Annotated in this window: 99 protein-coding genes, 2 riboswitches and 1 other annotated feature (1 of these 102 running past the window's edge); of the genes, 32 read left to right on the top strand and 67 right to left on the bottom strand. The window is 47.8% G+C overall.

Annotated features, from left to right (window positions below; genetic code table 11):
• Positions 1 to 159 precede the first annotated feature (159 nt).
• Together ACQ5BJ_RS17710 and ACQ5BJ_RS17715 are read left to right on the top strand one after the other, a co-directional pair.
• Positions 160 to 1,005, top strand: a complete 846-nt coding sequence (locus ACQ5BJ_RS17710) for a sugar phosphate isomerase/epimerase family protein (protein ID WP_430111749.1) — start codon at positions 160 to 162, stop codon at positions 1,003 to 1,005.
• A gap of 108 nt (positions 1,006 to 1,113) precedes the next feature.
• Positions 1,114 to 2,238 (top strand): Gfo/Idh/MocA family protein, encoded by a 1,125-nt coding sequence (locus ACQ5BJ_RS17715; RefSeq protein ID WP_289356652.1) that lies wholly within the window; start codon positions 1,114 to 1,116, stop codon positions 2,236 to 2,238.
• A gap of 200 nt (positions 2,239 to 2,438) precedes the next feature.
• Here ACQ5BJ_RS17715 and ACQ5BJ_RS17720 read toward each other — a convergent pair whose 3' ends face one another.
• From ACQ5BJ_RS17720 to ACQ5BJ_RS17735, 4 genes are all read right to left on the bottom strand, one after another.
• Positions 2,439 to 2,777, bottom strand: a complete 339-nt coding sequence (locus ACQ5BJ_RS17720) for a DsrE family protein (protein ID WP_171416091.1) — start codon at positions 2,775 to 2,777, stop codon at positions 2,439 to 2,441.
• Between the two features lie 122 nt (positions 2,778 to 2,899).
• Positions 2,900 to 4,567, bottom strand: a complete 1,668-nt coding sequence (locus ACQ5BJ_RS17725; RefSeq protein ID WP_430111751.1) for a glutamine--tRNA ligase/YqeY domain fusion protein — start codon at positions 4,565 to 4,567, stop codon at positions 2,900 to 2,902.
• A 143-nt stretch (positions 4,568 to 4,710) separates the two neighbouring features.
• On the bottom strand, positions 4,711 to 5,976 hold the full coding sequence (gene ilvA, locus ACQ5BJ_RS17730; RefSeq protein ID WP_430111753.1) for a threonine ammonia-lyase IlvA: 1,266 nt from the start codon (positions 5,974 to 5,976) through the stop codon (positions 4,711 to 4,713).
• Between the two features lie 142 nt (positions 5,977 to 6,118).
• Positions 6,119 to 6,433: a binding site (T-box leader), on the bottom strand.
• Between the two features lie 173 nt (positions 6,434 to 6,606).
• Entirely contained in the window at positions 6,607 to 7,893 is a 1,287-nt protein-coding gene (locus ACQ5BJ_RS17735; protein WP_430111755.1) for an MFS transporter, read from the bottom strand.
• A 259-nt stretch (positions 7,894 to 8,152) separates the two neighbouring features.
• Between ACQ5BJ_RS17735 and ACQ5BJ_RS17740 the strand changes: the two genes are divergently transcribed.
• A complete protein-coding gene (locus ACQ5BJ_RS17740) occupies positions 8,153 to 9,511 on the top strand; it encodes a Na+/H+ antiporter family protein (protein WP_005544953.1) in 1,359 nt (452 codons plus the stop codon).
• A 134-nt stretch (positions 9,512 to 9,645) separates the two neighbouring features.
• On the opposite strand, the gene ACQ5BJ_RS17745 is transcribed toward ACQ5BJ_RS17740, so the two are convergent.
• The 8 genes from ACQ5BJ_RS17745 to ACQ5BJ_RS17780 form a co-directional block, all read right to left on the bottom strand.
• Positions 9,646 to 10,446 carry a TatD family hydrolase gene (locus ACQ5BJ_RS17745; RefSeq protein WP_005544955.1) on the bottom strand — a complete coding sequence of 267 codons (801 nt, stop codon included), beginning with the start codon at positions 10,444 to 10,446 and terminating at the stop codon, positions 9,646 to 9,648.
• A gap of 89 nt (positions 10,447 to 10,535) precedes the next feature.
• On the bottom strand, positions 10,536 to 12,077 hold the full coding sequence (locus ACQ5BJ_RS17750; RefSeq protein ID WP_005544957.1) for an MDR family MFS transporter: 1,542 nt from the start codon (positions 12,075 to 12,077) through the stop codon (positions 10,536 to 10,538).
• A 269-nt stretch (positions 12,078 to 12,346) separates the two neighbouring features.
• Positions 12,347 to 13,201, bottom strand: a complete 855-nt coding sequence (locus tag ACQ5BJ_RS17755; protein ID WP_005544959.1) for an ABC transporter ATP-binding protein — start codon at positions 13,199 to 13,201, stop codon at positions 12,347 to 12,349.
• 15 nt (positions 13,202 to 13,216) lie between these two features.
• Positions 13,217 to 13,984 (bottom strand): ABC transporter permease, encoded by a 768-nt coding sequence (locus ACQ5BJ_RS17760; protein ID WP_005544962.1) that lies wholly within the window; start codon positions 13,982 to 13,984, stop codon positions 13,217 to 13,219.
• Positions 13,981 to 14,274 (bottom strand): thiamine-binding protein, encoded by a 294-nt coding sequence (locus ACQ5BJ_RS17765; RefSeq protein WP_005544963.1) that lies wholly within the window; start codon positions 14,272 to 14,274, stop codon positions 13,981 to 13,983. Before ACQ5BJ_RS17765 ends, ACQ5BJ_RS17760 begins: the two co-directional genes overlap by 4 nt.
• A gap of 105 nt (positions 14,275 to 14,379) precedes the next feature.
• Positions 14,380 to 15,444 (bottom strand): ABC transporter substrate-binding protein, encoded by a 1,065-nt coding sequence (locus tag ACQ5BJ_RS17770; protein ID WP_005544965.1) that lies wholly within the window; start codon positions 15,442 to 15,444, stop codon positions 14,380 to 14,382.
• 29 nt (positions 15,445 to 15,473) lie between these two features.
• The gene (locus ACQ5BJ_RS17775; protein ID WP_262866491.1) at positions 15,474 to 15,731 is read right to left on the bottom strand and encodes a hypothetical protein; all 258 of its coding nucleotides are present in this window, start codon (positions 15,729 to 15,731) and stop codon (positions 15,474 to 15,476) included.
• A 72-nt stretch (positions 15,732 to 15,803) separates the two neighbouring features.
• A riboswitch (TPP riboswitch) is annotated at positions 15,804 to 15,917 on the bottom strand.
• A gap of 365 nt (positions 15,918 to 16,282) precedes the next feature.
• Entirely contained in the window at positions 16,283 to 16,993 is a 711-nt protein-coding gene (locus tag ACQ5BJ_RS17780) for a queuosine precursor transporter (RefSeq protein WP_005544966.1), read from the bottom strand.
• Between the two features lie 440 nt (positions 16,994 to 17,433).
• Between ACQ5BJ_RS17780 and ACQ5BJ_RS17785 the strand changes: the two genes are divergently transcribed.
• From ACQ5BJ_RS17785 to ACQ5BJ_RS17810, 6 genes are all read left to right on the top strand, one after another.
• Complete coding sequence (locus ACQ5BJ_RS17785; RefSeq protein ID WP_005544970.1) at positions 17,434 to 17,943, top strand: FMN-binding protein; 510 nt, start codon at positions 17,434 to 17,436, stop codon at positions 17,941 to 17,943.
• A gap of 158 nt (positions 17,944 to 18,101) precedes the next feature.
• Positions 18,102 to 19,973: an FAD-dependent oxidoreductase gene (locus tag ACQ5BJ_RS17790; RefSeq protein WP_005544972.1), complete on the top strand. Its 1,872-nt coding sequence runs from the start codon at positions 18,102 to 18,104 to the stop codon at positions 19,971 to 19,973.
• A 97-nt stretch (positions 19,974 to 20,070) separates the two neighbouring features.
• On the top strand, positions 20,071 to 20,523 hold the full coding sequence (locus ACQ5BJ_RS17795; protein WP_005544974.1) for a hypothetical protein: 453 nt from the start codon (positions 20,071 to 20,073) through the stop codon (positions 20,521 to 20,523).
• Positions 20,510 to 21,505 carry a polyprenyl synthetase family protein gene (locus ACQ5BJ_RS17800; protein WP_005544976.1) on the top strand — a complete coding sequence of 332 codons (996 nt, stop codon included), beginning with the start codon at positions 20,510 to 20,512 and terminating at the stop codon, positions 21,503 to 21,505. The genes ACQ5BJ_RS17795 and ACQ5BJ_RS17800 overlap by 14 nt, the downstream gene beginning before the upstream one ends.
• A 435-nt stretch (positions 21,506 to 21,940) precedes the next feature.
• A complete protein-coding gene (locus tag ACQ5BJ_RS17805) occupies positions 21,941 to 22,468 on the top strand; it encodes a hypothetical protein (protein WP_005544977.1) in 528 nt (175 codons plus the stop codon).
• A gap of 422 nt (positions 22,469 to 22,890) precedes the next feature.
• Positions 22,891 to 24,381, top strand: a complete 1,491-nt coding sequence (locus ACQ5BJ_RS17810) for a peptide MFS transporter (RefSeq protein ID WP_262866492.1) — start codon at positions 22,891 to 22,893, stop codon at positions 24,379 to 24,381.
• 347 nt (positions 24,382 to 24,728) lie between these two features.
• On the opposite strand, the gene ACQ5BJ_RS17815 is transcribed toward ACQ5BJ_RS17810, so the two are convergent.
• The 10 genes from ACQ5BJ_RS17815 to ACQ5BJ_RS17860 form a co-directional block, all read right to left on the bottom strand.
• Positions 24,729 to 25,007 carry a hypothetical protein gene (locus tag ACQ5BJ_RS17815; protein WP_005544979.1) on the bottom strand — a complete coding sequence of 93 codons (279 nt, stop codon included), beginning with the start codon at positions 25,005 to 25,007 and terminating at the stop codon, positions 24,729 to 24,731.
• A 534-nt stretch (positions 25,008 to 25,541) separates the two neighbouring features.
• Positions 25,542 to 25,859: a hypothetical protein gene (locus ACQ5BJ_RS17820; protein WP_005544983.1), complete on the bottom strand. Its 318-nt coding sequence runs from the start codon at positions 25,857 to 25,859 to the stop codon at positions 25,542 to 25,544.
• A 521-nt stretch (positions 25,860 to 26,380) separates the two neighbouring features.
• Positions 26,381 to 27,253 carry a UbiA-like polyprenyltransferase gene (locus ACQ5BJ_RS17825; protein ID WP_040735612.1) on the bottom strand — a complete coding sequence of 291 codons (873 nt, stop codon included), beginning with the start codon at positions 27,251 to 27,253 and terminating at the stop codon, positions 26,381 to 26,383.
• 136 nt (positions 27,254 to 27,389) lie between these two features.
• A complete protein-coding gene (locus ACQ5BJ_RS17830; protein ID WP_430111761.1) occupies positions 27,390 to 28,682 on the bottom strand; it encodes an aspartate aminotransferase family protein in 1,293 nt (430 codons plus the stop codon).
• A 188-nt stretch (positions 28,683 to 28,870) separates the two neighbouring features.
• Entirely contained in the window at positions 28,871 to 30,844 is a 1,974-nt protein-coding gene (locus ACQ5BJ_RS17835) for a peptidase U32 family protein (protein ID WP_268599064.1), read from the bottom strand.
• 222 nt (positions 30,845 to 31,066) lie between these two features.
• Positions 31,067 to 31,858 carry an energy-coupling factor transporter transmembrane component T family protein gene (locus ACQ5BJ_RS17840; protein ID WP_005544991.1) on the bottom strand — a complete coding sequence of 264 codons (792 nt, stop codon included), beginning with the start codon at positions 31,856 to 31,858 and terminating at the stop codon, positions 31,067 to 31,069.
• A gap of 3 nt (positions 31,859 to 31,861) precedes the next feature.
• A complete protein-coding gene (locus ACQ5BJ_RS17845; RefSeq protein ID WP_430113411.1) occupies positions 31,862 to 32,026 on the bottom strand; it encodes a hypothetical protein in 165 nt (54 codons plus the stop codon).
• Between the two features lie 30 nt (positions 32,027 to 32,056).
• Complete coding sequence (locus ACQ5BJ_RS17850; RefSeq protein WP_430113412.1) at positions 32,057 to 32,767, bottom strand: ATP-binding cassette domain-containing protein; 711 nt, start codon at positions 32,765 to 32,767, stop codon at positions 32,057 to 32,059.
• Complete coding sequence (locus ACQ5BJ_RS17855; RefSeq protein ID WP_430111766.1) at positions 32,755 to 34,302, bottom strand: energy-coupling factor transporter ATPase; 1,548 nt, start codon at positions 34,300 to 34,302, stop codon at positions 32,755 to 32,757. The genes ACQ5BJ_RS17850 and ACQ5BJ_RS17855 overlap by 13 nt, the downstream gene beginning before the upstream one ends.
• Positions 34,286 to 34,684, bottom strand: coding sequence for a NusG domain II-containing protein (locus ACQ5BJ_RS17860; protein ID WP_005544996.1), 399 nt, complete (start codon positions 34,682 to 34,684; stop codon positions 34,286 to 34,288). Before ACQ5BJ_RS17860 ends, ACQ5BJ_RS17855 begins: the two co-directional genes overlap by 17 nt.
• Before the next feature lie 265 nt (positions 34,685 to 34,949).
• On the opposite strand from ACQ5BJ_RS17860, the gene ACQ5BJ_RS17865 reads away from it, so the two are divergent.
• Positions 34,950 to 36,032 (top strand): FAD:protein FMN transferase, encoded by a 1,083-nt coding sequence (locus ACQ5BJ_RS17865; RefSeq protein WP_430111768.1) that lies wholly within the window; start codon positions 34,950 to 34,952, stop codon positions 36,030 to 36,032.
• A 129-nt stretch (positions 36,033 to 36,161) separates the two neighbouring features.
• Here ACQ5BJ_RS17865 and ACQ5BJ_RS17870 read toward each other — a convergent pair whose 3' ends face one another.
• From ACQ5BJ_RS17870 to ACQ5BJ_RS17885, 4 genes are all read right to left on the bottom strand, one after another.
• Positions 36,162 to 37,016 (bottom strand): DMT family transporter, encoded by an 855-nt coding sequence (locus ACQ5BJ_RS17870; protein WP_268599059.1) that lies wholly within the window; start codon positions 37,014 to 37,016, stop codon positions 36,162 to 36,164.
• Positions 37,017 to 37,178: 162 nt separating this feature from the next.
• The gene (locus ACQ5BJ_RS17875) at positions 37,179 to 39,089 is read right to left on the bottom strand and encodes a beta-N-acetylhexosaminidase (protein WP_430111771.1); all 1,911 of its coding nucleotides are present in this window, start codon (positions 39,087 to 39,089) and stop codon (positions 37,179 to 37,181) included.
• A 249-nt stretch (positions 39,090 to 39,338) separates the two neighbouring features.
• Complete coding sequence (locus ACQ5BJ_RS17880; protein WP_430111773.1) at positions 39,339 to 40,223, bottom strand: formate/nitrite transporter family protein; 885 nt, start codon at positions 40,221 to 40,223, stop codon at positions 39,339 to 39,341.
• A 299-nt stretch (positions 40,224 to 40,522) separates the two neighbouring features.
• Positions 40,523 to 41,959, bottom strand: a complete 1,437-nt coding sequence (locus tag ACQ5BJ_RS17885) for an NAD(P)/FAD-dependent oxidoreductase (protein ID WP_005545006.1) — start codon at positions 41,957 to 41,959, stop codon at positions 40,523 to 40,525.
• Positions 41,960 to 42,058: 99 nt separating this feature from the next.
• Positions 42,059 to 42,157, bottom strand: a riboswitch (purine riboswitch).
• Positions 42,158 to 42,475: 318 nt separating this feature from the next.
• Here ACQ5BJ_RS17885 and ACQ5BJ_RS17890 point away from each other — a divergent pair.
• From ACQ5BJ_RS17890 to ACQ5BJ_RS17900, 3 genes are all read left to right on the top strand, one after another.
• Entirely contained in the window at positions 42,476 to 43,735 is a 1,260-nt protein-coding gene (locus tag ACQ5BJ_RS17890) for a LytTR family transcriptional regulator DNA-binding domain-containing protein (protein WP_268599057.1), read from the top strand.
• 259 nt (positions 43,736 to 43,994) lie between these two features.
• Positions 43,995 to 44,849 (top strand): ABC transporter ATP-binding protein, encoded by an 855-nt coding sequence (locus tag ACQ5BJ_RS17895; protein ID WP_430111775.1) that lies wholly within the window; start codon positions 43,995 to 43,997, stop codon positions 44,847 to 44,849.
• Entirely contained in the window at positions 44,846 to 45,559 is a 714-nt protein-coding gene (locus tag ACQ5BJ_RS17900) for an ABC transporter permease (RefSeq protein WP_268599055.1), read from the top strand. Before ACQ5BJ_RS17895 ends, ACQ5BJ_RS17900 begins: the two co-directional genes overlap by 4 nt.
• A gap of 128 nt (positions 45,560 to 45,687) precedes the next feature.
• Here the strand turns inward: ACQ5BJ_RS17900 and ACQ5BJ_RS17905 are convergent, their stop codons facing one another.
• Complete coding sequence (locus ACQ5BJ_RS17905) at positions 45,688 to 46,554, bottom strand: MgtC/SapB family protein (protein ID WP_005545016.1); 867 nt, start codon at positions 46,552 to 46,554, stop codon at positions 45,688 to 45,690.
• Between the two features lie 529 nt (positions 46,555 to 47,083).
• Between ACQ5BJ_RS17905 and ACQ5BJ_RS17910 the strand changes: the two genes are divergently transcribed.
• Entirely contained in the window at positions 47,084 to 47,296 is a 213-nt protein-coding gene (locus ACQ5BJ_RS17910; RefSeq protein ID WP_005545019.1) for a hypothetical protein, read from the top strand.
• A 119-nt stretch (positions 47,297 to 47,415) separates the two neighbouring features.
• Here the strand turns inward: ACQ5BJ_RS17910 and ACQ5BJ_RS17915 are convergent, their stop codons facing one another.
• Positions 47,416 to 47,709, bottom strand: coding sequence for a YciI family protein (locus ACQ5BJ_RS17915; protein WP_430111777.1), 294 nt, complete (start codon positions 47,707 to 47,709; stop codon positions 47,416 to 47,418).
• Between the two features lie 279 nt (positions 47,710 to 47,988).
• Here ACQ5BJ_RS17915 and ACQ5BJ_RS17920 point away from each other — a divergent pair, with 279 nt between their 5' ends.
• From ACQ5BJ_RS17920 to ACQ5BJ_RS17935, 4 genes are all read left to right on the top strand, one after another.
• Entirely contained in the window at positions 47,989 to 49,374 is a 1,386-nt protein-coding gene (locus ACQ5BJ_RS17920; RefSeq protein WP_430111779.1) for a YjiH family protein, read from the top strand.
• A gap of 232 nt (positions 49,375 to 49,606) precedes the next feature.
• The gene (locus ACQ5BJ_RS17925) at positions 49,607 to 50,839 is read left to right on the top strand and encodes an MFS transporter (protein ID WP_238555798.1); all 1,233 of its coding nucleotides are present in this window, start codon (positions 49,607 to 49,609) and stop codon (positions 50,837 to 50,839) included.
• Between the two features lie 404 nt (positions 50,840 to 51,243).
• Positions 51,244 to 52,203: a hypothetical protein gene (locus ACQ5BJ_RS17930; RefSeq protein WP_430111781.1), complete on the top strand. Its 960-nt coding sequence runs from the start codon at positions 51,244 to 51,246 to the stop codon at positions 52,201 to 52,203.
• Between the two features lie 342 nt (positions 52,204 to 52,545).
• Positions 52,546 to 53,904: a TrkH family potassium uptake protein gene (locus ACQ5BJ_RS17935; protein WP_430111991.1), complete on the top strand. Its 1,359-nt coding sequence runs from the start codon at positions 52,546 to 52,548 to the stop codon at positions 53,902 to 53,904.
• A 90-nt stretch (positions 53,905 to 53,994) separates the two neighbouring features.
• On the opposite strand, the gene ACQ5BJ_RS17940 is transcribed toward ACQ5BJ_RS17935, so the two are convergent.
• Positions 53,995 to 55,359, bottom strand: a complete 1,365-nt coding sequence (locus ACQ5BJ_RS17940; RefSeq protein WP_430111783.1) for a nucleobase:cation symporter-2 family protein — start codon at positions 55,357 to 55,359, stop codon at positions 53,995 to 53,997.
• Positions 55,360 to 55,671: 312 nt separating this feature from the next.
• Here ACQ5BJ_RS17940 and ACQ5BJ_RS17945 point away from each other — a divergent pair, with 312 nt between their 5' ends.
• Positions 55,672 to 56,649, top strand: coding sequence for an aromatic ring-hydroxylating oxygenase subunit alpha (locus tag ACQ5BJ_RS17945; protein WP_005545032.1), 978 nt, complete (start codon positions 55,672 to 55,674; stop codon positions 56,647 to 56,649).
• A 164-nt stretch (positions 56,650 to 56,813) separates the two neighbouring features.
• Here the strand turns inward: ACQ5BJ_RS17945 and ACQ5BJ_RS17950 are convergent, their stop codons facing one another.
• From ACQ5BJ_RS17950 to ACQ5BJ_RS17970, 5 genes are all read right to left on the bottom strand, one after another.
• Positions 56,814 to 57,308 (bottom strand): CcdC family protein, encoded by a 495-nt coding sequence (locus ACQ5BJ_RS17950; RefSeq protein ID WP_005545033.1) that lies wholly within the window; start codon positions 57,306 to 57,308, stop codon positions 56,814 to 56,816.
• A 171-nt stretch (positions 57,309 to 57,479) separates the two neighbouring features.
• Positions 57,480 to 60,098: an ATP-dependent helicase HrpB gene (gene hrpB, locus ACQ5BJ_RS17955; protein ID WP_430111785.1), complete on the bottom strand. Its 2,619-nt coding sequence runs from the start codon at positions 60,096 to 60,098 to the stop codon at positions 57,480 to 57,482.
• A gap of 123 nt (positions 60,099 to 60,221) precedes the next feature.
• Positions 60,222 to 61,484, bottom strand: a complete 1,263-nt coding sequence (locus tag ACQ5BJ_RS17960) for an MFS transporter (RefSeq protein ID WP_005545036.1) — start codon at positions 61,482 to 61,484, stop codon at positions 60,222 to 60,224.
• 168 nt (positions 61,485 to 61,652) lie between these two features.
• Positions 61,653 to 62,228: a TetR/AcrR family transcriptional regulator gene (locus ACQ5BJ_RS17965; protein WP_040735708.1), complete on the bottom strand. Its 576-nt coding sequence runs from the start codon at positions 62,226 to 62,228 to the stop codon at positions 61,653 to 61,655.
• 306 nt (positions 62,229 to 62,534) lie between these two features.
• Entirely contained in the window at positions 62,535 to 62,675 is a 141-nt protein-coding gene (locus ACQ5BJ_RS17970) for a hypothetical protein (RefSeq protein WP_005545040.1), read from the bottom strand.
• Positions 62,676 to 62,778: 103 nt separating this feature from the next.
• Between ACQ5BJ_RS17970 and ACQ5BJ_RS17975 the strand changes: the two genes are divergently transcribed.
• A complete protein-coding gene (locus ACQ5BJ_RS17975) occupies positions 62,779 to 63,123 on the top strand; it encodes a DUF1360 domain-containing protein (RefSeq protein ID WP_005545042.1) in 345 nt (114 codons plus the stop codon).
• 80 nt (positions 63,124 to 63,203) lie between these two features.
• Here ACQ5BJ_RS17975 and ACQ5BJ_RS17980 read toward each other — a convergent pair whose 3' ends face one another.
• Together ACQ5BJ_RS17980 and ACQ5BJ_RS17985 are read right to left on the bottom strand one after the other, a co-directional pair.
• Positions 63,204 to 64,637, bottom strand: a complete 1,434-nt coding sequence (locus ACQ5BJ_RS17980; protein ID WP_268599052.1) for an amino acid permease — start codon at positions 64,635 to 64,637, stop codon at positions 63,204 to 63,206.
• Between the two features lie 312 nt (positions 64,638 to 64,949).
• A complete protein-coding gene (locus ACQ5BJ_RS17985; protein WP_268599051.1) occupies positions 64,950 to 66,239 on the bottom strand; it encodes an NCS2 family permease in 1,290 nt (429 codons plus the stop codon).
• A gap of 680 nt (positions 66,240 to 66,919) precedes the next feature.
• On the opposite strand from ACQ5BJ_RS17985, the gene ACQ5BJ_RS17990 reads away from it, so the two are divergent.
• Together ACQ5BJ_RS17990 and ACQ5BJ_RS17995 are read left to right on the top strand one after the other, a co-directional pair.
• Positions 66,920 to 68,356, top strand: a complete 1,437-nt coding sequence (locus ACQ5BJ_RS17990; protein ID WP_430111789.1) for an erythromycin esterase family protein — start codon at positions 66,920 to 66,922, stop codon at positions 68,354 to 68,356.
• Between the two features lie 107 nt (positions 68,357 to 68,463).
• A complete protein-coding gene (locus ACQ5BJ_RS17995; protein ID WP_430111791.1) occupies positions 68,464 to 69,900 on the top strand; it encodes an erythromycin esterase family protein in 1,437 nt (478 codons plus the stop codon).
• A gap of 135 nt (positions 69,901 to 70,035) precedes the next feature.
• On the opposite strand, the gene ACQ5BJ_RS18000 is transcribed toward ACQ5BJ_RS17995, so the two are convergent.
• The 3 genes from ACQ5BJ_RS18000 to ACQ5BJ_RS18010 all read right to left on the bottom strand — a co-directional run bounded on the left by ACQ5BJ_RS18000 (position 70,036) and on the right by ACQ5BJ_RS18010 (position 73,873).
• Positions 70,036 to 71,823 (bottom strand): diguanylate cyclase domain-containing protein, encoded by a 1,788-nt coding sequence (locus ACQ5BJ_RS18000; protein ID WP_268599048.1) that lies wholly within the window; start codon positions 71,821 to 71,823, stop codon positions 70,036 to 70,038.
• A 283-nt stretch (positions 71,824 to 72,106) separates the two neighbouring features.
• On the bottom strand, positions 72,107 to 73,570 hold the full coding sequence (locus ACQ5BJ_RS18005) for a DEAD/DEAH box helicase (protein ID WP_430111793.1): 1,464 nt from the start codon (positions 73,568 to 73,570) through the stop codon (positions 72,107 to 72,109).
• An 81-nt stretch (positions 73,571 to 73,651) separates the two neighbouring features.
• Complete coding sequence (locus ACQ5BJ_RS18010; protein WP_005545053.1) at positions 73,652 to 73,873, bottom strand: YwbE family protein; 222 nt, start codon at positions 73,871 to 73,873, stop codon at positions 73,652 to 73,654.
• A 173-nt stretch (positions 73,874 to 74,046) separates the two neighbouring features.
• Between ACQ5BJ_RS18010 and ACQ5BJ_RS18015 the strand changes: the two genes are divergently transcribed.
• The 3 genes from ACQ5BJ_RS18015 (at position 74,047) to ACQ5BJ_RS18025 (ending at position 76,783) form a co-directional block, all read left to right on the top strand.
• A complete protein-coding gene (locus ACQ5BJ_RS18015; RefSeq protein WP_005545055.1) occupies positions 74,047 to 74,532 on the top strand; it encodes a hypothetical protein in 486 nt (161 codons plus the stop codon).
• A 210-nt stretch (positions 74,533 to 74,742) separates the two neighbouring features.
• Positions 74,743 to 75,618 carry an SDR family oxidoreductase gene (locus tag ACQ5BJ_RS18020; protein ID WP_430111795.1) on the top strand — a complete coding sequence of 292 codons (876 nt, stop codon included), beginning with the start codon at positions 74,743 to 74,745 and terminating at the stop codon, positions 75,616 to 75,618.
• Between the two features lie 208 nt (positions 75,619 to 75,826).
• Entirely contained in the window at positions 75,827 to 76,783 is a 957-nt protein-coding gene (locus ACQ5BJ_RS18025) for a cation diffusion facilitator family transporter (RefSeq protein WP_005545059.1), read from the top strand.
• Between the two features lie 389 nt (positions 76,784 to 77,172).
• On the opposite strand, the gene ACQ5BJ_RS18030 is transcribed toward ACQ5BJ_RS18025, so the two are convergent.
• The 13 genes from ACQ5BJ_RS18030 to ACQ5BJ_RS18090 all read right to left on the bottom strand — a co-directional run bounded on the left by ACQ5BJ_RS18030 (position 77,173) and on the right by ACQ5BJ_RS18090 (position 92,364).
• Positions 77,173 to 78,258, bottom strand: coding sequence for a LacI family DNA-binding transcriptional regulator (locus ACQ5BJ_RS18030; RefSeq protein WP_430111797.1), 1,086 nt, complete (start codon positions 78,256 to 78,258; stop codon positions 77,173 to 77,175).
• A gap of 112 nt (positions 78,259 to 78,370) precedes the next feature.
• Entirely contained in the window at positions 78,371 to 81,445 is a 3,075-nt protein-coding gene (gene ebgA / locus ACQ5BJ_RS18035) for a beta-galactosidase subunit alpha (protein ID WP_268620343.1), read from the bottom strand.
• 327 nt (positions 81,446 to 81,772) lie between these two features.
• Positions 81,773 to 82,348 carry a putative ABC transporter permease gene (locus ACQ5BJ_RS18040; protein WP_268599042.1) on the bottom strand — a complete coding sequence of 192 codons (576 nt, stop codon included), beginning with the start codon at positions 82,346 to 82,348 and terminating at the stop codon, positions 81,773 to 81,775.
• 94 nt (positions 82,349 to 82,442) lie between these two features.
• Complete coding sequence (locus ACQ5BJ_RS18045) at positions 82,443 to 83,096, bottom strand: hypothetical protein (protein ID WP_268620341.1); 654 nt, start codon at positions 83,094 to 83,096, stop codon at positions 82,443 to 82,445.
• A 258-nt stretch (positions 83,097 to 83,354) separates the two neighbouring features.
• Positions 83,355 to 84,455 (bottom strand): AI-2E family transporter, encoded by a 1,101-nt coding sequence (locus tag ACQ5BJ_RS18050; RefSeq protein WP_430113413.1) that lies wholly within the window; start codon positions 84,453 to 84,455, stop codon positions 83,355 to 83,357.
• A gap of 129 nt (positions 84,456 to 84,584) precedes the next feature.
• The gene (locus ACQ5BJ_RS18055; protein WP_005545069.1) at positions 84,585 to 84,989 is read right to left on the bottom strand and encodes a DoxX family protein; all 405 of its coding nucleotides are present in this window, start codon (positions 84,987 to 84,989) and stop codon (positions 84,585 to 84,587) included.
• A gap of 97 nt (positions 84,990 to 85,086) precedes the next feature.
• Positions 85,087 to 85,935 carry a M56 family metallopeptidase gene (locus ACQ5BJ_RS18060; RefSeq protein ID WP_005545071.1) on the bottom strand — a complete coding sequence of 283 codons (849 nt, stop codon included), beginning with the start codon at positions 85,933 to 85,935 and terminating at the stop codon, positions 85,087 to 85,089.
• A 4-nt stretch (positions 85,936 to 85,939) separates the two neighbouring features.
• Positions 85,940 to 86,353, bottom strand: coding sequence for a BlaI/MecI/CopY family transcriptional regulator (locus ACQ5BJ_RS18065; RefSeq protein WP_005545072.1), 414 nt, complete (start codon positions 86,351 to 86,353; stop codon positions 85,940 to 85,942).
• A 77-nt stretch (positions 86,354 to 86,430) separates the two neighbouring features.
• Entirely contained in the window at positions 86,431 to 87,882 is a 1,452-nt protein-coding gene (cls, locus tag ACQ5BJ_RS18070; RefSeq protein ID WP_430111800.1) for a cardiolipin synthase, read from the bottom strand.
• A 69-nt stretch (positions 87,883 to 87,951) separates the two neighbouring features.
• Entirely contained in the window at positions 87,952 to 89,208 is a 1,257-nt protein-coding gene (locus tag ACQ5BJ_RS18075; RefSeq protein ID WP_430111802.1) for a GerAB/ArcD/ProY family transporter, read from the bottom strand.
• A gap of 54 nt (positions 89,209 to 89,262) precedes the next feature.
• Positions 89,263 to 89,481 carry a hypothetical protein gene (locus tag ACQ5BJ_RS18080; RefSeq protein WP_040735615.1) on the bottom strand — a complete coding sequence of 73 codons (219 nt, stop codon included), beginning with the start codon at positions 89,479 to 89,481 and terminating at the stop codon, positions 89,263 to 89,265.
• 6 nt (positions 89,482 to 89,487) lie between these two features.
• Positions 89,488 to 90,693 (bottom strand): Ger(x)C family spore germination protein, encoded by a 1,206-nt coding sequence (locus ACQ5BJ_RS18085; RefSeq protein ID WP_430111804.1) that lies wholly within the window; start codon positions 90,691 to 90,693, stop codon positions 89,488 to 89,490.
• A gap of 33 nt (positions 90,694 to 90,726) precedes the next feature.
• Positions 90,727 to 92,364, bottom strand: coding sequence for a spore germination protein (locus tag ACQ5BJ_RS18090; protein ID WP_268599037.1), 1,638 nt, complete (start codon positions 92,362 to 92,364; stop codon positions 90,727 to 90,729).
• Between the two features lie 234 nt (positions 92,365 to 92,598).
• Between ACQ5BJ_RS18090 and ACQ5BJ_RS18095 the strand changes: the two genes are divergently transcribed.
• On the top strand, positions 92,599 to 93,141 hold the full coding sequence (locus tag ACQ5BJ_RS18095) for a cob(I)yrinic acid a,c-diamide adenosyltransferase (RefSeq protein ID WP_268599036.1): 543 nt from the start codon (positions 92,599 to 92,601) through the stop codon (positions 93,139 to 93,141).
• A 418-nt stretch (positions 93,142 to 93,559) separates the two neighbouring features.
• Here the strand turns inward: ACQ5BJ_RS18095 and ACQ5BJ_RS18100 are convergent, their stop codons facing one another.
• From ACQ5BJ_RS18100 to ACQ5BJ_RS18150, 11 genes are all read right to left on the bottom strand, one after another.
• Positions 93,560 to 94,714 (bottom strand): multidrug effflux MFS transporter, encoded by a 1,155-nt coding sequence (locus tag ACQ5BJ_RS18100; RefSeq protein ID WP_051135090.1) that lies wholly within the window; start codon positions 94,712 to 94,714, stop codon positions 93,560 to 93,562.
• A gap of 325 nt (positions 94,715 to 95,039) precedes the next feature.
• Entirely contained in the window at positions 95,040 to 96,569 is a 1,530-nt protein-coding gene (ahpF, locus tag ACQ5BJ_RS18105; protein ID WP_430111807.1) for an alkyl hydroperoxide reductase subunit F, read from the bottom strand.
• A 12-nt stretch (positions 96,570 to 96,581) separates the two neighbouring features.
• Complete coding sequence (ahpC, locus tag ACQ5BJ_RS18110) at positions 96,582 to 97,145, bottom strand: alkyl hydroperoxide reductase subunit C (RefSeq protein WP_005545086.1); 564 nt, start codon at positions 97,143 to 97,145, stop codon at positions 96,582 to 96,584.
• 459 nt (positions 97,146 to 97,604) lie between these two features.
• Positions 97,605 to 99,371, bottom strand: coding sequence for a thiol reductant ABC exporter subunit CydC (gene cydC / locus ACQ5BJ_RS18115; RefSeq protein WP_268620335.1), 1,767 nt, complete (start codon positions 99,369 to 99,371; stop codon positions 97,605 to 97,607).
• On the bottom strand, positions 99,368 to 101,098 hold the full coding sequence (gene cydD, locus ACQ5BJ_RS18120) for a thiol reductant ABC exporter subunit CydD (RefSeq protein ID WP_268599034.1): 1,731 nt from the start codon (positions 101,096 to 101,098) through the stop codon (positions 99,368 to 99,370). The genes cydC and cydD overlap by 4 nt, the downstream gene beginning before the upstream one ends.
• Positions 101,098 to 102,114, bottom strand: a complete 1,017-nt coding sequence (cydB, locus tag ACQ5BJ_RS18125; protein WP_005545093.1) for a cytochrome d ubiquinol oxidase subunit II — start codon at positions 102,112 to 102,114, stop codon at positions 101,098 to 101,100. Before cydB ends, cydD begins: the two co-directional genes overlap by 1 nt.
• Entirely contained in the window at positions 102,101 to 103,504 is a 1,404-nt protein-coding gene (locus tag ACQ5BJ_RS18130) for a cytochrome ubiquinol oxidase subunit I (RefSeq protein WP_005545095.1), read from the bottom strand. Before ACQ5BJ_RS18130 ends, cydB begins: the two co-directional genes overlap by 14 nt.
• Before the next feature lie 371 nt (positions 103,505 to 103,875).
• The gene (locus ACQ5BJ_RS18135; protein ID WP_005545097.1) at positions 103,876 to 104,568 is read right to left on the bottom strand and encodes an ABC transporter permease; all 693 of its coding nucleotides are present in this window, start codon (positions 104,566 to 104,568) and stop codon (positions 103,876 to 103,878) included.
• A complete protein-coding gene (locus ACQ5BJ_RS18140; RefSeq protein ID WP_430111811.1) occupies positions 104,561 to 105,484 on the bottom strand; it encodes an ABC transporter ATP-binding protein in 924 nt (307 codons plus the stop codon). Before ACQ5BJ_RS18140 ends, ACQ5BJ_RS18135 begins: the two co-directional genes overlap by 8 nt.
• A gap of 110 nt (positions 105,485 to 105,594) precedes the next feature.
• Complete coding sequence (locus ACQ5BJ_RS18145; protein WP_268620349.1) at positions 105,595 to 106,530, bottom strand: sensor histidine kinase; 936 nt, start codon at positions 106,528 to 106,530, stop codon at positions 105,595 to 105,597.
• Between the two features lie 9 nt (positions 106,531 to 106,539).
• A complete protein-coding gene (locus ACQ5BJ_RS18150) occupies positions 106,540 to 107,244 on the bottom strand; it encodes a response regulator transcription factor (RefSeq protein ID WP_005545102.1) in 705 nt (234 codons plus the stop codon).
• A 315-nt stretch (positions 107,245 to 107,559) separates the two neighbouring features.
• Between ACQ5BJ_RS18150 and ACQ5BJ_RS18155 the strand changes: the two genes are divergently transcribed.
• Positions 107,560 to 108,768: an MGDG synthase family glycosyltransferase gene (locus tag ACQ5BJ_RS18155; protein WP_005545104.1), complete on the top strand. Its 1,209-nt coding sequence runs from the start codon at positions 107,560 to 107,562 to the stop codon at positions 108,766 to 108,768.
• Between the two features lie 425 nt (positions 108,769 to 109,193).
• Here ACQ5BJ_RS18155 and tnpA read toward each other — a convergent pair whose 3' ends face one another.
• The 3 genes from tnpA to ACQ5BJ_RS18170 form a co-directional block, all read right to left on the bottom strand.
• A complete protein-coding gene (tnpA, locus tag ACQ5BJ_RS18160; RefSeq protein WP_430111814.1) occupies positions 109,194 to 109,667 on the bottom strand; it encodes an IS200/IS605 family transposase in 474 nt (157 codons plus the stop codon).
• 188 nt (positions 109,668 to 109,855) lie between these two features.
• Positions 109,856 to 110,128, bottom strand: coding sequence for a hypothetical protein (locus ACQ5BJ_RS18165; RefSeq protein WP_430111816.1), 273 nt, complete (start codon positions 110,126 to 110,128; stop codon positions 109,856 to 109,858).
• Positions 110,129 to 110,267: 139 nt separating this feature from the next.
• Positions 110,268 to 110,411: a hypothetical protein gene (locus tag ACQ5BJ_RS18170; RefSeq protein ID WP_268620331.1), complete on the bottom strand. Its 144-nt coding sequence runs from the start codon at positions 110,409 to 110,411 to the stop codon at positions 110,268 to 110,270.
• 571 nt (positions 110,412 to 110,982) lie between these two features.
• On the opposite strand from ACQ5BJ_RS18170, the gene ACQ5BJ_RS18175 reads away from it, so the two are divergent.
• The 5 genes from ACQ5BJ_RS18175 (at position 110,983) to ACQ5BJ_RS18195 (ending at position 114,483) form a co-directional block, all read left to right on the top strand.
• A complete protein-coding gene (locus ACQ5BJ_RS18175) occupies positions 110,983 to 111,114 on the top strand; it encodes a DUF4023 family protein (protein WP_268620330.1) in 132 nt (43 codons plus the stop codon).
• 396 nt (positions 111,115 to 111,510) lie between these two features.
• Positions 111,511 to 112,086 carry a GNAT family N-acetyltransferase gene (locus ACQ5BJ_RS18180; protein ID WP_040735720.1) on the top strand — a complete coding sequence of 192 codons (576 nt, stop codon included), beginning with the start codon at positions 111,511 to 111,513 and terminating at the stop codon, positions 112,084 to 112,086.
• Between the two features lie 114 nt (positions 112,087 to 112,200).
• Positions 112,201 to 112,746 (top strand): PadR family transcriptional regulator, encoded by a 546-nt coding sequence (locus ACQ5BJ_RS18185; RefSeq protein ID WP_268620328.1) that lies wholly within the window; start codon positions 112,201 to 112,203, stop codon positions 112,744 to 112,746.
• A complete protein-coding gene (locus tag ACQ5BJ_RS18190) occupies positions 112,730 to 113,938 on the top strand; it encodes a cytochrome P450 (RefSeq protein ID WP_430111820.1) in 1,209 nt (402 codons plus the stop codon). The genes ACQ5BJ_RS18185 and ACQ5BJ_RS18190 overlap by 17 nt, the downstream gene beginning before the upstream one ends.
• 176 nt (positions 113,939 to 114,114) lie before the next feature.
• Positions 114,115 to 114,483, top strand: a complete 369-nt coding sequence (locus ACQ5BJ_RS18195) for an MmcQ/YjbR family DNA-binding protein (protein WP_005545117.1) — start codon at positions 114,115 to 114,117, stop codon at positions 114,481 to 114,483.
• 110 nt (positions 114,484 to 114,593) lie between these two features.
• On the opposite strand, the gene ACQ5BJ_RS18200 is transcribed toward ACQ5BJ_RS18195, so the two are convergent.
• Positions 114,594 to 115,343, bottom strand: the 3' portion of a protein-coding gene (locus ACQ5BJ_RS18200; protein ID WP_430111822.1) for a prenyltransferase. 198 nt of this gene lie beyond the right edge of the window; the window shows 750 of its 948 coding nt (coding positions 199-948); the start codon falls outside the window, past its right edge — the gene reads right to left on this strand; the stop codon is at positions 114,594 to 114,596.

The raw sequence follows: 115,343 nt of genomic DNA on the forward strand, positions 1-115,343 counted from the left end.
TATGACGGAATTGGCACATTGTCCGCTTTAACATTATCTGCTACTCTCGAATCAAACTCACTTCCTGTACCTTCCACAGATGAATTGCCGAGTTTCAAGTTCAGCATTCCATTGATACGAAAGAAAGCTTATCACCTTTCGCGCATAAGGAGGAACAGCATGAAACTATCTATTGGCGGATTTTCATTCAATAATTTGCGAGTCGAGGGCAAGATGGACATCTTCGCCTATATCGAAACCGTCTATAAACGGTATCAATTACAGGGTATCGATTTCTGGAACGCATTTTTCGCTGATACGACACGCCCGCTATGGCAGATTGCGGATGACGATATGCTGCACCGAATTCGACAAGCACTTGTTGAGCGTGAAATGAATCTCGTCAACATTGCGGTCGATCGGGCCCATATTTGGGATCCAGATCCTGAGATACGAGAGGCGCTTCATCAAAATGCCCTCGCCCATCTTCGTGCAGCCGAAATTATGGGCGCACAATCCGTGCGAATTGATGCTGTTCTTCATGGGGACGACGTGCTCAGTGATGAGGCGCTTGAATATATCACGATGCGATATCGTGAATACGCACAGCGTGGCGCTGAGGGGGGATACTGGGTTGGACCAGAGAATCATACTGGCTGTGCGCTGCAGCCTGATACACTGGTTCGTATCTCTGAAGAAGTCAATCATCCGAATTACGGCATTCTGCTCCATATTGGCCGCTGGAAGCCGCCTGGTGATTCCTTTTCGATTCGCAACGCCACGCCGGGAACATGGGATAGCTATGCAATCGAGGGCGACCTACAGGCAGCGCCATGGGTACGACATACCCATGTAGATTACCGATTGATTGAATCGCCAGATGCCAAGGATCGGTTAGCATCGCTCAAGAACGCCGGCTACAACGGATATTGGGCAATTGAATACAATGCGCCGTATGATCAGTTGGCTGCCATGGATGAGGCTATTGGGAAGCTGAAAGGGCATCTGGCTTCACTGTCTGCGTAACAAGTAGGCATAGTGCATTACCTGTTCTGGCGCCGCATTCCTTCATAGGGTGCTCTCACATGCAGCCAATCAACTTAGAACGGAGAGTAAAGGGGATAACGAATAACGATGGAATCAAAGCGTATTGCCGTCATTGGAGTAGGTCAGATTGGCAAGCATCATCTGGATGAATATGCCCGCGTCGGCGGTGCAGAAATTGTTGCGCTGTGCGATGTCAATGAAGCTGAGGCACGCCGTGTAGCCGAGCAATATCAAGTCCCTCACGTATATACGGACTTCCGCGAGCTGCTGAAGCGTGACGATATCGAGGCCGTCGATGTATGCCTGCACAACAACTTCCATGCACCAATCACCATTGCTGCATTGGAAGCAGGCAAGCATGTCTATTGCGAAAAGCCGATAGCAGGCTCTTATTTCGACGGAGCAGCTATGATCGAGGCCGCAAAGGCAACTGGACGCATGCTGCATATTCAACTAGCTACCCTGTATAATGCGGAAACAAAAGCCGCAAAAACATTAATTGATGATGGGCAGCTCGGCAAGCTGTACCACGCCCGTTCAACCGGCTTCCGTCGCCGCGGACGCCCTTATGTCGACGGGTACGGCACACCGGCCTTCACCCAGAAGGCAATCGCTTCTGGCGGTGCCTTATACGATATGGGCGTCTATCATATCACCCAGCTTCTGTACTTGTTAGGCATGCCGCAGGTTACCCGCATCAGCGGCCAAACCTATCAAGAAATGGATATGCTACAGGAGCGCCGAGAAATTAGCAAGTTTGACGTAGAAGAGCTTGGTGTCGGCCTTGTGAAGTTCGAGGGTGGGCTAACCCTTGATATTATCGAAGCATGGGCGATCTATCTGGACGGCTTTGAAGGCAGCAGCATTGTAGGCTCGAAGGGCGGGCTGCGCATGCCATACCATACGAGTCAGGCCCAGCATCCATTCACCTTCCATAATACCGTGTCGGATATGGACTTCAATACGGCGGTGGATGTGCATGCGATGAACCACCGCAGACACCTTCTTAACCCAAATGAATGGGCGTATGACTCTTCCCAAGGACACTGGATCGCGGCATTGAAAGGCATTGTACCTTTGCTTCCTACTGCGGAGTTGGCGTTGAATACGATGCTGATAAGTCAGGGCATCTACATGTCTAGTTCACTCGGGCGTGAAGTAACCGCAGATGAAATCATTACCGGGTCGGTATCTACTGCAGTCCATATTTAAGGATTTCCATACCTTTGCCCGGTGTTACGGCATAACGAAAAGGCAGGATCATGGTGGTGCATGATTCTGCCTTTTTCCTTGATTCTGATGAACCGCTGCATCTGACTTACTAATTCTCATCTCCGATGACAAAAAACCGGACTCTCCGAAGAGAATCCGGTCGATGCAGCTAAGATAAGCTGTCGGTATCCATCTATAGATTATCCGATAGTCAAGACCTCGTGCTTGGCAGCAAGCTCAACGAACGTACCCATACCGGAAATCTCCCCTGTTGTTAGAGTATCAGCAATCCCATAATGATCGACACAAGTTTTGCAGGCAAGCACCGGCACGCCAAGCTTCTCAATCTCAGCCAGCTGTAAGGACGCCAATGACTGTGAAGTCAAGGCGAGAACGCCGCGATTCATGCAGAAAACTGCTGCTGGAAGCTCTTCCTGTTGTTTAACGAGCGTCAGGAAGGTTTCCAAAATTGTGGCGCCGAGACCATTCTCAGCAGCACCAATTGTATCTGATGTCAGTAAAATGACTTTGCCTTTCATAGAAAGACCTCCTTCATCTTCGCGCCTGCACGATGTGCCGTCTGTCCAATCGGCACAGCATCAGGTGTCCTTCTCGCGTCAAGATGCGGCGCTTACAGGAACATTAACATTCCTGATTCTTCTTATTGCTTCGGCAATGCGAACGAGCTCTTCAACGAAACAGTTAAGTTGAATACCGGCTTACCAGGAACGGAATACTTCGGATCAACATTGAAGTAGCCATGACGGAAGAATTGGAACTTGTCATGCGGCTCCACATCCTTCATATTCGGTTCGATGAAGCCTTGTTCTACAACAAGCGAGTTCGGATTAATGCGCTCCAGGAAGGTAGCGGATTCGTCCTCATCCTCTTGCTCGTCAAGAATAAGCGGCTCGTACAAGCGGAACTCAGCAGGAACAGCATGTGTAGCATCTACCCAATGGAGCGTTCCCTTTACTTTGCGGCCTGTAAACCCGCTTCCGCTCTTCGTTTCAGGATCGTACGTGCAATGGATTTCCACTACATTTCCGTTTTCGTCCTTCACGAAGTCATTGCACTTGATGAAGTAAGCATGCTTCAAGCGTACCTCATTGCCTGGGAACAGGCGGAAGTACTTGCTTGGCGGATTCTCCATGAAATCATCTTGCTCAATGTAAATTTCACGCGAGAACGGAATTTGGCGAACGCCCATTTCCGGATTCTCTGGATTTACTTCTGCATCCAGCCATTCTGCTTGTCCTTCCGGATAGTTCGTAATAACGACCTTCAGCGGCTTCAATACACCCATAGTCCGTGGCGCCTTCAGCTTCAAATCCTCACGCAGGAAGTGCTCCAAATATTTAAAATCAATCACACCGCTCGATTTCGTTACACCAATCTCTCGGCAGAACGTACGGATAGACTCTGGTGTAAACCCGCGACGGCGAAGACCGGATACTGTAGGCATGCGCGGATCGTCCCAGCCGTCCACAACATTCTCGTCTACGAGCAGCTTCAGCTTCCGCTTGCTCATGACCGTATTCGTCAGATTCAGACGCCCGAATTCATATTGATGCGGTGTTTTTTCCATCTCGCTTTGCTCAACGACCCAGTCATACAATGGACGCTGATCTTCAAACTCAACTGTGCAGATGGAATGTGTTACACCCTCAATGGCATCCTCAAGCGGATGCGCGAAAGCGTACATCGGATAGATGCACCATGCATCGCCTGTATTGTGATGTGATGCATGAGCGATACGGTAAATGACCGGATCACGCAAGTTAATGTTCGGTGATGCCATATCGATTTTGGCGCGAAGTACTTTTTCCCCGTTGCCGAATTCGCCATTGCGCATACGAGCAAACAAGTCCAGATTTTCCTCAATTGAGCGATCACGATAAGGACTGTTTTGTCCAGGCTCAGTAAGCGTTCCGCGCGTCTCACGGATTTGATCCGCGGACAGGTCGTCAACGTAAGCCAGACCTTTTTTAATCAGTAATACGGCACGATTGTACATTTCTTCGAAGTAGTCGGACGCAAAATAGAGTCCGTCCCACTTAAAGCCGAGCCACTCTACATCCTCTTTAATCGACTCGACGTATTCCGTATCTTCCTTTAGCGGGTTCGTATCATCGAATCGCAGATGCGCACGACCCTTGAACTCACGCGCAAGCTCAAAGTTCAAGCATATCGACTTCGCATGTCCGATATGCAAATAGCCGTTCGGCTCAGGCGGAAAGCGTGTAACGATATTGTCTACGCGGCCTTCCTGTAAATCATCCACAATAATATTGCGGATAAAGTTGGAACTATGATTCGGATTGTCCACCAGTCATCAACCTTTCTTTGCCCTAACACACTTTGTTTATAAATATACCCGTATCGTCAAGCGAGTTCAACACCGATTGTCCACTTACAACGTACTGCACGTGCGCAATGAACCGCCGACATTCCCTGATCCAGACGCTTCTTCTATACCAGAAGATCGAACAGCGTCTTATCCTTGTTCACTTCAATGTATTGGATACCCCTTTTGTTCATCCTTTCCACAAGCGGCTCGTAATCTTCCTTATACTTCAGCTCAATACCGACAAGCGCAGATCCATTATCTTTGTTATGCTTTTTATTATATTCGAATCGGGTAATATCATCGTTCGGTCCCAGCACGTCTTGCAGGAACTCCCGAAGGGCGCCTGCCCGCTGCGGGAAGTTGACTGTGAAGTAATATTTCAAGCCTTCATAAATGAGCGAACGCTCTTTTATTTCCTGCATCCGATCAATATCATTATTGCCGCCGCTGATGACACATACGATCGTTTTGCCGCGAATCTGATCCCGATACAAATCAAGTGCCGCGATCGGGAGAGAACCAGCAGGCTCGACTACAATTGCATTTTCATTATACAACTGAAGAATCGTTGTACATGTCTTGCCCTCTGGCACCTGAATGACATCATCCAGTAAATTGGAGCAAATGTCATAAGGAAGCTGACCGACGCGCTTTACTGCCGCACCATCGACAAACTTGTCGATCGACTCCAGCGTGAGCACTTCCTTGCGTTCAAGCGCTGCCGTCATCGACGCGGCTCCTTCTGGCTCTACGCCTACAATGCGAGTCGATGGGCTGACGGTCTTCACATAAGTGCTTACGCCTGCCGCCAATCCACCGCCGCCAATTGTGACGAATACATAGTCTGCCGCGCCTTTCAATGACTCCATAATCTCCATGCCTACTGTCCCGTTGCCCGCAACGATATAAGGATCATCAAATGGATGGATGAAGGTGCTTCCCTTCTCCTCACAAATGTTCATGGCTGCTTCATATGCATCATCATACGTATCCCCAGTCAGTACAACATTGACGTACGATCCGCCGAATCGCTTCACCTGGGATACCTTCTGACTTGGCGTTGTGCTCGGCATCACGATCGTGCCCTGAATTTGTAGCGTTTGGCAGGAATAGGCCACGCCTTGTGCGTGGTTGCCTGCACTTGCGCAGACGATGCCGCGCTCAAGCTCCTCATCTGTCAGATGGCGAATCATGTTGTAGGCACCGCGAATCTTGAATGAGCGGACAATCTGCAAATCCTCACGCTTCAAATAGACGTTGCAGTCATACTTAGCGGACAATATCGGGTCACGCTGAAGCGGTGTCCGAACGATGACTTCTTTGAGCACGTGATGTGCACGAACGATATGTTCCATAGTAACTGCATGTGCTGCTTGGGTCGTTTCCATTGTCGGTTCCTCGCTTTCGATCGAATATACGTCATTTGTATACCATGATAATGGAAGTTCAAAAAGATCGGTTCCTGTTTCACTTTGTAATCAAAAGTGTTCGGTTTTAAATAACCTATAAAAACAAAAAAACTCATCCCTGGAAAGGGACGAGTTCGATCTCGTGGTACCACCCTTGTTCTGCAGCTGGGCATCACCGAACCATCATTCGAAGGTATCGATTGCACGCTGCTGCAGCGCTTGGCCGCGCATTCATTTATCGCGAATCCGAATAACGGTGGATGGCCGTCCTTGCTTATTTCGCACTTGCGCCATACGTTAAGTTTATCAATGCGCAGATTGGGTTCAGCATGGAATCTCGGAGAGGATATTCGGCCACGCCAGCCATCGACTCGCACCACCCGTCGACTCTCTTAAGACTGCTTCATAGCGTACTCGTTCTCGTCATCAATTGTTAACCTGTCTGGTAACTATTATCCCTTATTATGAACATGCGGCGCACCCGATGTCAATGGGCCGCCGCAGTTGTTCCTAAGTTGTTCCTACTATATCTGTACAAGCAGGACGCTTGTATACCGATCAAGGACGAAAAAGAGATCCAGTATAAATGCTCTCGCCTCTGGGGGAACATTATCCTTCTGTCCCCGTACCCTGTTGAAGATCAGCATTCGAAGAAGACTTGCGCTTCATCAGGATTGGAAGCATAACGAGAATACCCAATATAAACAACACTGTCGCTGCCTCATACATGAATACAATGGAAGTAAGTTGTTTAATTCCTCCGGAAAGTGTCATGGTAAGCACCATAGCCCCCATGAACATCGGACTGAGGATGCCATTTACACGGCCGATGAATTCGCCCTCTGTATTTTGCAGGATCATCGTATTGATCCCAATTTGAATGCAAGGCAAAAACAATCCACTGATGAACTGAGCAACCAGTGTCAGCCACAGCTGCGTCGATAATCCCGCTAACAGCATGCCTCCGCTGCTCATGAACATCCCAACAGCAAGCATATGCTGTGGAAGTAGCTTCTTCGAGATGCCCATTGCAAGCGCACCGCCGATAAGCATCGCAACACCGTTTGCCATTAATAAGTAGCTGAGATGTTCCTTCGGCAATCCTAGACGCTCCGTAACAAGGAACGCTCCCATCGGTTGAATAAGCCCAATGGCTAATCCAGCAAAAGCAAAGCAGCCTCCAAGCGGCTTCAAAATAGAACTTTTCATTACATAGCGGAATCCGGCCGCCAGTTCCTGCATGACATTTAATTGCTTTCGTTCCTCTTTGTCCTCCTCATGATCAGCAGGAAGGAACATAAGCGCTGCTGCAGACAAGATGAAGGCAATCCCTGTCACAATGAGAGATACCTGTATCCCGTAATGTTGAAAAATCGCCGTACCGATCGCCGGTCCAAGCACCATAAACAGCGCCACCATCGTTTGAAATATCGACATGCCCGCCTGGAGCATATCCTTGGGCACGTGCTGCTTGAATAGCTTCATGGAAGAAGGCTGAGAGAATTGAGACAAAATTGCGGAAATAAACGTTGTAAAGAATACGGCATGCCAATCCCCTATTACAATCGTCCACATAACTGCAAATACAGACAGTGCGCTCAGGAAGTCACACCATATCATCGTCCGTTTTGGACGCCAACGGTCTGCAAATGTTCCTCCGATAAAGGAAAAGATAAAGATAGGAGCGAATTCAGCTACTGATACCATTGAAACGGCGAACGGATCTTCATTCGTCATTTCCATTACAAATAACAGTACGGCAAAGTTCCGTACCCATACACCAATTTGCATAAATAAACCTGCAACCATTATGGCTTGTACAAAGCGGTTGCGGAATAGACCAAATACCGACTTACTCTCTTCTGACTGTGCATGTTCAGATTGCACGGCAGTCATATTACATCTCTCCCTCCAAAATAAATAAATCAGGGCTCTTTCTCTCTAATCTAACCATGAACTCCATTAGTGTACGTGAATTAAAAAAAGATCTCAATCGGTTCCTAGACGGATATTTATGGACTTTTCGTAAAACAATTTGTTCAAAAAAAATGCACATTCACGCATAGGAAATGATTGTACGTTGCCATGGTAAAGTGGTAATGTTTTAATTAGTTATCATAATAACGCAAAGTTGAATTGAAGGTGGGCATAAATCATGAATGCAGTATTACTATCATTAGCAATATTATTCGGTTTGAGTATGCTCCGCGTACATGTTGTGCTTGCTATGCTGACAGCTGCTGTGGTAGGCGGATTGACTGGCGGTCTAAGCATTGCACATATGCTCGATGTATTCGGGGAAGGCTTGAAGGACAATGCCGGCATCGCCTTAAGCTACGCCTTGCTAGGTGCATTCGCCGCTGGTTTGACAGAGACAGGACTGCCTGACAAGCTTGTTCGCGGTGCCGTCATCTTAGTACGAGGCAAGGACAGCTCCGTAAATCCGCGTGCCGCTGTACGCTATTTGGTATTGGCCGCCATTGCTATTATCGCCTGTATGTCGCAAAACGCCGTACCTGTTCACATCGCCTTCATTCCGGTGCTGATTCCTCCGCTTCTCGTTCTGTTCGATTCGCTGCGAATCGATCGGCGGGCTGTTGCATGCGCGCTTACCTTCGGTCTCATCACGCCATATATGCTGCTTCCCGTCGGTTTTGGAGCAATCTTTCATGATGTCGTTGCAGGAAATATAACGAAAAACGGTCTTCCCATTGATGCATCCATGCTGCCGCATGCCATGTTCATCCCCGCGATCGGGATGGTGGCAGGACTCATCATTGCAATTGCATTCAGCTATCGTAAGCCGCGTGAATATACAACTGCTGGCAGCGACGATACATTCGCGACGGATTCGCCGGATTCACCAAATATAGAAAATGAATCACCTAATAACGGAACAAGCTTCACAACATGGGCTGGACTTGGTGCCATTGCAGCTATGCTGGCTGTCCAGTTAAGCACTGGCTCCATGATTTATGGGGCTGCATCGGGATTGGTGATTCTCCTCATATCCCGTGTCGTGCCGTGGAGCCGAGCAGATCGAGTACTAACTGACGGCATGCGGTCGATGGCCTATATCGGCTTCGTCATGATGTCAGCTTCTGGCTTCGGCGCCGTTCTGCGCGAGACAGGGCATATCGAGACACTTGTGAAGGCTTCCGTGGAAGCTGTTGGCGACAATCGGGCAATTGCTGCCCTTCTGATGCTGGCAATCGGTCTGCTTGTAACCTTGGGCATCGGCTCATCGTTCTCTACCATTCCGATTATCGCCACCGTATTTGTACCGTTGTGCATTGGATTAGGGTTCAGCCCGCTGGCCACGGTAGCACTTATCGGAACAGCCGGTGCGCTGGGCGATGCCGGATCACCCGCTTCGGACAGCACGCTCGGCCCGACTGCTGGATTGAATGCAGACGGTAAGCACGATCATATCTGGGATACGTGTGTACCTACCTTCCTGCACTATAATGTGCCGCTTCTCATTGCAGGCTTCATCGCCGCGATGGTGTTGTAAGGAGAGCAGTTGCCCATAATACACAGCAAATGCAGTTTTCAAGCTTTCTGTTTCAAGTTAGGGATTGCTTTAAGCCGAATCGACAGATGACTGGCTGGAGCAATCCCTGTTTTGCATGTATAGGGATACTAACCTCACACCCCATAACAACGCTTCGCATTCTCTCGCAGCAACTTCGCTGCTTCCCTCACATCCATGCCCCGCAGCGCTGCCCACTCTAAAGCAACATCGCGAGCCATTGTCGGCAACGTCCGCCGCCCGTCATAAGGCCCCTCGAACGGCCACGGCCCGTCGGTTTCGGTCATCGCCTGTTCAGGCGGATATTGTCTAGCCAATGCGCGAATCTCATCCTCGTAGCAAATATCTGGCGTGAAAGAAATAAAATAACCGTTGCCCGCCATGCGGTCAATCGTCTTGTTATCTCCCTTGAACCAATGGAAGTGCGCCCGCCGCACACTATAGCGTTCAAGCAGATCAACTACAATCGGCGCATCGTCATACACCGCATGGAGTACAATCGGCATGTCCCACGCAGCAGCCCGCTTTACAAATGGTTCAAGCAGCTCTATGTAGGGAGAACGGTCAAATGAACCTCCCCGCTTTAACGCCTCTTCCCGCATATAGTAAGGCAGACCAACCTCGCCAATTGCAGCCATGCTCTCCTTATGACCATCAAGCCAAGCCAGCAGCACTTCCTGCTCCTCATCGCTCGGAAGTGCTTGCTCGGGATGGAATCCGTATGCCGGCAGTACCTTGTTCGGATAACGCTTCGCCCATTGCTCAGTGTGATGGCACGAGGCAAGATTCATAGATACCGCAATGACGTACTCCAAGGATGGATCAGCCAATGCCTCCTCCAACTCAGCAGCAGCGTCGAGCTTGTATCCGTCAACATGGATATGTGCATCTACAACATGAATATCATCATGTCTCATATCACTCATCTCCTTATCTGCCAAAAATGCCGCAGGCGCAACGTCGTAGACGAACCTCCTGCGGCAAATCCCGTTTCATCACTATCGAATTATATTTCCCCGACCTTTAGTTGACTCGCTGCATCATCCGAATGTTCGCCTTGACCTTGGCCTCCCCGGATCATTCGGGCATTGCCCATCAGCGCAATACATACCAGCGCACACACAACTGGAATGAGCGCCCATTGGAACGTCCCGGCGATCGAGTCTGCGAGTGCGGTTGTCAGCCCTTTCGCTACTTCAGGCGGAAGATTGCCCATCTGGCCGCTCATCAGAGTCTCCGGCTTCACATCCATCGCCGCGCCGCCTGGGGGCATAACCTCCTGTAATCGGCTTTGGAACAGATGCGATTGGATCGTGCCGAACAGCGTAATGCCAATTGTCATTCCCAGTGAGCGCGAGAAGGACGCGGTTGAGTTCGCTGCTCCACGCTGATGGAATTCCATGCCGTGCATGGATGACATACTAAGCAAAGAGAAGGAGAAACCTACACCGAGCCCCGTCAGGATCATGTATAGCGTAAGGAGCGTCCGCGGGGTATCTGTTGAAATTGTGCTTAATGCAAACATCCCTCCGATAAAGAAAATACCGGACACGATCATTAAGCTGCGGTAGCTGCGTTTTGCAACCAAAATACCAGCAGCGGAGCTGGTGACAACAGAACCAACCATCATTGGCGTCAAGACGAGACCGCTATCCGAGGCAGAACCTCCATATACCCATTGAACGAACAGTGGGATATATACCGTAGCGATTACGAACGATACCCCATAGAAAAACCCGACACCCTGACTTGCCGCAAATAAGCGGCGCTTGAATAAACTGAACGAAATAATCGGTTCCTGCGCCCGCGTTTCAATGAACAGGAAGGCAATTAAGAACACAAGGAATGTAGCAAATAGACCTAAAATAACTGCCGAATCCCAAGCGTACTCCTTGCCGCCAAGCTCCAGCGCGAACATAAAGCTGACTACTGCCACTACGAGCGTAATGGCTCCGCCCCAGTCAATGCGCTGCTTCTTCGTGGAAGCCTTTTCCTTATAGAATTGCATAATGAACCACAAGGAGATAAGACCAAGCGGCAGGTTGATGTAGAATACCCATTCCCAGCCGATGTAGTCAGTAATGTATGCGCCAAGCAGCGGCCCTGCCACGCTTGATATGCCGAAGACCGCACCAAATAATCCTGTCATCTTGCCCCGTTTCTCAGGCGGGAAAACATCAAAAATAATCGTAAATGCGATCGGCATGACAGCACCGCCGCCAATCCCTTGAATCGCTCGATAAATTGCAAGCTGAATCATACTGTCTGCAGTACCGCACAGCGCACTGCCGAGCAAAAAGACAAGCAGACCGAACACATAGAACCGCTTGCGGCCGTACATGTCAGACAGCTTTCCGAAAATTGGCATACCCGCCATCGTAGCAACCATGTACGCAGAGGTTACCCACACGTAAAAATTGAAGCCGCCCATCTCGCGTACAATCGTCGGCATCGCCGTTGCCACAATCGTATTGTCCATCGCTGCCATCAAAATGCCGAGCAGCAGGCCGGCGACGACCATCCGCAGATTGCTTTCCTTCGTAATCATTCGATTTCATTCCTCCTCAGGACAAACCATCATCTCTATACAAATAGGTACAGACATGCAGTCATCCATGTCTAACGAGATTTAATTATAAGCCTTGCATCTAACTTTTTCCACCAGAAAATGAACAACGGGTCATTCCAGACAATGTGTGTGACTTGCACTATCTGTGCAATAATCAGCCCACTCCAGCTATATCTAATAACTGAGCTTATGAAAACATCCTGACTGAACCAAAAAAGCTGCCCCCCATGAAGGGACAGCTCTATACATTACTTCGTAATTGGCACCGACTGTACACGGCGCAGCAGTTCCGACAACTCCCGCTTCATGTGCACGAATTCGGCTTCAGAAGCAAGTGCCTCCGTCCGCGGCCGGGCGAACGGTACTCTGACCCGCTCCAGTACTCGTGCCGGGCGATTGGATAATACATATATCGTATCCGACAGCAGCAAGGCCTCCTCAATGCTGTGTGTAATGAACAGCACTGAACGGCGGTTCCTCTCCCAGAGTTCAAGCAGCCAGCGCTGCATATCACTGCGCGTTAAGGCATCCAATGCACTGAAAGGTTCATCGAGCAGCATCAGCTCATGCGGGCTCATCATCGCACGCAGGAAGGCTACACGCTGCTGCATGCCGCCTGACAGCTCGTGAGGATATGAGCGTTCATAACCAGCCAAGCCCACATTGCTCAGCCAGCGGCGCGCTTCCGCACGAGACTCCTTCTTCGACCTGCCCGCAATTTCCGGAGCGAGAATGACATTATCCTCTACCGTACGCCAAGGAAACAATGCAGGTTGCTGCGGCATATAGCTAATATGTCCTGTCTGCCCGACAACGTTCTGCCCATGTACAAGAATATCCCCTCCTGATGGGCGAAGCAGTCCGCCAATGAGATGAAATAATGTGCTCTTCCCTGAACCAGACGGGCCGATAATCGAGACGAATTCACCTGGCTGCACATCGATGAAGATATGATCGAGCACGTGAAGCTTCCCGGCACGACCGTCGAAAGACATACTAACATCCCGCAATTCAAGCGCTGCTTGCTCCCGCTCTGGAAGAGGCTCACCCAGTCGCTCCCCTTGAATGCGATCAGACGACTGCTGTTCATTCCTTGTAATCATCATTATGCTCCCCCTTCACCGCTGCTTATCGTCGCGGCGCCAATGAATGAGCAGCCGTTCCATTGCCCACACGAGGCCAAACATGGCTAAGCTCAACAGAATCACAACCGCTATCGCCACGAACATCCGATCTGTACGGTATGCCGCTTTCTGCAGAACCATGTAATAGCCGATCCCCTTGTCTGTCCCCAACCACTCCGAGATAATCGCACTCATGACACTATACGTGCCTGCGATCTTTAAACCAGAGAAGACCGACGGCAGCGCATGCGGGAGCTCCAGCTTCAAGAACAGCTGGGCCCGGCTTGCGCCCGCCATGCGCATGTAATTCACCATCATACGATCCGTCTGCGCAAGACCATCCAGTGTTGCCACACATACCGGGAAAAAGCAAACAAGCGTGATCGTTACAATCTTCGGCATGAGACCGAAACCGAACCAGATCATAAGCAATGGCAATAGCGCAATTGTCGGGATGTTCTGACTGACAATCACCAGCGGATAAATGGCCCGCTTCAGCCATGGCAGCGGATGAAGCGCGCATGCGAGCAGCAGCCCGACTGCTGTTCCGACGCAGAATCCAATTAGGGTCAACTGAACGGTCGCCCACGTATGCATAAGCAGCCCGCCCCCATTGCTGATTGCCTCCTGAAAAATATCAAGCGGGCTGGGCAGCATCCACTTCTCAATGCCCGATACCATGACTCCGACCTGCCATATCGCAAGAAAGAGAACAAAGGCTATAAGCGGAGGCCCTATCTTCGTAAGTCGACTCCTACTCATGGCCGGTATTTCACCGTCAATTCGTCCATCGTAATGCCGGAAGGCTTATACACAATTTTGATTTGGGACAATACATTGTTGCTTCCCATCTCTATCATCGCCTTGTTCATATCCTCAATAATGCGGAATAGCTCGCTAAGCTCGCCTTCCATCGTAGTTTCTAGTGGATTTACTTGATACTTCACGCCTGATGCTTGAATCACTTCGATTGCGCGATCCACATAAGGAATTACGTCTTCCCCATTTTTCGTCTTTGGAACGATCTGAATGCTCACTAAGCTATTCGCCATCTCGATTCTCCTCCTCGATTGCATATCACCATCGGATACATAGAAATTCATATACAGCAAAAGGGCGCCTGCGCGCCCCTTGCCGATTTCTTCGTAACGTTGTGCTTATGAAGCAGGCAAGAAGTCATTCGTAAATGCCTTGTCGACATCGATGCTCTTTTCCATTAATTTGTTCTCTACGAGCCAATTCATGTAATTCGCCCATACTTCGCGCTTCTGCTCACCCCATCGAGGCGCATCGTCCTTATACTTCGGACTCAGCCATTTCTGGCTGGCAATAACCAGATCTTTGTTCAAATCCGGCACAGCCTTAAGCAGCAGATTCGCCGCATCCTCTGGATTGTCGATTGCAAATTGGTAGCCTTTGGACGTTGCTCGCATAAATGCCTTAACCAATTCAGGATCTTCCTTACTTAGCTTCTCGCTTGTGGATAGAACAGGCGTGTAATAGTCTAATTCCTTCGCGTATTGATTCACATACAGCATATCGATTGGCTCACCGCGGAGCTCTGCTTCAATACCTGTCCATGCATAGAAAATCCATGCGAAGTCGATATCCTTCTTCACAGCTGTAAAGTAATCGGCGTTACCCATATTGACACTCTTCAGCTTGCTGTAGTCGCCGCCATCCTTCTCCATAATTGTGTGAATAATCATTTCTTCGACTGGAGAGCCCCAACCGCCATAAGTCTTCCCTTCAAAGCCTTTCGGCGACTTGATGTTCTTGCTCTTCGGCGCAGCAAATCCGGATGTATTATGTTGAATGATCGCTCCAATCGACACGATCGGAACATTTTGTTGTCGAGCCATCGTAATGCCTTCCTGAACACTAACTCCAAATTGCGCTTCTCCCGATGCAATCATCGCATCAGATGCGCCTGTGCTTGGCTGCAAAATCTCGACATTCAGCCCTTCTTCCTCATAGAAGCCTTTCTCCTTAGCTACATATAACCCTGTATGATTCGTATTCGGCGTCCAGTCGAGCACGATCTTCACATCGCGTTTTTCCTTCGCCTTATTCTGATTCGTTCCTTGCTCTTGTGCTGGATTTCCCGATGTCTGGTCTCCTTGTCCCGCTTCTTGTCCTTTGCCGCTGCAAGCAGTAAGCGCAAACGTCATCATAATGATGAGCGCCAGCATCAATCCTCGTTCCAAGCGTGTGCGTTGCATATGATGAATCCCCCTTCTCTTGCCCCGCTCTAGTAGAGAGTCGGTATGAAATCATAAGATGCTTCGATAACGCCTGCCGCATTCACCAGTTGGACGATCCGCTCGATCGTATATGTATGGATGAGCAAGTTCCCGTCCCGCCGTCCTGCAACACGATTCAGATCCACAAAAAAAAGCGCCCCATCTGGGACGCTATGTGTGCCGTTCTGCGCGTATATGCGAAAATGTGCATCATACGATGTCCGCGTCACAGGTATGGCGATATTCATCCATATGTGCAGCATCATGACAATGCTGTCCGAAGCAGCGCACATTCATGCGAAGCTGGCGAATAAGCAATAACCTTTATATAACAATAATGACGCGGTTCAACGTCTTTCCTACGCTGGCATTACCCAGATCAGGTGTAAGGGTCGGTATCTTAATGGGATACAATCTCAGCCGGCCGTATTCCAGCACCCCTAGCGTGCATATGCAGTTATCGAAGCTATCATTTACATGGGTAATTATAGACCTCATCTACCAGAAAGTCCAGTAACAATGATCAGAGAAAGAGCAAAATTCCAATGTGAGTATACCCACAAAATGATGCATAACATAACAACCAAAGAACCTACATTAGCATTAAATTCGTACACCCACATGAAACTTGTCGAAAAAAGTTCCATGTGAAACAAGGTACAATATTCCAATTTTAGAACCTCTGTCATTTGTTCCTGTGTCGTTATAGGCAAGTAACCCAGCGCAGTCTTTGGTGCTGGGCTTAGGTTTAGGGAAGCTTCTGCCTTTCCTTTTCTTCTATACGGATAGAAAATTAAAACCAGTTGTCTCGTTTCGCTTATTGCACTTGCTCCCGCGGTAGATCATCACGAACCGGGAAGCTTCTTGCCCAATATAGAATTGGTGTCGACAACACCGAGATAATAAGTTTAATTACATAAGTGGTAATAAAGATTTGGAACCAGACATCCCAAGGGACAATGCCGGCAAATGCAATCGTACAAAATACGAGCGAATCCGCCATTTGGCTGATGCCGGTGCTCCCGTTGCTTCGAATCCACAGCTGACCTGCCTTCGGATAGCGCTCCTTCACCATGCTGAACAATTTCACATCAAGGAACTGACTAACGAAATAGGCCGTTAAACTTGCCACAACAAGACGCGGCATGAAATCAAATATAGTTGACAGCGACGCTTGTGCCGTATTTGCCATATCAGACGCCTCTGGCGTAAAGCGAAGAGCCATCTGCATAATGATTGTCGTCATAATTAAGGTGAAAAATCCAAACCATACTGCACGCTTCGCTTCCTTGCGACCGAACTTCTCGTTTAGCAAATCCGACGTCATAAACAGTGTTGCATTCGCTGTATTGCCCAGTGTCATCACAACACCGAACATCTCTATTGTTTTGCCGACTTGAATATTGGCGATAACTGTCATTACACCAATCCAAGCATAGAGCCCCGACTTGCCGAATGCACGATAACAAATTAGGAAAAAGGCAAAGTTCGCGAGGATGAACAAAATGCCCCAAGTAAAGTTGAACATAATTTATGAAATTCCTCCTAGTTTTGATTACGCGGGATGGTTACGAACCGCGGCGCATACGCGCAAGCCATAACTTTATCATACAGAGGCGGTTCATGCCAATAGGAAACACACAGTGGATGCATGGTGAGTTTTGACTTTATTTGTCCCCTATATTAAGTGGAAGCAATTCCTTCATATTCTGTATGAAAAGGTCTTTACCCTACCCTTCGTATATTGTGGACGATACGGAGGGAATATATTGTCATACCTCACTGCTTTATCGATGAGCAGGATGTAAAATGATCATGGCAAGGATTCCCTTAGTTAAAGATTTATCCATTGAGTGTGACATTTATCACATTCACAAAGAGGGAGTTAATGTTAAAATGACATTGTAAATCCGTTAGTTATAATTTTCACAAAGTAATTTTGAACTAAAGAAAAGGTGGGGACTCTTTATGAAAAAGAAACTTGTACTGTTACTGTCCGCAGTATTGGTTGTAGGTATGTTGGCCGGTTGTGGAGATAAGAAAGAAGAAGCTGCAAAGCAGCCTGAAACAAACACATCAACAGAAGCTAATAAAGACGCAGCTCAAGTAACATTGAAAGACGGCGACTATCATGCAGAATCTCCTGAATTCGATGAGAAATCCGGTTGGAAAGAAACAATGGACATCACAGTTAAAGACGGCAAAATCACTGCTGTAAACTGGGATGGCGTTCATAAAGACGGCGGAGATACAAAGAAAAAGCAATCTAAAGATGGCAAATACGGTATGAAAGCTGGCGGTGCTTCTTCCGAATGGCACGAGCAAGCTGAAAAAATGGAGCAAGAACTTATCGCTAAGCAAGATCCAGCTGCAATCGCTGTGAACAACGAAGGCAAAACAGACGCTGTATCCGGCGTATCTATCCACGTTGGAAGCTTCGTGCAACTGGCTCAAGAAGCTTTGGCTAAAGCAAAGTAAGATAAGTTTACTCCTTCCTTGATTAATATAGATATAACTCGGAAGCTCCGCAGTAGGAAAGCAAGATACTCGCTTTTTTATTCGCGGAGCTCCCTTGTTCGCATTGGATAGTTCAATTTTTAAATATTGACAAATAAGCATTACAACGGGGTGAAACCATGAAAGAGATCGTTGTATTGGGCGGCGGTTATGGCGGCGTACTGACAGCGAAAAAGCTGGCGAAGCGTCTGAAGAAGGACAAAGACATTCGCATTACGCTCATCGACCGTAAACCTTTCCATACGATGATGACGGAGCTGCATGAGGTTGCAGCATGCCGTGTCGAAGAAGAAGCAATCAAAATGGACCTGAAGCAAATCTTTGCGGGTCTGAAAGTGGACGTTGTACTGGATGAGATCGAGAACATCGATTTCAATGGCCAGAAGCTGCAAGGCAGAAAGAAATCCTACAATTACGACCACCTTGTTATCGGTACAGGTTGTAAGCCATCCTTCTTCGGTATCGAAGGTGCAGAAGAGAATTCCTTCTCCCTCTGGTCGTTCGAGGATGCAGTTAAGTTGAAGCAGCAAATTCGCCAAATGTTCATGGACGGGACGAAGGTCACAGATCCTGAGCTGCGTAAGCAAATGCTCACATTCGTCGTCGTTGGCGCCGGCTTCACTGGTGTCGAAATGGTCGGCGAATTGGCTGAATATCGCGAAGAGTTGTGCCATGAGTTCCATGTGGACGAATCTGAGGTTCGCCTCGTCGTAGCGGATATGGCTCCGAAGATCCTGCCAATCCTGCCGCAAAAGCTCATTGATAAAGCGGACAAGTACCTCCGCAAAATGAAAGTGGAAATTATAACAGGCGCGAAGATTTCCGGCGTTACTCCAAATTCCGTTATCCTTGGCGATAATGAAATTAAATCAAACACTGTTATCTGGACTGCCGGTGTCGAAGGTTCCGATCTCGTAGGCAACCTCGATGTACAGCAGCAAGGACGCAAGCGCATTTTGACAAATGACAAGTTGCAGTCCGTTGACCACAAAAATGTGTATGTTGTCGGCGACAACATCTTCTATATTCCAGAAGGCGAAGAGCGTCCTGTTCCACAAATGGTTGAGAACGCCGAGCACTCGGCTGGTCTTATCGCACATAATATCGTTGCTGACTTGAAGAATGGCACACATAAGTCGTACAAGCCTACATTCCACGGTACGATGGTATGTATCGGTGGACGTTACGGGGTAGCCGCAATCGGTACACCGAAGAAAATGTTCCACTTCACTGGCTTCATGGCCATGTTCTTTAAGCATATGATTAATATTGTGTACTTCTTGCAAGTACTAGGCTTCCATAAAATCTGGTCTTACATGATGCACGAGTTCTTCCATGTGAAGAATCGCCGCAGCTTCGTCGGTGGACATTTTGCCAAGCGTTCCCCGAATTTCTGGCTCGTACCACTGCGGATCTATATCGGTGTCATGTGGTTAACCCAAGGCTGGGAAAAGGCCTCGAAATTACTGAAGGATCCTTCGCAGATGTTCCTCATCCCGCCTAAGGCAATGGATGGTGTAACAGCAGCTTCTCAAGCCGTTGATGCAGTTCATACAACGGTTGATGCACAAACAGCAGCTTCTGCTGTTGAAGGTGCAAGCACGGCAATCAAGGCTATTCCAGTGCCTGATTTCATCAAAGGCATTGTAGACTGGTCGATGGATTTGATGTTCTATACGCATGACGGCGGATATACGGCTATGGCGTACATTTTCCAAGGCTGTATGGTTGCTGCCGAGGTTATCTTCGGTATTATGTTGATCCTGGGCTTGTTCACAGCGATTGCTTCGATCGCAACTGTTGCGATGGGCGTTATGATTTACACGTCCGGTATGGCTCCTTATGAAATGTTCTGGTACTTCTTCGGCGGCATCGCGCTTATCGGCGGTTCCGGCAGCACGTTCGGTCTGGACTACTACCTGTATCCACGCCTGAAGCGCATCTGGAAGAAGGTTCCGTTCGTGAAACGTTGGTACCTGTATACGGATTAATAGCTCAACGAGAATAGATGGTATGTTGTACTGGAAAAGTAATGTGTACTTCGTGTCACATTACTTTCCTTATTTCTGAGGGAAACGGGGGGTTCCCATGAATCGGCAACTCTTGAATCAAACAAGTAACCTTCTGACTCAGCATCTACCGCCGATCACCGGCATTCAATTGACGGCTGAAACGGATGAATATTGGCTGCTCGACATGGCTCGCATGCTGAATGCCTACGAGATGGAGCAGCATGAACGCCAGGTTCTGCTCGGCTGCTACTGGCTCCTGCGTCAAGCATTGCGCACCCATCAGCATGTGCCAGAGGAAGAACAGCTTGCAGGCAAGGCTGTGCTAGACGGTGATTTCCTGCTCAGCCTGTACTATCAATTCGCCGTTCGCCATGGAATGACTCAGCTCATTATTGAGCTGGCAACAACGAATAAGCGCATCCAGATTCGCCGTGTTGAGGGTGCTGCTTCAGATATGATGCTGCATCAGCGAATGGGCCGCTTCGTGGCAGCCCATTATAAGCAGGTGGCTTCTTATGGCATCATTTAACGGTACGCTGAGCGATCAGCTTAACATCTCCCTTCGGCGAATTAATCGGGATTTGGAACGTATTATTCTGCACGATCCGGATGTCCCCTCCCGATCCATTGTCGCCAAGAGCGTCTTGGATCTCATCCGTGCAGGAGGCAAGCGCCTGAGGCCAATGATGACGATTGTCGGTAGCCGCTTCGGCACCGATGCTGAATCAGAGGATGTGTATCGTCTAGCCTCTGCCGCTGAGCTCATTCACATGGCATCGCTTATTCATGACGACATCCTGGATCAGTCTGACACCCGCCGCGGTGAACCGGCGCTGCATTGCAAGACAGGCATCTATAACGCGGTTCATATTGGAAATTACATTATGTGTCGCGTTATCGAGCTGATGACGTCAAGCGGCAAGGAACATGAGCCGTACGCGCATGATCTAGCGTCCATCACAACAACGCAGCTATGTCTCGGTGAATATCAGCAGATGGAATTGAAATTCAACTTCGACCTCTCGCTTGATGCATACTGGGAGAAGACGCGCAACAAAACTGCGCTCTTGATGGCTACCTGCCTGCAGCTTGGTGCGAAAGCAGCCGGTGCAGATGAGGAGGTAGTCGATCAGTTGTACGCCTTCGGCGATCAGCTTGGGATGGCGTTTCAAGTAAGGGATGATATTCTTGACTTCACGCAATCCTCTGAATCACTCGGCAAGCCTTCTGGTGTTGATCTGCGGAACGGACACGCAACGCTTCCAGTCATTCTGGCAATGCGTGACGCGTCGTTCGCAGCCAAGCTGCACAAACTGAAGGCAGATTCGCCTGATGAAGCGTTCAATGAAGCGATAGAGCTTATTCATCGCAGCGGCTCGCTGGAGGAAGCTCTTCAGATGAGCCATGCGTTCATGAAGCAGGCTTGGGAAATAACAGAGCAGTTGTCCGCTTATCCTGCCCACCGGGATTTGAAGGCGCTGTGGCATTATTTCGAAGCCCGCACCTATTAGTAAGTTCAATTCTGATCACGAAGAATCTGCAGAGGAGTGACTCGACATCGAATCTTGCATTCACTCTCAACAGCGTATGCTTTCGATGTATGTTTCCTGACGGAAGCATTGTAGTGCTCATGTAGTTAGCCTGCACTCCGCTCCTTGCAAGTTTTGCTCTGCAAAACTCGCTTCGAATGCATACGCTTCGAGTTCTTGCAACCTTCTCGGTGCTGAAAATTGAACAGATCCAGCATGTACAATTAGGTAATGTCCTGGTGAAGAAAATATGGCCGAATCCTTGATATTTCAAGGGTTTGGCTTCTTTTATATAATCAAATGTTTACAAATTGTACCGTTTACTCTTTTGTGTGTTCGGGCAAGGTGGTATTATGGATATGTACAGGCTGCATGTATGTCACTTACACCATAGATGAAGGAGGTTGGGGTACGACGATGAAGCCTCGCCAATTTGTAATTGAAGCAGTCATGCTGGCGGTCTATGGTCAACTGTCCGTGCCAAAGCGTCCAGTCGAATATATTATCCCTTACACAACGATTCTAGAGCTTTACGAAATGCGACTAGAAGGCGATCAGGTTATGCCTGATCCAGAGGAAGACATATATGCCAAGCAGCAAATCGAGGAGCTTATTGCCTACTTCGAGAACGAGCTCAATAAGAAAAAGATTGAGCGAGCTCTGACGGCCCCATGGCGCCATAGCCCGCCGCTTATTTTACAGGACAACGTCTCCTGCATTATTGTCAATGCGATGGACAATGCCCGCTATGGCGAAACGTTCGACCCTGTTGAAACAGAGCTCATCCTTACGGCGATGCGCGAACAGGCTCCGCTGCTCACTGACCAGTTCGAATATGTGGATCGTCTCATTACGAATGAAATTCCGATTCCAATATACGATATTGATGATTTCGAGTACGCTTTGGAGCATGAGGAAGTCCCCGGTGACTCCAATACGAAATAATGACAACCCGCCCTTATCGATTTAAGAGGCGGGCTTGTTGTATTCAGAGAACCTCACCTCATAATAAAACACGTCCCGCCCACCACCTTCTAGCAATGAAAACTAGATTAGTAGCTGCTTTCTCTACCGAGATAACACCAAATCACCTTGCTTGAAAACGATAAGCATCCCCATCACCAACTTATCTGGATCCAGTGTTAGCTTACAGCTAAAACTTCGGGAAATACTACCATGTAAAAGTATTGAAAATGATGAATATACCTGAACATGGAATATTAATATTGGTATAAATATTATTAACTTTACTTATATTGTTAGTCATGGAACGTTGAAGTCAAACTGCAAAAAGCATTATAATAAGATGAAATTAATTTTTATACGTTGAACTTGATACAGGGTATCATCATCAAAGGAGCGATGTTATGCCGAATTATGATAAGAAGAAGATTGCAGAAAGTGTCCCGCAACAAGGTTTCTTTGGTCACCCCAAAGGCCTTTTCACCCTCTTTTTCACCGAATTTTGGGAGCGATTCTCCTATTATGGAATGAAGGCCATCCTTGTATTCTTCATGTACTATGAAGTAACGAAGGGCGGACTGGGTTTCCCGGAGAACATCGCGCTTGCCATCGTGTCCATCTATGGCTCACTCGTGTATATGTCCGGCATTATTGGAGGTTGGTTGGCTGACCGAGTACTCGGTACGTCGAAGGCCGTTTTTTATGGCGGCATCTTGATTATGTGTGGTCATATCGTGCTGGCCATACCTGGTAATGCTGCACTTTTCTTTGTATCCATGATCTTGATTGTGTTGGGTACAGGATTGCTGAAACCTAATGTATCCAGTCTAGTAGGAGATATTTATAAGGAAGAGGATAATCGGCGAGATGCGGGCTTCAGTATTTTTTATATGGGGATTAACCTCGGAGGCTTCATCTCTCCCTTGATCGTAGGAACCGTTGGGATGAATAATTTCCATCTTGGTTTCGGTCTTGCTGCTGTCGGGATGTTGCTGGGTTTGGTTGTTTACGTGACAACTCGCCCCAAAAATTTGGGTCTTGCCGGTACGGTTATAGTTAACCCATTGTCACCTGCCGAGAAGAAAAAAGTATTTACCGTTCTAGGTGCGAGCGTCGTTGTTCTCGCTGTCTTGATCACGTTCGGCATTATGTTCGGCGTTCTTACGTTCGATACTTTTATCAAACTCGTTGGGGTGTTGGGAATACTGATTCCAACCGCTTATTTCGTCGTTATGTACCGCAGTCCGAAAACAACGCCTGTCGAGCGATCCCGACTCATTGCGTACATTCCTTTGTTTATTGCTTCGATTATGTTCTGGGCAATTCAGGAACAAGGATCCACAATTCTTGCTAACTTTGCGGACAAACGTACCGAATTGGACTTTGCGGGCATTCATATTTCGCCTGCTTGGTTTCAATCATTGAACCCGCTCTTTATTATTATATTTGCGCCTGTATTCGCCTGGCTGTGGGTGAAGCTCGGCAATCGCCAGCCAACCGTGCCCCAAAAGTTTTCACTTGGCTTGTTGTTCGCCGGTCTGTCCTTTTTGATTATTTTGCTGCCGGCATACTTCGGCGGAGCCGCTTCGCTCGTTAACCCATTGTGGCTCGTTCTCAGCTACTTCGTCGTTGTAATCGGAGAGTTATGTTTATCGCCGGTTGGCCTCTCGGCTACCACTAAGCTCGCGCCTGCAGCCTTTTCGGCTCAAACCATGAGCTTATGGTTCTTGTCCAACGCTGCCGCACAGGCCATCAACGCACAAATCGTAAAGTTTTATACCCCCGAAACCGAGATGCTGTACTTCGGAGTTATTGGCGGGGTAGCATTATTGCTGAGTCTTCTGCTTTATGTGCTGTCCCCAAAGATACAAACTTTTATGAAGGGCGTAAAATAAGCAGAGCTTCTCAGCTGGCATGGTCGGATAACGTTTCGCCAGCAACGCCGAACAAAATACGTACCATCAGCTCACAGACCGTCAGGAAACACCCCATCCTGACGGTCTTGTCTTGAGCTTGATTGCACTCAAGCAACCTTAGTAATCAGTTCATGACATAGTAACGCTTCCATCGCTCTCCATGTCGATAAAAGACATTACAATAACATTTATCTCAATGCGGCGCTTCAAATGCGGCTATCCGGTGAAATGTATAAACGATGAATAACTTCCCATTTCTTTGATATTCATTATATTCCTTACAGGATGATGGTACGGATGGAATATTGCACTTCTCTCCCCTATTTCTATGCAGCGTTATAAACAAGGACTTGTATCAATACGATTGTCATAAAAGAGATAGCACCAACCATTTTAGCAGGATGAGTAAGCTTGTAATTATGGAAAGGAGCGATTCGATTGGCAATGAACCCGAACAAAAGTGTGCCTACAAACAAAAATAAACCGCTTAGTATCATATGGTTCATTGAATTCGCGATGCTAAGTGTATGATTGATAAACAGAACCCACAGGTAACCAAGAAAAGCATGGATAACGATCGAAAGCATTCCTTCTTTGATATTCATACACACCTCTCCTTTTTAAATATATCAATTTGTTTACCTAGAACAAGTAAAAGCAGATGATCTACATCTGCTTTTACTTGTTCTAATACTACTTACAAAATTATCCATGAAGAGTCATTCCTCAACAGGACATCTGGTATTCCATCGTCCCTCTGCACAAATTTTGTATGGTGGAACATAACAACCTATCACAGTAGCTCCAGCACAAATAATTCTCCCAAAAGGAATTTTATCAGCAAACACACAAGCTCCACCAACCATTGCTGCACATGTACCTTCATAAGTATCTCCGTATTCCTCGTATCTTGTACAAGTCCAACAATATCGATCTACCAAAGTCACATCACTGTCATATGATTTTTTTAGTTTTTCAGCTTTATCTGTTAATGACGTAAGGTAGCTTCTCAAATTTTCATTTTCATTAACTTGGTAAGAAGCTTGAATATCCCCTGCATGATCTCTTACATATATTTTCCGTCTGAATACGATTTGCTGTAATCGATAATCAGAGTATCAACTTGCTTTTTCTTTACATCATGAAGTGAAAGTCAAAAGAGAAGCTAATTGAATCGTTTCTTGCACATCATAACCATACTCAAATTGAAATTGAGCAATATATCCGTAAAGATTATTATTCTCATCTCTAAGATAGTTCATTAATTTTGGTTCACTTTTAATTAAGTCATTTTTGTATTTAACATAATTGTTATCAATCGTTACCATTTGCAAAAACTCTTCTTTACTTGGTAATTCATCACTCGCAATCGCAAATGAATCTGCACTGAATAAAATACTGCTTAGCACAAACACAGTTAGTAACATTACGATCGTTGTTTTAGTAATGGTTTTCAAATAAAGTCTCCTCCATTATTTATGATCGTTCAATCTATTAAATACCTTGTTATCATAAATTTAAGAATAGGAAACTGAAAAAATCCCCTTATTATTATTTCGAATCATTATCAAATCTAGAAGCTAATTGCTTGATTGTCATACATGGTTTTGGAAAATTCAGATTTTTTGTAGTAATAGCGATAATTTGGAGGGTGTTTATTTTCAAGTAAAAATTCATGGGGAAAAAATTATGGATTATTTCTGAAGAGTTGTTACTGGCACAGAACTTTAAGTTTTTGAATTCAATCATAAGTTCATTCAGTCATCCCCCTTTCTATGACACTAGTAATGAGATGCAAAAATATAAATTATGTTAATTTATTAAGCCCATTAGAAACCTACCATATTTTTACTTACGCGTCAATTTCAATAAACAAATTTTTAATAGAAGTGATAAACGCTTCACAAACCATAAAATCGGAAATATCAATAAATAAAAAAGGACCCGCTTCAAGACAGGCCCCCTATTTTCACCCTCTTTAATTCATAAAAAAGTCTGCCATTGTACAGCACAGGATAGTCATACTGATGACTTGATTCAAGTTGTACGAGGCCACGTTCATCCGCTTGCGGCTGGATGGCTTGATGATGTTGTGCTCCAGCATAAGCAAAATGATCGCGATGCCGATACCGATTAAGTAGATGGTGCCTAGACCGCGAATGACGTACAGCGTCAGCAGCAGCACAACCATGATTGTATGAAGCGAGCGTGCAATAAAGAGCGAGTCCTCGTAGCCAAAAATGCTTGGCACTGACCATAGTCCCGTCTTGCGGTCGAATTCGATATCCTGCGTGGCATAGATGATATCAAAGCCTGCAATCCACAGCATGACGATTGTGCCCAGAATAAACGGCGTCACGGCAAATTTGCCCGTCACCGCGAACCAAGCGCCAATTGGGGCAGATGCGATCGTAAAGCCCAAATACAGGTGGCACAGCCATGTGAACCGCTTCGTATACGAGTACGAACAGATAAGCACAATTGCAACAGGCGACAGCCAAAGGCAGAGCGAATTCAGCATGCCTGCTGCCGCGATGAAGATGGCAAAGTTGATGATGACGAACAGAGTTACCTCTCGTCCATGCAGCAGCTTTTGCGGCATATGCCGGTGCGCCGTGCGCGGATTGGCAGTATCGAACGGCAAATCGGCCAAACGGTTGAATGCATTCGCTCCGTTTCGGGCTGCCACCAGCGCGATGAGCGACCAAAGCATCACGTGGAAGGAAGGTATCCCGCCTGCCGCCCATACCATCGAGATAATGGCGAACGGCAGCGAGAATAATGTATGGGAGAACATAACGAGTTCTCCGAACATGCGCGTTTTATGAATAACCTTTTGAATAGTAACCATAGCTTACATACACCCCATGAGTGTTCAAATATCTGTTGCCCTGCAAGAACTACATATAATATGTGCAATTATGCTTCCCTGCAAGCATTCTCTATCTACCGTGTTATCGACATTCCTGGATTGCGGCGTGGAAATTCTATTGGACCGCCTCCGCTAATACTTCATCCAGTTCCTTCAGCATGCTGTCGATATCCTGTTCTGTCATGACGAGCGGAGGTTGGAAGGCTATCACATTGCGTCCAAGACCATTTTTCCCGATAATATAGCCGCGATCCTTCATCGATTCCAGGACTTGATCCGTTAGTTCCGCACTATCCAAGTTATCTGTACCGTGCAGCTCCGCACCAAGCATCATCCCCTTGCCGCGCACATCCACGAGCACCTTATGCTTCGCCTGCAGCGCCTGCAATCCTGTCTTCAACTGATTACCAAGTCGCTCTGCACGTCCTACCAAGCCTTCCTGCTCAATATAATCAAGCACAGCCAGTGCAGTAACGGAGGATACCGGGTTGCCGCCAAATGTAGAAGCTGACGCGCGGTTGAAGCTTGCTGCAATTTCATCCGTTGTCGCAAATGCACCAATTGGCACACCGTTGCCAAGCGCCTTCGCCATCGAAATAATATCAGGCACAACGCCGTAATGTTCCATCGCGAACATGCGGCCTGTACGGCCAAAGCCGGTTTGAATTTCATCGGCAATCATCAGGACACCATGCTGTTCCAGCAGCGCCTTCACCTCGCGAAAATACCAATCTGGCGGCGCAATCATGCCTCCATTGCCTTGAATCGGCTCTACGAGCATCGCCGCGAAAGTCTCGCCCTTCTCCTCCAGCACCTTCTTTAACGCCTCAATAGAACGGCGTGCAGCCGTCTCATCATCTGTCTCTGGATCATATGGGCGCGGGATGAAGGTAACGCCGCTGTCCAGATAATCATCAGCACGCCACATTGGAATGCCTGTTACCCCCATCGTCAGAAACGTGCGTCCGTGCAAACCATACTCCAGTGCAATGAAGTTACGGCGCTTCGTGTGCAGTCTGGCGAGCAGCATCGCACCCTCATTCGCTTCCGAGCCGCTGTTGCAGAAGAAGGTACGCTTCAGAGCGCCCGGCAGAACGCCGTTTGCAAGCCGCTCCGCTAAATCTACCATCGGCTGTGTCAAATAAATTGTTGTCGTATGCTGAAGCGTCTGTAACTGCTTAATTGTTGCACCCGTAATTGCTGGATTGCAGTGACCGCTCGCTACGACCGACACCCCTGCGAAGAAGTCAGTATATTGTGTACCCTTCTCGTCGTACAAATACTGCATCGAGCCGCGTACAATTTGCGGCGGATTGCGATAGAAGTGTTGTGTGCATGGGAAAAAGTATTGCTTCCGTTTCTCAATGACACCCTCTGCTCCGATATACGATGTTTGCTCCTTGTTCACGTCGTAAGCACCCTTTCTCATCCTAAACTGCGGAAACGGCCTGACTGCTTCCTATCAAGCCATGTCGTTTCTCATCTCAATACTTGAATTGCATTCATTACTTTATCTATATGTCATGTGCGCATCCTACTCATTCGGAATCAGTCAAGCGCAAGGAAGTACACATTCGATTTCACAAGAAAAAGAAGTTAGGCATGCACCGGTTCCAAGTCCATTGACAGCGCCTGACCGAATTGCAGCGAACCAAGCGTATAACCTGCGTATACCGGCTTCATGCCTGCATACAATTCGCCGCACCGTGACAGATCTTGAAGTGCTGTACGATATGTGCCCACGATGCTGCGCAGCTGCTCTGTTGTGTAAGACTTGCCTTCGATGCGGAAATGGTTAACACCCGCTTCATGCAGCTCTTTCAAGAAAGGCAGGTAGCACAGCTCCTTGGCCGTCACCAAATGGTTGCGTCCGCTCCAGTCGCGGTACACCGGATTCTCGCCCTTGTCAGTCATCAGTACGAGATACTGATTGTCGACATGCTTGTTATCCTCCTGCATAATCGGCTCCATCGCAACCGTATTCTCATACAGATCCAGCTCCAAATACATGACGATAGGAGAGCCGTGCACGATGACTTCTACTGGCACCTGCTTCGTCTCTTGCAGCAGGTTCGCTAAATCGTTAAGCGGAAGCTCAAGCGATGCATGTACGCGCTCCAGGCCGAAATAATCATGGTACAGCTTCGCCGACATATGGTTAAACACATTCAGGTTAAAATCGCCTATCATCGGCAGCCCGCAATCACGGAACTTATGCATGGCCCCAATGTTCGTAACGAGCAGGCCGTCAAGACCGTATTTCCCACCTTGCAAGAAATGATTGTACTGCTCCATATGCAGCTCATTCATCATCCGCGGCATGCCGAGAACGATTTGGGAGGAATCTTTCATCTCGGTCAGCATTTCAATATCTTTGCGCGTAAATGGTACATCTGGCTGGAACACGTCGCCGGTCAAATAAACAATGTCTGCGCCTGCTTCGATAACAGCCTTCGCCTGCTCCACATTGTTAACATGAACAGACAATTGAGGCTGTTCCATCTTCTCTGGCTGGCGGACATCAGCTAACGTCTCGCGCACCTGCTCCAGACGCTCTGGCTTTACCTCACGCTCAGCAGTAGGTGTACTGAATACCTTGCCCGTACTGTAAAATTTACCCGTGCCCTCATAGCGAGTGTTAATATAATCAAGTCCTGGCTTGCCGAACGCATAGGCCGTGGAGAAGTCGCGCTTGCGGTTTTCATATAGTGTATCACTGTCTTTCTTCCGATTATAGCCAAGCGGATCCGCAATATAGCGATCGATCGCGTCGCCATAGCTGTTGACGATCATAAGCAGGAACTCTAGATCCCGCATTCGCCCCTCAAGCTTGAATGATGTAATTCCTGCTTTAATAAGTTCAGGAATATGCTCATACATGTACATATCCTTTGCCGCCAGCGGATATTCGGTCGGATACACATTGCCGTCCTTCTTCACTCGGTAGTCCCAGCGGCAAGGCTTCATACAGCGTCCGCGGTTTGCACTATTGCCATACAGCATCGAGCTGTAGAAGCAGTTGGCGCCATGTACTGTACACATGTCACCATGGACGAAATATTCGAACTCCATGCCTGTCTTCGCCTGCAGCAGCTCTACCGTATGCAAATCCATTTCACGGGAAGCAACAACACGAGTTACGCCCATTTCCTTCAGCGCTTCAATCATATCTAAGTTGTGTACATTCATCATAACAGAAGAATGAATCGGTACATTCGTTAATTGCATATCTTGGATGAGTGGGAATACGGCCAGATCTTGTGCAATAATGGCGTCTGGACCTACTTCGTTCAAGAACGATAAATAACGCTTTGCCTCGTCCAAATCAACTTCATTAAGCAGGTTGTTGACGGTAATATAAGCGCGCTTGCCGCGGTCATGAGCCATGTTCACGGCTTCACGTACTTCCTCATAGCTAAGATTATAGCCCTTGCGCATCATCCGCATGTTCAGGGACGGTCCCCCGAAGTAAACAGCGTCGCAATTCGCGTCAATGATCGTTTTAAAGATGTCAAACGTTCCGGCAGGTGCCAACAATTCAATTTCTTTTCCATTAAAATATCTAGCCACAGTCGCTCTCCCCCAAGTCAGTTCTTCTCAGTAGTCTTGTCCAACGTATCGAAATATGTCCTTATAAGAATAAGCAAATAACCAAAAAACCAAATATTTATATCTTAAATATACCATATTAAAATTGTTTATGTGACTAATTTCACAATATATACAATAAATAACGCGCAATTCGCTGCCACTCCTTTTCGTTAGAAAAGAAACAACGAACTGCGCACCATTCTACCATAGTAGAACTAGTACTAACATCGCAACAAACAATGCCATGAACAACGTATCCGTCAGCTTCCATACCAATTGACGCAGCGACGTGCGCGGCGCATTCAGTACGTATCCTCGCGCTTCCATCGCCTGCACCAACTCTTCTGCACGGCGAAAGGCGCTCACGATAACAGGCACCATCAGTGTCATGACGAGCTTGCCCTTCTGGGCAAAGGACAAATCCGCATAATCCGCTCCGCGGGATGCCTGTGCCTTCATTACCTTCTCCGCTTCCTCGAATATCGTCGGAATGAAGCGAAGCGATATCCCGATCATCATGGACCAGCGCTGCGGTGAACCGCCGATTAGCCGGATCGGCTTTAGTACGCGCTCAAGCCCGAGATTCAGCTCCACTGGGGCTGTTGTAAATGTCAGGATCGCCGTTAGCGTGACAAGCAGCGCCATTCTCCATACGGCGTAAGCTCCGTAAGTAACGCCACCAGTCGTTATTTTTAAGCCTCCTACCTGCACCAAAGCACTGCCGCTCGAATCGAACAGAAGATAGAAAATAAACATGAAGGCCATTATGAGCCACAGTGGTCGAGAAGCACGAAAATAGCGGTACAGCGAAATACGCGAGCTTGACATCATGAGCAGCGCAAAGCCCGTAAGCGCCGCAAGCTCCACGAACTGTTCCGCGAGAATGACAGCGACAAGGTAGATAACCATCGCGATCAGCTTCGCGCGCGGATCAAGGCGGTGAATCCAGGAATCGGCCGCTACGTAGCGGCCTAGCATCATTTTTGCCTGCATACGCTATTCCTCCTCCTCCACCGGTCGACGATTCCCCTGCTCCTGTAATCTGTGCTCCATCTGTGCCTTTATCCATTCTGCCCATTCGGCAGCACTGCATGGCAGCTTCTCCTTCGGCACACCAGTCCGCTCCATGACAAGGGCGGCCAACCGCATCGTGGCGGGCAATAATATTCCTGCCTCCTCCAGCCTCTCCGGCTACGCCATCAGTTCTGAGCGAGTGCCTTGAAACGTAACTCGTCCGTCCTTCATTAAGGCAAAGGAATCGGCATAAGCAAACAGCTCATCAAGACGGTGGGTCACCATGATGACTGTCTTGCCTTCTTCCTTGCACAGCTTGTAGAGCAGATCAATCAGCTCTGTCCGGCTTACAGGATCTAGCGTCGCTGTCGGCTCATCTAATACAACAATTTCCGGATTCGAGGCAAGTACCGTTGCAATCGCCACCTTGCGAATCTGTCCGCCGCTCAGTTCGAACGGGCTCTTCTCAAGCAGTGTGTCCGGCAGCCCTACCTGCCGCATCGCCGTACGTGCGGAAGCCTTCGCTTCCTCCTCGCTCTGCCCGAACTGCAAGGGGCCGAACAGAAGATCCCGTTCCACCGTGTCTTCGAACAACTGATGCTCTGGAAATTGAAAGACAAGACCTACGCGCCGTCTAAGCTCCTTCAAGCCGCGCTCTTGCGTGCCTCCTTGGAATGTATATTCGAGCACCTGCAGCTTGCCGTCAGTAGGCTGCAATATACCGTTCAAATGCTGAAGCAATGTTGATTTGCCGGAGCCGGTTGCGCCAAGCAGCGCGATGAACTGCCCCTGCTCGAACGTGACCTGCAATTTATCCAGTGCAGGAGCGCCCTGTGCTCCCTGCCCATGGTAACGGTACGTTACCCGTTCTGCAGTTATGATGGCCATAGTGCGTTCACCAGCTCTCTCTCATCATTCGTATCCGGCACATCTATCCCGTTCGTTTGCAGCGCCTTCGCCAATTGCAGCGTAAATGGCGCTTGCAGGCGGCATGCTTTCATAAGCGCTTCGTCTGCAAACAGCTCGGTTGGCGTTAGGTCAGCCGCGATCACGCCATCCTTAACAACGATGACACGATCTGAAGCAAGAATTTCCTCCGCATCATGCGTAACCGATAAAATCGTATAACGATTCGAAGCATGCAAGCTCTTGAGCTGTGCAGTCAGTTGCCTTTTCGAACGCTCATCCAGCATTGAGGTTGCTTCATCAAAGATCAAAATGTCGGGATTGAGCACCATCATGCCTGCAATCGCCACACGCTGCTTCTGTCCTCCAGACAGCTCTGCCGGATGCCGATCAAGCCATTCCCGCACCTGGTATTCATCCGCTGCGCGCTCCAAGCGCCGTTCCATTTCAGCAAGCGGCATTTGGCGATTTTCCATACCGAATGCAATGTCATCCCGCACGGTCGTGGCGAAGAACTGATTGTCTGGATTCTGGAACAGAAACCCTACGCAGCGGCGAATTTCTGCAATACTCTCTTCGTTCAGTTGCTTCCCATTCACATAGATATTCCCTTTATGCGGAGTGAACAAACCATTGATGAGCTTCAGGAGCGTCGATTTGCCCGAGCCATTCGGCCCGATAACGGATACCCATTGGCCCCGGGGAACCTGAAGCGATATGCCATCGAATAACGCTGGGCCGTTTGAGTATTGAAAACGGATGTCCTCCATAAACACCGCATCTTCATGGGAAGAAACGGCTGTGTCGGATACACTTGCAGCCCCCCCGTCACTTTTAACATGTAAAGCCCCCACAACATTTGCACTCACCGATCCGCCAGCTCGTGAACGTGCATGTGCCGCATTAATTTCCGCTTCATTCCCCCTGCCGTCCGACGCATCGATTTGCGGAACTAGCGAATCGAACAGCGGCAGCTTGGCAAGTGCTGCGACGATGTATTTCACCGCAATGCCGATAAAGATACCTGTTACAACACCTGTAATAAGCAGCACCGGCAAGTAATAGAAAATATTTGCCGTGCCAAACACAATATACGCCGCAGTCAACTGACCGGCGTTGTGCGCGGCGCCGCCAACAACACTGATACCGATCAGGCTGACGTTGTCGCGGCCAATTTTCAAAATGGCGTACATCACCATAAAGCTGAACAAAGATCCTAAGAAACTAAACAGAAAGGCCGAGAATGTCCCCAGCATGAGCGTCATGAGCAGCGTCTTCAAGATGACGAGCGTCAAGGCGTCCCTTCCGTTCAAGAAATATAAGCAAGCCAATATCATCACATTGGCTAGACCGAGCTTCGCTCCCGGAATAGGCAGAATCGTCTGCACCGGGAGCATCGCCTCCACGAAGCCGAGTACAACAGCGACAGCGCTGAATATTGCGATAATAACCGCCTTCTTCAACGCTTCTGACTGTTGGGATACGGCTGTACGCTTCGTATTATTGTACGACGGCATCGATGTCACTCTCCTCGCCAGCATCGCCCTCGCTGAACAGCTCGACAAGCACGCGATGAGGCAAGCATACGATTGTATCATTCGGTCTCGACACGAAGCCGAACGACAAGCATACCTTGTCAGAGCAGTCGGCATCGATCATTTCGATTCCTTTGTCATGCACCTTCAAAAGGTTGAAGCCATGATCCGTTTCGACTCGAATGGTTTGTTCTTTCTCGGTTAATTCCACTTTCTTATAGGGTTTCCCATCTACCGTAATATGAGCAAACACCTTGGAATTGTGCAAATTTTCACTTTCATTTTGAAAGAACCATTTCGGCACAAGAAATGCAAGCGCCGCGACAATAATGACTCCGATGAGAATCAGATCTCCACGTTTCATCTTGTTGACTCCTCGGGTTTCATTTTAATTTTGAAGCTATTTTTATTATACCTCTTCGTGAAAGAAGGTTCAATGTTCGTCCATGGCATAACCGTGAACATCAACGCTTTTCAGCCTCGCTAGCCGTTCTGTTGTGATATGCTTGATTTGCAACTTTTTGGGGAACTGCTATAATGAAATGCTTGGTTACAGCCCCATTCCCTTAATAAAAAGGATGTTCAAAACCTATCTTTTTCATTACACATATAGATGGAGGAATCGCCTTATGACACGTTCACGCAGCCTGCTTCGCAGCGCCATCGTTCTGTTGTCTGCTTGCGCCCTTATTTTGAGCGGATGCGGCAGCAGCGGAAAGGATGCCTCGGGCACGAACGATACTGCTAGCAAGAAATCCGCCATTAAGCAGCAATCCTACTTTATCTTCGATACGATCGTCACCGTCAAGATTTATGATGAGCGAGCGGATCAAAAACAATTCAAGGATATTGAGAACCTTTTGAATGAAATCGACTCGCGTCTGAACCGGACAAAGGACACAAGTGAGCTGGCGAAGATCCATGCTGCTTCGGGCAAGGAGTCTGTTACCGTCACACCGGAGTCCTTTGACTTGATTGCCAAATCGCTGGATTATGCCAAGCGTACTGAAGGACGCTTCGATCCTACCGTTGGCCCGATCGTGGACTTATGGAATATTGGCCATGAGAATGCTAAGGTGCCGAATCCAGACAAGCTGGCACAGACGTTAAAGCTGGTCAATTATAAGGACGTGACGCTTGATCCTGCGAAGCATGCCATTAAGTTGAACCGTGAAGGTATGGAACTTGATATGGGCAGTATCGGCAAGGGGTATGCCGCCGACCGAATCGCGGACTACTTGCGCAATAACGGCTTCCCGAGCGCTATCATTGATCTAGGCGGCAATATTTTTGCGGTTGGAGCGAAGCCTGGCGGTTCGGATTGGACGATCGGCGTTCAAGATCCAGATGAAACTCGCGGCAACCAAATCGGCAAGATGAAGGTGCAGGACAAGACGATTGTGACGTCCGGCGTTTATGAACGATATTTTGTAGAGAACGGCAAGCATTATCATCACATACTTGATCCCGCTACCGGCTATCCGGTCGATAATGGTCTCAGCAGTGTGACGATTGTGACGAACAGCTCGACGGATGCCGATGCGCTGTCCACTTCCCTATTCGCCCTCGGCGTGGAGAAGGGCTTGAAGTTCGTCGAAGAAGATCCGAATGTCGAGGCCATCTTCATAACGACCGACCACAAGGTGTACTGTACGTCAGGCATTAAGGAAATTTTCGAGTTAACGAACGATAAGTATAAGATTGTCAATTAATAAGCTACTTATCGGAAAAATAGAACGCCCGCTGCCTTAATCGAACCTGCTCCTAGCAGTCGATTCAAGATAGCGGGCGCTTGCTTTTTTCAAACATATGCTCTGATATTCAATGAGGCAGATCAACCCTCATCCCCACATGCTTATCAAGACCATGCCGGATGTCACAACAGCCGATGTCGCGATTCTCGTCCACCCCTGCTGCTCCTTCAGTACAACGATACCTAACATTGTTCCAATTACAATGCTGAATTCGCGGATCGGAGCGAGATGGGCAAGCGGCCCCAGTGTCATTGCGAACAAGAACAATAAATAAGAACCAGGCGAAATGATAGAGCCCAGTACAATCGTACGCCAATTTGCCTTCCACTCATGGCGTATCCGCTTCGTACGTATGACAGAAGGTGCTAAGAACAGAAGCGCGCCTAAGTTCGAAATTTGAATCAGTCCCAAGGGACTGAAAAACTCCACCACCATCTTATCAGTCAGCGTATAACTGGCTGTGCACATCCCAACGATGGTCGTAATTGCTAAGGTTAGCCACCAGAGTCTGCTGCGCGGCTCCTTCGAGGAGAACATGCCGCTGAGCGCAAACAATCCTCCGACAATCAGCAGCCAGCCAAGCCAGCCGATTAGAGACAAGCTTTCATCGTACAGAAATACGCTCACAATAGGTACGATGAGTGCAGCCGTTCCTCGCATCATCGGATAGACCTTGGACAGATCGCCGACCTGATAAGCCTTGGATACGAGCCACAGGTAAACTCCCTGAAGCAGCAGAGATAAGAATAATAGGAGCCCATTTTCCCATGACCAATTCATAACTAACAGATCATGAACAAAAAACGGCATAAACACAACTGCAGCCAAGCCGTGCAAGCAAAATAAAAAAGATTCCTTATGAATGCTCCGCTTCGCGAACATATTCCAGGTGGCATGTGCAAAGGCAGAGGCGATGACCAACAGGAGGCCGTATATTGCCACTTTAGCATCTCCTTTGTAAAGGATTCGTTTCAATTCCCCTTAATATATAAGTTCATCCACATCTTTCCTATCCTCATAACCGACAAAGAGGACACCCATGCCAGATAAGGCAGAGTCTCCTCCTTGCGATGTTCAACTGCATGACAGCATATGCTTCATCTATTAAATGGCAGAGAATACAGTACCGGTCACGATGCGATGGAAGAATGGCTGATGCGCTACGCGATGCTCGCCGACTGGATCATCACTGTAGAATGGAAGGCGCTCCTGCTCAAGCTCCTCCAAGCAAGCTACACGTTCGTCAACAAAGTCGAGGATACGCTCTTCCGCCGACTGCAGGCGTGCCATTACGGTACCGTAGCGGCTATCGATCACTTCCCAACCGAATGGCTTGCTTGTCGCCATCCAGAGTGCCCGATGCGCCTTACGCGCTTCATCCACGAGCGGACGAATCGTAGGAATCACTTCGGTAGCGATGCGACGCAGTTCCTCCTTGTCGCCATTCCGATATGCACGGGTCACCTGTACACCAAGCATCGACTTTGCACCGACAGCCGCGGACAGCTTTGCGTACATATCGAATACGAGCGCATGATCGCCCGTCGTGTTATCTCGTGCAGCCGCAAGGCGTTGCGCCAACTCCTTGTAATGCTTCGGCAGCTTCGCTTCCAGCTCCTCTGTAAGGTAGATATCAAACAACCCGAGCAGCGCATCCTGGAACAACAGGAACTTCGATCCATTCGAGCCGTGCATATTATTTTCCGTAACACCTGGAGTCTCATCCAAATAAGTCAATTGCCAGTAATCATCGAAGCTCTGGCCTGTGCACAGTTGGAAGCGTTCCTTCAACTTCACTTCATCCACTTCGCCTTCGGTATAACCATGCTCAGCGAACAGTTGCAGGCCTGGGAGAATCGTCATATGGTTCGTCTCCTGGCCATTGTCGCCCCATGCTGTCGCAAATACTTCTTGAATCCCCTTCGACTTGCAGGCGAGCAGGGCTGGATTCGTATTCTGCCACGTCTTGCCATAGTTCGGGCTCATAGCGCCCCATACCCATACGCCGCCTGCGAATACTGGATCAGATCCAAGCTGGCGATGCTTCTCGATGAACTCTTCATAGAAGCCTTGATCATCGTGATAGTAATCCCAATAGACAAACTGAACACCCTTCGGAATTTGATCAACAACCTCATTTGTGAAGTTAATGTCAAGATCATAGTAATGCCCGCCATTTTTCATAAGCAGATGGAAATACATGTCGCTCCACATCATTGGAGTCAAGCCGTGCTTGCCCGTAATCTCCAAGACGCGAGCCAAATGCTCATTCATAATATCGAAACGCTCACGGAAGCCATGCTTGTGCATATATTTGCCCAGACCGAGACCGAACGCCTCATCCATCCCGATATGAATGCGCTTGGATCGAAGCGATTTCGTTGCCGCTACAACCATATCCTCTATGAAACGGTACGTCTCCTCTTCGCCTACGAGAAGGACATCCTCCGTATCCTTCATCTCGTTCGCATAGTCCCACTTCAGCGCTTGCGCCAAATGGCCAAGCGTCTGAATGCAAGCGACTACCTCAATACCGAACATGGCGGCATATTGATCAATTTCATACAGCTCCTCAGTTGAGTAGCGTCCGCGCATGTATCCGAAATACGGACGTCCTGGAACTTCATACGTGTCTTCGGTATATAGCATTGCGCCATTCAAGCCCATCAGCGCCATTGAGCGCAGCGTTTGCTTCATCATATGCACATTCGGAACCGCATTCCGAGATGCATCGATCATCGTTCCGTTATACGTAAATTGCGGGTGCTCCGTAATATCGAATGGCTGTCCTTTGCGAAGCTGCTCGACGAACAGGCCAAGCGCACGGAAGAAATGAATGTCCGCCTCATAGCGAATCACCCCTTTTGTTCCATCCCATGCGGCACGAAGCGGCCCTTCCTCTTGCTCCACTCGTACGAGAGTACCTTCTGTACCTGCTTCCATATTTAATAACGACTGCAATTCTTGGATCCCTGGCAATAGTTGCTCGACACTGCCTATAAACTGTAACTTCACAGCAGATCCCTCCCCACGTGTTGTTGGATGCGCTTACAGATACGACATGATATCGTTATCTTCTCTTCTATATATGGCGCACACTAGTCACCCGTAGTTTACCACATCTATCTGTAATGGAGGTGACAAGCCCGTGAATTTATATAAAGAGCAGCATACCTGCGTTTTCGGCAAACAAAAAAGACCGAGCCTAATCATGACTCGATCTTGCCTACCTTTACATACCAATGTTCTGCGCTGCTGCCTCAGTTAGTGAACAGGCGAGCTCGCCGCTCCCGAAGGCATTGCGTTGCTTTCAGCACCTGTATCCTTCGAATGCAGATGCTCGGAAGCCCCATTCGTTACCTTCTGGTTATTCACATGCTGCGAACGTAAGTACACCATATAGTAAGCACCTGCTACAAAGACAACCCCTCCGGCCAAGTTGCCCAGCCAGACAGGAATGAAGTTCGACATATATTGCCCCCAGCTGAAATGCCCCTCAAAAATGGCTGCTGGAATGACAAACATATTGGCAACAACGTGCTGGAACCCGATGGCTACAAAAGCCATCGTCGGGAACCAAATGCCCATAATTTTTCCGCTGAAGCTCTTCGCCCCATAAGCCAACCATACCGCCAGTGCAACAAGCCAGTTGCAGCCAATCCCGCTGACAAAGGCCTGAATAAAGCTTTCATCCAGCTTATGAGCCGCTACATCAACGGTTTTCTGCAAATATGGGCCAGAACTCGTAAGCCCCACTACATGACCGAAGAAATACGCTACAAACAAAGCCCCCAAGAAATTAGCAAACGTAATCACCACGATATTTCGGATGGCCTCTCCGGTCGTTATGCAGCCTTTCATTCGGGCGAGCGGTACGGCCATCATATTCCCGGTCAACAACTCTCCGCCAGCTAATAAGACAAGGATCAACCCTACGGGGAACAACGCTGCTCCAATCAAGCTATTAATACTTCCCCATTCCGCGGGCGCGGCTGCCGTCACCCGTATATATAAGAGATAACCGAGCGCAATAAATGCCCCGGCAAGAAAACCTAAGATCAGCATGGCAGACAAAGGATTTCTCGCTTTGATCGTTCCGGTTTCCACTGTTGCCTCCGCAATTTGCTGCGGCTTCAAATAACCTGACATCGACATAACCTCCTGCTTGTGCATATTCCGATGCAAGCCTGATCATCCCAAGGCCTGCTTTCCATTCGCACCTACCCAGATGCGATTCACCCCGGTTGGAATGTCAACTGAACAGGTTGCAAATTCATTGTAACGAAGCCCTCACCATGATGTTGTGCATTTTATCACAAAGTATATTTCAAATATTGACCATTTTGCGTATACAAGGAAATAGGTGCACAGCATACAAAAAAAGCCAGCAAGTCAAGGTCTCGACTCACTGGCCCCCCCTATGAATTGGCTTGAGCGGCATCGTGCATTTACGCGCCGCGTTTGGCAACGATGCTGCGTGCAATGTGTACACCTGCGGCACCTGCCTGTGCGAGTCCGCGCGTAATGCCAGCGCCGTCTCCGCCGCAGTATAAGCCTTCAATTTCCGACTCCAATGTCGTATCCAGCTTTGGACGAGCGGAGTAGAATTTCGCCTCAACTCCATAAAATAACGTGTGCTCAGAAGCGATGCCCGGCGTTACACGATCAAGCGCTTCAACCATTTCAATGAGACTCTTCATCGTATTGTATGGAAGTACAAGACCCAAATCCCCAGCAACGGCCTCTTTCAAGGTAGGCTCCAGGAATCCTTCTTGGATGCGCTTTTCTGTTGAGCGGCGTCCGCGAATGATGTCCCCGTACTTCTGGACGATAATGCCGCCTCCGGACAAATCGTTCGCGCGCTTACAGATTTCACGAGCGTACTCATTCGGCTTATCGAACGGCTCCGTAAACTTATGCGATACAAGCAGCGCAAAATTCGTGTTTGCAGAGCCCAGCTTCGGATCCTTGAAGGAGTGTCCGTTCGCGCACATGATGCCACTGTGGTTCTCCACCACGACATGGCCAGACGGATTGCTGCAGAAGGTACGCACCTGTGTGCCAACAGACGTATTGAACACGAATTTCCCTTCATACAGGTGTTCATTGATTTCGCGCATAACGATATCGGAGGTCTCTACCCGCACCCCAACATCGACTTGGTTGTTGTACATTTTCAAGCGGCGCTTTTTCAATATTTCCGTCAACCATGCTGAGCCGTCACGTCCCGGCACGATTACCACTTGATCAGCTTCATGCTTCTCGCCGCTCTTTAGCTCAATCCCCTTCACAATATAACGCCCATCCTGCTTCTCTGAAATCAGATCCGCGACTTCTGTTTTGTAGGCCATTTCGACGCGAGGCTTCAAATATTCATAAATGGATTTTAAAATCTCCAGGTTCTGTTCCGTTCCCAAATGACGCACCTGTGCGCGCAGTAGCTTCAAGCCAGCAGAATAGCCCAGCTGTTCAATACGACGTACCGTTTCTGTTGTTGGATCGGTAATATCCGTTGTAGCTCCATGCTCCAGGTTGATTGCATCTACATATTTGATCAAGTCCAGTACTTGTGAAGCCGGCAAATAATCAGTCAGCCAGCCGCCAAATTCTGTCGTTACGTTAAATTTACCATCACTGTATGCCCCTGCTCCACCGAAGCCGTTTGTAATCGAACAAGCTGGGAGACAGCCGGCAAAGTCCTTCTTTCCTGCCGCTGGAGGACACTTTTGGATTTTCTCCTCCAAAATCGGACAGTTGCGGCGATAAATATCATGTCCCTTATCTACGAGCAATACTTTCAGATGTGGAGCCTTCAAAGATAATTCATAACAAGTGAAAATACCAGCCGGACCTGCTCCTACAACAATTACATCATATTTACTCATTGTTTCCTCCTCGATGCTCACGATGTTTCGGTCTATTTATCTCTTATCCGATGAGCCTGCACCTATTTGGGCAAAAAAAATATCCTGTTACGTGCAGGTATACCAAAGCATACCTATCGTAGTCAGGAATTTACGGCTCCTGGTAGAGACCCCTAGACCTTATCTCTGGGATATACGAACAGGATAAACAAAATAATGGCCAATCAATCCTTGCTCTCCACTTTCCGCGGGAGCAACCTTATTGTATCTAAATTTAACGAACAAGTCAACAACACTCACGCCCATTGTTCGTTAATTATTTTTAATCCCACATCATAATTTACTAATCACGATTATAAATAGAGCAAATTCCGAACATTATTATTTTGTCCACTTGCTTCATTATTCCCTGCTGCATTCAAAACTGCCCCCCCCCTTCACAGTCAGCATCTACCCAAAATGAGGTTATCGATATATGATTTACCTATGATATAACTCACAACAAAGATTGGCATGCATACGATTGGAGGCACGCGTATGAACGCGCTTGAACCCCCCGCTGGGGATGGACTGATTATTGACAAACTATCGATGACAAAAGGCAACTCCACACTTTTAGATGCGCTGAGCGTACAAATAAATCCGGGACAGTGCATTGCGGTGCAAAGCAACCATATCACCGGACAGTTGATTATTGATTTACTAATAAATAGAGCCAAGCCCTCGGCTGGAAGCGTGACATGGCGCGGCATTCCATTTTCCTTCGCTTCTCTCGCCACTAAAATCGGCTTGATTCGGCAGAGTGAAGCCTTATATGAACGATTAACACCGAAGGAAGCCTTGACCTTCTTTATGAAAATGTATGGGGCCTACCATAAAGACCGTTTGGAACAGCTCTTGAAGCTAACCGGCTTGTATGAGCGCATGAATACGCCGCTAGGCAAATGCTCATTGCCCGAACAGCGCCGATTCCACCTAGCACGAGCCGCAGCTCATCGTCCAGAGTTGATTATCATCGAGGATCCTGAATTCCATATGGACTTGGAAAGCAGCTACCTGCTCCGTCAATGGATTAACACGATGTGTGAGGAGGGCGTTTCCATCTTCATGACTGTGCCTTCCTTGGAGAGTGCGCTCACAATGACCAATCATGTTGTACGCTTAACGCCTGTCGGCTTTAAGTCAGTCATCATTGAGGACGAGCCTGTAAATCAAATATCCGAGGTTGAGGCCCTTAACGTAGATGAACAAGCCAACCTCGCCCAGCAGTCAGGCTTGGAAGAAATAGCTCAGGAAGGCCACAAGAGTACAGCCGCAGTTTTAGACACATCAGATACTGAGCTAAGCGAAGAAGATGCCGAACTTGTACATAAAGAGGACGCTCCTAATGCGAAGCCTGAGGAAAAGGAAGACGAGCTTGATTCGGCAGCAGTAGGCAAACGCTTCGTCCCGCAAATTAGCTTTGACAAAATTCCAGCACGTATTGAAGACAAAATCGTGCTTATTGATCCGCTTGAATTGAATTATATCGAAAGCCAAGATGGCGCTTCCCAGCTTCATATGCATTCCGGTTCGCTGCCCTGCACGATGACGCTGACAGAATTGGAGCGCAAGCTCAAGGCATTCGGATTTTTCCGCTGCCATCGCTCCTACTTGGTCAATTTGCAGCGTGTCCGTGAAGTCATTATTTGGTCCCGCAACAGCTACAGCCTCGTGCTTGATGATGAGAATAAGAGCAAGGTGCCGCTCTCCAAGAATAAATACGAAGAAATGAAGGCTATTATGGGAATCGGATAGGATGACCGCTCCATTTAGCCGCAACGTCGTATCAAATCAGCTTCTAATCGGTTCCATCCTCCCTGCGAAACGCTCCATTCAACCACTGGAGTGCGCTATTCGCGGGGTTTTTGAGGTGCCGATCACCCTTTCACAGTACGATAAGGATGTCGACAGGGACGGCAGCGCAGCAATGAGCTGCACCGACCGCAAATGAGCAACAGCGGGCACTGACATTCGAATCGTACACAATATCATTTAGATAAAGCGAGGGTGACTCATGGAACCAATTATTGAAGTAAGAGCAATGACCAAGACATTCGGCAACAAGCAAGCCATAAAGCCAATCGATTTTACGATTCAGCGCGGCGAAATTTTTGGATTTCTCGGCCCAAGCGGCTCAGGTAAAACTACGACCGTGAAGATACTTACAGGCCAGCTCCTTCCAACGGCTGGAACAGCCCGCGTATTCGATGTAGACATCGCGAAAATGAAGGATTCAGAACGCCAGCAGCATCTGTCCCGCATCGGCATATTAACGGATAATAGCACCTTGTACGAGCGGCTTACCATTGAGGATAATCTTGTGTTTTTCTGCAAGCTGTATCATGTGCCGACGAGCCGAGTACAGGAAGCACTAGAACAGGTCAACTTAACAAGCGAGCGTAAAACGACAGTGAAGCATTTATCCAAAGGGATGAAGCAGCGAGTAACACTGGCTCGCGCCTTGCTTCATAAGCCAGATATTTTATTCCTGGATGAACCGACATCTGCACTCGATCCGACGAATACGAAACGAATACATGAAGCCTTGCGGGAGTTGAACCGCATGGGAACAACCATCTTCTTGACGACGCATGATATGGAGGAAGCGGAATCACTGTGTGATCGCATCGCCTTTCTTCATCAGGGATGCATCGCTGCTATGGATACACCGCAGCGGCTGCGGCTGGCCCACATGGATCATGCCATTACGGTGGTCACGGCTGATGGAACACATACCGTTGAACGCAATGAGGCTGGAGCAAATCGTATTCACGATTGGATGACATCCGGCAAGCTTATATCGATACATTCAAATGAACCAACATTAAGCGATATTTTCATTAAAGTGACTGGAGGCGTATTACAATGACATTTTCTATAAATCGAGTAACTGCCATGATTCAGAAGGAATGGAAAGAAGCTATGAGGAATCAAATGCTGTTAATTACAGCAGCTTTGCCGCTTATTTTCGCCTTCATGTTCAGCAATGGGACCATCGGTGATGGCGCTACTCTTCTGATGATGCCAATCAACATGGCATTGCTGATTACTTGTTTATTTGCCCAATCGATGATGGTGGCAGAAGAGAAGGAGAAGCATACGCTGCGCGTACTGATGTTGTCCCCTGCCAAGCCGATCGAGGTACTGTTGGGTAAGAGCGCAATCTCCGTATTCCTGACATTATGTGCGCTGATCGCAACTTTTCTGATTGCAAAAACGCCAGGACTTCCGCTTATTGGCCTTGCTATGCTGATTGTGCCAAGTCTTATCATGTATGTAGCATTCGGTACGCTAACTGGCTTATTGTCCCGTACGACGATGGAAACTTCCTTCGTTGGCATGCCGCTTATGATTGTCTTCCTTATGGGGCCTGCATTCAGCAATGTCTTCAACAGCAGTGTGGTAGACACGATCGTGGCATACCTACCAACATCTCAATTGTCGGAAGCTGCTCAGAAGCTGTGGGACGGTCAAGGGTTATTTTCCATTTCAATCCACGTAGGCATTATCACCATCTGGATGGCCGCCTCAATTATCATTACACTGATTGTATATCGCAGCAAACGTTACGACGCATAATGAGTTTGTCCGACAGGAAATACATTATTTCCCGAGAAATATACAGCGGCTTTCTATTATCTGCAACACGAACAGCACAGCTCCATGAGCGGAAATCCTCAGGACTGTGCTGTTTTGTGAGTGATAAGTTATTGCTTGGAGCTCTCCTCTGTAGAGTGATCCTCCTGCTTGCGTTCAAATAAATCGCTAAAGCCCCATTTGCTCTTTTCAGCAATCGGTTCATCAATGCCAAAATGCCTTACGGCTCTCACACACGGCTCAGACAACAGCTTTTCCAGCAGCTTATCGATATGCCAGGTCCGGCATTTTAAGCTTACCTGCAGCAGCACACAACAATGGATATCCATGTCACTTGAATCCTCCGGCGATAAGGGGCCTGTTGTACTTGCTTCTTCCCCTTGTTCCACAGGCTCAATAGAAATGTCTGAAATAGCAATATTCTGTTCCTTCAGAATGAATAGTACCTTTCCGATATGGCGCGGCCCATCCGCAATAACAAGTGCAAGCTTCCTTACAGAAGCAGACTTTGAGAAGGGTGAGAATTTTTTCTCCAACTTGTTGAGCATGAACAAGCTGAAAAATGCCGTAAATGCGGTCAAAAGCGCACCATAATAGAAGCCTGCTCCAACCGCCAAGCCGATTGCGGCAACTACCCATAAGGAGGCGGCAGTCGTCAGGCCTGATACCGTCATGCCTGTACGTAATATCGTACCCGCGCCAAGAAATCCGATTCCGCTAATGACTTGAGCCGCCAGCCGGGCCGGATCCATGCGTACATTCGTTTCATAAATAAAGTCTGAAAATCCATAGCTCGACAGCATCATAATGAGCGCAGATCCTAGACAAACGAGAATATGCGTGCGAAATCCGGCTGCGTGCTCCCCGAATTCGCGCTCCAGACCAATTGCACCGCCCAGTACAACGGCAATAATGACGCGAAATGTAAGCTCCAGCATGCTGATTTGCCATACTTCAGGATGAACGCCTAATTCCATATCTCGATCAGCCTCGTTCACAGATGCCCTGTTCCATCCACTTATCCAGTATTGGAGTAAGAGTACGGGCACATCTTATTTTATTGTAAGCGCTTCCCAAATGAGTTCTGCTAAATCCTCTCTCCCCCGCACTTATATCTGGATGCAGCTTCTCAAGCAATATCCCGTTGAACATGATTGTCTCTCAACTAAACCTTAAGAGCTCCTGAGCCATTATACGCAAGGCGGGAAAATCGAGTATATAATCTGGATTATATGCGCTTGTCACCAAAATAGAACGACTCGTTTTTTATCCTTTCATATCGATAACACTTGAAGCTATTGAAGCGGCTCATACATTCTATGCAGCTTGCGTATTCTGCTCTACTGCTGTGTTGGCCTCATCCAAATAAGCTCCAATGTGCCCACTCATCCCTCCTCTAGCTTCGTTCAATCCGAAAAAGGCGCATTTCAACCAGAAAATAAGGAATGGACATGTAGATGCCTATAGAATAAAGGTATCAAATCAAACGAGAGGACGTTAAATATTATGAAAAAACAACAAACGGTAAAGGACACTTGGAGCAAAATGAAAGGTACGGGGGAAATTTGGGTTTATTCTGGAATCATGATGGGTGCGATAATGGGCCATCTCACCAATAATTTAGGAACATGTGTGGCGGTTGGCTATTGTGCAGGCCTTGCCATGCAGAAAATGAATCAGAGATCAGTTGAAACCTCCACACCACAAGTAGAAGGATAACTCCGATTATAAGCGAAGCGAGACTGCCTACACATTTAGGCAATCTCGCTTTTTTTATATCCTTTATGTATGCGCCTTCGTAAACAGAACCCACGGTTCATGATTCTCCTCAGCCGCAGCTACCGTTGGAATAAACGCGCTTGCAGGCCCTCATCTGCTTTCGTTGGTCGGAAGGCAATATAATGATACGCCGCCACACCATGTACAAAGAATGGATCCTGCTCGATATAAAAACGAGCCTCCTCCTCTGTCTGCGCATCTACGATGATGATTCCTCCTGTTCGAGGCTCCTTCGGTCCTGATAACAAAAATACGCCCTTCGCATAATGCTCGTCCAAAAATGCACGGTGGGCATCCAAATAAACATCTACTTCTTCCACAGACTTCTTATATGTAAGCTCTACAACATACATGCTAGTCCCCCTTCCTGATCTGCTCCACATATGAATGCAGCCGATGAATCAAGTATTTCGCACGAATGAAATGGAGTCAAGTACTGCTCGATGATAACCCGAGTGCCTTCACTATAATGACTTAACGGGGATTTTCAAAACATAGGAAAAACTGGTATACTGCACTTAACTGGGATTCCACTTTTTTCTAACTATTCTACTCTTGGAATTCAACTCTATTTGTATTAAAGTAAACGATGTTGCATAAATATACCGCACTCTAAGGAGAATTATTCATACATGACAGTTAAAAACGACAACATGCAGCAAAATTCGCTTTCCACACAGCATTTGAGTTGGACAGGCTTGCTGCATTTCGCCATACCATCCTTACTTGGGCTACTGCTCTTCGTTATTCCTGTGCCATGGAATGGGGAAGTAACGGTACCCATTGCATTTTTGGCCAAGGTGATCGGACAATGGCTTGCGCCTTGGCTCCCACTGGCTGCCACGATCATCATCGTCCTGGCCTGGATCGGAACTGCATATACCCGCTGGCTGAAGCCGGAGAAGCTGCTGCATCAGCCATTATGGAATGCATTGTTCGCTATATCCCCCTTCTGGTTCGCCGCTCGAACAATAGGAATGATATTTGCGATCATTACTTTTTCTCAGATTGGACCCGAGTGGATATGGTCGGAACATACTGGCGGCATGCTGCTCTCGAGCCTTATTCCCGGCTTGTTCGTTGTCTTTATGCTTGCAGGTTTGCTTCTGCCGCTGCTCGTTGACTTCGGACTGCTTGAGTTCTTCGGCACGCTCATGACCAAAATTATGCGTCCAATCTTTACTTTGCCCGGACGCTCCTCCATCAACTGCATGGCGTCTTGGCTCGGCGACGGTACGATTGGCGTGATGATGACCAGCAAGCAATATGAGAATGGCTACTATACAAAGCGAGAAGCGGCCGTCATCGGAACGACATTTACTGCCGTGTCTATTACGTTCAGCTTCATCGTATTGAGCAATGTGAATATGGCTCACATGTTCCTTCCCTTTTATGCGACGGTAACATTGGCTGGTATGATCGCTGCCGTTATTATGCCGCGCATACCGCCGCTATCGCGCAAGCCTGACACGTATGCAGCAGGGGCAGTACCCGCTAAAGAAGAGGCAATCCCATCATCATGGAGCCCATGGCAGTGGGGACTTCGCCAAGCAGTCAATAAGGCACGGCAACATGAGGGTGCAGGCTCCTTCATTCGCGAGGGCTTCAAAAACATTGTTGACCTGTGGTTCGGCGTAATTCCGGTTGTGATGGCTATCGGCACAATTGCCGTTGCACTTGCCGAGTATACTCCGGTCTTTCAATGGCTCGGCTGGCCATTCATTCCGCTGCTGCAGCTGCTAGGACTTCCTGAAGCGGAGGCAGCATCACAGACGATACTTGTTGGATTCGCAGACATGTTCCTGCCTACAGTGCTGGGCTCCGGCATTACAAGCGAAATGACCCGCTTCGTCATTGCTGCCCTGTCTGTCACGCAGCTCATTTATATGTCCGAGGTCGGCGGATTACTACTTGGCTCTAAGCTGCCTGTGAACATGAAGGATTTGATTATTATTTTCCTGCTGCGTACGCTTATCACGCTGCCGATTATTGCGCTAGCGGCACATCTACTATTTTAATTATGAAAATCTAAGAAATGGCCCTGTCTGGCGAGATATTTTCTATATTTCTCCAGTAACAGGGCCATTTTCTCGATTGCAACAATAAGGAAAAACGATTATCGTTACATCATTCCATAATCTTCATGCGATTCAACAACGCTCTGCTATCAATTCACCTAAGGAAAGGAGTTCCTTCATGGACAATAAAGCATCAACCATTGCAGCACCCAGGCATCGGACTGCATCACAAATGAAATCTCCGAGCATGGAGCCTGCACCCCATCTTCAAGCAGATACAGTGTTCCGCATTCTGCTTGCCATTAGCTTCGTGCACTTGTTCAATGATTCGATTCAAGCTGTCATCCCTGCAATCTTCCCCATTCTGAAGTCATCTATGAATCTGTCGTATGCTCAAATTGGCTGGATCTCCTTCGCCATCAATGTGACGGCTTCCTTGCTGCAGCCTGTCGTTGGGTATGCAGCGGATCGCAGACCGACACCAGCACTGCTTCCAATTGGAATGTGCTTCACCTTCGCAGGCGTACTGCTGCTTGCCTATGCTCCGAACTATGTTCTGGTGCTTCTGGCTGTCGTGCTCGTCGGTTTCGGATCAGCCGCCTTCCATCCAGAGGGAATGAGAGTTGCTCATATGGCGGCAGGCGCGCGAAAAGGACTCGCCCAATCAATCTTTCAGGTAGGCGGCAACGCGGGTCAATCCCTCGCGCCCATGCTGACAAAATGGATATTTATCCCCTTGGGGCAATCGGGTGCACTCGTATTCACGATCGTTGCAGGGGCAGGCATAGCCGTACAAACCTATATTGCACGCTGGTACCGAACAATGCTGGATAGCGGATATGCCTTCAAAAAGCGGCATCAGGCACGCACGATGGATCCATCGAAGCGCAACCGAGTTATTGCCGCCACCATCGTATTGGTTGTGCTCGTCTTTGCTCGTTCCTGGTACAGTGCCGCCATAGGCAGCTACTATGCCTTCTACTTGATGGATGCTTACCATTTGACACTCGATGACGCACAAATATACATATTCTTATTCCTCGGAGCAGGAGCAGTCGGAACGTTCTTCGGCGGCCCGCTTGCCGATCGCTTCGGAAGACGCAACTTGATACTCGTCTCTATGCTTGGGACTGCGCCGCTTGCCCTCATATTGCCGTATTTATCGCTGTTTTGGGCTGGTGTTGTTTTGGCCTTGACCGGATTTATTTTATTGTCCAGCTTCTCCGTTACGGTAATCTACGCACAACTGCTTCATCCCGGCAACATCGGAACGGTATCTGGACTCATAACCGGGTTCGCCTTCGGCATGGGAGGCATTGGCGCACTTGCACTCGGGTACTTCATAGACACGTGGGGAATTGAAAATGTAATGATCGTATGTGGATTTCTTCCTTTATTCGGTCTTCTGACATGGATGCTTCCAAGCGATAACACCCTTCATCAATGGGCAAAGGGAATATCGTAGCAAGTAAATTTCCGGCGTAAAAAGCTGTTCTCTCAACAGGGGTATCTGCCGTAATGTGGTACTGTGGCAGCCAAATCAAAATAATTATATAAAATGGAAACCCTATTTCCCTTGCTCCGAACGCAGTGTGGGTCTACAATATTGTCAGCTTCACCTGAGGGATTGCGGCCAACAAGCTCAGTCTAATAGACAGCTTTCACGAATGAGTAGATGATTGAAGAAGCGAAGCTAAAGCTGACACATAAGGCATCTATCGAATCCCTTTGAAGGTCGTTAAAACGACCCAGAGGATCATCATACAAGGCTCAGACGATGAAGATGATCATACGCGTCGATCCATCATTTCAACATTCATGGATTTGCAATAGAGATAACAACCGAGTACATCATGGAGGTGATGGAGGATGCCACAAGTAGAGCATGAGGAGCTGGAACAAACTGCAGAAAAAGAGAACCAGCCCGATGAATCTGGCGAACAGAACGTGACAGCCAAAGAGCTGGAAGAGAGAATACGCCTCCAGGAGGCCATTCATCAGGTAAATGAGCTATATCAGAAGCAGCGCTACAAGGAAGCGCTGGAAGAGGCTATGCGCCTGCAGCAGCAATATCCGGAGCATCCAACCGTTATGTCGCTGGCAGCAGTTGTTCACAAGCCGATCGCACCAGATCAGGCGCTGTATTGGGCCTCTGAGGCATTGAAGCGCGATACGAGACTTCCGGATGCTTGGCGAGTTCGCATGTCCATCTATTATGAGCGCAGAGAATGGCCTGCTTTCGAGACAGCAGCGAGGCAGCTTGCCTTGGTGGCAGAAGAAGATCCAACGCCCCATCTGCTGCTTGCCCAGTATCAGCTGCGCAAAGGCGCGCTGGATCAAGCACTTCTATCGCTGGAGCGCAGTATCGACATTGAGCCTGCCGGCATTGCTTATGCTACCTACAGCTATGTACTAGCGCAAATGAAGCGGTATCCGGAATCCCGCGAAGCAGAACGCCAAGCTTTAGCCTGGCAGGAGAAACATGCTTACACCCTGATGCAGCTTGCTTGGGCAGCAGATCAGCGAGATGAGCACGATCGCGCTATGCAATTCATGCAAGAGGCCATCCGTTTAAATCCTGAAGATAGCCAAGTGAGAAACGAATATATGGATGCACTACAAAAATCCCACCCGTGGTTCCGACTCGTATGGTGGCCAGCCCAGATGCTGCAAAAGCTGTCTCCATGGATTTTAGTCATTTTATGGGCCTTATTCGCTCTCATTGAACCAACTCTGCTTATTGCATTTATCGTACTTCATGTATCAACGTATTGGATTAGCCGCGGATTTGTAAATTGGAAAGTATATGGCCGGTTGTGGGTGTCGTAAACGGCACCCCTCTAGCCCCAACAGTTCTAAGAAGACTCCCCCATGCATCCCCACCAGCCCATTTCCCATGGTTAGCTAAGCTTCTATCTCACGAACAACAGGATTCTCTTCATATCTTATCGCACATGTATCATCCCTTTTAAATTCACATACCGATAGAATCACTTCCCTTGCATTGTCCTTCTCAAAATAGGAAAATGTTCGTAAATAAAAATCGACCATTTACATCCACTCTGGGGAACGATATACTAGTGAACGTTTTGGAAAATGATTGATTCGAATGATTATCCAACGTACGCACCTGACTGTAACAGGATTCAATCCTTCCTCATTACTTTTTTTATTGTTAAAGGAGACGTTCACATGACTTCATGGAGAAAACGGACAATGCATTGGACGCCTGCTCGTGTGCTGGTTCTCGGCTTTTTGTCTATCATCACAATCGGGACATGTATCTTGAAGCTGCCGATATCCTTGGCGGCTGGCCATTCCCTTTCCTTCATTGACGCCTTGTTCACGGCAACTTCTGCTGTATGCGTAACCGGACTGGTTGTCGTCGACATCGGGACAACCTACTCTGCATTTGGACAAGGGGTTATTATTTCACTCGTACAAATCGGCGGCATAGGCTTCATGTCCGTAGCCCTGCTCTTCTATCTTATGCTTGGGAAACGCATTTCCCTGCGGGAACGACTCATTTTACAGGAGTCGATCAATGCGAACAGTATGGAGGGCATTGTACGAACAATCCGCCGTGTCATTATATTCGTGTTCATTATCCAAGGAGTAGGAACGATCATTCTAACGCTGCGCTGGGCTATTGATATGCCCCTGCTGCAATCATTCTATTACGGATTGTTCCACTCGATCTCTTTGTTCAACAACGGGGGATTCGATCTATTTGGCTCCAGCTTCCAACTGCATGTGGATGATTTCGTAACGAATGTAGTTGCTACTTTTCTCGTGCTGTCCGGAGGGCTTGGCTTCATCGTATTGGCTGAGTTGTACGATTATCCGAAGTCACGACGATTAACACTGCACTCCAAGGTGGTATTGTCCATGACCAGCATCCTGGTTGTTGCTGGCGCCATCTTCATCTTCATTTTCGAGTTCCAAAATACGAATACGCTCGGATCACTTGGGTGGGACGGCAAAATATACGCTTCCTTCTTCCAGTCGATTTCCGCCCGTTCGTCGGGAACGACAACGGTTGATGTGGCAAATATGAAGCAGGTAACCCAATTCGGGCTCATTATTCTCATGTTTATCGGCGCCTCTCCTGGTTCTGCGGGTGGCGGGATTAAGACGACGACATTCGCTATCCTATTGGCTGCCGTCTATGCGATGCTGCGCGGCCGTGAGGATGCTGTGCTGTTCCGCCATCGGCTTGCCAAGGATCAGATCATTAAGGCACTGACGATTATATTCCTCGCTATATTCATGGTGCTGGGCGTATCCATGCTGCTGGCCATAACTGAAGATCAGCCGTTCATCACACTGCTCTTCGAAACGGTATCAGCCGTAGCAACGGTAGGATTATCTATGGGCCTTACACCTGAGATGTCGGCATTTGGCAAATTCGTCATATGTGCCACGATGTTCATCGGCCGTATCGGCCCCATGACGCTTGCATACGCGCTCGGCAACCGCAAGGAGCAGTCCTTATACCGTTACCCTGAAGGAAAGATTATGATTGGATAGAAGATCGATAAAAGGCAGCAAGCGATGCTTGCTGCCTTCTTCTATTTCTGTCGATGTGTTGCTCGGTCAGAAGGAGAAATAGCTAAGAAATTATGACGCAGTCTGTTCCCCACCGGACGCCACCAATGTGCCTTCTGCCGCTGCCTTGTGCTTGCCGCTTGGAATGACCAGGTTGAGAATCAAGGCTGCTAAAGCACCAACCGTGATGCCGGAGGATAATACGTACACGGCGAAGTCAGGCAAGCCCTTTAACGCTCCGTCTGGCAATACTGTCACGGCCATCGTAAGCAAAATTGGCACGCCGATAATCATCATGGCACGCTCGTCCAGATCGACAAATTGAATGACTTTCAACCCATTGACGACAATAGCCACGCAGACAACACCGAAGATACCGTTAATAACCGGCTCTGGAATGCAAGTAATCGCCGCAGACAGCTTCGGCATAAGACCAAGAGCAATCAAGATGCCGCCGCCTGCCATAATCGCCATACGGCTCCCTACGCCTGTAACCGCGATAAGCCCTGCATTAGAGGAGTATCCTGTCATTGGCGTTCCGCCGAACAATGACCCTACGAAGCAGCCCAAGCCTTCTCCTGCTGCTGCACGGTTCAAGCGCTCATCTGTAAGCTCCTTGCCTGTAATAGAGGAGATGACGAACCATGTTCCTGTCGTTTCAATCAAGATAATGAAGTAGACGAACATCATGGTCACAATCGCACTAAGATTAAAATCAGGCGCACCGAATGGGAAGAAGCTAGGAATGGAAAATGCATCAGCCTCTGCCACTCGTGAGAAATCAACCTTGCCAAACATCGACGCAAAAAGTGTTCCTGCCACAATCGCGACAATGACGGAAATAAGACGTGACACCGTGCCCAGCTTCTTCGATTGACGACCAAGCAGCATGCAGATAATTAAAACGCCTGCAGATACAGCGGCAATCAGAATGTTGGTCCACAAGTTGCCTTCCGCGCGGTAAATATTATTCATTCCCGTTGGCATCAGCGATATGCCGACGATCAAAATAACCGTTCCCCCTACAAGCGGTGGAATCATCCTGCGTACTGCCTTCGCGAACCATTTCAGCGGCATGCCGAGCAGCATCATCAGCAATGCACCCGGTATCAAGCTCCCCGTCATAGCTCCTAATCCAAGCTTGCTTCCAATCGCCCCCATTGCGCCAATAGGCACGTAAGACGGCCCCTGAACGACAGGAAGCCGCAAGCCGAAGCCAGTTTGGATTAAGGTCGCAATTCCTGTTCCGATAAAGCACATTTGAATAAAAAACGATGTATCCGTTGCATTTAGTGACAGCAATCCTGCAATAATGATCGGTGCAATGTACAAATCCATAGCCAACACATGCTGGAGTCCTAACAGAAAGGCCTTTCCGGCACTGATCTTATCATCCACTCCAACGACAAGGGTGTTCGACTTCGCTGATTGTTCCATGTATGCTTATTTCCCCCCACGTATGCTGTAACGTTCGTTATGATTTTGATCACACCCTGATTATAGAGTGTACATTTCGTTTTGTATAGGTAAATCACGAATATTAATTAAATGTTTTTGTATATTGTTCGTGTTTTATGTTGACTCGCACCAATATATTCCCTAAAATAAACGTGTGCGCAGAAAAGACGAAAGATTTCATTAAATTTCTTAATACTTTTCTACACATGATTTTGGTCACTCAATAGATGAGAACATTACATTCGGATTCAGCTTTTGATTGCCGGATCATTAAAGGAGACTGTCTACATCATGATCGTAAATGATGCCGTATTGCGTAATGAATGGATTGTTGCTTGCCGTGCGCAGGATGTGCAGGAGAAGCCGCTGCAGGTGCTGATAATGGGAGAGCGCGTCGTCCTGTTCCGTAATGAGGAAGGTGTGCATGCGTTCAAGGATTTGTGCGTACACCGTGGGGCCGCCTTGTCGCTAGGATGCGTGAAGGATGGCAAGCTTGTCTGTCCGTATCATGCTTGGGAGTTCGAGGGCTCCGGCGCCTGTTCCCGCATTCCGCAGCTGCCCGCGGAACAAGCCATTCCGAAAAAGGCTCATGCGATTACGTATGGTTGTGAGGAACGCTATGGATTCATTTGGGTCAATCTAGGGAATGCGGATATACCGTGGTTTCCATTTGAAGAATTCGGTGCTGAAGGCTGGCGCAATGTTATATGGGGCCCTCAGTCCGTGGGTGCCAAGCCGCCTCGCATTGTAGAGAACTTCCTTGATGTGGGACATCTTGCTGTCGTACACGAAGGTTATCTAGGAGTCGAAACGCATACGGAAATTGGCGATTACCGAGTTCACCGCGTTCCAGAAGGCATTCGCTCCGAGGAAATTGAAGTGTTTCAGCCAGATCCGGACGGCTCCGGTCAAGCAAAGAATGTCTATTATACGTATGAAATTGCCCGTCCGCTTACCGTCAAGTTTACGAAGCGCGACAAGGAGACAGGTCATCTCATGTCCATATTGTTAACGGTGCAGCCGAAGGATGAAGTAACCTCTGTCGCATACGGAATTCTATCCTTCAACTATGACCCAGGTTTGGCTGACGATGAGATTGTGAAGTTCCAAGACATGATTTTTGCACAGGACAAGCCGATTGTGGAAAATCAGAAGCCTGAAGATTTGCCGCTTGATTTGCAAGTGGAATTATCGCTCAAGTGCGACCGTGTCAGCATCGCTTACCGCCAATATTTGAAGGAGCTGGGCATTGTGTGGGGCACGGCATAGTTACAGTGCTATGAATAAATGCCTGAACCGCCTCCAGGTTTTATTTTGAATATAGTAAAAATGCCCAAGAATATTTTATTACTATCATAAAAGCTGTATCCTGCCTTGCTTCTTCAAGACAGGATACAGCTTCTTTCGTTATCGAACATCCATAAAAGATTTTGTTACTGCTCACTTTCCACTTTCTCTGCCATCAGCTTCTTATACTGCATCATCATAGCCAAGCGCCATGGCAGCAGCATGCCGAATGCAAGAATAAAGAACAGGGACGCACTCTGTGAAATTGAAACATATTGCTCCACGACATCATGCAGGATGAGTCGCAGTACGAGCAACCCGACAATTACAACAATGAACATATTCGATCGTTTTAAATAAACTTCCTTGCCGATCCGTTCAAAACGCGATGTGCGAATAAGCGGATAGGCGAAGATCGAAGCCCCTGCAAGAAAAGCGCCAATGGCCCATAGCCACGGAATGCGCACCGCCGGAACGAGAAACATGCCGAAGCCTGTTGCCATGCCAATTGGCGGCATAATAATCTTCTTCATTGAGGTCGGCTTGTTCGACGCGCGCAAACGAAGCACGATAACTGCTGTCCCTGCACACAAGGACACAATAAGCGACATTAACTGTGATGACACGAGTGCATGTGACATGCACCTTCACCTCCATAAACTACAAGCCGTGTTAACGCTGTTTTTATTCTGTATAGATTAGACCAGCTGGTCATTTCCTGTATTTTATTATATCGAATTCTGATTTCACATACCAATAGACAGCAGAAGACTACTTGTATCTACTACAAATCAACTCAATAGGGCGATATCTCATCCTTTATTCGCTGATGGCCTCGTTCGCCGAGTTGCAACCGCCTCGAGTGGATTATCCGGCCAATAGTGCTTCGGGTATCGTCCCTTCAAGTCTTTTTTCACGTCAAAATAAGTGCTCGCCCAAAAGCTCGCCAAATCCTGCGTTACCTGAACCGGCCTTTGTGCCGGAGAGAGCAGATGCATTGTTAGCGATACGCGGCCCCTGGCAATGCGCGGCGTATTGTGCAAACCGAATACCTCCTGCAGCCTGACAGCCAGCAATGGACGCTCTGGATCACTGTAGTCTACAGCAATGCGAGAACCGCTCGGCACCGTGATATGCGTTGGCGCCTCTTGATCCAATTGCTGACGCTGTTCCCATGACAGCATCGATTCAAACACTGCAACTAAGTTCAGCTTGCCAAGATCGTCACGGCTTCTCATGCCGTACACATGCGGACCGAGCCACTCCTCTAAGGTGGCGAGAAGCTCCTCCTCACCAGCAGCTGGCCATTCCTCTGGCAAATGCCGATGCATGAATTGAAGCCGCGCCTGACATTGGCGCGCCTGCTTCGTCCACGGGAGGATGTTCAGCCCCTCCTGGGCGATGCCATCCAGCAACGCGTGCAGCACTTCGTCTGCGTCTGGAGCACTGTGCGGAATATCCTTGAGCGTAAGCGCTCCTAAGCGAATGCGCTCTCGGGTACGGACAGATTGTGTTGTCCGATCCCAAGCAATATGAGCTTCCCGCGTTAATTCAACAGCAAAGTGGCGTTCAAGCATGGCTTTACTAAGCGAGGCTGCCAGCAGAATGCGGCCATCGGCGCCCGCATCATCAAGCTGCACAGCAACGATGTATGGTGACTGTGCCAGCAGGGTTCCGCTTGCAACAGCTTGAGTAAAGGCCGCACCGCGACCGTTCCGAAGCAGGTAGCGCCCATCTGGACGACGCTCAGCAATCCGATCCGGATAGGCAAATGCAGCAAGCAAGCTCCATGCATCTTCTTTACTCATATCACCATTTTTAAAAGCTAGCGATCGCTTATGATCCACCTGGACGCAGAAGGCATGCTGATACTGCTTCGCTTGCTCGCGTATCCGCCGACGCACACTCTCATCCACCTCAGCATGGCGATGAGGACGAGATTGCGAACGTCCTTCATCAGCCAGCAGTTCCATACGAAAGCATAAGTCCGGATTGGGCGCTGCTGCTCGCTGTCCTGCTCCTTCATGCTCGCTCAATACACCGGGACTGCTGCTGTGGCGGATAATATCCCGCTCTCCGAGCAGTGCCGCCAGCATACATGCATCTTCTTCTAACCCAAGCTCCATACCCTTGGTAATCATGTGAGCGAAACGCGGATGCAAACCTGACTTCGCCAGTATCCGTCCATGTGGTGTCAATGCCCTTGCCTCAGATAGTGCACCCAATTGAACGAGCAGCTCTTCTGCTTGGCGCAATGCAGCGGCTGGCGGCTGTGTCAGCCACCTCAGATCAGCGGCTTCCGCCCCCCATGCCGCCAGCTCCAAGGCAAGCGGAGCCAAATCAGCGGCAAGAATCTCCGGCATATGATGGGCTGAAAGCTGTCTCTCTTCATCCAGCGTCCAAAGACGGTAACAGATGCCCGGACCAAGACGACCTGCCCGGCCGCGCCGTTGATCAGCAGATGCGCGCGAGACAGGCAGCGTCTCCAGTCTAGTAAGACCTGTTCGCGGCGAAAAGCAAGGTACACGCATTAGTCCGCTGTCGATGACAATGCGAACCCCTTCCACTGTCAAGCTCGTCTCCGCGATTGCAGTAGCCAACACGATTTTACGAATTCCATTCTGTGATGGAGCAATGGCGGCGTCCTGTACAGCCGCCGACAGTTGTCCGTACAATGGAGCAACATTTACACGTTCAACCATTGCAAGCCTAGCAAGCTCTTGCTCCAACCTTGCTTGTACACGCCGAATTTCCCCTGCTCCCGGCAGGAACACCATCATGTCCCCCTCTTCACGATGGAGGGCAGCCATTATCGTGCGCACAACACGCTGCTCAAGTGGTGCATCCTCCCGTCGCTCGGCATATATCGTCTTAACCGGATAGCTGCGCCCCTTGCTGGCAACCACAGGAGCCTCATTCAGCATCGCCGCGACGGGCTCTGCTTCAATCGTCGCCGACATGACGAGAATGCGCAGATCCTCGCGCAGTACCGTCTGTGACTCTATCGCAAGAGTCAGACCCAAATCCGCATGCAAATGCCTCTCGTGGAACTCATCGAATATCACGAGTCCTACACCTTCCAAGGAGGGATCTTCCTGAAGCATACGAGTCAGAATCCCTTCTGTAATAACCTCAATTCTTGTCTTCTCGCTAATGCATGTGTCGAGACGAACGCGATAGCCTATCGTCTCTCCGGCCTGCTCTCCTAAGGAACGAGCCATATAACGTGCAGCAGAGCGAGCAGCGATGCGCCGCGGCTCCAGCATCAGAATCCGCTGTCCCTGAAGCCACGGTTCATCCAACAGCGCAAGCGGCACACGGGTGGTCTTCCCTGCTCCCGGCTCTGCAACCAATACTGCCCCTGTATGGCTGCTCAACGCTGACTTTAATTTTGGCAATACCTCATCTATCGGCAAATGGTTTTCTTTCATTCCGTCCTTCACGCCCTCCATACCATCAAAAAAGCTGTCTCATCCATCATAGACGAGACAGCTTTCCGACTTCAACAATTATCAAATCATGCTCCGAACACCCGATCTAGTGATATCGTCATATCAACGATTATAGACACTTTCACCAGCAGAGACGGTTACACCCACAGGTTGTTCAGCACTCATTTTTAGCGAAAACGTGTGCGTATGCCGACGCTTCATCATAGACAAGCCGAATGTGACAGAAACAATGAGCAAGCTAATGACAATGAGCGAAGCCATCACAGGCAATGCATCTGTCAGTACTCCGCCTGCAAGCGGACCGAGCATCATTCCTGCCGCATGAATCATGTTGAACAGCGCATAAGCAACCCCGTAATCACCGCCGGATGAGTCCCCATCCACGATCGCTCCGAGTGTAGGCAAGGTTGGAGATAACGTGAATCCGATCGCCGCTCCAATTAGACATCCTGCCCCCATAAGCAAAGGGACACTGCCTGCAAAAGCGATAAGAGGAAGCGTAAATGCCAGTCCGATCAGTCCAATTAACATCAAGCGAAATGGGTTATGCTTACCTGCAAGTGTTCCTGCTATTGGCGCTATTAATCCATAGCTTAGTGTCATCACGCCGAACAGCATGCCAAGTGCGAGCGGAGACATCTGGAAGCGCTCGGTCACATATACCGGCAGCAGTGGCTCCAACATCGTCAGTGTTGTCTCCGCCAGCAAAATAACGAAGGCAACGAACAGAATCGTACGGTGCCGCAGCAAAGAGAAGGTTCCCCCTCCCTCAGCAGAGCGTTCTTCCCTTACTGGCTCACGCAGCAAGAGCAACACAGTAATCGAGATGACGGCAGTCAACGCGGCAGCGAACCAGAATGGCGTATGATGGTCGCCAACCTCGAATAACCAGCCCCCAATTGGAGCTCCAAGCAAAGAGCCCGATGATATTCCTGTCATGGCGAAGCCCATCGCTGCACCTCGAACCGGCCCCGGGAACAGGTCGGCCAGCAGCGCCATTGCTGCCGTCCAAGAAGCTGCTGCAGCCAAGCCTTGCAGGAAGCGTGCCATAATAAGCATCGCGGTCGTTTGAGAAAATACGAACAGCAAGGTAGACATCATCATGAACAGCAAGCCCATAATGATCGTCTTGCGTCTGCCGAATCGATCTGCGATGCGGCCGAAAAAGGGAGTCGTAAGAAATAACGCGGCCGCATAACTGCCAAATAGTATGCCAAGTGTCGTCGACGACATCGAATACTGTTCTGTAAAATAAGGTACAACCGGAATGAACAAACTGTACAATAACATGTCGATAAATAAAATGCCGATAACGAGCACGAGGCCAATCCACTGTGTACGACTAATCTGCCTCATGAAAGACATAATCCCACTCCTAAAACTAATTTGTTTTTATAAGTTTTCTTAGTCGAAAGACTGAGCCAATTGGATCAGTCCTAACAACTGTTCATATATGACAAACCGCAAGCCTGTTGCGCGTTTATCTAGACTTCATCACAAGTTGAACTCCTAGTTGTGTTGAATCATCCACAATTAAGCCTGCTCCTGAGAGGCATCTCTTGTCACAAGCCCGTATAACACCATATCTGCTATGGATTGCAAAGCATCTGGCAGCGAAATGTTCTGCTTCGCAAAAAATCGCTGATCCAAGGTCGAATTGAATGCATCTGTAATCACCTTCACGATGAAGGCAGCATTATGCCTCAGGATGATGCCTTCATCCATCCCTTGTTCCAATAAATTGCGCAGTATCTCCCATTCATCCCGCAGGGCGTTGTCGATTTTCAGCCACTGCTCTGGGTATGCTCGCTTCATCTGCTCAAGAATCCGATTATCATACAGCTCGAAATGATTTGGCAGCACGGTCATGACTGCCTTCATTTTATCGAGAAGCGACAAGGTATTGTCCTTCATAATCTCTGCTGTCTTCGCATCACTTTCGTGCAGGGTCTGCTCGATAATCGTATCTAGCAACTCCGCTTTGGAGGAAAAATGTTCATACAAGGTACGCTTGCTCATCCCAAGCCGTCGCGCCAAATCGTCCATCGTGAACTTAATTCCTTTATCCTGAAGCTCCTCGATAAATGCCTTCATAATCCGTTCGCGCATGAAATCCCCCCATTCACGCCGATTGAAAACTACAAAAACAAAAACAGTTTTCTTAGTTAATGTCATCATTATATCTCATCAATTAGCCAACAAGCAACCGTAGAGCAGCCTCTCTATTGAAAAGCAACAATTAACCATTCAATGGAACTATTTTCGATGTGGTTTTTTTGACAACAAAATAGGCCTGCTCGTCTCACGACGGGACAGGCCTCAAGTTAGGAGCAGGAGCCATTCAATGAACTAAATCTGAATCACCTTACAGTGGTCCAACGCATATGTTGGAGTATATCCTACCAGCTACACGAATTATCTGATCGGCTTTATTGCCGATACCGCCTCAACTTTTCGTGCAGTCATCTGAATACCGTGCGAAGGTTGCGGCTTCGCATCGCTCTGGATGACCTTGACTGGGCTGCTGACCTTATTCATCTGGTTACAGAAGCACATCGTCTGTCACCTCCCTTTCCTATATCCATTTCTAGCATATGCAGTCTTTCGCTAGATGGATTGGACATGTCGACATCCGCTGAGCGGAAAGGAGAACTGAGAAATGATTAGTTGGATTGAGCTGTTCATCTTGTCGCTGGCTTCCTTTCGCCTTACGCATCTACTCGTCTATGACGACATTATGGAATGGCTGCGCAAGCCTTTTTTGTCTGTCACATTTGAGACAGATGAGAATGGCAATGTGTCTCGGATTACGGAGCCAAAGGGGACAGGGCTCCGTTTTTGGCTGGGCTCGCTAATAAGCTGCCATTGGTGTACAGGCATTTGGTGTGCCACCCTGCTGACCGCCCTTCAATTCTATGTCCCCGTCTTGTATCCATTTATCGTTCTATTAGCTGTCGCTGGAATTGCTGCTCTTATTGAGACCTACTTGTTGAGAAAGATGTAATCATATGCATTGCCTCCTTTAAGCACAAAAAAAGGAGCCCAAGCTTTGCTTGGAGCTCCTTGTTGTATACCTGTATATCTTTATCGATTTTTTTTATTGAGTCTGGCGATCAATGGCAGGATTAAGCCAAGACCGAGCAAGATAAATGGTGTCAGCACGTTCAACATCAGCTGGAAGTACCATTCCGTCGTAAAGGCTTCAACCTTAGGGAACATCCCCATGATACAGGCGAATGCTGTAAAGATGAAACACCACAGACCAATCATAAAACCAACCTTACGATTTTTTACAAATTGATAGTCCGATTGGAACTTGTCTGATAGCTTCATAAGAGCCATGAAGGCTGCAAATACCCATAGGTATCGAAGCGGCATCACGATGGAGTTCAAATCAAGCAGCCAGTTGAACAGTGAGTTCATATTGCCGATACCAAGAGCCGGAATGACAATCAAAATCCCAACAAGCACGGCCGTCATAATGTAACCATTTACTGGCGTATTGTGTTCGTTTGTCTTCATCAGCTTCTGAGGCACGAACTTCTTATCAGCATCAAGCAGCAATACTTTTAGCGGCGCATCGATGGAGAAGGCCAATGCTGAAATTTGTGCAAGTGTGTTCGCAATCGCGTACAGCACCAAGAATGTATTGCCGATTCCATAATATTCGCCTAGCATCTTAAACGCATAGTATTGACCGTTCATTTTCAAATCTGCAGGAATATTGTTCGAGTCGAACATCATACCCATGGCGAAAGATCCTAGTAAGGCACACACAGCAACCATGCCTGCTAGGATAAGCATCCCACGTGGAAATTCTTTCGATGGATTGTTTGTGTTATTCACGTAAGGCGATATTTTTTCCGCTCCACCTACAGCAAATACGAGCATAGACAATGTCGTAAAGTAGGCAAAGTTGAAGTCTGGGATGAACGAGCTCACCGACATATCCGCCGTCGCAATCGTTGCCCCTGTCAGCGCAGGTGCTGTTACCGCAAGCACAATGTACAGGAGGGACATAATAAATATCGACATACCTGCAATCGTACCAATTTTCTTTAGAGAAGAGATGCCGCGGGATGCAACCCACAGGAACACCAAAAATACTGCCAAGCAGATAAGTTGCAGTGTCAATGTAGAAAATTGCTTAATAAAGTTCCCGCTTCCTGTTACTGTCCAGCCTAGAGAGATAAGGATCGCTTGCGGCTTCTGTGCCAAGTACGGGACGTGAACAACCCAGTACGTCCACGCAGCCAAATAAGCGACTGTAGGACCCATTGTTTCTTTGACCCAAGAGCTTACGCCGCCTTGGTCATTTTTAAATGTTGAACCCATTTGTCCAACCATGAGTGCGTAAGGCACGAAATAAAGCGCGATAATAAGTACCCAAGAAGTTACAACTGTCAATCCTTGGTTCGCATAGTTATTAACAACGTTGCCAAACCCCCACACGGAGACGAATGCTATCAAGGCAATATTATACCATCGAAGCTTTTTGTTATCGTCGTTGTGGTTCATGCTATAAAAGCTCCTCTCACTATTTCTGTAAATATATTCATCAAATGTCACCAGACACTTTACTACTTTACTAGTATACAATTATAAAGATTTGGATTCATGAAGAAGTTTTTTCATCTGTTGGTTCATATTAGGTTATATGTATTCTCTATAAAATGCCCCTTTCCCCCACATGCTATGCCTCCCCAGTGCACATCTCCTTCATTAAAAACGTACTTGCTTTCTAGGAATAATGGAACGGCATAACAAAAAGCCCCGGAATCGTTACTCCGAGGCTTGTCCATTCATTATATTCCGTTCTCGCCAACCGCCTTAGTGGGCTGGGAAGAAAACCATTTGGATGGCGAAGATAACGCCAAAAACGTATAAGATCGGATGAACTTCCTTGCCCTTGCCGCTGAACAGCTTCATAAGCGGATACGTAATAAAGCCAATCGCAATACCTGTAGCAATGCTGGATGTCAGCGGCATGCTGATCAGAATGGCAAATGCCGGGAACGCCTCATCGAAATGCTTCCATTCAATACGCGCTAATCCGTCCATCATGAAGCAGCCAACAATAATAAGCACCGGTGCGGTAATCGCCGGCAAGGATGAAATCCCTGCAATAATCGGCGAGAAGAATAATGACAAGAAGAACAATCCTGCTACAACAGCGGAAGTCAAGCCTGTACGACCACCCGCTGCAACACCAGCCGAGGATTCAATGTACGCACTGGACGGTGTTGTCCCCATCAAGGAACCGGCTGTAGTCGCAAGTGCATCTGCCATCAAAGCCTGCTTTGCACGGGGAAATTGATTATTCTTCATCAGACCTGCCTGCTCCGCTACCCCAATCATCGTACCCGTTGTATCGAAGATCGTAACGAGCAAGAAGGCAAATACAACCGTATAAAGACCGTGAGTGAATACCCCCATAATATCCAGATCGAACAGCACTGGTGCAGTAGGAAGAGCAACAAACCCGTCAAACTTCATCAAACCCATAAAATAGCCGATGATCGCTGTAGCTGCCATACCGATGAACAAAGCTCCCTGTACTTTGCGAGCCATTAGGATTAGCGTGATAAACAACCCCGCTAAGGTCAGCACGGTTACTGGTTTATGCAAATCTCCGAAGGCAACCATAGTCGCTTCATTCGGCACTACAATACCGGACGATTTCAAGCCTATGAATGCGATAAAGAGACCAATCCCTGCGGTAATGCCGAACTTCAGTGAACTTGGAATCGACTGGATGAGTGTTTCCCGCAGCTTCGTAAACGTTAACAGCAAGAAGATAATACCAGCTAAGAACACTGCCCCAAATACGACCTGGTAGCTGACGCCTTGTGAAGCTACTACAGAAGCGAAGTATGCATTCATCCCCATTCCCGGTGCTACAGCAATCGGATGATTTGCGAACAAAGCCATATATAACGTACCGATAATAGCCGAGATCACTGTTGCAGTAAACACTTGCTGGAAGGGAACTCCAGCACTCGACAATATCGCTGGATTCACGACAACGATATAAACCATCGTTAAGAACGTTGTAATACCCGCCGTAAGCTCTGTGCGTGCGTTCGTTCCATTTTCCTTCAATTTAAACCATTTTTCCATTGGATCAAGCTGCTCCTTTCATAAGCAACAAAACTTTCACTTAGGCATCTTATTAGAAAGGCGATTTTTTGTCAATGAAATTCTCCATTTATTCGTTTTTGGGTCACATTTACTCCTAGATCACCCACGTACTCCCTAAATTTTCTGCACAAAACACGAACATTCACGGCATAACTGTTATCCCTGCCATGCCGGTATCCCCATTTTTATCAACCATTTCTACACCATGAACTGCTTTCTATACCCCGCCTCTTCCCTCAGCGATATATGCTAGGTAGATCAATATTTCCTAATGGTTAGTATGCCTATAATGGAAGGTTCCGCATTCTTCGAATGTTGTTTTTTCAGAAATCATCCGACAAAATTTGCTTTCATAGACACCATTCAACCGCCTATTTGCTCCATTCGCCAGAAAGGGAACGCTTTTCAACCTAAATATAAGGCAAGCTTCATTCGCCTGAGATAGGATAGGGACATCACCGATACGAGAGGAGTTCAAACGGATGAACAAACAGCAAAGATGGGATTGCAAGCACTGCTGTTCTTTAGCGAAGCCTTGCTTGCCGTATATATAATCAAGCATATGACTTAACCCAGTTGAACTACGAGTTTGTCCTATTTCCCGGAAAATAATATCAATTCACATATGCATTTCATCTAAATTATGAGGAGAGAAATTAATGAGAACATTTACAACTAACTGGAAACGGAAAAGCATTCACGTCCTTTTCGCCTCTGTCATTGCTCTAGGAACGATGCTCAGTTGGCAGCCTGTCGCGTATGGACAATCAGCACCGGCGGCGTCCATGGATGCGCAAAACAAAACAATTTCTGGTTCAACCTCCAATCAATTTACAGAAGAATGGCATCAATGGATCAAAAATAACGCATACGCACTAGAGTCCATACTGCCTGAGCAAACCAAAAACGGCCTCATTGCTAGTGACCGCTTCAAAGACCTGGACATGCTGAAGCCGCTGCTGTCGGATAAGCGCATTGTATATTTGGGAGAAAGCTCGCATGGCGTCGGAGAATTCAACTCTGTCAAAGCACGGCTTATTCAATTTCTTCACCAAGAACTCGGCTTCAATGTCGTCGCCTTCGAATCTCCGCTTGGCAATGCAGCAACCGCCTTCGGCAGTGCAAAGACAAGCACGGCTAATCAACTGATGAAGAAATCAGTGTTCCCGCAATGGTGGGCCAAGGAAACGACCCCATTGTTCCAATACATTCAGGAGTCGCAGTCGACTGACAATCCAATTCAGCTTACTGGATTCGATATGCAGTCTTTGGGCCCTTTCTTGAACGGTGAAGTGTTGAAAGATCAAGACCTGGCGAAACGTTTAGCAGAAACAGAGAAGAAGCTGTTCCAATGGGGAAATACCGAAGACCTCGCAGCGTATTCGGCAATTAAACCTGACTTACAGAAACTCTATAAGGACGTTAAAGGAAAAATTGCAACGAATGAGAACCAATTGAAAAAAATGTATCCTGACAACCCGCACATCGTCGCAATGGTAAACCGGACATTGGATGATCGCCTTCGCGTTGTGGATGAGTATATTGAGTTGTCCATTAAGGCGAATGTGGCTGCGCAAGCAGGCGACTATGCGGTAATGACGAAGATGATGGAATGGCGCGATAAAGCGATGGCCGATAACCTGCTCTGGCTCGCAACCGAAATTTACCCAATGGAAAAAATCATCGTCTGGGGCCACAATGCCCATATCAGCAAGGCGGAATCTAAAATGGAGCAATCATTCATGCCTGTGGCAGGCCGTTTTATGGGTGAAATCATGCAGGATTCGATATTTGGACCTTACAGCTATACGATCGGCCTTTATGCAGGAAGCGGAACTACGCATGATAATATTGGCGAGCCGTTGGCAATTCAGCCTCTGCCGGCAAGCTCGATCGAGTCCATTATGAAAGCGGCCAATCGGCCATATTCCTTCGTTGATTTGCGCTATGCAATGAAAGGTTCAGGGACATCGTGGATGGACGAGCCGCGTACCGCCCTCTACTTCGGGTTATTGCCAGAGGTATTCGTTCCGCGCGAGCAGTACGACGGCATCCTTTACATTGACAAGGTGCAACCGCCAACAACAACTAACTAAATGCAACTTATAAATTATTAACTTGGATTCGTAAATAAACAGCAGCCGTTAAACGGACGATTGCAGACAACGCCGCTGCGACACATAAAATCTGGAGGTCAAATTACATGAAATCGCAAAAATTAAACTGGAAACGCCAGAGCATGTCCTTGGCTCTCGCTTCCGTTATTGCACTCAGCACACTGCTTTCTTTCGGAGTAGTACCTGTATATGGGCAAGCTTCGGCTGACAAGCAAGATGCGCAATTGGATCAAGCACGCACCAGTTCACAAACACGTGACGATTGGAAGAAGTGGCTGAATGACAATGCCTTCTCTATTCAATCGATTCAACCTGAACAGACTGGATTGGACGCATATATTGTGCCTGAGAAGTTTACCGATCTTGAAGCATTGAGGCCGTTATTGCAGGACAAGCGGATCGTTTATTTAGGTGAAAGCTCACACGGGGCCGCACAATATAACTCTGCCAAAACACGCCTCATTCAATATTTGCATCAGGAGCTTGGCTTTAACGTCATTGCCTTCGAAACGAATTTGGGCAATGCTGCTGGCGCTTATGGCAACGTCAGCTCGCAATCGCCAATTTCCACGATGAAGGACTCTATTTTCCGCATCTGGCGTGCACAAGAAACAGTGCCGCTGTTCAAGTACATCCAAGAGACGAAGCGCACAAAGAAGCCGCTTACGCTGGCTGGCTTCGATATGCAGGCACAAGGTATCATGTTCTCTGCTGACTGGCTGGGTAATGCGAAGCTCGCCAAGCAGTTTCGGGAGACCGAATTGGCACTAAGCGAATGGGCAAAGAGTTTAGATCTTGAAGGCTATCAGAAGGTGAAGCCTCGCTACCTGAAGCTGTATGAGCAAGTGAAGACTGCGATACCGAAGCGCGAACAGGCGCTGCGCAAGCAATTCCCGGACAATCCGCATATCGTACAGCTTGTAGAACGCGCAATTGATAATCGGATCCAAATTGTTCGCGAATATATGGAGTTGACGATTAAAGCAAACCCATATATGGAAGGCAAGTCTCTTGATTACATGTCCATGATTCAATCATGGGAGTATCGCGATCAGATGATGGCCGAAAATTTGGTATGGCTTGCTGACCATGTATATAAAAATGAAAAAATCATCGTATGGGCCCATAACGGACATATTAGCAAAGCACATTCGAAAGAGTTCGGTATTACACTGCCGCTTCGCAATATGGGCGAGATTATGCAGACAACCAAGTACAAAGACCAAGGATATGTAATGGGCTTATTCTTGGGCAAAGGGAAGAATGCACATGTCACGCGCGAGATCTTCGACGTGCTGCCGCCTATGCCGCACTCTGTAGAAGAAATCATGAGCAGCTTTGGCAAATCGTTTTCCTTCATCGATATGAGTCATGCGCCAGCAGTTCCAGGCACGACTTGGATGTTACAGCCGCTGACCTCGTACGTAACCGGCATTTCGCCAATAAGCAGCATTCCGCGCGAGCAGTATGACGGTATATTGTTCATCAATGAGGTAACACCTCCAACTTATTTAGAAAAGTAAAATTAGAGTTAGAGTCTCAAACCTTATAAGAAGACACTGATCCCCCTTTTGAAGCTCAAAACATAAAGTACTGATTTAACTTTTTGATAGCAAAAAGAGGACGCTTTCGCGTCCTCTTCATTATTTTTTCTATTACTATGGTGTTGCGGAAAGAAGGCGATTCCGTCCCAATTGCTTGGCACGGTACAGCTCAGTATCCGCTTTTGCCACTAGCATATGCGGATCAGAATCATGTACATCGTCAATACTGCATATCGCAACCCCAAGCGAACAAGTGACAACACGGCTCACCGAAGAGGCCGCATGAGGAATCGCGAGCAGCTCTACACGCCTTCGAATTTGCTCCCCAATAAACTCTGCCTTGCGAAGTTCAGTCATTGGCAATATGACACCGAATTCCTCCCCGCCATATCGAGCTACAACCGCGAGCGGCGGCGTAACCGCTTCCTGAATCGCCCGGGTTACCTTCTGCAAGCATTCATCCCCAGCTAGATGACCGTACGTATCGTTATAACTTTTGAAATAATCAACGTCCAGCATGATCAGTGCAAGCGGACTCTTCGCTCGCTTCACTCGTTCCCACTCCTGGATCATCATCTGATCGAAGTAACGGCGATTATACACTCCAGTCAGTCCATCTGTATAGGAAAAGTCCGTTAAAAGTCGATTCGCCATTTGCAGCTTCTTGTTCGCTTCTTTCAACTGCTCTTCCGCTACAATCCGTTCTGTTACATCACGGAAATACACCGATATCCCATTACGAGATGGAAATACGCGATACTCCAGCCAGCTTCCATGAAGCTTGTCGAGCTCCGTAAACTCCGCAGGTTCCCCCTGTTCCATCACTTGCTGACACAACTCGTATAGCTTCGTCTGCATCAAGTAGGGATTGATAGCCCAAATGGAACGTCCTTTCACGACTTCAAATGAGAACCCCAAATACTTCTCTGCTTCCTTATTCAAATACGTATAGCACCACTGCTTGTCCACGGCAAGAAAAGCATCGGTAATGCTGTCGAGAATGACTGCAATTTGTTCCTGAGACTTGCGCAGCGCCCGCTGAGAATGATGGAGCTTCACATTAAGCTGATTCATCTGATAGAAAAAGACAAACAGGACGACCGTTGCTGACAGTAACGAGTTCACGCATGCTGTATACCAGCCGAGCGTGTATCTCTCCTCTGCCAACAAAGTGATCGTCACATCCAAAAAGAAAGTGAACATGGACACAAGCAACCATAGGTGCAGCAATCTCTTTCCACGTGTTACAACATACAGATACACAAAAGATACAAGATTAATTATCCACACTATGGGGCCTACCCCTGTTGAAAGGAGGCGATCATAGCCACTTTCCATACTAAGCGCGGGCATCCATTCACGCTCTCTTGTCAATATATAAGTAATTCCTCCAACAACCAGCACCACAAAAATAAACGTCATAATGGAAGCGATCCTATCCTTGCGTTCCGATGACGAACAGTATCCCTTTCGTATACTTAATGTATACAGCAGAATCCCCACTGGAAACCCCGCATGCCAACAACCCCAGAACCATACCGAAGCCTGAGTGGCATCGTACAGGAGCCCTTTGTCACTGAATACGCCTGGGAAAGTCAAAAGATGCGGAATCATGATAAGACCCGTGAAAAAAAACGTTCCCGATAAGATCAAGATCGGCTTATAGCCAGTTGCACGAAATTGAATGTAAAGCAAATGCGAAGTCATGAAATCACCGAACATGTTCCATGCTATAAAGATTGGGAAAAAGGAAGTTATTCCCCATAGTGGCGTTGATGCATACGGTATGACCACAAGAGTGCTAACCAGCGCAACCAAGCCGATAGTCAAGGCTATCCGTTTCTGTTTGGGCACGGTCGGTGTACTAATTAAGCTTGTCAGTGGGTCTCGTATGCGATGCATTGATGCTCTCAACCTTTCCGCCTATCGCTTGTCTCATCATGTCTCATTATTATTACCATAGTAACATATTTCTGTAGGAAGGCTGGCTCAATTCCTTACAAATAAAAGGAAATTCAGCATCCTTAACGCCCAATATGATTATGATTTGTGTCTTTGTTACTATATAACAAGATTGGCCTGCTGTTGAAACATATCTCTTCACAGCCAAAAAAAGGCTGCCCCTCTTAGGAGGCAGCCTTTCTTATCGCAACTGTTCTGAACCGAGCAGTTCATTATCGCGGCTCTATCGAGAGCGACGACCGCCAGAGCGACCGGACGAGCGGCCACCACCTTTTCCGGAGCGCGCACCCGCTTGGCCTCCCCGCTCCTGTCTCCCAGTACTCTGGCCCGACTGAGAATTACGTCCCTTTCCGCGTCCGTCACGCGAACTGTTGCGACCGCTCTGACCGCCATTTCCAGCTTCTCGGCGTGAACCGCGGCCACCAACATCATTTCCTTGCTTGCCTCGAGAAGCATTGCGACCGCCTCGACCTGCACCTTGGCCGCGAGAATCCTGCTTGTCGCTGCGAGCTCCACGGCCAGCGCCACGACCGCCATGTTTAGAACTGCGACCGCTATCTTCCTGCTTGCTGCGACCCGAACGAGCGTCGCCGCCGCCAGCGGCCTGTTCACCATTCTGGTCACGGCGCTCCAGCTTCTGCCCAATGCCGCGTTCAATCAGTTCTACAGCCATTCGGTCTCTAGGCGATGCAAACGTAATGGCGATCCCCTGTGCACCGGCACGTCCTGTACGCCCAATACGGTGAATATAGCTCTCTGCATCCTGCGGAACATCATAGTTAAACACATGCGTAATGCCTTCTACGTCCAATCCGCGTGCCGCAACATCCGTCGCAACCAGCAGCTGCATCTTCACATTGCGGAAACGTTCCATTACTTGCTCCCGCTTCGACTGCGACAAATCGCCATGCAGCTCGTCCGAATCGTAGCCCAGCTCAAGCAATTCCTCATTCAGCTTGCTTGCCCTGCGCTTCGTACGGCAGAAAATGATTGCTTGGTACGGGCGGTGCTCATCAATGAGCTTGCACAATGTCGCCTGCTTAGCACGATCCGTCGTTTGCACGACCATCTGCTTCACATTCTTCACTGTGATGCGCTCACTTTGCACATGTATGTCGATAGGACTGCGCATGAAGCGTTCAGCCAAGCGACGTACATTCGCTGGCATTGTCGCGGAGAATAGCAAGGTCTGGCGATTTGTAGGCGTCTGGCGAATAATTTCTTCAACTTCGCCCAAGAAGCCCATATGAAGCATTTGATCCGCTTCATCCAGCACCAATGTCTTTACCTTGGATAACGAAATCGTCCCGCGTCTCAGATGATCGAGCAACCTTCCCGGCGTCCCGATCACAAGCTGGCGACCACCCTGCAGCTTTCGCATCTGCCGCTCGACATCCTGCCCTCCATACACCGCGAGTACGTTCACGCCCTCATATGCTCCGATCAGCTTCTTCGCTTCAGCCGTAATTTGCAAAGCGAGTTCGCGTGTCGGTGCAACGATAAGTGCCTGCACATGTGTGGAACCTGCATCAATGCGCTGAATGATCGGCAGCAGGAAAGCGAGCGTCTTGCCCGTTCCCGTCTGTGCCTGCGATACGACATCCTCGCCGGATAGAACGACCGGAATCGTTTCTGCTTGAACTGGTGTCGGCACTGCAATCCCATTTTGATTCAATGTGTGTACCAATTGTTTCGTGATTCCTAATTGCGCGAATCCTCGTTGATTTAAGCCCGTCAGACAGGCCACCCCATTTCTGTATAGTCAGGACTAGCCTTCGCCCTGTAATGATGTATGAATGATCGATTTCACCCGGCCAACTTGTCCATCCTGCAGGCGCACTTTAATGCCGTGCGGATGGAATGGCGAATTCGTCAGGATATCCTTTACGATACCTCTTGTCGTCTTGCCTGAACGCTGATCCTGCTTCAGCACAATATCCACTTCAAGGCCTGCATGTATATGCTTCCGATGCTGTCCATTCTGTTCCATCAAGTCACTGCTCCTAACTTCCTTATCCTTCATGCTTCCTCGCAATTGACCCGATTGCTTCGCCATCCTCGCTTCAATCGAATGACTGCGGTATCCACATATTATACACGGAAACGTCCCTATGGTATAATGGACTATCAATATCGATTCCATCGTATAATTCAGGAGGTAACATGCTGACGTTTGAACAGAAACTAGCGGTTATCGAATCGTTCCCAGAGCTGCAGCGCAATAACGTGTCATTGGGACGAGTGAATTTCCACTATGAAGACAGCGTTGTGGAAAAGAAAACTGTTGTCTATCACCTGCATCCGAACGGCAACGGCTTTGTCTATGCCGGCTATGTATCTGGTTATGATACGGATGCCAAAGGCATGGTCAACATCCGCGAATACTCTGAAGAGGAGCTTCGCAAGCTGATTCAGGCTTCTATTGATTCCATGTCGCCAGCTCCTCTTGAGGCAGACATTGCCGAGGAAGAAACAACAGAAGTCAAGAAAGAACGCTATATCAATGACAACAACGAGACATTGTGGCTTGAATATGACTTTGAATTGTGGAACATTTATGCGGGCGAAAGTCTGGAAATGACCTTCGAAACACGCGAGGAAGCTGAAGAATATTTGCTGGAGGAAGGCTTCTCACCTGCAAATTCATAGCAGCCAGTAAGTGGGAAAGCAGTGCCGCACTAATCGGGCAGCAGCTTTCCCTTTCCTTTATCCCTCATGCCCTTAGCATTACAATCGTGCATTGCCTCCACCGACACATCTCTTCTACTTACATTCCTAGATTAAAATAAGCGTAAAACACACGATCTGCCCATATAGGTATTATCGTAAGTCATTTTTAATAATAAGGAGCATTGATTCATGACTTCTCCCCATTATTCGGAGCCAATTCTTAAGCAAGGCAAGCAAGCAGTAGCCGTTGTTACTGGATCTTCGAGCGGATTTGGCCTGCATACGTGCATTGAACTGGCCCGTTCTGGGTATCTCGTGGTGGCGACCATGCGCAATCCGCAGCAGTCCTCCCGCCTGCTGCAAGAAGCGGAGACACAGGGCGTGAAGGATAGAATCGATGTACAAGCGCTCGATGTGACAGATACGCATAGCATCGCATCCGCTGCACAATATATCCTGTCAGCATATGGAGGCGTTCACGTTCTCGTGAACAATGCAGGATTCGCGATAGGCGGCTTCATCGAGGAAATCAGTATGGATGAATGGCGCGCCCAACTCAATACCAACTTCTTTGGTACGGTAGAGGTAACCCGAGCTCTGCTTCCTTATATGAGACAGCAAGGAAGCGGAACTATCATCAATGTGAGCAGCATCAGTGGTCGATGTGCTTTCCCCGGGTATGCTCCATACGCCGCTTCCAAGTTTGCTGTTGAAGGATTCACCGAATCACTTCGTATGGAAATGCTCCCTTACGGTATATATGCCGTTCTTGTTGAGCCCGGCTCCTATCGGACAGATATATGGTCAAAGGGATTCAACTCGATTTCATCTCGAGAAAACTCCCCCTATCAGAGCTACTTAAAGCATATTCTCCAATACTCCGAGAAGAATGCGGAAAAAGCCCCGCCACCTCATGAGGTAGCGCGTCTCATAGCCTCAATAGCCAATGATCCGAAGCCGCGGCTTCGATACACACCCGGCTGGAGCCGTGCAGGAATAGGGCTGCTTCGAGCAATGCCTTGGAAATGGTATGAGCGCCTAATCATTTGGATGCTGCATCGATAAAGGCGTATCTAACGCCGTTAACACGCTTTTGAAGCTCAACGCTGTTAACACCTTCCCTAAGCATGAAAACAAGGATTTACAGTAATAATGAATATCAATTGTATTATCCATAAAACGTCCATTTGAGAATGAAGGTAGAAATGGATACAATACATCTTGCCTAAATCGATAGGCACATCTATTTATTCTAACAAAAGGAAGGTCCCTTATGAATCATCACGACTACCACCATCTCAATCATGTTAAGGAACAACTAACGTCGAAGCGTACTTTATGGATCACGTTGGCTTTGACCTTGTTTTTCACCATTGTTGAAATCGTGGGCGGGCTTCTGTCCAATTCACTCGCACTCCTATCGGACTCGGCCCATATGATATCTGATGTCATCGCATTAGGACTCAGTATGGCGGCGATTTATATGGCCACACGCGAGCCGAATCAGCGATATACCTTCGGCTACCTCCGATTTGAAATTATCGCATCCTTCCTAAATGGGTTGGCCCTTATTGTCATAGCCATCGGAATTGTTATTGAAGGGATCAAGCGGATGATCCATCCACAAGATGTCGATTTGCAATTGATGCTTATTATCGCGACCATCGGACTGGTCGTGAACATTGTCCTTACACTTGTGTTGAGCCACAGCATGAAAGAAGAGGAGAACTTGAATGTAAAGAGCGCCTTGTGGCACTTCATCGGCGATTTGCTTAGTTCGGTCGGTGTCATTTTATCCGCTATTCTCATCCATTTCACAGGGCTATATATTTTCGACCCACTCATTAGCATGGTAATCGGGGCTATTATTTGTACAGGCGGCGCCAAAATCATTCGAGAATCCCTCCTCGTGTTAATGGAGGCCGTGCCCGACAAATATGATTTAGAGCAAATTCGAGCGGAAATGAACCAAGTGGAGGGAGTGGAAGATGTCCATGAACTGCATCTTTGGGCTGTATCCACCGATCACTACTCACTAACTGCGCATGTTTTCATTCGTGAGGATATTCAGCCATTCTGCGTCATCTTGGCCATTAATCATATGCTCAAAGCGAATTATGGCATCGAACATACGACGATCCAAATCGAACATCCAGCCATGCATGATCATGGGGAATATGGCAAGCAATTTTTACAGCATATTGAGTCAGCTTCTGTTAAATCGGTATGACACAGCCATTTCATTCGGGACATCCCAACATCCATAGCTGGGTTAAAAAAAGCTGCTGAGCCTTTGCTCAGCAGCTTTATGATCATAAGATAATGATCAGCTAACTTCTTCGTTAGCTGTATAACGAGAATGATAAATAAACGAACCAGGAATCAACTTCATCTGTTCGATAATATTATAATAGGTTGCTTGATCGATCATGTACACATAAGCCCCCGGCAAATCCAGCTCTTCTGCGCACTTATCCGTAAATTCAGACAGCCATTCCGCCTCCTGCCCAGCGGCTTCTTGCGGTACGTCAACGACTACTCCATATAGATAGACCCCATATTTTTCGGGGTAATGCTACAACTGCTTCTGAACTCGCAGTATTCATATCATGTATTCGCTTAGCGCAGTCTGGAAGCTGGCCCACAGCTCTCCCGTACGATAAGCTCAGTCGGTATCATAACCTTCTTGCCAATACTCCGCTGCTTCTCCAAACGCTCCATCATCAGCTCAAGCGCCGTATCTCCGATACAGTCACTGTGCAGTCTGACCGTTGTAAGCGCAGGGGTCATGAATTGGGCAACCGCAATATCGTTGAAACCAACCACACTAATTTCCTCAGGAACTCGTAATCCCTGCTCCTGAATCGCCCGAATCGCGCCAATTGCCATCGAATCATTCGCAGCCAGAACTGCCGTACAGCCCCGTCCAGAAGAAACGATCAGTTCCTTCGTCAATCGGTACCCATCTTCTGCTGAGAAAGTCCCGACACGCACCAAGGACGAGTCGAAGATTCCAGCTTCCCTCATCCATTGTTCGTAGGCTGTCTCGCGCCGATCGGCTGTCGAAGCTCCATCAAGCACATCTCTTCCGCCTACGTAAGCGATTCGTTCATGACCCAATGCACGAATATGAGACAGTGCCTGTTCTACCGCATCATGCAGATCAACCGTGACAATGTCCGACTTGCGATCCCAAGGGACATCATCCACATATACGATAGGTGAAGCAGACCGCTGAAGTTCATGGAGTTGTCCAGATCCAATTGGGCCTACCACAATGTATCCTGATGCGGTTGCAGCAGGATGGGAGTGTTCTCCCTTCTTGCCAACCTCTATAAGCTGGACGCCTCTTTCCCGAGCTGCTTCTTCTATTGCGAGCCGTACCGTTAAATAATATGGATCGTTAAGCTCCTCACTCTTGTCATAGGTCATGACAATTCCGATCGTCTGTTGACTTGCCCTGACTTGCACAGGAGCAGGCGGTTCCGCTATCGGTGTAGGTGTAGGCATCCATATCTCTGGCTCCGGCACCTCCATCGTCCGCTTCTTCCGCTTGTACTTGTTATAGCCGAGTTCTTCTGTCGTTTCCATAATGCGGCGCCGAGTCTCGTCGGATACCGACAACGTCTCATCGAAGTTGAGCACGCGAGACACCGTGGATATCGACACACCCGCCCGCTCCGCGATTTGTTTAAGGGTAGCCATTTCGCCCTCCAATCGTTATGCGTCGCTGCAATCGTCATCCGTTTTGTTGTTGCATGTCCTTACGATTGTACTGTATTCTTGCCCAAAAGCATAGAGGAACGCCCGCCGTCTGCTAGTTCCGGCGCAGTGTTTCCTTCGCCTTCATCACATCTGATATTTCCTTATTCGAGTACACAGACAGCTTGAGATTCAGCTCGAACGGCTCAAATCCATTGCGGTATTGGCTCAGCTGGCGCTGGCCGCAAGAATTCGAACCGAGCCCATTCTGCTTCGCGTCGAGATGAAGCACGATGTAATCCCTCTTCTGCAAGTCAATCGGATGCTTAGCTGCATCCAAATCCTGAACTTCATAATAGGAAGCGCTGAAATCCATCTTCGGATACGCAACCGCCAGCAAACCTACTCCATAGCGATCTGCTAAGCGTACCCAGCGGCAGTCGGTATGATTTCCGTTTTCCTGTGGGTGCACATAATTCGTGAACATCTCATCCACCGTCCGCTCGTAGATGCCGAACAGGCTCGCCTGCTTGGAATCCGCATACGACTCTCCCGGACCCCTACCATACCATTTGCCGTTCTCACAAGCAGCGCGTACGCGAAGCTCCACGCCAACACGTGGAATCATCTCCGGCGCCTGCTCCTTCACGCCCCCCGGCTGGCCGCTTACATCGAGCAGCACATCGCCGTTCGGATAAATGCGATAATCATAGCAGGAACGGTAATGCCATGCAGCATTCGTTGTCCCATTCAGCACAGACACCTTCACGCGAACGATTTCGCCCTCCTGTGTATAAGTAAATCCCTCTACAATTTCATGCATTACATGCATAAATGACTTGTTCCGATAATCATCCACTACATACATATCATTGTCGATTGGCGCACGCCAGAATTGCAGTTTCGGCCCCTGCTCCACAACGGTAGTGCCATGATAAGTCCATGAAGTCATGCGGCCCTTGACCGTATCAAAGCCAATGCTGAAGTCTTCACCGCGTACAATGAGTTCACAATGTCCCTCTTCCATCGTAAGCGTGCCGCTCGGCTCAATATACAGCAATTCCGCAGCAAGCGGCAAGCGGAATTGCGCCGTAGCCAGCTCATGTCCCGCTTGTGCCCAAGCACAGTCTCCCTTCAACGTATAAGAAAGATTCACATAGTAATCCGTGCCCGGCTCCGGCGCGAAATCAAGCAAGTATCCCAGCTCCACTTCCTTGCTCGTACGTGCAGCGATACCAGTAATGTCTGCCTCGCCTGTTTGCAAAATACAGTCATCCTTCATGACTGAATAGCGCAATGCCAATTGATCGAGCGATGCAAAGTCATACTTGTTGCTTACTTGGATTAAACCGCGCTGCAAGTCAATCTCGTGCGTATGAACTGGCTCAATCACTTTCTTATATTCCAGCAGCCCTGGAGAAGGTGTGCGATCTGGCATCACAAGCCCGTCGATACAAAATGCTCCATTCGTCGGGTCATCGCCAAAGTCCCCGCCGTAGCGATAATAGACACGTCCTTGCTCATCTTCCGTACGAATGCCGTGATCGCACCATTCCCAGACGAATCCGCCCTGCAGCTTGTCATGGGCATAGAATAAATCCTGATACTCCTGCATGCTGCCTGGTCCATTGCCCATCGCATGAGCATATTCACACAGAATATGCGGCTTCGTGGAATGATCAATAATATGCTGCATTGTCTTGCGCTCCGGATGCTCGAGCCACGTATACATCGTCGAATATACATCCGCAATGTCCGTATCTCTGTCCCCTTCATAGTGAACAAGGCGTGTTGGATCCATTTCCTTCGCACGAAGTCCCATCGCTCTGAAGTTACGGCCGTAGCCCGACTCGTTGCCTAATGACCACATAATGATACAAGGATGGTTTTTATCCCGTTCAATCATTCGTTCTATACGATCGACGTAGGCCCTCTCCCATGCCGGATCATCCGTAATCCAATTGAAGTTGCCTGTCAGCTCAAAGCCATGGCACTCCAAGTCCGTTTCGTCGATCACATACATTCCGTATACATTGCACAACTCATAAAGGCAAGGTGAATTCGGATAATGCGCCGTTCGAATCGCATTAATATTGTGCTGCTTCATTAGGCGGATATCCTTCTCAATATCATCACGCGATACGACACGACCTGTGATCGGATGCGCATCATGGCGATTTACACCCTTCAGCTTAATCGCCACTCCGTTGACCGTGAATGTGTCGCCCTTCAATTCAACTATACGGAAGCCGACCTGCTGTGGAATAACTTCAATTACGTCATCCCCATTCTTCAATGTGAAGAGAAGCGTATATAGGTATGGTGTCTCTGCACTCCACAGCATTGGAGCCGCAATCGGAACCGCTGCAGTGACGCGTTCGCCACCAGGCATTTCGTCGAATGCTACCTGCTGCCCTGCGGCATCCAACAATTCATAAGCAAGCGTATGCCCCTGCTTCGTGCCACGAATATCCGCGCTTATTCGCAAAATCGCATTCGTATAAGCGGAGTCCAGCTCTGTTACCACCGTAAAGTCTTCAATCCCCGCAAGGGGCTGGACATACAATTCTACATCACGGAATATGCCGCTCAACCACCACATGTCCTGGTCTTCCAAATAAGTGCCGTCTGACCATTGATAAACCCGAACACACACCTCATTTTGCCCAACTTCCACATAACTTGTGATATCAAATTCGCTCAGCAGTCTGGCTCCCTTGCTATAACCCACTTCCTGACCGTTCACCCACACATGAAATGCGGAATCAACACCATGAAAGCGCAAAATCACTTGTTGATTGTCCAACCATTGTGAACCGATCGCAAAGGTTCGCTTATATATTCCTGTCGGGTTATCAGTCGGTACATAAGGCGGATTAATCGGGAAGTTGTACCACAGATCTGAATAATGCATTTTCCCATAACCTTCAAGCTGCCAATTACTTGGCACCATAATGTCATCCCAGTTCGAACAATCAAATGTTGGCTGCTCAAATCCCGGCGGTGAATACTCAGGCGCTTCCAAATAAACAAACTTCCATGTTCCATTCAAGCTCTTCCATTGATGTGCATACTTAGGCTCGTCTAATAATGCCAGCTGTCGATTCGGATACGACCGAAAATACGCTCTCCCCTTCATACGGTTACAATTCGTAGCATCCACATTTTCCCACTGCTTCATTACACGCATAGTACGTCCTCCTGACCACGGGGATTCCTCAGACGAACGACATTCCATTCAATCCACTTTACCATTCGTTCAGACTGAGATTCGGAATAATTGCACCCTCACTTTCTTGATAAAATTTTACTTGATTCAAGTAAAACAAACAATCATTTTAGTAAAATATTTTACTCCCACTTTTATTTTTTACTAATCACTTCGACGTGCTAGTAAAACTTTTAGTAAATACATGATTTTCCTGAAAATTGGATGATATCAACAAAAATAAGAGCGAAGACGATTTGTCTCCGCTCTGAGTTTGCATTCCATCTAGTTTTTTGCCTAAATTTTTACTTAGCTGCGACTGCTTGCCATTGCTTTGCCCTCACGTCTCCTTGACCATACAGTCCAAGCCATATCTACCCAGAAATAAATGACGAACATGGGGCATACCATATTCCAAATTGCCGCAACATGGGTATAGCTTATTTTCAGCAAGGGATGCAATCCGTACACAACAGCGAGGGATAGGAACATCCAGCATATGGAGAAGGAGAAACAAACATGTCCATGAAGCTGCAGGCGATAAGAAGAGTAGTCCCACCATTTGCGATAGAACACCTTCTCCAGCAGCCAACCGCTAACGTATTCGACAAAAGTCGGGATAAGGAGGCATAGCAGCAGAAGGAGTCCCAAATGGGTTCCTTGTTCAGCATAAGGGAGCAGGAGAAGGGGGGCAATGCCATACATCGGCTTAAAGGGCCCTTGGAGAAAACCATCCTTCCAGAAGCGTCCTGTTGTGACCTTACTGTATAGGTTCTCAAGCAGCCATCCTCCAAAGGAATAGACCATAAAATAAAAAACGACAGCCAATGCATCATTGGCCGCCGTTCCTGTATACTGCAGCGGAATTGGCAATTGAGCCGCCATAACGCATAACCTCCTTATGCCTGCTTCTAGCGGCATATTTCAAGCTACCCGTAGTATGGTTGTATTCCGCACCACTTATTCCCTATTGCCTTGATTATTCAGCTATGATGAGGCTAGCGTGTGACTGACCAGGAAGGGAAAAAGTCATCACAAGAGAGTGGAATACCTTCACTTGCTGTCCTTCCTTCAGCTCAGAAGCCTTCAAGACAACCCCCTGCTTGTCCGTAATGAACGTATCTTTCGTTACATTTAAAATTACATCATTGTTGATGTTGCCATCAGCTTCTACATCAACATGAATTCGGGCATTCACTTCACCCTCAGTGTTCGTTACTTTGAGCACTTTGCCCGTCTTGACTGCCGTTTCACCTTTGACAACAATCTTCTCTGCACCTACTGTACCCGGGAAGCTCATCATCATAACCGGACCATACTGAACCTCTACGACAGCTCCTTCTTTCAGCACATCCTTGCTGACCGGCTGGCCTTTATCGTTCACGATAACAGTATTGTCGTGTACATTAATATTCAAATATTGCTGTCCACGAAGAACGAATCTATGGCCGTCCCCCGACTCAATAATACCTTGTGATGTCACATGCTCTTTCGGCAATGTCGAGCCCTCCTCTACTGGATGAGATGACACAACATAACCTTGAATAGTCTCTGCAGCTGCTGCTCCAGCGAACGGTACGCTCAGCACCGCCATAATCGATGCAATTGCCAAGCCTTTGTTCCATTTTTTCATTGCAATTCCTCCTCTAATCTCTTGTTGTTATGGGCACACCTATGTACCAGCTTCTTGATGCCTGTAAGATTATTCGGTTTGTCTTTATAGACGGAGGAGGTATGCATAATGTTGCATAAAAAAAATATTTTGAGTATGTAATCAAAGATACATGTATCGTATAGATACTAAAAACCCAAAAAAACCTGCCAACCACTAATAAAAAAGGTACCCGCGTAAGAGCATCTATCTGCTCTCTCGGGCACCCTTGCTTTACAGCTACTGTTCCTCTATACGACGTTGAACGAAGGAATCTACCGCCGCCTTAATAACCGCAATAACTGGAACGGCAATGAACATTCCTAGTATGCCGCACAGACCGCCGCCTATAATGATGGCAAAAATAATCCAGATGGGTCCTATCCCCACTTTGTTCCCTACGATTTTCGGACCAATATAATACCCATCGAACTGTTGAACAATGAAAATAAACAACGTTATCCAAAGCGTCTGCTCAGGCGATACGAACAGTGTAATAATCCCAACAAACACCATCCCCATAAACGGACCAAAATAAGGAATAACATTCGTTACAGCAACGATCAAGCTGGACAACAGCGCATACGGCGCTTGAATGATAAGAAGCCCGATGAATACGATACTGCCTACGACGGTTGCATCCAAAATGACGCCTACAAAGTATTGCGAGAAGATCATGTCCATTTTTCTTACAAAATCAATGACGCCTTCAGCCCGTTCCTTCTTGAGCAGGCCATGCAGGGTACGCTTCGCGCCTGTCCCAATCTTCTCCTTGTCCTTCAGCAGGTAAATCGACACAATGAATCCGATAACGAGATTCAACAGCGCAGACGTGAAGGTAAACAGACTGGACAGCAAGTTGTTCAGCATCAGCTTCAGAAAGTCGCTTATTTGACTGGATAGCGAGCTAAAATGCTCACTGATGCTGCTCGATATTCTAGATTGAATGAACCATTCTTTACTCAAGACATTTGCCTGCAGCCACAGCTTCGTGCCTTCCATATAGATTGGCATATCCGCCAACAGCGTGCTTACACTCTCTATCACCCTCGGTGTAATAACCGTTATGAGCAGCACAATAATTCCGAAAAATAACGTATACACGGCTATGATGCTAATAAATCGCTTCATTTTTGTTCTAGCCAACAGCCGCTTCTCCAAAATATTAACAAGCGGACGCAGAAGATAGGCAATAAAGCAAGCAATAAAAAATGGCGTAAGCATAGACAATAGAGCTACAACTCCACTGAGAACATAACCCATATTGTCAATGAGCTTGTACACCAGCACTGCAATGGTGAATAGCCCCAAATAGCGCAGTGTTCTTCGATTTTTGAGCATGACATCCCCCTGGTTGCTAATTCATACACGTATAGACTTAGTATAGCGAATTTCACGAGAAATGAAATAAATATGGAAAAAAGCATCCCCTAATCCACGATTAGAGGATGCTTTGCATGCTGCAAATGCTTATTGTTGTGCTGCTCTTCCACGACGGAACAGAATGCGATCAAGAGAATAATCGGCACCGCCGCTGACAACCAAGTACAACGACATCGCTGCAAGAGCGATTTCGAACTCATAGCCGCCTGCAAAGCCCATTTGCAGCTTCACAGTGAAGATTGCCACGAGCATAATTACCGTGAATGCTGCACCAATCCATCTCGTTCCAAGACCAACGATGAGTAAAATGCCTCCTACCAGCTCAATGGTTGCCACGACATAACCCATAATCCCCGGAATACCCAAGCTCTCAAAAAAACCTGCCGTGTTGTCCAGACCTCCCTGGAATTTTTGCAGCCCATGGATAAAGAAAATGAGCCCCAGTGCAAGCCTGATAATAAGTGAACCTACCCCTTGATTTAATGCTGACATCATACAACGCCTCCTATAAGATTAGAATGGATTATTATTAACATGAATATGAAAGAAAACAAAAACTACGTTGTGTAGTGTAAAAATGTAAAAAAAATTAGGGCATAGCAGCAAAAAATAATAAACATAAAGCAAGTAACACTTGCAGGGACACAATTGCAGGCGTAAACGGCAGCTTCATCGGAATATCTGTCTCTGGTTCGAGCAGCTGGCGAATTCGATAATTAATGGATGTATCTGCAAATGAAACATAAGCGAATGGCATGCGCGGCGTCTTCCCTTGCTTCAACATCTTGAGAAGCGCACTCCCTAAATGAGCTGCTGTTCCTAGACGCTGAATCGCATAGTGGTCTGCCAACACCTCGCGAATGATGTTATACTGCTGCTTCGACCATCTCATAATCGGCATGTACCACATGACCGAAGCGAGAAGAGACAGCACGAACATCCGCAATGGATCTCGATGCATTTGATGGAAGGCCTCGTGGTGGACAACCGCCTCTAGCTCATCCTCATCAAGCAGTTCCATCAAGCCAGTCGATACAATAACGAGCGGCGACCACATCCCCATCGTGAAAGCGATAGGCGAAGTATGCTCGATGATCATCATTCGTTTCTGGCCCTCATTGAACCGGGCATTCATCTGCTGCGTAAGCTCATTATTTCGACGCCCGAGCAGCTTCCGATACGCGTTGCGGGAAAGCAACATTTGTCGGACGAACAGGAACGGGACACTGATCAGCGTACAGAACACATAGGCATCAAGCACATAAATGAACTTGGACAAACCGTAGTTCTGCATAAGCGTAGAGCACGCCTCTACGAGATTGAAATGCAGTTCCCATCCCGCAAGCACCTTCATCGCATACATGACCATTTGGCAGAACAACACGGCTGCAATTAGAAGCATCGAACTGAAAATGAATGTAGATCGATTTTTCCACATTGTTTTATTTATCCTTTTTCAATTGCTTGATTTTTTGTTCCAGCTTGTCGAGCAGTCCCTCGTCTACATCCTCCAGGGCATCAAGCATGTGGTTTACAACCAATGGGCCGAATTCATCCATCAGTTCATGCGTTAGCTCCTTGGATTGCGTGTCGAGAAAAACATCCCGTGACAGCACCGGTCGGAATAAGGAAGTCCGTCCCTCCGTGCGCTTGACCAATATCCCTTTGTCTACAAGTCGGTTCATGACGGTCATGACTGTGTTAAAGTTGATGCATTTCTCAGCCTCAAGCTTCTTTTGCACATCCTTAATCGTCATTTCCGAACCTTCCCATAAGACAGTCATGACTTTGGCTTCAAGCGGCCCGAAGAAGCGATTCAGTCCACTCTCATGGAATTTGAAATTATGAATTTTCATCGTGGAATTCCTCCCACTACGAATTGTAGTGTGATATCAGCCTAATGTCAAGTATGTCCATAATTAGGTATCCCAAATTACAAAATAGGCGACACTAATCGTGCAAGCGACTCTACAAATCGGTAACGAATTGGGCGCTTCCGATATGTATTCCAATGCAGTTTTACCGATTCCTTCATATCCTGCTCGTACAGCTTATCTAGCTGCTCTGCTGTAGCTCTGTCATAGAGAAATGCATTAATTTCGAAGTTCAAGCTGAAGCTGCGATGATCCAAATTCGCAGTACCTACGGTAGCGGCCTGTCCATCTACAACCATCGTTTTAGCATGGAGGAAGCCCTTCTCATACCAATAACACTTGGCTCCTGCACGAAGCAGTTCTCCAACATAAGAATTCGATGCCCATTGCACAAAACGGCTGTCCCCCTTCTTCGGAATCATAATGCGCACATCGACCCCGGACTGCACAGCAACTTTAAGTGCAATAAGCACACTGTCGTCAGGCACTAAATAGGGGGTTTGTACATAAATTCGCTCCTTGGCTTCAAAAATCAGCTTAAGCAAGGCATTGCGAATTTGCTGCTTGTCTGAATCTGGACCGCTGGACACAATCTGTACAGGTGTATTCCCTGTTTGCATCGGTGTCGGGAAGTATTGCTCGCAAAAATGAATATACTGCCCTGAGGCTGTGGACCAATCGAGCAGAAACTGTCCCTGAAGCCGATGAACGGCTCCGCCTTGCAGCTCGAGATGCGTATCCCGCCAATGTCCGATTTTTGGATCAAGACTAACATATTCATCGCCGATATTAAATCCGCCAACGAATCCGACCTGCCCGTCAATAACGGCAATTTTCCGGTGATTGCGGTAATTGACACGTAAATTGACATAGGGAATACGAGAAGGGAAAAAGCGATAAATCTGTGCTCCTGCGGCACGCAAATCAGCAAGCGCCTCATCCTTCAACGCGGGCGATCCGATGTCATCATACAATAGTCGTACCTCTACTCCATTCGCAGCACATTCCGTCAGGGCATCAATAATTCTCCGTCCAGTTGCATCCCCAGCCAGCTTGTAATACAGCAAATGGACATGATTAGAAGCACTTTGGATCCGCTCGACCAATCGATCCATCATGTCGCGGCCATCCGCAATGACTGTCACTTCGTTGTTCTGTGTCAAGGGAGAGTAACTGCTGACCAGATTCATATAAATAAGGGGTTCATAGTGTTGCACGACCTCATTCGCATAGGCAAATGTCCCTTCCTCAATGCAACGAACCTGAGAGGCAATTTCGTTCCGCACAAGTCGTTCCGTTCGCGGCTTAATCTGATATACCTTCCTCCGAGCCAAGTTCTGGCCGAACAGAATATAGAAGATAAAGCCGATAAACGGAAGCAGCAGTAACAGCATAAGCCATGCCCAGGTCCCCCCTACGTTGCGCCTCTCCAAGAAAATCACGACAGCCGCAAACAACAAGTTGATAATCGGTATCCAATGTCCAGCTAACTCTAAAAGATGTGACCACATAGATTAAGCCGCTCCTGTCCATGATGATGACTCCATTGTACCACGAGCAGCGATGCGCCATTCATACCGTTAACGTTCGGGAGGCGTAGTCTGTCCGCTGCTTGGAAGTACAGAGGTAGGATCATCATCCATCGGTATAACGCCTGCCCCACCCAATAAAGATGAGTTTGAAGCATCCGCAGCACCCGAAGCTTGTTGAGAGCCATCATCGTTCAGCGATAGATTGTCGTTCGGCTGCTTCGAATTGGATCGATAACTATCTGCCACTAGCAAAATTATAGGAAGCACAAGTCCTGGCAGCACAGCATAGGTCGCCCAATGATCAAGCAGCTTGTCCAAGTAGGCCGTATTTGGAATGAACAGGATCGACCATGCTACAACGATCATTCCTAAAGGGAAGATAAGGAATCGATGCTCAGATAAGCGAAGCGAATGAGCAAGTCCAATTGCCGATGCATAAAGCAGGAGCACGAGACGAAAGTAGGTTGTCAGAAACCAGATGACAGCCATCACCGCTTCAAGCCGCTCCAGAAAATTGCCGAGACTAATCTTTTTAGCGAGGGCATAGCTTGGATACATATGCCGGGCCGTATTATCCGCCCCAATCACAAGGATGGACAGCAGCGTCGTAATTATTAAGAAGGTGCCGCCAATGATGCACCCCCATAGGAGCGCACTCGTCACCTTATCCTTCCGCTTCACTGTGGGAAGAATGAGCAGAAATACAGCCAGATCCAGAAAGGGAAAGCTGAAGAAGGTTAGTCCCCCGCGAAGAACTGGGATCATTCCACGTTCCAATACCGGCAGAAGCTGCTTTACTTCGATTTGCGGCACTACGAACAAGACAAAGCAAATAAAGAGCAGCAGCACCCAAGGGAAAAAAATTTCGGCTCCACGCACAAACACTTCAACGCCAAGACTGGCTCCGAATATAATGACGAGCATAAAAAAGATATGGATTGCCTCTATCGGCGTTTCCGGCATAATTTGCATCGTAATGAAGTCCCCGATATTCCGCAATGTGAGTGCGGCTGTTGTGAGCGCAAATCCGATAATGAAGCAGAGCGCAACTGTCTTCCCCAGTATCTTGCCAAGAATGGATTCGCAATACTCCGCTAAGGATTGATTCGGATATCTTCGACATAGCGCAGAATAAATGGGAACAACGAGCAGGCCGAGGCCCAAGGACACTAAGGCGGACAACCACGCGTCTTGCTTCGCTTCCTCTGCTAAGTTTGAGGGAATAATCAAGATCGCGCTCCCGATAATGAACAGTGCCGTCAAGATGGTCAGTTGACGCATACTAATTATGGATTTATCCTTCATCGCCTTATCACTTCCTTGTGCCCTGTCGCAACAGCGAGACTCGTCATTTTTCCGCTACAAAAATTTTCGCATAGGCTTGAATATGAGCATCAGCAAATCCATGGGATTCGGTATCTTCCAATTCATCCCCACCACCACCCCGAACCCTGCAGCGATGATCAGCATTGTCAACAGTACCCATCGTTCCTTAACTAATTGCCGCTGCTTCATACGAGGAGATTGGAACAAAAAGATGGCTGACGCAATGATTACACATCCTATACTCGCCCACACGCTGTTCTACCCCTTCACATCACTGAGGAACGAGTTCCCAATTGTTCCTGTCCGTCTAATATTGAAATCAACTTGAACATTCACCTGCAGCTCCTTGAACAATTGCGGCCACTCTTTCTTGTGACGGTTCCAATAGCTCGGATAAGCACGATGAACAGCCTCTCCGAATCCAAATACATCGGTTCCTTCCGCCTGTGCTCGCTCCAAAGCTTTCTTTGCATTGTGAACCATAATCTGACTGGTTGTCTGTTCCAACTCACGAAGAGTCGACTGCTGATTGGTATCCATATTACATTCAACATCGGCAATATTAGCTTCTGTCCGCAAGGAAACGTCGATAGAAGGACGATCTTGATTCAGCTTCGCCTTCACCTTTGTCTTAGAGCGAATCACCTCGACTCCAGCCTTTCCGCCAGACTTGCATGGCAATTGAATATAAGTGTTCTGCAACTTATCCGTCAAATAGCTGAAGCCTTTGCTCTCCGTTTCATTCATCCAGCCAACCAATTTATCTCCGCTGAACATGCCGAGACCCGAATACTTTAACAGTGCCGGAGACTCGATCAACTCCACATTCTCCTTCTTCTTTCCTTCCTCACTGTCCCCTTTTATCAATATGCCTGTCAGCACAGCGTCCTTTCCATAGCTGGTCAAATCCGTAATTAGATCATCAAGCCGCACACTTACCGTAGGAGCCCACATCCGATCTGACACCTCCAGCGATTGGTACATTTTATTTGCAGGGATTTTATCTAGCGGTGTATAGAAATTCAAAATATCCCTGGCCGTAGTTCCTCTTCCTACTACGATATAAAAATCCGTGCGCAACTCCTGATCCCGCGACAGAAAATCAAGCGGCTTGCTGATGCCTTCACGCGCAAGCGCCTCACCGAACACGAACATGCGAAGATGTGAAAAGTACACCTTGCGCGGAGTGAACGTAGTCATGCGCCGTATTGCTTGGAACACCGTACCGCCCTTCGCACTATATACGATTACAGGCGCCCTATTGCCACTCGGCTTGCGCGCCGACACCTCACTTGGATCCACGACCTGTACAAGCACCTCATACTGTCCATCTTCTGCCTTATCAATTCCCATGCCTACTGCAATCGCCAGGTCATTCATCTCGCGTCGATTCCAACAGCCGGAGACAAGCAGACTAAGCATGATGATCAGCACACTGCTGAGGATGATCTTTTTCCGCTTCATTGCTATTCGTCCCCTCTACCTTTGAGTATGTAATTATTTAGGCGGCTTCGGATGAGCTTTGTCTAGCGGCTGCTGCCGCTTCTGATTGTTCGGACTCATGAAGCTCGGCCTTGTACGCATGGCCCATTGCGGAAACCGAAAAATCGTATCCTTCTGATCCTTAATAATCATGGGTGCCAGCGGGCTCATATAAGGCACGCCAAATGAACGCAAGCTGCACAGATGAAGAACGATCGCGATAAGCCCAATGCATACGCCAAATAATCCAAAGGATGCAGCGAGCAGCATTAATGGAAAACGCAGCATTCGGAATGCATTCGACATGCTGTATGCAGGGAAGACGAAGCTGCATATTGCAGTAGTGGATACAACAATAACCATCGCCGCCGACACAATGCCGGCATCTACCGCAGCCTGGCCAATAACGAGTGTACCGACAACAGACACCGCTGGTCCAATCATCCTTGGCATGCGGATTCCCGCTTCCCGCAACAACTCGAATAAAATCTCCATCATTATGGCCTCCAGAACAGCAGGGAAGGGTATTCCTTCCCGCTGCGCTGCAAGGCTGATCAATAGCTGCGTCGGAAGCATCTCTTGATGGAATGTCGTAATAGCTACGTACAGCGACGGACCTAAAAGCGCAATGAAAATTCCGATGTATCGAAGAATCCGGACAAGACTGCTAATGTCCGAACGGAAGAAATAGTCCTCTGCCGCATGCAGAAAGGATACAAACAGTGCGGGGACTACTAGCACGGAAGGTGTTCCATCCACAAGAATTGCAATTTTCCCTTCCAACAATTCGGCAGCAATGACATCTGGCCGCTCTGAGTTATATACCGTCGGAAAAGGAGTAAAAGTCTTGTCCTGAATGAGCTCTTCAATATAGCCGCTTTCAAGAATACCGTCGATGTCAATTCGGCTCAGACGATCCCGAACCTCCTGCACCACCTTATCATCTGCCAAGTCCTGTATGAACATGATAGCCACATTCGTTTGCGTAAGACGACCAAATGGCTTTGTCTCCACACGCAAATTTTGATGCTTAATTCTTCTCCGAATCAGTGATGTATTCGTTCGCAGCGTTTCCGAGAACGCCTCGCGCGATCCACGGACAGAAGGTTCTGTTGTCGCTTCGGTCACCCCGCGATCCTTCCAACCTTGCGTGCTGGCTGCCAGTCCTGTTGTATACCCATCCAACAGCAGCACCGTATTGCCGCACAGTACCTCCTGAAGGACATCATCCAAGCAGGACACTGTCTGAATATCACCTACCGCCAGCACCCTCTCCTGCAGCAGCTTGATCAGATCCTTAGTCGCATCCGAGCCAGACGAGTTTGAAGATGCAGTTGAGCCCTCGGCAGCAGTAGACGAACCGTCCATTTGATCAGGATCGCCTTGCCCTTCCTTGGTTTTATCGGAACCAGAGGAGTCTGTTTTGGTTTTTGATTTATTTCCTCGAAGGACTTGGCTGTCACCTAATAGCGATTCCATAATAAAGTCAGTAATTGTCGCTTGATCAGCCATCCCATCTGTATATATCACTGCGACTCTTTGCTCGCCATCGCCCCCTACACGCAGTTCACGAATTACAATGTCTGAGCTATTTCCGAGTTTCATCCGAATATAATCGAGATTATTGTGTAAGCTTGCTTGCAGTTGATCCATAGACGTCTTCCCTCACTCTGCAGTTGATCACATGCCTGCCTGTTGTACTGCTTGGCACCTCGCCAGCAGCCATAGATTCTGCTTTTCAGTATTGCCGTGCGTTCAACTGGATAAACCGCCTCCCGGATTTGTCGACAGGCACTTCCCAGTGATACTATGAACAGGGTAGAGACAACCAAGATTTTGCGATCAAGCCGGATAGCCACAGCCGGCTATACAGGAGGGACGACCGTTATGGCAACTCGCACCAAAGGATTGACACTCGTATACACGGGCGATGGCAAGGGAAAAACGACGGCAGCAGTTGGGTTATGTGTTAGGGCAGTGGGTCACGGTTTCAAAGTTCTTATGCTTCAATTCATCAAGAGTCCAAAGCGTTCATATGGGGAACAAGCTTCGTTGGAGAAGCTCGGTGTGGAGGTAAGACAGCTCGGTATCGGCTTTACTTGGCTAAAGACGCCTGAGGAGCATCGTGAAGCCTTCAAGGAGGCCTGGTCGATAGCGAAACAGGAAATTCAGTCTGGAGACTATGACCTTATCGTTTTGGATGAATTGAACAATGCACTTGCAATAACAAGCTTCCCGATCGATGATGTACTCCCTAAAGCAGAGGTGGTGGACGCTATCAAAAATCGTCCAGAACATATGAACATTGTCGTAACAGGACGCTCTGCTTGTCCTGAAATCATTGAAATCGCAGATCTCGTATCCGAAATCGAACCTGTGAAACATTACTACGAGGAAGGTATTCCGGCAGTACTGGGACTTGAATTCTAATTCATCTATTTATTCTATGTAATCTTTCTACTTTAGATCTCTTTCATTCACAAGGCTGCATGTCTTCACGTTGATCTTTCCTCGGGCAAGCAGCCTTTCCTTCTTTCCAGCCTCATAGCACCTAATAGCGCCTTTCTAATTACATTATTTATCCCATCGCTCCACTCCTTATCTCCTTACCTCATTACCTCCTATCATCTGCCCAAGTCTTCACCTTCCTGCATGTCATTTGCCCATTGTAAAAGCTCAAAGATCAGTAGGAAGCAGCCTTGTATAGATCGGACGGATGCTAATCACCGAGAATCCTTGCTGAAAAGCACAGAAGCGCTGAAGATTAAGCGAATGACTCGCTTGCTTCAGCGCTTCTGTATGGTGTAGCCGATCTGTAAGTGTAAAGCTTGAGCGTACGGTATTCAAATTAACGCTTGCGAATCATGAATAGGTAACTTAGCACTGCACCAAGGCCACAGCAGGCGATGACAACCCCCATCGGAACGGCTGTATGGCTGCCGGCGATGCCGACAAGCGGCGCAGCAAGTGAACCTGCGATGAAAGACATCAAGCCCAGCATCGCCGATGCGCTGCCTGCACGCTCTCCTTGGCTTTGCATCGCTAAGGAGAAGCCAGCTGTATTAACTACCCCTGTGCTTGATACAACAATAAACAGGGCGATGACAACTGCGATTAACGGTGCCTGCAGCAGTATCGCAGCTAAGAGCAGCAAACCACCGCTGACGGTTTGCACAATCCCTGCAATGAAGAGCCGCTTCTCATGGAAGCGAGACGCCAAACGGCCCGTAATTTGTGTCGCAATGATGAGCCCAAGGCCATTGAGTGCGAAAAACAGGCTGTATGCTTGCGGGGATGCACCGTAAATTTCCTGCAGCACGAATGGCGATCCAGATATATAACCGAACATCGCAGCAAAAACGAATCCTTGTGTGCAGGCATAGCCCATGAATTCGCGATCAGACAGCAGCGTACGGAAGGTTGCCATCGTCGTGCGCAGCCCGCCGGCAGAACGGCGTTCAGGCTGAAGCGTCTCTGGCAAGCCCAACCATGCAGCGAGAATCATAAGCAAACCGAGCAAGCCGAGCACGAGAAATACCCCATGCCATGTCGTAAACTGCAGCAGCTGCCCTCCAGCAATCGGAGCTAATATCGGGGCCAGCCCGTTTATCAGCATGAGCAGCGAGAAAAACTTGGTCAATTCACTGCCGGAATACATATCGCGCACCATGGCGCGTGCAATGACGATTCCGCCAGATCCAGCCATACCTTGAATGAAGCGAAGTGCAATGAGTCCCCATATGGATGGAACAATCGCACAAAGAACTGACGCAATTGCATAAATGATGAGCGAAGCAATGAGCGGCATCCGCCGTCCCCTAGCGTCGCTTAGAGGCCCTAGCATGAGCTGCCCGAAGGCTAAACCCATGAGACAGGCTGTTAAGCTCAATTGAGCGAAAGAAGTGCTCGTTTGCAGATCGCTGGCCAACATCGGAAGCGAAGGCAAATACATATCAATGGACAACGGCCCGATCGCCGTCATCGATCCTAGAATAACGGCCATGGACAGTCTCTGCTTCCGTGTAGGTGCAGAGATGGATGAGGCCGTATTACTGCGTTGTACAGGTATACTCATAAATTGTATCCAGTCCCTTTCTTGTTTGTAATCACGGCTGCAACCAACTCGTTATGATATGTCAATTTCAACCTACATACATGTAACCATTATAGTTACAGCTAGTTTGCGAATCAAGCTTAAATCATGTAAAACCCCCTCAATATTTCCTGCGGCATACAGAACAACAGCCCCCATTTCATTACGAAATGAGGGCTGCCACCGGCTTAACAGCCGAAGAGACGGGAAACCTATTTATACATAACGATATCGATTAATTGCGAATGAGATAATCGAATGCACCTAATGCTGCCGTAGCACCAGATCCCATTGAGATGATGATCTGCTTATATGGGCTATTCGTGCAATCGCCGGCTGCAAATACACCTGGTATATTAGTAGCGCCATGGCTATCTACAACGATTTCACCCATGCGAGTGCGTTCAACCGTGTCAGCCAACCAGTCTGTGTTCGGCACAAGACCGATTTGTACGAATACACCTTGCAACTCGACATGCTTCGTTTCTCCTGTTGCGCGATCGATATAGGAGATGCCGTCAACCTTATCCGTGCCGGTAATTTCGGACGTTTGTACGTTCTTCAATACCGTTACATTCGGAAGGCTGTATAGACGGTCTTGCAATACAGCGTCGGCTTTCAGTTCTGGAGCAAACTCAAGTACCGTTACATGTCTCACAATTCCTGCAAGATCAATTGCGGCCTCAATGCCAGAGTTACCGCCGCCAACGACTGCAACATCTTTGCCTGTGAATAAAGGTCCGTCACAATGCGGGCAGTAAGCCACCCCTTTGTTCTTGAACTCTGCTTCACCAGGGACGCCGATGTTCCGCCAACGAGCACCTGTTGATACGATTACGGTCTTACTTTTCAGTACAGCGCCGTTTTCGAGTTCAACTTCGATAAGATCCTTCTTCTCTAAGCGCTTCGCACGCTGGAGCTTCATTACATCGATATTGTATTCTTTGACTTGATTTTCAATATTCGCTACGAGCTGAGGACCTTCTGTGTATTTTACACTGATGAAGTTCTCAATGCCGAGTGTATCATTGACCTGACCGCCAAAGCGCTCCGCAACAATACCCGTGCGAATTCCTTTGCGTGCAGCATAAATCGCCGCACTTGCACCTGAAGGTCCGCCACCGACAACAAGAACATCGAATGGCTCTTTATTGTCGAACTCGGATGCATCCAGAGCAGTACCGAGCTTAGCCAAAATTTCTTCTACGGTCATGCGTCCGCCACCAAAGAATTCGCCGTTCAGGTAGACGCTAGGTACAGACATAACGTCCTTGCTCTCTACCTCTTCCTTGAATACAGCACCGTCAATCATCGTGTGCGTAATGCCAGGGTTGAGGATGCTCATCAAGTTCAGCGCCTGCACAACATCCGGACAATTATGGCAGCTCAGACTGATATAAGTTTCAAACTTATATTCGCCGCGGATACTTTTAATTTGATCAATAACATTCTGCTCTACCTTGGGAGCTCTTCCGCTCACTTGCAGCAAAGCCAATACCAAAGAGGTAAACTCGTGTCCTAGCGGAGTACCGGCAAAAGTAACGCCTGTCTCTTCGCCTACACGGTTCACACTAAAGCTAGGAGTACGGGACAACTGTGTCTTCTCCACAGTAATCCGAGACGACATGTTAGCGAGTTCCTCTACCAAGGACAGCATCTCTGAGGACGCATCATCAGAGCCTGCACTGACCTTGAGAACAATATCTCCCTCAAGAAGCTGGAGATATTGTTCGAGTTGTGCTTTGATATCTTGATCTAATGCCATTGTCAGGACTCCTTAGATTTTACCTACAAGGTCAAGGCTAGGCTTCAATGTTTGTCCGCCTTCTTGCCATTTCGCTGGGCACACTTCACCTGGATTGTTGCGAACGTATTGAGCCGCTTTGATTTTGTTAATAAGAGCACTTGCATCACGGCCGATGCCGCCAGCGTTAATTTCAGCCGCTTGGATAACGCCATCTGGGTCGATGATGAACGTACCGCGGTCTGCCAGACCTGCTTCTTCGATCAATACGTCGAAGTTGCGGGACACAATATGGGATGGGTCGCCGATCATAATATATTCAACCTTGCCGATAGCTTGGGAGCTTTCATGCCAAGCTTTGTGCGTGAAGTGAGTGTCTGTAGATACGGAGTACACTTCAACGCCCAATTTCTTCAACTCTTCATATTGGTTTTGCAAGTCTTCGAGCTCAGTTGGGCACACGAATGTGAAGTCTGCTGGGTAGAAGCAAACTACGCTCCATTTGCCTTTGAAGTTCTCTTCTGTAACTTCGAGGAATTTGCCTTTTTGGAATGCATTTGCTTTGAATGGAAGTACTTCTTTACCGATAAGTGACATAGATCCTATCTCCTCTGCTTCAATTTATAGTTTATTTAGAGCGTGTTGAGAACAACAAGCTCGGTTACACACTTTATAATAATTATTATTAACTAAACGATCCAATCTGTCAACCCATTTTATAATAATTATAAAATAAAAATGATATTCTTTCTCATTTAGGACATACTTCATACATACCTTCTTCATTATGCTGCTATTGAAGGCAAAGTATTCGAATTTAAGGACAAGCTACAGTGGGCCACTCTTCTTTATTACCCCTTTTCAGCAGTTAGCAATCTCTTTTCATTAAAAGAAATTCGCTCAATTTGTCTATCTTCCTTCCTCTTCATCAAGAACATTTCCAATCGTTCACAGTAGAAACGAATTTCCCTATAAAAATAGCACCAGGACGCTTCCCCCTGATGCTATCTTGGTTGTCATGTGCCTCTTTATAGTTAAGAAGCACCAGCTCTATTTCTACTGCAGCGGCCCTTTACCTGGACGATCCAGATGATACAGGTTGCGATACCGCGGGTAATGTTCCATGAGTTCGGCATGAGTACCGCGCATTTCAATCTGGCCATTTTCGATAAAGACAATCTCATCCATGTGCTCGACACCAACCAAATGGTGTGTAATCCAGATCAGCGACTTGCCTTCCATTGTCTCGAACATCGTCGCAAGCAAATCGCGCTCTGTCTTCGGATCAAGTCCGACAGTCGGCTCATCGAGAATGACGACTGGCGTACGCTGCAGCAGCACGCGTGCCAACGCAATGCGCTGCCGCTCTCCACCGGAGAAACGCTGCCCCGTCTCCATCATCGCTGTATCATACCCTTTCGGTAGGGAAGCAATCAGTCCATCCAGCTTAACCCGCTCTGCAACCTGACGAATTTCTTCATCAGATGCATTGCGACGACCTAAACGTATATTGTTGGCTACTGTCGTATCGAACAGATGCGGACGCTGATTGAGCACTGACAGAATTTCAGGAATATGCGCTCCGAATTCATCAGCACGAATGCCGTTAATCGTTACGTCTCCTGACTCCGGCATAATTGCCCCTTGAATCAGGGTCGACAGCGTAGATTTTCCGGCGCCGCTTCGGCCAATCAACGCCACCTTCTTGCCTTGTGGAATATCGAGTGTAATCCCATCTATCGTTAAGGATGCAGAGCCTTCATGCCGGAAGCGCACCTCATCCAAGCGGATATGCGCTTGTTCACGCGACTTTTGCAGCTGCTCAGACGAAATATTCGATTCAGAGCCTGCGGATGACTCGACCTCCGCCTCCCCCATGCCTGATAATCGGTCAAGGGAATCCTCATATTGGGGCAGCTTCTCTACCGCTTCCGATACCGGCAGGAAGGCATCCATGAGCGGGAAGACGACAAGCCCGAATGCTGCGATCATGACAGCAGCCATATTCCCATCTGCTGCTTGCCCCCCTGCCCAGTACACCATCGTAATGACCGTCAAGCCGACGACCGATTGGGCGATCAATGTCCGCCACCGTGCCCATACACGCAGATCAGAATCAATGCGAGCAACACGCGCCTCATCTGCTTCATAGGAAGCGACAAATTGGGACGCACGTCCGCTAATCACCCAATCACTCATGCCCAGGACAGCATCTGTCAGCTTCCGGTATAGCCCGCTGCGCTCCTGCTTCATCAGGCGATGCTTCCGCCGGGTGAACCAGAGCGATATCCATGGCAGAATGAAGACGAGAATGGCAATGTACAGCGCCATCAGCAATGCGAACGGAAGATCGAACCATCCTAGCGCCGCAATGCAGGCCGCATACATCACAATCGCGATAATACTCGGAAATATGGTGCGTACATATACATTTTGCAAATGTTCGATATCATCCGCCAATACGCCCAGCACATCGCCTGTACGGAATCGGGAGCGGATGAACAAAGCTTGCGGCTCCAAAATCCGGTACAAGCGCACTCGCATCTTCGATAAAATACGAAGCACGGCATCATGGCCTACAAGCCGCTCTACATAATGCACAGCGGCTCTGCCAATTCCGAAGGTGCGCACAAGTACAATCGGCACATATACCATTAATATATTTTCAGGCCGTGCTGCTGATTTCGAAATCAGGAATCCAGAAGTAAACATAAGCGCGCTCGCGCACAGCACTGTCAGCATGCCAAGGAATATAATGAGCGCGAAGCGACCACTGTAGCGCCGCAAATAAGGACGCAGCCATTGATTCTGTTCACGTGTCACGCTATCCCCTCCTGCTGCGAAATCAACATGCTGTAATACACGCCTTGGCGTTCAAGCAGTTGCTCGTGTGTGCCCGTTTCGGCCACCCTTCCTTGATCCATAACAATAATCCAATCCATATCTTCCATCCAATGCAATCGATGTGTCGCCAGGAAGACTAACTTGCCCTGAAATAGTGACAGCATCGTCTGCTTCAGTTCATATTCGGTTTCGATATCCAAATGCGCTGTCGGCTCATCCAGCATCATAACAGGTCTGTCGCTTAGGAATGCACGAGCAAGCGCCACACGCTGCTCCTGCCCCCCACTGAGCGAGCGGCCGCCATTACCAATAAGCTCGTTACGTCCGTCCGGCAATTCCGCTACAAGCGAAGATAAGCCTGCTTCTGCAATAGCGCGATCCACTTCTTCATCAGAGGCATCAGGGACGTAGAATCGGATGTTGTCCGCAAGCGACAAATTGAAAATATACGGATGCTGCGGAATATAGGTCGTCAATTGACGCCAAGCTTCCCCATCAAGTGATGGAACGTCAACGCCATTCAATGAAAACTTCCCTGATGTCGGCCGAAGGAATCCGCCAAGCACATCAATGAGTGTGGACTTGCCTGCCCCACTCTCCCCGACAATGCCAACCTTCAAAAGACCCTTCACCTCACACGAGACGTCCTCCAATGAAGAAGGCCCCTCTACCTCGTGCTTAACACCTATGCCTGACAAGGAGATGGCGCTCTCCTGCGTCCAAACCATGCAAGATGGAAGCTGTGTGTTATTACCCCTTGCTTCCTCTTCATGCTTAATGATCGAATCAATCGCTTTGCCCGCCTCTTTCCCGTTCAATGTCGCATGATAATCCGCACCAACCATGCGGACAGGCAGGAAGTACTCTGGAGCTAGAATCAATACGGTAAGCCCAGTAACCAACGTCATTTCTCCATTAATAAGACGAAGCCCCAGTCCAACTGCAACAGAGGCAACGGACAGCATCGTAAAGAAATCAAGCGCAAAGGAAGAGAGAAAGGCAACACGCAGCGTACGCATTGTGGCAGAGCGGTACTTGTCACTCACTTGCCCGATCGTATCACTGTGTTTGCGGCTTTGCCCCAAAAAGCGGAGTGTCTCCAATCCTCGCAACGCATCGACAAAGTGATTCGATAAAATGCGGTACGATTCCCATTGCCGATCCATCTGTTTGCGTGCAGCAAGACCAACCAGTATCAGAAATACAATCAAAATCGGCAGCGTCACAATCAAGATAATGCCGGACGCTGTATCTAGCGTGAGTACATAAAGCAGAATAAGGATCGGTGTAATGCCTGTACCGATCATCCGAGGAAGAATCAGTTCCACATAGGTGCGGAATTGAGAGACCCCTTCAAGCACGAGCGTAACGAGATTACCCGTTCCCTCCGACTTGGCGAAACGAGGTCCATATTGAAACAGCTTATCCATCAACTGACGCCGCAAGTTTACCCCTGTCTTCTCGGCGAAGTTATAGGCTACCTTCTGCATGAGTAAGGTCGTCACTTGACGGACGGTAAACGCAAGCAGGAACAGACCCATATTTCCGGCTTGTTCCTGCAGCGACGCGCCGGCAAACAGGGCGGAGATAACCTCCGCCAGCTTGATTGCCAGACCTATGATGGATAATGTTTGCACGAGAGTAAGGGCGGCAATGATGAACATCGCCGGCCTTGCCCCCTTATACTTGAGCAAATTTTTATCCATTAGTATTCTAAATGCTCCTTCTCGTGAACCCGTTTATGAAAGACAAAGTAACTCCAAATTTGATAACCAAGAACGAACGGCAGCAAGGTTAATGCTACAATCGTCATGACCTTAAGCGAGTATGGCCCTGAAGCCGCGTTATGAATCGTCAGATCAAATGCTTTGTCTAACGAGCTGATCATAACACGTGGGAACAATCCGATAAACACAGATGCAATCGCTAAAATGATAACGCCGCCTGTCATACCGAATGCCCAGCCATCCCGCTTCTTCGCCATGAAGAAACCGGCTAGCAAATAAACAATAACCCCAACAACAGCCACAGCCGCCAAAATACCGCCGCGAACCTCAAATACATCTGTCTTGAAGTACGTCATCGCACCGAACGCGACAAGCAATACCGCCAGAGGAACAAGCAGCATCTTCGCTTGCTTGCGGGCACGCTCCTGCAGGGAGCCAATTGTACGCAGTGTAGTGAACATCAAGCCATGCACAAGGCACAGAACCGTAACCGTTACCCCGCCAAGCAAGGTGTACACATTCACCATATCGAACAGTCCAGCCTTCATTTCCATCTGTCCGTCAATCGGCAAGCCTTGGATTAGACCCGCAAATACAACACCGAACAGGAATGGAGGAAGCAGGCTGCCTAGGAAAATCGCCCAATCCCATGTATTCTTCCAACGTTCCGTTTCTTTCTTGCCGCGGAATTCGAATGCGACACCGCGCCCGATCAAAGCAAGCAGTACAACGACAAGCGGTGTATAATACCCGCTGAATAGCGTAGCATACCAGTTCGGGAAGGCAGCGAACATCGCACCGCCCGCTGTAAGCAGCCATACTTCATTCGCATCCCAGAATGGACCGATCGAATTAATTAAGACGCGACGCTCTCCATCCGTACGAGCCAAGAACTTCGTTGACATGCCGACACCGAAGTCAAAGCCCTCCAGGAAGAAGAATCCGACAAACAACACTCCAACTAGTAGAAACCATAATTCATTAAGCGATAGCATGTTGTCCCTCCTGATCAAACGGATCATTCGAATGCTCGTCCTTCATGACTTCATTCGGACCCTTTTTGATTACACGAACGAACAAATAGACAAGCACGATAGCAAGCACAGTGTAAATTGTCGAGAACGCGATGAGCGAGAATAGCACCTGACCGCCCGACACACTCGGCGATATACTGTCTTCTGTACGCATGAGACCGAATACTGTCCATGGCTGTCGACCAATTTCTGTCATAATCCAGCCTGCTGTATTCGCAATGAACGGCAACGAAATTGCATAGAGCATGAAGCGCATAAACCACTTATTTGGATTGTCCAGCTTCTTGCGCGCTGCCAAGTACCATCCATACATGCCAAGCAGAATCATCAATGTTCCGGCAAGAACCATGATGCGGAAACTCCAGAATGTTGTCTTCACTGGTGGAATGTAATTGCCTGGGCCATACGACTGTTCATATTCCGCTTGCAATTCCTTCATCCCGCGGACTTCACCGGAGAATTTACTATAAGATAGAAAGCTAAGCAAGTATGGAACTTTGAATTCCATGCTGTTCTCTTGCTTATCTGTATTGATTGCTGCAAATACCGTCCATGGAGCAGGGTCGTCACTTGTTTCCCACAAGCCTTCGCTCGCCGCCATCTTCATTGGTTGGGTATGCATCAAATATTGTGCCTGCTGGTGACCGAAGACCGCAACCAAAATGGATGAGATCGTAGCCACGATAACACCAATCTTGAACGATTTTTTGAAGAAAGGAACGTCCTGCTTCTTCAGCAGTTTATAAGCACTCACCCCTGTAATCAGGAATGCGCCTGTCGCGAATGCACCGAATACGGTATGTGGGAATTCCACAAGCAACTGCCCGTTCGTCAGAAGCGCGAAGAAATCGTTCATTTCTGCACGGCCGTTGTTAATCGCGTAACCGACCGGACGCTGCATGAAAGAGTTCGCCGCCAAAATCCACAAGGCAGACAGCGTTGTACCGATGGCAACTAACCAGATGCACAAGCAGTGCACCTTTTTCGATAAACGATCCCACCCAAATATCCATAAGCCGATGAACGTTGACTCCATAAAGAATGCCAGTAATGCTTCAATTGCAAGCGGAGCACCGAACACGTCCCCGACGAAGCGAGAATAGTTCGACCAGTTCATCCCGAACTGGAATTCCTGAATAATACCTGTTACGACACCAACTCCAAAGTTAATGAGGAACAGCTTCCCCCAGAACTTCGTCATCTTCTTGTATTCTTCATTTCCCTTTACAACATACATCGTCTCCATCATTGCGATCAGCAATGCGAGACCAATCGATACTGGTACGAAGAAGAAGTGAAAAATTGTCGTCGATGCAAACTGAATGCGCGATAATAAGATCGTATCCCACATATCGTTGTCCTTCCACCTTTCTATTTATACTCTCATTTCTATGTTGAATAGGCTGTAATGCCTCGTCGAACACGGGATCAATGATGTTCATTACATGTTCCAGTTGTATTCTGTCAGATGCGGGATCGCTGAAATGTGATATTAATCACAATTTTAAAGCAATAACTTGATCAAAATAAGAACATTGTGTCAAATTTCACAATTCTGTCGAAAAAAAGTGAAAAAAAGAAGAAAAAAGGCATTGAGCCTTCTTTCCTCTTTACAAGCAGCTTATAATGTGCTGCACCTTTTTTCCATTTCGATTCTGAAATTTGTCACGGTTTATCACGTGTCACAACGCTGCCACATCATGGTTTTGAGTGATTCTGGGCTTATTTGTATAGGTCGATCGTATCGATCTTGCAAATAGTCAAATAGGCTATTCCTACACCAATTACCGCAAATGCGAATGGTACCGCGAGAATGGACCACAGCGTCATCCCGCCATTATTCGAGCATAATATTGCTGCAATGAGGATAGAACTCGTAATGGTCGCCACCGATGAATATTTGCGCATACCGAACCATAACGGAATGAGACTTAAGCAGCTTGCTGCTAAGGCACTAATGACACTGCTTGCCACATGATGCGTCAGAACGCCTATCGTCGCAGTACCTGCCACTGTATGTGCGTAGGAGTTGTACAAGAGGAATCCGCACATTAGGACAATATTCGACAGTATCATAGATATGAACGTGTATAGCACAACAATAATCAGCTTGGCTGTTATCATTCTTTTCCGCGGAATCGGGTACATGAACATGACCGTGATAGACTTGCTTTTAAATTCATCAATAACCATTCGGCTCAGCAGTGCGGAAGCTGTAATAATGAAGGCTATCTTTACAAACGTATCGATGAGATTGAATACGTCTGACACACCCTTGAACGCTTTATCACCAGCATCCGCCCCATAGATTCCTAGCATAATAAAGAGAAAAATACCAATCGTGATATAAATGGCCGTACGAATATAGGTGCCGAAGCGAAACTTCTGGAGTTCCAATCGAATGAGCTTATTCATGAAGCGCCCCCCCATTCAGTAACTTCATAAAATAATCCTCCAAGGAATGGTGCTTCTTATGCACGGACTCTACAGAGACGTCATTCATGACAAATGCCTTGGTGATATCCTGTTGAGAGACACCCCGTTGATAAATTCGAATCAATCGATTGTCGATGATACGGAAATTTGAAACATGCATGGTCTCTTCCAGCACGTAAGCTGCCTTATTCGCATGATCTGTCACAACTTCAATGAATTCGGATTGCTGGGCACGAACCCGCTCCATCGATACCTCCTCCAGCAGGACGCCATGGTTGATAACCCCAATCGTGTCGGCTATCAGCTCCATTTCCCCTAAAATATGACTGGATATCAAGATTGTGATGCCGAACTCATGCGACAGCTTCTTGAATAGGTCGCGAATTTCCTTAATGCCAATCGGATCCAACCCGTTGATAGGCTCGTCGAGAAGCAGCAGCTCCGGCTTTACCGTTATAGCCCGAGCAATGCCCAGACGCTGCTTCATTCCTAAAGAAAAATCTTTCACGGACTTGCGTTCAATACCGCGCAGCCCTACGAGATCCAGCGCTTCGCCAATCGCCTTCTTGTTATGATAGCCCATATATTCACAATGAAGCTCCAGATTCTCTTGAGCAGTAAGCCTTTCATAGAAAATGGGCTGCTCAATAATGGTTCCCATGCGTGCCAGCAGGGAATAAGACGAAGGGGTCAGCTTCTCACCAAACATCTCAATCTCACCGCTCGTCGGCTGAATGAGGTTCGTCATCATTTTCATAATCGTTGTCTTCCCTGCGCCATTGGGACCAAGGAATCCGTATATCTCGCCCTTCTTTATATTCATGCTGACATTTGACACGACATCCCTGCCTTGATAAGTCTTCGTTACTCGATGCGTCCGTACAATGCAACTCATTGTCTTGCCCCTCTCATCTCTTCTGATGTTCTCATTGTACAGATGAGCTATTTCTTATTTCTTATATAACCCTTACAAATTCCTTACGTTCATCCGGTTTGACCTTTACCTCAAGACATACGCATGAGCTTAATTGTAAAGATTGTTTTTTCATAGGGCTTGCTCCAGAGCGATATTGATCCGCCCATCGATTCGGCAAGCCGCTTCGTAATGGTTAAACCAAGGCCGCTGCCTTCATAATTTTTATTTCGGGAATCTTCCAAGGTGTACATTCGTTCAAATACGCGGTCTTGATGCTGTTCCGGTATCCCCTTGCCGCGATCCCATACATCGACGAATACATGGGTATCATCACTGCGCAAGGACAATCCCAGCATAAGCCCCTCCCCGCCATAATGAATAGCATTGGAAATGAGATTGTTCAGCATGCGATCAAGCGCATCCTCATTGCCCCTTGCATAGAGAGAGCCTTCCGGAATCTGAATATCAACATCGAACCCCTTCATCGTTAGCCGCTCATAAAATTGAAGAATGTTCTTGCGGCATATTTCACTCATATCCACACGAGTCAGCTCCACATGTTTATCTCCAGATTCCAGCTTCGCCAAATCAAAAAAGGTATGTATCAAGTCCAGTACTTCCAATGCTTTGCCGTGTACCCGTGCTAGCAGGCGTTTCCGCTCTTCTTCACTCATACGCTCACTATTCATGCGAAGCGTCTCCAAATAACCAAGCACTACGGTAAGCGGCGTCTTGAGGTCGTGAGAGATGTTCGAGATCATCTTCCTCATCGCCATCTCAGTCCTCGCATAATCCGCCAACGCCTTCTCATGATCATTAAGCAAGCGATTGATTTGCTCGATCACTGCAATCAACGGTTTGTCGTCCGTGAATAGCAACAGCTTCTCAGCAGATTGCGCTTGATGAATTTGCTCTAACTTCTTCCGAATTTCCACTAATTGCTTATTTCGTCTTGATCGATTCGCATACTGCGTGTAGACTACGATCAATAGGAGCGCCATACATATAGATAAGAGAATAGTCATCATCATCGCTTAACCTTCCCACTTGTAGCCGATCCCCCACAAAGTCTTAATATGGGTTGGATTCGACGGATCGTCCTCTATCTTCTCTCGCAGTCGGCGAATGTGGACGTTAATAACATTTTCATCTCCATAGTACTCATCATTCCATACAAAACTATAGATTTGTGCTTTTGTGAACACACGATTTGGATTGGTCACGAATAATTTTAAAATATCGAACTCTTTGGAAGTCAATTTCATAGCTTCATCATGCTTCTGTACTAAATAGTTATCGAGATCAATGAATAAATGACCCATCTTAATGATATTCTGCTCAGCAGGGGGCTTCGACATCTCGATCTGAACATACTTGGTCGCCCGCCGGATTGCCGCCTTGATTCTTGCCGAAATCTCTATCATAGAGAACGGCTTCGCAATATAATCATCCGCCCCGAAGCCAAGACCAAGCGCCTTATCCACATCGCTGTCCTTTGCAGACATGATAAGAATGGGGATCGCGCTACGTTCCCGTACAAGCTTAATCAGCTCAAATCCATCCAGCTTCGGCATCATTAAGTCTACAATCATCATGTCAAATGTATCGGAAGCGAAAATGGCCATGCCCTCTTCGCCATTGCTGGCAGTCGTTACATAGAATCCTTCTCTCGTCAAATAATCCGACACCATCTCTACGATGGAGGCATCGTCTTCTACGATTAACAGCTTGTGCTGCATGCTAGACTCACACCCTTCTCAGACCTTCTCGTTCATTATAGAACAATTTTACCAATCTGGTTCAACAACTGAAGAGAATACCTTTTTGTAATAGTCATATTCACGCCGATAGGACTATTAGCTGATATAGTTGGAAGAAAGTCCAGTCGGAATACCCGACTCAGGTCTAGTATATAACCGAACTGAGGGCCATTTTATAGAAAATGGAGATCGGATACGATATTAGTACCAGATCACAAGGAAACGATTGGCATAGTTAATCAATCGAATATATATAGACGAGAATTCAAACACGAAGAAGGAGTGTTATCAAACATGTTCGAACGGATGGAAGCACCGTCCACACCGCACAGGGCGAAGGTGCTGGTTCTATCAGGATCGATTGGCCACGGCCATATGCAAACTGCACAGGCAATTAAAGAAACCGCTGAACGCTGGTATGGTACAGAAGCAGACGTTCACGTAGTTGATTATATGGAGCAAGTATCTCCTCATCTGCACAGTGTAGGCACGTATTGCTTCGTACAATGGGTGAAGCTGTTCCCTAGCATGTACGGGTACTTATTCAACATGACACGCAAAGATCGGAAGCTTGCACAACTGTTGAAGGGTGTTCGCTTTACAAGCTTGCGGCCGCTGATGAAGCTGATCGAGCAGATGAAGCCTACCGTTATTGTCAGTACGTTCCCTGCTGCCAGTGCAGCCGTCTCGAAGCTGAAGGAACGCGGCATTATCGGTTGCCCGGCCGTAACGGTCATTACAGACCATACGGATCACAGCTTCTGGCTTCATCCCTATACAGATAAGTATTTGGTTGGCTCTCATGATGCCAAGACGAGATTAATTGAGCAGGGAGTGCCGCAATCCCGCATTGAAATGACAGGCATTCCAGTACGTCCTGATTTTTACGAATCCTATTCGAAAACAGAACTGCGTAAGAAATACGAGCTTAATCCATCTAAAATGACCGTTCTTCTTATGGGCGGCGGCTGCGGATTGTTGGATCCATCCATGCTGGAGCTCATTGAACATGCTTCCTGGGCACAAGAGATGCAGTTCATCGTCATCTGCGGCCGTAATGATAAGCTTCGAACTCAGTTAGAGCGCTGGGCTGAAGCCAGTCCGCTCCACGTTCGCGTTGAGGGATATGTGAAGCCGGTACATGAGTATATGGCGATGTCTGATCTGATGATTACGAAGTCCGGTGGCGTTACAACGACTGAGGCTGTCGTTCAGCAACTTCCGCTGCTTGTGTATAAGCCGCTTCCTGGCCAAGAGCAGGATAATATCCGCTACTTGCTCCGCAGCGGAGTAGCGTGCCGTGCTGAGGATGCAGAGGAGTTGGTTGCACAACTCTCCATCTTCTCCCGCCATCCCGAGACATTAGAGTGGATGCGCGAGCGCGCAAGAAGCGAGCATCAGCATTCCCCATTCCATGCATTCGATGCTATCGTAAACGCACAGAAGTATTCAATGTCACGGCGCCACAAGATGGAGCATTGGTTGAACGAAACGATTGTATAACTTATTCATTGCTTTACAAATGATCTTCACCTACCACATAGGGAGCTATTCGCTTTATACATCGTATGAAGCAGAATAGCTCTTTTTGTATAGGAATTGGTTCGGGCAATTTTGCTTTATTTTGCATGATCACATATCATAAATACATAATCATCAGTTTCTATTTTGGTAAAACCTTGTCAGGTATAATATAGCTTCCATTTTTTTGCAATCATACATTTGACAGAAAAGAAATAATCACAAAATATTACTGATTATGAGTACTGACTGATTGATTCAACCAAATCAAAACCACCCGTCCAACGGGTGGTTTGCACTTGGGGTATAACCCCCTGTTGCCAAACTGCGCCTAAAGACGCTAGCCTGACAAATAAATTGTTCAGGCTCAGTGTAACTTGTCACTTTCACTTACCAGTTAAACTGGTTTACTTTTGCTTGCTACTGTTTCTGTTGAATGGATCTTCATACTCTTTCACACTCAGTTTATCAACTGCTTGGTCATGTGCTTCCTGTTCACGTATATATTTTGCGACGGTTGCTTCATTTAAGCCTACTGTGCTGACGTAGTATCCCTCAGCCCAAAATTTCCGATTTCCGTATTTATACTTCAGGCTTGCATGCTTCTCGAATATCATCAATGAGCTTTTTCCCTTTAGATATCCCATGAATGATGATACTGAGATTTTTGGAGGAATTGCTACTAACATATGTACATGATCTGGCATCATGTGACCTTCTAAGATTTCCACTCCCTTGTATTTACATAAACGCTTGAAAATTTCAACCAAGTCTCTCCTTACTTGATTATAGATCTCTTTCCGTCTATACTTCGGGGTGAACACAATGTGGTATTTGCACATCCACTTCGTGTGAGCTAGACTATAGTTCTTGTTTGCCATCTAAGACCATTCCTTTCATTGAGCCTGAACATCTCAATTTTATCGGGATGGTCTTGTTGGTCAAACCCTCGATCCCTCCACCCGCATAGCGGGTGGTTTTTTGTTTCGTGCGGTTCACGCACTCAACGGGCTAAAGCCCATAATAAAAATAGACCTCACCATGTGAGGCCTATATGTATAAGTCCGATTTATTCAAAACACGCGGAATAGACTTCTCCTACACCAAAAATCCCTATCAGTGCGCTTATCACTTCTTTGCCAGCAGTGTTAGCGGCATCTTGTACACCCATTTTGATAGCCTCCGTCGTAGATAAGCCCATTCCTTTGGCTACTTTGTAGGTTTCCAGAACTTTTGTCACGAACTTCACAGTTCCACCGGCTGCCTTAATGGCATCTTTTATTTTGGTAATCTTAGCTGGCGCAAAAACAAGAGCTGCCACAGCCAATCCTACTGCAGACAAGCACCCAATAGCTCCACTCGTGGCATACTCGGAGACGCGAAATTCCGTATTCGCATTGAACCATTCCATGATCGCATCAGGACCGCGCTGAATAACATCATTAGGCATTCTTACGATTGCAGCAAGAGCATTTTCCACTTCAGTAAAATTTGGATCGGCCTGAGAAATTTCCGTACTGACAGGCGGGCTTGCTTGACTTGCCGCTGCGCTTGCCGCGCTCCCCTACGAAAACACACTGACCGTAATTGCGGTGACCAGCGACAGTGCCTTCATTCCAAAACATGGTGCCGTCACCCTTCCATACAGGAAATATCATACATTTTCCATGTTATCATGTTGCATAATGCTTTCAATTATGGATTTATTAAACAGGAGTGATTTAAATTAAAAAACTGACAATAGGTTATATTATTCTAGCAATCATTGTAGCATTCGCTATTTTCGCTTACTTTTTCATCCCCTATCCGTTCGTAAAGGAGATTGCTGTTTCTGGCTGCATTTTATATTTCGCAATTATGATGCTCCTACTAAGAATAAAGGACGATAAGGAGCATCCAGATAGAGCGAATAAAAAGACGGGCATTTACTCCGAATTTTACAGAGGAGTTTACATCGGTTTCGGTATCGTTCTGGGCATTAATTTTTTCATTCAACTATTTTCCGATGATTAGATCATGAAAATTACTTCTAGGGTATTCACATATACCTATGCCGCTATTTTGGGTATTATCTATTTAGTAAAGAGGAACAAGTAACGGAAGCCGTAATTCAATAAATCCCCCTCGATGTGGACATGATTTCCCCTTTAACCGGTTATAGTATCATGGAATACCAAACGAGGAGGGATCTGTGCAATGGAGGACACCAAGCAATTTGTAGAAAAGCTGCACGAGGATCAGCAGAAAGCAAAGCGCAACCAGCAGCGCCATGGCGAAGGTAACCCGGGTTCGAGCTTGCCAGGAAAGCAGCACAGCACGAACAAATAAAAAGGATAGCCGCGCATAAATCCAGAGCCGCATTCATGCAGCAAGGATTCATGCACGGCTTATTTACTATATAAGGGATATCATTCAACCTGCATCATCGAACTTCATCCACAATGGCAAACGGAATGACGGGCGCATGCGTTGACTTATACGAACACGCAGCAGTACGATAGACAGGAGGCTTTCAATATTCGGCCGACTGAATGGACAAGCTAGGGAAGTCCAATTTGGAGCCTTACAGACTTAGTACACTGAATCATGATCCGGGGTGGAACCATTTGTAATTCAAAAGCAAGTTACGCTAACAATACAACGAACAGAACTGCCGAAACTAACCACGTAAGACTACGCCGCACTGATATCAGCCAAGCTGCCGCCGTCCTTGCACAAGGATTTATGGATGACCCGTTATATGAGCACATGCTTCCAGAACGGACAACCCGCCTGGAGGTGCTTACCATCTTCTTCCGCAACTATATCACCATGCTGTATGAGGAAGCCGACCTGTATGCAACGTCCGAACGGCTGGAAGCGGTTGCCCTCGTGTTCCGCTCTGAGCGGGCCGGAGTATCTCAGCTCTCTCATGTAAGGTATCTGTACCGAATTGCTATTGCAATTATCAAATCAATTCCGATGTGCCGTTATATCCGCTTCTCTCAATTCATACGCGGATTGTCTACGCTGAACGCCATGAGCTCCGCCTGGCTATCCGAACTAAATGAGCATGACTATATCCATTTAGACATGCTTGTCGTGCAGCCGCAATACCGCGGTCAAGGTTTCGTCAGCCTATTGATGAGGCCCTTGCTCACCGAATGCAATGCGCGCGGGATCCCTTGCACTCTGGAGACACATAACCCGAGCAACATTTCCTTGTATGGACATTATGGATTCGAAGTGGTGGATACAATCCCAATGCCCGGGAACAGCGCATCCCAACAATATTGCATGGTGTATCGTCCCGATAAATAAATCGTTTACGTCTTTTTCATGAATTCGCAATTACTGAGCTGCATATAATCAATTATCCATTGAGCATAGGTTAAAATAACCTATGCTCTAATTTATATACGAACAGGAGGACATATGTATATTGATATTCTGTTGCTTCATCATCTCATGATTAAGCCCAAGCACGGCTATGAGGTAAAGAAGCAGTTGGAGCGTCTGTTCGCTGACACCATCCGAGTGAACAACAACATGCTCTACCCCTCCCTTCGCAAGTTCGAACAAATGGGGGCCATTACGAAAGAAGTGGACACCCGGCCTGGTAAGCCTTCCCGCCACATGTACGCCATTACTGAGCTAGGTAAAAAGATGTTCCATAAGCTGCTGCGAGAATTTCCCCCGGAATTTGCAGCTCATGAAAATGAATTCATTGTTCGCGTCAGTTTGTTCGAATATTTGCAGATTCCCGAACAGGAGGCGATTTTGAACGCCCGAACCGATTATCTTCGCAGCCAACTCGAAATCATTACTCAAGGACAATCGCTCACCGAAGGCAAACCTTTCGCCATAAGCACATTTCAATTCTTGATCAAGAAGCTGCGAGACGAACTGAACTGGATCGAAACTCTTAACGACCAGCTATACAGTTACAAAGGAGGGAATTCGATTGAAAACAAAGGGTGAAATCTTTATTCATGAGATTACCGGGTTCAAAACGAAAGAGCAGTTGTGGAATCCGTATGCCTGGTTTCAACATATGCGTGAAAAGAACCCGGTCTACTATGACGCGGAGCAGGATGTGTGGAATGTATTCCGCTATGAGGATGCAAAACGAGTTCTCTCGGATCATCAGCTCTTCTCCAGCATACGTGAGCGCAGCATCGTCCCCGTGCCGAGGGATAACAGCGGTATCAGCCTGACCCTCTCGGATCCGCCGATTCATCGAAAGCGCCGAGCGCTTATTGCCAAAGCATTCGTTCCACGCAGCTTGGAGCAATGGAAGCCGAAAATTCAGGCAATCGTCGATGGATTGCTCGACAACATGCAAACACAAAGCACGGTGGACATTGTGAAGGCATACGCTGTCCCGCTGCCTGTGACGGTAATTGCCGATCTGCTTGGCGTGCCATCCCGCGATTGGGCTCAGATTAAGCGTTGGTCCAACATTCTGTTCATGGGCCATCACCGGGGCAGCATTGAACATCAGAAGCTTCAAAAAGACATGGCCATGAAGGAGTTCTCGGAATATTTACACCCCCTGGTTCTGGAGAAACGCACTCACCCTCAAGACGACATCTTATCCGACCTGACTATGGCAGAATACGAAGGAAGCCGATTGACCGATGAGGAGATTGTAAGAACCGGAATCGGCCTGCTGGGTGCCGGCAATGAAACGACAACTACGCTCATCACGAATTGCTTTTATTGTCTGCTCTACGATCAACCGTCTGCTTACGAAGAACTGTGCCAACATCCCGCGCTTGTCCCGCAAGCAATCGATGAAGCGCTGCGCTACCGGTTCCACATATGCATAGATCGAACGATTACGCAGGATACGAATGTATTCGGCCCGCCTATGAAAAAGGGGCAGATCGTGATCGCTTGGATGAGTTCCGCAAATCGGGACGACAGACAATTTGCCCACCCGGAGAAATTTGATATTCATCGCACAGGCAACGACAAGCATTTGACCTTCGGCAGCGGCCATCATTTCTGTCTCGGTGCACCACTTGCCCGGCTAGAGGCAGAATATGCGCTAACATCCTTCCTTAAACGGTTCCCTTCCGCTTCCGTATCGGAGACCTTCCGCCTTGACGAGCATATGCCTGATCACAACCACAAACTCTCCAGCCTGCCGATTCGTATTTATGAATAGCCCATTTCCTTCTTCAACTCTGACTTTCCTTCCCCGACAAAAGGATCCGTATTTTTAGCAAATTCGACAATTTTTTTAAATGAACCTACAGAAGTCAATCCGCCCCGTTGCATTTCTATCAACCTTTCGATATGCTAAAGATAACTATCTTCATCTATGAAAAGGAATGTTTCGACATGCAGGATTGGATTGACTATTGTTTTGACAAACAAGGCGCTCGTCTAACCTACCCGTTCGGTGACGAAGTTCCCGTATTTCGCGTAGGCGGCAAAATGTTTGCTTTGTTCCGTGAAACGGACGGTTCTCCAAGTGTTACGTTGAAGTGTGACCCCTTCCGTGCCGAGTCCCTGCGCGAGCAATTCGCCGAGATTACACCGGGTTATCACATGAACAAACGGCATTGGAACACGGTGGCGCTCAATGGCAGCTTGAGTGAGCAGGATATTAAGATGCTCATTGACCATTCTTATGATCTCGTTTATAAGTCATTGACGAGGGAAGAGAAAGCAATCATTACCGCGAATCAATTAATGGGGCGAGTGTAGGTGAGCAATCACCTTTACGGTTCGGAGGACGTCAATGTCCTACATGGATGACGTCTTTTTGCGGACAATAAGACAAGGGATGTGCCAAACGGCACATCCCTTGTCTTATTTCAGGCAAATAAAATAGCCAGCCCGAACACAAGTATGCGAGTCACATTCATCAGAACGAAGTTCTTCACTGCCAATACGAAGGTGCGTTCCTTCGTCTGCTCCTGTATGAACCCCTTCATATTTTTTCTCACGGGAACGAATGTCGCTGCAATTAGTAGCAGCAGCACTGGATGCACCCCAATGATATAGAGGACAATGACATCCAGGTACGCCGCCGCATACAGCCATTGAAACAACACTAGCGCACTTGGCTTCCCAATATATACAGGCAAGGTATACCGCTTATTCACCAAGTCATCCTCAATGTCACAGATGTTGTTCGCCAGCATAATATTGGCGATACCTAGAATTGCTGGAATAGATATCACAAATACAAGCAGGACCTCCATGATATTAATGTCGAGATGCGCCATCCGAAGATCCAGTGTCAATGAGACAAGCTGCTCTTTATCCACATGAATGTATGCAGAAATAAAAATGATCACGAACCCCATAAATAATCCCGAGAACAGCTCACCTAGCGGCATGCGCGATATTGCAATCGGTCCAAGCGAATACAGAAACCCGACAAGGAAAGATAAGCCCCCTAACCCGAGAATCAGAATATCAGTCTGCAGCACCAACGCGATTCCAGAACTGATGGCCGCCACAAGCAGCGATGCAATCGCCCATACTACTGTTGATTCCTTCAGCCCATAGGAAACAATCGCATTATGAATCTCGTAGCCATATCCGTGCGTTTTAATTGC

The organism is Paenibacillus sp. B1-35, from assembly GCF_050474385.1.
In the GTDB taxonomy this organism is placed as follows: Bacteria; Bacillota; Bacilli; order Paenibacillales; family Paenibacillaceae; genus Paenibacillus_B; species Paenibacillus_B alvei.

What these genes read in the sequence shown, in the direction of transcription:
- ACQ5BJ_RS17710 (WP_430111749.1), top strand. Translation starts at nt 160, where the DNA reads ATGAAACTATCTATTGGCGGATTTTCATTCAATAATTTGCGAGTCGAG.
- ACQ5BJ_RS17715 (WP_289356652.1), top strand. Translation starts at nt 1,114, where the DNA reads ATGGAATCAAAGCGTATTGCCGTCATTGGAGTAGGTCAGATTGGCAAG.
- ACQ5BJ_RS17720 (WP_171416091.1), bottom strand. Translation starts at nt 2,777, where the DNA reads ATGAAAGGCAAAGTCATTTTACTGACATCAGATACAATTGGTGCTGCT.
- ilvA (WP_430111753.1), bottom strand. Translation starts at nt 5,976, where the DNA reads ATGGAAACGACCCAAGCAGCACATGCAGTTACTATGGAACATATCGTT.
- ACQ5BJ_RS17735 (WP_430111755.1), bottom strand. Translation starts at nt 7,893, where the DNA reads ATGACTGCCGTGCAATCTGAACATGCACAGTCAGAAGAGAGTAAGTCG.
- ACQ5BJ_RS17740 (WP_005544953.1), top strand. Translation starts at nt 8,153, where the DNA reads ATGAATGCAGTATTACTATCATTAGCAATATTATTCGGTTTGAGTATG.
- ACQ5BJ_RS17745 (WP_005544955.1), bottom strand. Translation starts at nt 10,446, where the DNA reads ATGAGACATGATGATATTCATGTTGTAGATGCACATATCCATGTTGAC.
- ACQ5BJ_RS17750 (WP_005544957.1), bottom strand. Translation starts at nt 12,077, where the DNA reads ATGATTACGAAGGAAAGCAATCTGCGGATGGTCGTCGCCGGCCTGCTG.
- ACQ5BJ_RS17755 (WP_005544959.1), bottom strand. Translation starts at nt 13,201, where the DNA reads ATGATTACAAGGAATGAACAGCAGTCGTCTGATCGCATTCAAGGGGAG.
- ACQ5BJ_RS17760 (WP_005544962.1), bottom strand. Translation starts at nt 13,984, where the DNA reads ATGAGTAGGAGTCGACTTACGAAGATAGGGCCTCCGCTTATAGCCTTT.
- ACQ5BJ_RS17765 (WP_005544963.1), bottom strand. Translation starts at nt 14,274, where the DNA reads ATGGCGAATAGCTTAGTGAGCATTCAGATCGTTCCAAAGACGAAAAAT.
- ACQ5BJ_RS17770 (WP_005544965.1), bottom strand. Translation starts at nt 15,444, where the DNA reads ATGCAACGCACACGCTTGGAACGAGGATTGATGCTGGCGCTCATCATT.
- ACQ5BJ_RS17775 (WP_262866491.1), bottom strand. Translation starts at nt 15,731, where the DNA reads ATGATGCTGCACATATGGATGAATATCGCCATACCTGTGACGCGGACA.
- ACQ5BJ_RS17780 (WP_005544966.1), bottom strand. Translation starts at nt 16,993, where the DNA reads ATGTTCAACTTTACTTGGGGCATTTTGTTCATCCTCGCGAACTTTGCC.
- ACQ5BJ_RS17785 (WP_005544970.1), top strand. Translation starts at nt 17,434, where the DNA reads ATGAAAAAGAAACTTGTACTGTTACTGTCCGCAGTATTGGTTGTAGGT.
- ACQ5BJ_RS17790 (WP_005544972.1), top strand. Translation starts at nt 18,102, where the DNA reads ATGAAAGAGATCGTTGTATTGGGCGGCGGTTATGGCGGCGTACTGACA.
- ACQ5BJ_RS17795 (WP_005544974.1), top strand. Translation starts at nt 20,071, where the DNA reads ATGAATCGGCAACTCTTGAATCAAACAAGTAACCTTCTGACTCAGCAT.
- ACQ5BJ_RS17800 (WP_005544976.1), top strand. Translation starts at nt 20,510, where the DNA reads ATGGCATCATTTAACGGTACGCTGAGCGATCAGCTTAACATCTCCCTT.
- ACQ5BJ_RS17805 (WP_005544977.1), top strand. Translation starts at nt 21,941, where the DNA reads ATGAAGCCTCGCCAATTTGTAATTGAAGCAGTCATGCTGGCGGTCTAT.
- ACQ5BJ_RS17810 (WP_262866492.1), top strand. Translation starts at nt 22,891, where the DNA reads ATGCCGAATTATGATAAGAAGAAGATTGCAGAAAGTGTCCCGCAACAA.
- ACQ5BJ_RS17815 (WP_005544979.1), bottom strand. Translation starts at nt 25,007, where the DNA reads ATGAATATCAAAGAAGGAATGCTTTCGATCGTTATCCATGCTTTTCTT.
- ACQ5BJ_RS17825 (WP_040735612.1), bottom strand. Translation starts at nt 27,253, where the DNA reads ATGGTTACTATTCAAAAGGTTATTCATAAAACGCGCATGTTCGGAGAA.
- ACQ5BJ_RS17840 (WP_005544991.1), bottom strand. Translation starts at nt 31,858, where the DNA reads ATGCAGGCAAAAATGATGCTAGGCCGCTACGTAGCGGCCGATTCCTGG.
- ACQ5BJ_RS17850 (WP_430113412.1), bottom strand. Translation starts at nt 32,767, where the DNA reads ATGGCCATCATAACTGCAGAACGGGTAACGTACCGTTACCATGGGCAG.
- ACQ5BJ_RS17855 (WP_430111766.1), bottom strand. Translation starts at nt 34,302, where the DNA reads ATGCCGTCGTACAATAATACGAAGCGTACAGCCGTATCCCAACAGTCA.
- ACQ5BJ_RS17860 (WP_005544996.1), bottom strand. Translation starts at nt 34,684, where the DNA reads ATGAAACGTGGAGATCTGATTCTCATCGGAGTCATTATTGTCGCGGCG.
- ACQ5BJ_RS17865 (WP_430111768.1), top strand. Translation starts at nt 34,950, where the DNA reads ATGACACGTTCACGCAGCCTGCTTCGCAGCGCCATCGTTCTGTTGTCT.
- ACQ5BJ_RS17880 (WP_430111773.1), bottom strand. Translation starts at nt 40,223, where the DNA reads ATGTCAGGTTATTTGAAGCCGCAGCAAATTGCGGAGGCAACAGTGGAA.
- ACQ5BJ_RS17885 (WP_005545006.1), bottom strand. Translation starts at nt 41,959, where the DNA reads ATGAGTAAATATGATGTAATTGTTGTAGGAGCAGGTCCGGCTGGTATT.
- ACQ5BJ_RS17890 (WP_268599057.1), top strand. Translation starts at nt 42,476, where the DNA reads ATGAACGCGCTTGAACCCCCCGCTGGGGATGGACTGATTATTGACAAA.
- ACQ5BJ_RS17895 (WP_430111775.1), top strand. Translation starts at nt 43,995, where the DNA reads ATGGAACCAATTATTGAAGTAAGAGCAATGACCAAGACATTCGGCAAC.
- ACQ5BJ_RS17900 (WP_268599055.1), top strand. Translation starts at nt 44,846, where the DNA reads ATGACATTTTCTATAAATCGAGTAACTGCCATGATTCAGAAGGAATGG.
- ACQ5BJ_RS17905 (WP_005545016.1), bottom strand. Translation starts at nt 46,554, where the DNA reads ATGGAATTAGGCGTTCATCCTGAAGTATGGCAAATCAGCATGCTGGAG.
- ACQ5BJ_RS17910 (WP_005545019.1), top strand. Translation starts at nt 47,084, where the DNA reads ATGAAAAAACAACAAACGGTAAAGGACACTTGGAGCAAAATGAAAGGT.
- ACQ5BJ_RS17915 (WP_430111777.1), bottom strand. Translation starts at nt 47,709, where the DNA reads ATGTATGTTGTAGAGCTTACATATAAGAAGTCTGTGGAAGAAGTAGAT.
- ACQ5BJ_RS17920 (WP_430111779.1), top strand. Translation starts at nt 47,989, where the DNA reads ATGACAGTTAAAAACGACAACATGCAGCAAAATTCGCTTTCCACACAG.
- ACQ5BJ_RS17925 (WP_238555798.1), top strand. Translation starts at nt 49,607, where the DNA reads ATGAAATCTCCGAGCATGGAGCCTGCACCCCATCTTCAAGCAGATACA.
- ACQ5BJ_RS17930 (WP_430111781.1), top strand. Translation starts at nt 51,244, where the DNA reads ATGCCACAAGTAGAGCATGAGGAGCTGGAACAAACTGCAGAAAAAGAG.
- ACQ5BJ_RS17940 (WP_430111783.1), bottom strand. Translation starts at nt 55,359, where the DNA reads ATGGAACAATCAGCGAAGTCGAACACCCTTGTCGTTGGAGTGGATGAT.
- ACQ5BJ_RS17945 (WP_005545032.1), top strand. Translation starts at nt 55,672, where the DNA reads ATGATCGTAAATGATGCCGTATTGCGTAATGAATGGATTGTTGCTTGC.
- ACQ5BJ_RS17950 (WP_005545033.1), bottom strand. Translation starts at nt 57,308, where the DNA reads ATGTCACATGCACTCGTGTCATCACAGTTAATGTCGCTTATTGTGTCC.
- hrpB (WP_430111785.1), bottom strand. Translation starts at nt 60,098, where the DNA reads ATGAAAGAAAACCATTTGCCGATAGATGAGGTATTGCCAAAATTAAAG.
- ACQ5BJ_RS17960 (WP_005545036.1), bottom strand. Translation starts at nt 61,484, where the DNA reads ATGTCTTTCATGAGGCAGATTAGTCGTACACAGTGGATTGGCCTCGTG.
- ACQ5BJ_RS17965 (WP_040735708.1), bottom strand. Translation starts at nt 62,228, where the DNA reads ATGCGCGAACGGATTATGAAGGCATTTATCGAGGAGCTTCAGGATAAA.
- ACQ5BJ_RS17970 (WP_005545040.1), bottom strand. Translation starts at nt 62,675, where the DNA reads ATGTGCTTCTGTAACCAGATGAATAAGGTCAGCAGCCCAGTCAAGGTC.
- ACQ5BJ_RS17975 (WP_005545042.1), top strand. Translation starts at nt 62,779, where the DNA reads ATGATTAGTTGGATTGAGCTGTTCATCTTGTCGCTGGCTTCCTTTCGC.
- ACQ5BJ_RS17980 (WP_268599052.1), bottom strand. Translation starts at nt 64,637, where the DNA reads ATGAACCACAACGACGATAACAAAAAGCTTCGATGGTATAATATTGCC.
- ACQ5BJ_RS17985 (WP_268599051.1), bottom strand. Translation starts at nt 66,239, where the DNA reads ATGGAAAAATGGTTTAAATTGAAGGAAAATGGAACGAACGCACGCACA.
- ACQ5BJ_RS17990 (WP_430111789.1), top strand. Translation starts at nt 66,920, where the DNA reads ATGAGAACATTTACAACTAACTGGAAACGGAAAAGCATTCACGTCCTT.
- ACQ5BJ_RS17995 (WP_430111791.1), top strand. Translation starts at nt 68,464, where the DNA reads ATGAAATCGCAAAAATTAAACTGGAAACGCCAGAGCATGTCCTTGGCT.
- ACQ5BJ_RS18000 (WP_268599048.1), bottom strand. Translation starts at nt 71,823, where the DNA reads ATGCATCGCATACGAGACCCACTGACAAGCTTAATTAGTACACCGACC.
- ACQ5BJ_RS18010 (WP_005545053.1), bottom strand. Translation starts at nt 73,873, where the DNA reads ATGGAACAGAATGGACAGCATCGGAAGCATATACATGCAGGCCTTGAA.
- ACQ5BJ_RS18015 (WP_005545055.1), top strand. Translation starts at nt 74,047, where the DNA reads ATGCTGACGTTTGAACAGAAACTAGCGGTTATCGAATCGTTCCCAGAG.
- ACQ5BJ_RS18020 (WP_430111795.1), top strand. Translation starts at nt 74,743, where the DNA reads ATGACTTCTCCCCATTATTCGGAGCCAATTCTTAAGCAAGGCAAGCAA.
- ACQ5BJ_RS18025 (WP_005545059.1), top strand. Translation starts at nt 75,827, where the DNA reads ATGAATCATCACGACTACCACCATCTCAATCATGTTAAGGAACAACTA.
- ACQ5BJ_RS18030 (WP_430111797.1), bottom strand. Translation starts at nt 78,258, where the DNA reads ATGGCTACCCTTAAACAAATCGCGGAGCGGGCGGGTGTGTCGATATCC.
- ebgA (WP_268620343.1), bottom strand. Translation starts at nt 81,445, where the DNA reads ATGCGTGTAATGAAGCAGTGGGAAAATGTGGATGCTACGAATTGTAAC.
- ACQ5BJ_RS18040 (WP_268599042.1), bottom strand. Translation starts at nt 82,348, where the DNA reads ATGGCGGCTCAATTGCCAATTCCGCTGCAGTATACAGGAACGGCGGCC.
- ACQ5BJ_RS18045 (WP_268620341.1), bottom strand. Translation starts at nt 83,096, where the DNA reads ATGAAAAAATGGAACAAAGGCTTGGCAATTGCATCGATTATGGCGGTG.
- ACQ5BJ_RS18050 (WP_430113413.1), bottom strand. Translation starts at nt 84,455, where the DNA reads ATGCTCAAAAATCGAAGAACACTGCGCTATTTGGGGCTATTCACCATT.
- ACQ5BJ_RS18055 (WP_005545069.1), bottom strand. Translation starts at nt 84,989, where the DNA reads ATGTCAGCATTAAATCAAGGGGTAGGTTCACTTATTATCAGGCTTGCA.
- ACQ5BJ_RS18060 (WP_005545071.1), bottom strand. Translation starts at nt 85,935, where the DNA reads ATGTGGAAAAATCGATCTACATTCATTTTCAGTTCGATGCTTCTAATT.
- ACQ5BJ_RS18065 (WP_005545072.1), bottom strand. Translation starts at nt 86,353, where the DNA reads ATGAAAATTCATAATTTCAAATTCCATGAGAGTGGACTGAATCGCTTC.
- cls (WP_430111800.1), bottom strand. Translation starts at nt 87,882, where the DNA reads ATGTGGTCACATCTTTTAGAGTTAGCTGGACATTGGATACCGATTATC.
- ACQ5BJ_RS18075 (WP_430111802.1), bottom strand. Translation starts at nt 89,208, where the DNA reads ATGAAGGATAAATCCATAATTAGTATGCGTCAACTGACCATCTTGACG.
- ACQ5BJ_RS18085 (WP_430111804.1), bottom strand. Translation starts at nt 90,693, where the DNA reads ATGAAGCGGAAAAAGATCATCCTCAGCAGTGTGCTGATCATCATGCTT.
- ACQ5BJ_RS18090 (WP_268599037.1), bottom strand. Translation starts at nt 92,364, where the DNA reads ATGGATCAACTGCAAGCAAGCTTACACAATAATCTCGATTATATTCGG.
- ACQ5BJ_RS18095 (WP_268599036.1), top strand. Translation starts at nt 92,599, where the DNA reads ATGGCAACTCGCACCAAAGGATTGACACTCGTATACACGGGCGATGGC.
- ACQ5BJ_RS18100 (WP_051135090.1), bottom strand. Translation starts at nt 94,714, where the DNA reads ATGGCCGTTATTCTAGGATCGATGACGGCGATCGGGCCGTTGTCCATT.
- ahpF (WP_430111807.1), bottom strand. Translation starts at nt 96,569, where the DNA reads ATGGCATTAGATCAAGATATCAAAGCACAACTCGAACAATATCTCCAG.
- ahpC (WP_005545086.1), bottom strand. Translation starts at nt 97,145, where the DNA reads ATGTCACTTATCGGTAAAGAAGTACTTCCATTCAAAGCAAATGCATTC.
- cydD (WP_268599034.1), bottom strand. Translation starts at nt 101,098, where the DNA reads ATGGATAAAAATTTGCTCAAGTATAAGGGGGCAAGGCCGGCGATGTTC.
- cydB (WP_005545093.1), bottom strand. Translation starts at nt 102,114, where the DNA reads ATGCTATCGCTTAATGAATTATGGTTTCTACTAGTTGGAGTGTTGTTT.
- ACQ5BJ_RS18130 (WP_005545095.1), bottom strand. Translation starts at nt 103,504, where the DNA reads ATGTGGGATACGATCTTATTATCGCGCATTCAGTTTGCATCGACGACA.
- ACQ5BJ_RS18135 (WP_005545097.1), bottom strand. Translation starts at nt 104,568, where the DNA reads ATGAATAAGCTCATTCGATTGGAACTCCAGAAGTTTCGCTTCGGCACC.
- ACQ5BJ_RS18140 (WP_430111811.1), bottom strand. Translation starts at nt 105,484, where the DNA reads ATGAGTTGCATTGTACGGACGCATCGAGTAACGAAGACTTATCAAGGC.
- ACQ5BJ_RS18145 (WP_268620349.1), bottom strand. Translation starts at nt 106,530, where the DNA reads ATGACTATTCTCTTATCTATATGTATGGCGCTCCTATTGATCGTAGTC.
- ACQ5BJ_RS18150 (WP_005545102.1), bottom strand. Translation starts at nt 107,244, where the DNA reads ATGCAGCACAAGCTGTTAATCGTAGAAGACGATGCCTCCATCGTAGAG.
- ACQ5BJ_RS18155 (WP_005545104.1), top strand. Translation starts at nt 107,560, where the DNA reads ATGTTCGAACGGATGGAAGCACCGTCCACACCGCACAGGGCGAAGGTG.
- tnpA (WP_430111814.1), bottom strand. Translation starts at nt 109,667, where the DNA reads ATGGCAAACAAGAACTATAGTCTAGCTCACACGAAGTGGATGTGCAAA.
- ACQ5BJ_RS18170 (WP_268620331.1), bottom strand. Translation starts at nt 110,411, where the DNA reads ATGTTTTGGAATGAAGGCACTGTCGCTGGTCACCGCAATTACGGTCAG.
- ACQ5BJ_RS18175 (WP_268620330.1), top strand. Translation starts at nt 110,983, where the DNA reads ATGGAGGACACCAAGCAATTTGTAGAAAAGCTGCACGAGGATCAGCAG.
- ACQ5BJ_RS18180 (WP_040735720.1), top strand. Translation starts at nt 111,511, where the DNA reads ATGGATGACCCGTTATATGAGCACATGCTTCCAGAACGGACAACCCGC.
- ACQ5BJ_RS18185 (WP_268620328.1), top strand. Translation starts at nt 112,201, where the DNA reads ATGTATATTGATATTCTGTTGCTTCATCATCTCATGATTAAGCCCAAG.
- ACQ5BJ_RS18195 (WP_005545117.1), top strand. Translation starts at nt 114,115, where the DNA reads ATGCAGGATTGGATTGACTATTGTTTTGACAAACAAGGCGCTCGTCTA.